The 110,257-nt window shown below is 63.1% G+C and carries 121 protein-coding genes, 3 tRNA genes and 1 pseudogene (2 of these 125 running past the window's edge); 66 read left to right on the top strand and 59 right to left on the bottom strand.

Translation table 11 applies throughout. The features are described from left to right. Window positions 1–161 carry the 3' portion of a hypothetical protein gene (locus tag HTY61_RS05670; protein ID WP_175275881.1) on the top strand. The gene continues 22 nt to the left of window position 1, outside the view, so only the last 161 of its 183 coding nucleotides appear in the window; its start codon lies beyond the left edge, outside the window; the stop codon is at window positions 159–161. On the opposite strand, the gene dprA is transcribed toward HTY61_RS05670, so the two are convergent. From dprA to HTY61_RS05690, 4 genes are read right to left on the bottom strand one after another with little or no spacing between them, the layout of a single operon-like run. Continuing rightward, window positions 141–1,298, bottom strand: a complete 1,158-nt coding sequence (dprA, locus tag HTY61_RS05675) for a DNA-processing protein DprA (protein WP_175275882.1) — start codon at window positions 1,296–1,298, stop codon at window positions 141–143. The two genes, HTY61_RS05670 and dprA, sit on opposite strands and share 21 nt — an antisense overlap. Before the next feature lie 4 nt (window positions 1,299–1,302). Further along, window positions 1,303–1,911, bottom strand: coding sequence for a glycerol-3-phosphate 1-O-acyltransferase PlsY (gene plsY / locus HTY61_RS05680; RefSeq protein ID WP_175275883.1), 609 nt, complete (start codon window positions 1,909–1,911; stop codon window positions 1,303–1,305). 33 nt (window positions 1,912–1,944) lie between these two features. Continuing rightward, window positions 1,945–3,243: a dihydroorotase gene (locus tag HTY61_RS05685; RefSeq protein ID WP_175278434.1), complete on the bottom strand. Its 1,299-nt coding sequence runs from the start codon at window positions 3,241–3,243 to the stop codon at window positions 1,945–1,947. Then, window positions 3,243–4,202 (bottom strand): aspartate carbamoyltransferase catalytic subunit, encoded by a 960-nt coding sequence (locus HTY61_RS05690; protein ID WP_175275884.1) that lies wholly within the window; start codon window positions 4,200–4,202, stop codon window positions 3,243–3,245. Before HTY61_RS05690 ends, HTY61_RS05685 begins: the two co-directional genes overlap by 1 nt. Before the next feature lie 150 nt (window positions 4,203–4,352). On the opposite strand from HTY61_RS05690, the gene HTY61_RS05695 reads away from it, so the two are divergent. Next, window positions 4,353–5,984: an acyl-CoA dehydrogenase family protein gene (locus tag HTY61_RS05695; protein ID WP_175275885.1), complete on the top strand. Its 1,632-nt coding sequence runs from the start codon at window positions 4,353–4,355 to the stop codon at window positions 5,982–5,984. Here HTY61_RS05695 and HTY61_RS05700 read toward each other — a convergent pair. Next, entirely contained in the window at window positions 5,966–6,904 is a 939-nt protein-coding gene (locus HTY61_RS05700; protein WP_175275886.1) for an AEC family transporter, read from the bottom strand. The genes HTY61_RS05695 and HTY61_RS05700 overlap by 19 nt on opposite strands. A 206-nt stretch (window positions 6,905–7,110) precedes the next feature. Here HTY61_RS05700 and HTY61_RS05705 point away from each other — a divergent pair, with 206 nt between their 5' ends. Together HTY61_RS05705 and HTY61_RS05710 are read left to right on the top strand one after the other, a co-directional pair. Next, on the top strand, window positions 7,111–7,620 hold the full coding sequence (locus HTY61_RS05705) for a hypothetical protein (RefSeq protein WP_175275887.1): 510 nt from the start codon (window positions 7,111–7,113) through the stop codon (window positions 7,618–7,620). Beyond that, entirely contained in the window at window positions 7,620–7,967 is a 348-nt protein-coding gene (locus tag HTY61_RS05710; protein ID WP_246272942.1) for a DUF6105 family protein, read from the top strand. The genes HTY61_RS05705 and HTY61_RS05710 overlap by 1 nt, the downstream gene beginning before the upstream one ends. On the opposite strand, the gene ruvX is transcribed toward HTY61_RS05710, so the two are convergent. Continuing rightward, window positions 7,949–8,419, bottom strand: coding sequence for a Holliday junction resolvase RuvX (ruvX, locus tag HTY61_RS05715; RefSeq protein WP_175275888.1), 471 nt, complete (start codon window positions 8,417–8,419; stop codon window positions 7,949–7,951). The genes HTY61_RS05710 and ruvX overlap by 19 nt on opposite strands. Window positions 8,420–8,497: 78 nt before the next feature. On the opposite strand from ruvX, the gene HTY61_RS05720 reads away from it, so the two are divergent. From HTY61_RS05720 to gatA, 4 genes are all read left to right on the top strand, one after another. Beyond that, window positions 8,498–9,205 (top strand): metal-dependent hydrolase, encoded by a 708-nt coding sequence (locus HTY61_RS05720; protein WP_175275889.1) that lies wholly within the window; start codon window positions 8,498–8,500, stop codon window positions 9,203–9,205. 82 nt (window positions 9,206–9,287) lie between these two features. After that, window positions 9,288–9,575 (top strand): Asp-tRNA(Asn)/Glu-tRNA(Gln) amidotransferase subunit GatC, encoded by a 288-nt coding sequence (gatC, locus tag HTY61_RS05725; protein ID WP_175275890.1) that lies wholly within the window; start codon window positions 9,288–9,290, stop codon window positions 9,573–9,575. A gap of 6 nt (window positions 9,576–9,581) precedes the next feature. Next, entirely contained in the window at window positions 9,582–10,049 is a 468-nt protein-coding gene (locus HTY61_RS05730; RefSeq protein ID WP_175275891.1) for a GNAT family N-acetyltransferase, read from the top strand. Continuing rightward, window positions 10,049–11,530, top strand: coding sequence for an Asp-tRNA(Asn)/Glu-tRNA(Gln) amidotransferase subunit GatA (gene gatA / locus HTY61_RS05735; protein ID WP_175275892.1), 1,482 nt, complete (start codon window positions 10,049–10,051; stop codon window positions 11,528–11,530). The genes HTY61_RS05730 and gatA overlap by 1 nt, the downstream gene beginning before the upstream one ends. Window positions 11,531–11,545: 15 nt before the next feature. Here the strand turns inward: gatA and HTY61_RS05740 are convergent, their stop codons facing one another. Next, a complete protein-coding gene (locus tag HTY61_RS05740; protein ID WP_175275893.1) occupies window positions 11,546–12,010 on the bottom strand; it encodes a hypothetical protein in 465 nt (154 codons plus the stop codon). Between the two features lie 119 nt (window positions 12,011–12,129). Here HTY61_RS05740 and HTY61_RS05745 point away from each other — a divergent pair, with 119 nt between their 5' ends. Further along, window positions 12,130–12,402, top strand: a complete 273-nt coding sequence (locus HTY61_RS05745; protein WP_175275894.1) for a hypothetical protein — start codon at window positions 12,130–12,132, stop codon at window positions 12,400–12,402. A 129-nt stretch (window positions 12,403–12,531) separates the two neighbouring features. Beyond that, entirely contained in the window at window positions 12,532–14,154 is a 1,623-nt protein-coding gene (locus tag HTY61_RS05750; protein ID WP_175275895.1) for a vWA domain-containing protein, read from the top strand. A 78-nt stretch (window positions 14,155–14,232) separates the two neighbouring features. On the opposite strand, the gene HTY61_RS05755 is transcribed toward HTY61_RS05750, so the two are convergent. Next, window positions 14,233–14,520 (bottom strand): DUF6455 family protein, encoded by a 288-nt coding sequence (locus HTY61_RS05755; protein WP_175275896.1) that lies wholly within the window; start codon window positions 14,518–14,520, stop codon window positions 14,233–14,235. A 281-nt stretch (window positions 14,521–14,801) separates the two neighbouring features. Between HTY61_RS05755 and HTY61_RS05760 the strand changes: the two genes are divergently transcribed. The 3 genes from HTY61_RS05760 (at window position 14,802) to HTY61_RS05770 (ending at window position 17,736) form a co-directional block, all read left to right on the top strand. Then, window positions 14,802–15,557 carry an SDR family NAD(P)-dependent oxidoreductase gene (locus HTY61_RS05760; protein ID WP_175275897.1) on the top strand — a complete coding sequence of 252 codons (756 nt, stop codon included), beginning with the start codon at window positions 14,802–14,804 and terminating at the stop codon, window positions 15,555–15,557. A gap of 177 nt (window positions 15,558–15,734) precedes the next feature. After that, window positions 15,735–17,234, top strand: a complete 1,500-nt coding sequence (gene gatB / locus HTY61_RS05765; protein WP_175275898.1) for an Asp-tRNA(Asn)/Glu-tRNA(Gln) amidotransferase subunit GatB — start codon at window positions 15,735–15,737, stop codon at window positions 17,232–17,234. A 13-nt stretch (window positions 17,235–17,247) separates the two neighbouring features. Further along, a complete protein-coding gene (locus HTY61_RS05770; RefSeq protein ID WP_175275899.1) occupies window positions 17,248–17,736 on the top strand; it encodes a GNAT family N-acetyltransferase in 489 nt (162 codons plus the stop codon). On the opposite strand, the gene HTY61_RS05775 is transcribed toward HTY61_RS05770, so the two are convergent. Continuing rightward, window positions 17,726–18,160 (bottom strand): hypothetical protein, encoded by a 435-nt coding sequence (locus tag HTY61_RS05775; RefSeq protein ID WP_175275900.1) that lies wholly within the window; start codon window positions 18,158–18,160, stop codon window positions 17,726–17,728. The two genes, HTY61_RS05770 and HTY61_RS05775, sit on opposite strands and share 11 nt — an antisense overlap. Window positions 18,161–18,247: 87 nt before the next feature. On the opposite strand from HTY61_RS05775, the gene HTY61_RS05780 reads away from it, so the two are divergent. From HTY61_RS05780 to HTY61_RS05790, 3 genes and pseudogenes are all read left to right on the top strand, one after another. After that, complete coding sequence (locus HTY61_RS05780) at window positions 18,248–18,760, top strand: DUF427 domain-containing protein (RefSeq protein ID WP_175275901.1); 513 nt, start codon at window positions 18,248–18,250, stop codon at window positions 18,758–18,760. A gap of 90 nt (window positions 18,761–18,850) precedes the next feature. Next, a complete protein-coding gene (locus HTY61_RS05785) occupies window positions 18,851–19,249 on the top strand; it encodes an NADH:ubiquinone oxidoreductase subunit NDUFA12 (protein WP_175275902.1) in 399 nt (132 codons plus the stop codon). Window positions 19,250–19,411: 162 nt separating this feature from the next. Then, window positions 19,412–19,771, top strand: a pseudogene (locus HTY61_RS05790) (DUF2155 domain-containing protein); the annotation flags it as partial. A gap of 3 nt (window positions 19,772–19,774) precedes the next feature. On the opposite strand, the gene aat reads toward HTY61_RS05790, so the two are convergent. The 6 genes from aat to HTY61_RS05820 form a co-directional block, all read right to left on the bottom strand. Further along, a complete protein-coding gene (gene aat, locus HTY61_RS05795; protein WP_175275904.1) occupies window positions 19,775–20,398 on the bottom strand; it encodes a leucyl/phenylalanyl-tRNA--protein transferase in 624 nt (207 codons plus the stop codon). Window positions 20,399–20,455: 57 nt separating this feature from the next. Next, window positions 20,456–21,805, bottom strand: a complete 1,350-nt coding sequence (accC, locus tag HTY61_RS05800) for an acetyl-CoA carboxylase biotin carboxylase subunit (protein WP_175275905.1) — start codon at window positions 21,803–21,805, stop codon at window positions 20,456–20,458. A gap of 17 nt (window positions 21,806–21,822) precedes the next feature. Continuing rightward, entirely contained in the window at window positions 21,823–22,299 is a 477-nt protein-coding gene (gene accB, locus HTY61_RS05805; protein ID WP_175275906.1) for an acetyl-CoA carboxylase biotin carboxyl carrier protein, read from the bottom strand. 12 nt (window positions 22,300–22,311) lie between these two features. Then, window positions 22,312–22,764 (bottom strand): type II 3-dehydroquinate dehydratase, encoded by a 453-nt coding sequence (gene aroQ / locus HTY61_RS05810; RefSeq protein WP_175275907.1) that lies wholly within the window; start codon window positions 22,762–22,764, stop codon window positions 22,312–22,314. Between the two features lie 171 nt (window positions 22,765–22,935). Further along, window positions 22,936–23,706 carry a DsbA family protein gene (locus HTY61_RS05815; protein ID WP_175275908.1) on the bottom strand — a complete coding sequence of 257 codons (771 nt, stop codon included), beginning with the start codon at window positions 23,704–23,706 and terminating at the stop codon, window positions 22,936–22,938. A 25-nt stretch (window positions 23,707–23,731) separates the two neighbouring features. Next, window positions 23,732–25,099 carry a M48 family metalloprotease gene (locus tag HTY61_RS05820; protein ID WP_246272943.1) on the bottom strand — a complete coding sequence of 456 codons (1,368 nt, stop codon included), beginning with the start codon at window positions 25,097–25,099 and terminating at the stop codon, window positions 23,732–23,734. A 134-nt stretch (window positions 25,100–25,233) separates the two neighbouring features. On the opposite strand from HTY61_RS05820, the gene HTY61_RS05825 reads away from it, so the two are divergent. Beyond that, entirely contained in the window at window positions 25,234–26,388 is a 1,155-nt protein-coding gene (locus tag HTY61_RS05825) for a pyridoxal phosphate-dependent aminotransferase (protein WP_175275910.1), read from the top strand. Window positions 26,389–26,521: 133 nt separating this feature from the next. Here HTY61_RS05825 and HTY61_RS05830 read toward each other — a convergent pair whose 3' ends face one another. Next, complete coding sequence (locus HTY61_RS05830; RefSeq protein ID WP_175275911.1) at window positions 26,522–29,218, bottom strand: Rne/Rng family ribonuclease; 2,697 nt, start codon at window positions 29,216–29,218, stop codon at window positions 26,522–26,524. 580 nt (window positions 29,219–29,798) lie between these two features. On the opposite strand from HTY61_RS05830, the gene HTY61_RS05835 reads away from it, so the two are divergent. From HTY61_RS05835 to HTY61_RS05860, 6 genes are all read left to right on the top strand, one after another. Further along, window positions 29,799–31,007 (top strand): N-acetylmuramoyl-L-alanine amidase, encoded by a 1,209-nt coding sequence (locus HTY61_RS05835; RefSeq protein WP_175275912.1) that lies wholly within the window; start codon window positions 29,799–29,801, stop codon window positions 31,005–31,007. A 162-nt stretch (window positions 31,008–31,169) separates the two neighbouring features. Continuing rightward, window positions 31,170–33,623, top strand: a complete 2,454-nt coding sequence (locus HTY61_RS05840) for a penicillin-binding protein 1A (RefSeq protein WP_175275913.1) — start codon at window positions 31,170–31,172, stop codon at window positions 33,621–33,623. Window positions 33,624–33,727: 104 nt separating this feature from the next. Continuing rightward, a protein-coding gene (gene prfB, locus HTY61_RS05845) for a peptide chain release factor 2 (protein ID WP_175275914.1) occupies window positions 33,728–34,859 on the top strand; the annotation gives its coding sequence in 2 pieces (ribosomal slippage) (window positions 33,728–33,796 and window positions 33,798–34,859; 1,131 coding nt in all). Window positions 34,860–35,099: 240 nt separating this feature from the next. Further along, window positions 35,100–35,402: a hypothetical protein gene (locus HTY61_RS05850; protein WP_175275915.1), complete on the top strand. Its 303-nt coding sequence runs from the start codon at window positions 35,100–35,102 to the stop codon at window positions 35,400–35,402. A gap of 226 nt (window positions 35,403–35,628) precedes the next feature. Then, a complete protein-coding gene (locus HTY61_RS05855; protein WP_175275916.1) occupies window positions 35,629–36,618 on the top strand; it encodes a hypothetical protein in 990 nt (329 codons plus the stop codon). Window positions 36,619–36,797: 179 nt separating this feature from the next. Continuing rightward, window positions 36,798–37,232, top strand: a complete 435-nt coding sequence (locus tag HTY61_RS05860) for an EamA family transporter (RefSeq protein ID WP_175275917.1) — start codon at window positions 36,798–36,800, stop codon at window positions 37,230–37,232. Between the two features lie 11 nt (window positions 37,233–37,243). On the opposite strand, the gene HTY61_RS05865 is transcribed toward HTY61_RS05860, so the two are convergent. From HTY61_RS05865 to HTY61_RS05880, 4 genes are all read right to left on the bottom strand, one after another. Next, window positions 37,244–37,975, bottom strand: coding sequence for a Crp/Fnr family transcriptional regulator (locus HTY61_RS05865; protein ID WP_175275918.1), 732 nt, complete (start codon window positions 37,973–37,975; stop codon window positions 37,244–37,246). Between the two features lie 75 nt (window positions 37,976–38,050). After that, complete coding sequence (locus tag HTY61_RS19670; RefSeq protein ID WP_428978279.1) at window positions 38,051–38,524, bottom strand: BA14K family protein; 474 nt, start codon at window positions 38,522–38,524, stop codon at window positions 38,051–38,053. Window positions 38,525–38,613: 89 nt separating this feature from the next. Further along, window positions 38,614–39,555, bottom strand: coding sequence for a pseudouridine-5'-phosphate glycosidase (locus HTY61_RS05875; protein WP_175275919.1), 942 nt, complete (start codon window positions 39,553–39,555; stop codon window positions 38,614–38,616). Continuing rightward, complete coding sequence (locus HTY61_RS05880; protein ID WP_175275920.1) at window positions 39,552–40,523, bottom strand: carbohydrate kinase family protein; 972 nt, start codon at window positions 40,521–40,523, stop codon at window positions 39,552–39,554. The genes HTY61_RS05875 and HTY61_RS05880 overlap by 4 nt, the downstream gene beginning before the upstream one ends. Window positions 40,524–40,781: 258 nt before the next feature. Between HTY61_RS05880 and recA the strand changes: the two genes are divergently transcribed. Together recA and alaS are read left to right on the top strand one after the other, a co-directional pair. After that, window positions 40,782–41,870 carry a recombinase RecA gene (recA, locus tag HTY61_RS05885; RefSeq protein WP_175275921.1) on the top strand — a complete coding sequence of 363 codons (1,089 nt, stop codon included), beginning with the start codon at window positions 40,782–40,784 and terminating at the stop codon, window positions 41,868–41,870. A 184-nt stretch (window positions 41,871–42,054) separates the two neighbouring features. Beyond that, the gene (gene alaS / locus HTY61_RS05890; RefSeq protein WP_175275922.1) at window positions 42,055–44,715 is read left to right on the top strand and encodes an alanine--tRNA ligase; all 2,661 of its coding nucleotides are present in this window, start codon (window positions 42,055–42,057) and stop codon (window positions 44,713–44,715) included. On the opposite strand, the gene HTY61_RS05895 is transcribed toward alaS, so the two are convergent. From HTY61_RS05895 to HTY61_RS05905, 3 genes are read right to left on the bottom strand one after another with little or no spacing between them, the layout of a single operon-like run. Further along, on the bottom strand, window positions 44,712–45,326 hold the full coding sequence (locus HTY61_RS05895) for a DedA family protein (protein WP_175275923.1): 615 nt from the start codon (window positions 45,324–45,326) through the stop codon (window positions 44,712–44,714). The genes alaS and HTY61_RS05895 overlap by 4 nt on opposite strands. Beyond that, complete coding sequence (locus HTY61_RS05900; protein ID WP_175275924.1) at window positions 45,323–45,673, bottom strand: hypothetical protein; 351 nt, start codon at window positions 45,671–45,673, stop codon at window positions 45,323–45,325. Before HTY61_RS05900 ends, HTY61_RS05895 begins: the two co-directional genes overlap by 4 nt. Before the next feature lie 29 nt (window positions 45,674–45,702). After that, the gene (locus HTY61_RS05905; RefSeq protein ID WP_175275925.1) at window positions 45,703–46,917 is read right to left on the bottom strand and encodes an NADP-dependent isocitrate dehydrogenase; all 1,215 of its coding nucleotides are present in this window, start codon (window positions 46,915–46,917) and stop codon (window positions 45,703–45,705) included. A 207-nt stretch (window positions 46,918–47,124) separates the two neighbouring features. On the opposite strand from HTY61_RS05905, the gene HTY61_RS05910 reads away from it, so the two are divergent. Further along, complete coding sequence (locus HTY61_RS05910; RefSeq protein WP_175275926.1) at window positions 47,125–47,988, top strand: RNA methyltransferase; 864 nt, start codon at window positions 47,125–47,127, stop codon at window positions 47,986–47,988. Next, window positions 47,981–48,802 carry a glutamate racemase gene (gene murI, locus HTY61_RS05915; protein ID WP_175275927.1) on the top strand — a complete coding sequence of 274 codons (822 nt, stop codon included), beginning with the start codon at window positions 47,981–47,983 and terminating at the stop codon, window positions 48,800–48,802. Before HTY61_RS05910 ends, murI begins: the two co-directional genes overlap by 8 nt. A gap of 53 nt (window positions 48,803–48,855) precedes the next feature. Here the strand turns inward: murI and HTY61_RS05920 are convergent, their stop codons facing one another. Further along, on the bottom strand, window positions 48,856–49,185 hold the full coding sequence (locus HTY61_RS05920) for a hypothetical protein (protein WP_175275928.1): 330 nt from the start codon (window positions 49,183–49,185) through the stop codon (window positions 48,856–48,858). 355 nt (window positions 49,186–49,540) lie between these two features. Between HTY61_RS05920 and rpsD the strand changes: the two genes are divergently transcribed. The 3 genes from rpsD (at window position 49,541) to ttcA (ending at window position 52,755) form a co-directional block, all read left to right on the top strand. After that, window positions 49,541–50,158, top strand: a complete 618-nt coding sequence (rpsD, locus tag HTY61_RS05925) for a 30S ribosomal protein S4 (RefSeq protein ID WP_175275929.1) — start codon at window positions 49,541–49,543, stop codon at window positions 50,156–50,158. Window positions 50,159–50,387: 229 nt separating this feature from the next. Next, on the top strand, window positions 50,388–51,872 hold the full coding sequence (locus HTY61_RS05930; RefSeq protein ID WP_175275930.1) for a glycosyltransferase family 39 protein: 1,485 nt from the start codon (window positions 50,388–50,390) through the stop codon (window positions 51,870–51,872). Between the two features lie 58 nt (window positions 51,873–51,930). Beyond that, window positions 51,931–52,755, top strand: a complete 825-nt coding sequence (gene ttcA, locus HTY61_RS05935; protein ID WP_175275931.1) for a tRNA 2-thiocytidine(32) synthetase TtcA — start codon at window positions 51,931–51,933, stop codon at window positions 52,753–52,755. Window positions 52,756–52,767: 12 nt separating this feature from the next. Here ttcA and HTY61_RS05940 read toward each other — a convergent pair whose 3' ends face one another. From HTY61_RS05940 to HTY61_RS05965, 6 genes are all read right to left on the bottom strand, one after another. Then, window positions 52,768–54,015, bottom strand: coding sequence for a multidrug effflux MFS transporter (locus HTY61_RS05940; protein WP_428978280.1), 1,248 nt, complete (start codon window positions 54,013–54,015; stop codon window positions 52,768–52,770). 13 nt (window positions 54,016–54,028) lie between these two features. Next, window positions 54,029–54,511 (bottom strand): YtoQ family protein, encoded by a 483-nt coding sequence (locus HTY61_RS05945; protein ID WP_175275932.1) that lies wholly within the window; start codon window positions 54,509–54,511, stop codon window positions 54,029–54,031. Window positions 54,512–54,774: 263 nt separating this feature from the next. Then, on the bottom strand, window positions 54,775–55,110 hold the full coding sequence (gene grxD, locus HTY61_RS05950; protein ID WP_175275933.1) for a Grx4 family monothiol glutaredoxin: 336 nt from the start codon (window positions 55,108–55,110) through the stop codon (window positions 54,775–54,777). 194 nt (window positions 55,111–55,304) lie between these two features. After that, the gene (locus HTY61_RS05955; RefSeq protein WP_175275934.1) at window positions 55,305–55,538 is read right to left on the bottom strand and encodes a BolA family protein; all 234 of its coding nucleotides are present in this window, start codon (window positions 55,536–55,538) and stop codon (window positions 55,305–55,307) included. A gap of 11 nt (window positions 55,539–55,549) precedes the next feature. Further along, on the bottom strand, window positions 55,550–57,787 hold the full coding sequence (purL, locus tag HTY61_RS05960) for a phosphoribosylformylglycinamidine synthase subunit PurL (protein ID WP_175275935.1): 2,238 nt from the start codon (window positions 57,785–57,787) through the stop codon (window positions 55,550–55,552). A gap of 134 nt (window positions 57,788–57,921) precedes the next feature. After that, window positions 57,922–59,349, bottom strand: coding sequence for an aminotransferase-like domain-containing protein (locus tag HTY61_RS05965; RefSeq protein ID WP_175275936.1), 1,428 nt, complete (start codon window positions 59,347–59,349; stop codon window positions 57,922–57,924). Between the two features lie 81 nt (window positions 59,350–59,430). Between HTY61_RS05965 and HTY61_RS05970 the strand changes: the two genes are divergently transcribed. Continuing rightward, window positions 59,431–59,679: a DUF1127 domain-containing protein gene (locus HTY61_RS05970; RefSeq protein WP_175275937.1), complete on the top strand. Its 249-nt coding sequence runs from the start codon at window positions 59,431–59,433 to the stop codon at window positions 59,677–59,679. Window positions 59,680–59,682: 3 nt separating this feature from the next. Here the strand turns inward: HTY61_RS05970 and HTY61_RS05975 are convergent, their stop codons facing one another. The 5 genes from HTY61_RS05975 to purC form a co-directional block, all read right to left on the bottom strand. Beyond that, a complete protein-coding gene (locus tag HTY61_RS05975) occupies window positions 59,683–60,096 on the bottom strand; it encodes a hypothetical protein (protein WP_175275938.1) in 414 nt (137 codons plus the stop codon). Then, window positions 60,093–60,773 carry a phosphoribosylformylglycinamidine synthase subunit PurQ gene (purQ, locus tag HTY61_RS05980; protein ID WP_175275939.1) on the bottom strand — a complete coding sequence of 227 codons (681 nt, stop codon included), beginning with the start codon at window positions 60,771–60,773 and terminating at the stop codon, window positions 60,093–60,095. The genes HTY61_RS05975 and purQ overlap by 4 nt, the downstream gene beginning before the upstream one ends. A 146-nt stretch (window positions 60,774–60,919) precedes the next feature. Then, on the bottom strand, window positions 60,920–61,993 hold the full coding sequence (locus HTY61_RS05985; RefSeq protein ID WP_175275940.1) for an acyltransferase family protein: 1,074 nt from the start codon (window positions 61,991–61,993) through the stop codon (window positions 60,920–60,922). Between the two features lie 160 nt (window positions 61,994–62,153). Next, on the bottom strand, window positions 62,154–62,396 hold the full coding sequence (gene purS / locus HTY61_RS05990) for a phosphoribosylformylglycinamidine synthase subunit PurS (protein WP_175275941.1): 243 nt from the start codon (window positions 62,394–62,396) through the stop codon (window positions 62,154–62,156). A gap of 16 nt (window positions 62,397–62,412) precedes the next feature. Continuing rightward, window positions 62,413–63,177, bottom strand: coding sequence for a phosphoribosylaminoimidazolesuccinocarboxamide synthase (gene purC / locus HTY61_RS05995; RefSeq protein WP_175275942.1), 765 nt, complete (start codon window positions 63,175–63,177; stop codon window positions 62,413–62,415). A gap of 240 nt (window positions 63,178–63,417) precedes the next feature. On the opposite strand from purC, the gene HTY61_RS06000 reads away from it, so the two are divergent. Beyond that, entirely contained in the window at window positions 63,418–63,735 is a 318-nt protein-coding gene (locus HTY61_RS06000) for a DUF1476 domain-containing protein (protein WP_175275943.1), read from the top strand. Between the two features lie 25 nt (window positions 63,736–63,760). Here the strand turns inward: HTY61_RS06000 and HTY61_RS06005 are convergent, their stop codons facing one another. From HTY61_RS06005 to HTY61_RS06040, 8 genes are all read right to left on the bottom strand, one after another. Further along, window positions 63,761–64,309 carry an RBBP9/YdeN family alpha/beta hydrolase gene (locus HTY61_RS06005; protein WP_175275944.1) on the bottom strand — a complete coding sequence of 183 codons (549 nt, stop codon included), beginning with the start codon at window positions 64,307–64,309 and terminating at the stop codon, window positions 63,761–63,763. Between the two features lie 63 nt (window positions 64,310–64,372). Next, entirely contained in the window at window positions 64,373–64,600 is a 228-nt protein-coding gene (locus tag HTY61_RS06010) for a hypothetical protein (protein WP_175275945.1), read from the bottom strand. A 217-nt stretch (window positions 64,601–64,817) separates the two neighbouring features. Further along, window positions 64,818–65,687: an EamA family transporter gene (locus HTY61_RS06015; RefSeq protein ID WP_175275946.1), complete on the bottom strand. Its 870-nt coding sequence runs from the start codon at window positions 65,685–65,687 to the stop codon at window positions 64,818–64,820. A gap of 47 nt (window positions 65,688–65,734) precedes the next feature. Continuing rightward, window positions 65,735–67,042 (bottom strand): adenylosuccinate lyase, encoded by a 1,308-nt coding sequence (purB, locus tag HTY61_RS06020; protein WP_175275947.1) that lies wholly within the window; start codon window positions 67,040–67,042, stop codon window positions 65,735–65,737. A gap of 69 nt (window positions 67,043–67,111) precedes the next feature. Continuing rightward, window positions 67,112–67,621, bottom strand: a complete 510-nt coding sequence (locus tag HTY61_RS06025; protein ID WP_175275948.1) for a hypothetical protein — start codon at window positions 67,619–67,621, stop codon at window positions 67,112–67,114. Beyond that, complete coding sequence (locus tag HTY61_RS06030; RefSeq protein ID WP_175275949.1) at window positions 67,621–68,358, bottom strand: DUF2259 domain-containing protein; 738 nt, start codon at window positions 68,356–68,358, stop codon at window positions 67,621–67,623. Before HTY61_RS06030 ends, HTY61_RS06025 begins: the two co-directional genes overlap by 1 nt. Before the next feature lie 114 nt (window positions 68,359–68,472). After that, complete coding sequence (locus tag HTY61_RS06035) at window positions 68,473–69,495, bottom strand: P1 family peptidase (protein WP_175275950.1); 1,023 nt, start codon at window positions 69,493–69,495, stop codon at window positions 68,473–68,475. Continuing rightward, window positions 69,492–70,625, bottom strand: a complete 1,134-nt coding sequence (locus HTY61_RS06040) for an ABC transporter substrate-binding protein (RefSeq protein WP_175275951.1) — start codon at window positions 70,623–70,625, stop codon at window positions 69,492–69,494. The genes HTY61_RS06035 and HTY61_RS06040 overlap by 4 nt, the downstream gene beginning before the upstream one ends. Window positions 70,626–70,771: 146 nt before the next feature. Between HTY61_RS06040 and HTY61_RS06045 the strand changes: the two genes are divergently transcribed. From HTY61_RS06045 to HTY61_RS06070, 7 genes are read left to right on the top strand one after another with little or no spacing between them, the layout of a single operon-like run. Continuing rightward, on the top strand, window positions 70,772–71,686 hold the full coding sequence (locus HTY61_RS06045; RefSeq protein WP_175275952.1) for an AAA family ATPase: 915 nt from the start codon (window positions 70,772–70,774) through the stop codon (window positions 71,684–71,686). 2 nt (window positions 71,687–71,688) lie between these two features. Further along, complete coding sequence (locus HTY61_RS06050; RefSeq protein WP_175278437.1) at window positions 71,689–72,948, top strand: vWA domain-containing protein; 1,260 nt, start codon at window positions 71,689–71,691, stop codon at window positions 72,946–72,948. Between the two features lie 19 nt (window positions 72,949–72,967). Next, window positions 72,968–73,294 carry an XdhC family protein gene (locus HTY61_RS06055; protein WP_175275953.1) on the top strand — a complete coding sequence of 109 codons (327 nt, stop codon included), beginning with the start codon at window positions 72,968–72,970 and terminating at the stop codon, window positions 73,292–73,294. A gap of 7 nt (window positions 73,295–73,301) precedes the next feature. Beyond that, on the top strand, window positions 73,302–74,006 hold the full coding sequence (locus tag HTY61_RS06060; protein ID WP_175275954.1) for an XdhC family protein: 705 nt from the start codon (window positions 73,302–73,304) through the stop codon (window positions 74,004–74,006). A gap of 3 nt (window positions 74,007–74,009) precedes the next feature. Beyond that, window positions 74,010–75,041, top strand: coding sequence for a molybdopterin-binding protein (locus HTY61_RS19440; RefSeq protein WP_246272944.1), 1,032 nt, complete (start codon window positions 74,010–74,012; stop codon window positions 75,039–75,041). Beyond that, entirely contained in the window at window positions 75,042–75,674 is a 633-nt protein-coding gene (locus HTY61_RS19445) for a nucleotidyltransferase family protein (protein WP_246272945.1), read from the top strand. 33 nt (window positions 75,675–75,707) lie between these two features. Next, on the top strand, window positions 75,708–76,619 hold the full coding sequence (locus HTY61_RS06070) for an alpha/beta hydrolase (RefSeq protein WP_246272946.1): 912 nt from the start codon (window positions 75,708–75,710) through the stop codon (window positions 76,617–76,619). A 36-nt stretch (window positions 76,620–76,655) separates the two neighbouring features. On the opposite strand, the gene HTY61_RS06075 is transcribed toward HTY61_RS06070, so the two are convergent. From HTY61_RS06075 to HTY61_RS06085, 3 genes are all read right to left on the bottom strand, one after another. After that, a tRNA-Glu gene (locus HTY61_RS06075) sits at window positions 76,656–76,731 on the bottom strand. A gap of 169 nt (window positions 76,732–76,900) precedes the next feature. Beyond that, the gene (locus HTY61_RS06080) at window positions 76,901–78,076 is read right to left on the bottom strand and encodes a YcbK family protein (protein ID WP_246272947.1); all 1,176 of its coding nucleotides are present in this window, start codon (window positions 78,074–78,076) and stop codon (window positions 76,901–76,903) included. 151 nt (window positions 78,077–78,227) lie between these two features. Then, a complete protein-coding gene (locus HTY61_RS06085) occupies window positions 78,228–78,668 on the bottom strand; it encodes a VOC family protein (RefSeq protein ID WP_175275955.1) in 441 nt (146 codons plus the stop codon). Window positions 78,669–78,872: 204 nt separating this feature from the next. Here HTY61_RS06085 and HTY61_RS06090 point away from each other — a divergent pair, with 204 nt between their 5' ends. The 5 genes from HTY61_RS06090 to HTY61_RS06110 all read left to right on the top strand — a co-directional run bounded on the left by HTY61_RS06090 (window position 78,873) and on the right by HTY61_RS06110 (window position 80,610). Continuing rightward, the gene (locus tag HTY61_RS06090) at window positions 78,873–79,451 is read left to right on the top strand and encodes a cold-shock protein (protein ID WP_175275956.1); all 579 of its coding nucleotides are present in this window, start codon (window positions 78,873–78,875) and stop codon (window positions 79,449–79,451) included. A gap of 31 nt (window positions 79,452–79,482) precedes the next feature. Then, window positions 79,483–79,980 carry a DUF192 domain-containing protein gene (locus tag HTY61_RS06095; protein WP_175275957.1) on the top strand — a complete coding sequence of 166 codons (498 nt, stop codon included), beginning with the start codon at window positions 79,483–79,485 and terminating at the stop codon, window positions 79,978–79,980. Window positions 79,981–80,045: 65 nt separating this feature from the next. Beyond that, window positions 80,046–80,122, top strand: a tRNA-Pro gene (locus HTY61_RS06100). 42 nt (window positions 80,123–80,164) lie between these two features. Next, complete coding sequence (locus tag HTY61_RS06105) at window positions 80,165–80,470, top strand: ETC complex I subunit (RefSeq protein WP_175275958.1); 306 nt, start codon at window positions 80,165–80,167, stop codon at window positions 80,468–80,470. Between the two features lie 63 nt (window positions 80,471–80,533). Further along, window positions 80,534–80,610 (top strand) — tRNA-Arg (locus HTY61_RS06110). Window positions 80,611–80,788: 178 nt separating this feature from the next. On the opposite strand, the gene HTY61_RS06115 is transcribed toward HTY61_RS06110, so the two are convergent. Continuing rightward, the gene (locus HTY61_RS06115; RefSeq protein ID WP_175275959.1) at window positions 80,789–81,961 is read right to left on the bottom strand and encodes a cystathionine beta-lyase; all 1,173 of its coding nucleotides are present in this window, start codon (window positions 81,959–81,961) and stop codon (window positions 80,789–80,791) included. Window positions 81,962–82,623: 662 nt separating this feature from the next. Here HTY61_RS06115 and HTY61_RS06120 point away from each other — a divergent pair. From HTY61_RS06120 to HTY61_RS06135, 4 genes are all read left to right on the top strand, one after another. After that, complete coding sequence (locus HTY61_RS06120; RefSeq protein ID WP_175275960.1) at window positions 82,624–83,643, top strand: amino acid ABC transporter substrate-binding protein; 1,020 nt, start codon at window positions 82,624–82,626, stop codon at window positions 83,641–83,643. Window positions 83,644–83,790: 147 nt separating this feature from the next. After that, entirely contained in the window at window positions 83,791–85,005 is a 1,215-nt protein-coding gene (locus HTY61_RS06125; protein ID WP_175275961.1) for an amino acid ABC transporter permease, read from the top strand. A gap of 4 nt (window positions 85,006–85,009) precedes the next feature. Beyond that, the gene (locus tag HTY61_RS06130; RefSeq protein WP_175275962.1) at window positions 85,010–86,347 is read left to right on the top strand and encodes an amino acid ABC transporter permease; all 1,338 of its coding nucleotides are present in this window, start codon (window positions 85,010–85,012) and stop codon (window positions 86,345–86,347) included. 11 nt (window positions 86,348–86,358) lie between these two features. Next, entirely contained in the window at window positions 86,359–87,162 is an 804-nt protein-coding gene (locus HTY61_RS06135) for an amino acid ABC transporter ATP-binding protein (RefSeq protein ID WP_175275963.1), read from the top strand. Window positions 87,163–87,213: 51 nt separating this feature from the next. Here the strand turns inward: HTY61_RS06135 and HTY61_RS06140 are convergent, their stop codons facing one another. Together HTY61_RS06140 and HTY61_RS06145 are read right to left on the bottom strand one after the other, a co-directional pair. Beyond that, a complete protein-coding gene (locus tag HTY61_RS06140) occupies window positions 87,214–88,392 on the bottom strand; it encodes an FAD-dependent monooxygenase (protein WP_175275964.1) in 1,179 nt (392 codons plus the stop codon). 33 nt (window positions 88,393–88,425) lie between these two features. Further along, complete coding sequence (locus HTY61_RS06145) at window positions 88,426–88,677, bottom strand: zinc-finger domain-containing protein (RefSeq protein WP_175275965.1); 252 nt, start codon at window positions 88,675–88,677, stop codon at window positions 88,426–88,428. A gap of 144 nt (window positions 88,678–88,821) precedes the next feature. On the opposite strand from HTY61_RS06145, the gene HTY61_RS06150 reads away from it, so the two are divergent. The 3 genes from HTY61_RS06150 to HTY61_RS06160 all read left to right on the top strand — a co-directional run bounded on the left by HTY61_RS06150 (window position 88,822) and on the right by HTY61_RS06160 (window position 90,833). After that, the gene (locus HTY61_RS06150) at window positions 88,822–89,580 is read left to right on the top strand and encodes an alpha/beta fold hydrolase (RefSeq protein ID WP_175278440.1); all 759 of its coding nucleotides are present in this window, start codon (window positions 88,822–88,824) and stop codon (window positions 89,578–89,580) included. A gap of 99 nt (window positions 89,581–89,679) precedes the next feature. Beyond that, a complete protein-coding gene (gene cysE, locus HTY61_RS06155) occupies window positions 89,680–90,501 on the top strand; it encodes a serine O-acetyltransferase (protein WP_175278441.1) in 822 nt (273 codons plus the stop codon). Between the two features lie 119 nt (window positions 90,502–90,620). Then, the gene (locus HTY61_RS06160) at window positions 90,621–90,833 is read left to right on the top strand and encodes a DUF3126 family protein (protein WP_175275966.1); all 213 of its coding nucleotides are present in this window, start codon (window positions 90,621–90,623) and stop codon (window positions 90,831–90,833) included. Here the strand turns inward: HTY61_RS06160 and HTY61_RS06165 are convergent. Next, complete coding sequence (locus tag HTY61_RS06165; protein WP_175275967.1) at window positions 90,830–91,486, bottom strand: hypothetical protein; 657 nt, start codon at window positions 91,484–91,486, stop codon at window positions 90,830–90,832. The two genes, HTY61_RS06160 and HTY61_RS06165, sit on opposite strands and share 4 nt — an antisense overlap. Window positions 91,487–91,691: 205 nt before the next feature. On the opposite strand from HTY61_RS06165, the gene HTY61_RS06170 reads away from it, so the two are divergent. Both HTY61_RS06170 and HTY61_RS06175 read left to right on the top strand, forming a co-directional pair. Then, window positions 91,692–91,988, top strand: a complete 297-nt coding sequence (locus HTY61_RS06170; protein ID WP_175275968.1) for a hypothetical protein — start codon at window positions 91,692–91,694, stop codon at window positions 91,986–91,988. Between the two features lie 60 nt (window positions 91,989–92,048). Then, window positions 92,049–92,576 (top strand): gamma carbonic anhydrase family protein, encoded by a 528-nt coding sequence (locus tag HTY61_RS06175; protein ID WP_175275969.1) that lies wholly within the window; start codon window positions 92,049–92,051, stop codon window positions 92,574–92,576. Window positions 92,577–92,687: 111 nt separating this feature from the next. On the opposite strand, the gene HTY61_RS06180 is transcribed toward HTY61_RS06175, so the two are convergent. The 3 genes from HTY61_RS06180 to HTY61_RS06190 all read right to left on the bottom strand — a co-directional run bounded on the left by HTY61_RS06180 (window position 92,688) and on the right by HTY61_RS06190 (window position 95,202). After that, complete coding sequence (locus HTY61_RS06180; protein WP_175275970.1) at window positions 92,688–93,290, bottom strand: transglutaminase-like cysteine peptidase; 603 nt, start codon at window positions 93,288–93,290, stop codon at window positions 92,688–92,690. A gap of 249 nt (window positions 93,291–93,539) precedes the next feature. Next, complete coding sequence (locus tag HTY61_RS06185; protein WP_175275971.1) at window positions 93,540–94,139, bottom strand: PilZ domain-containing protein; 600 nt, start codon at window positions 94,137–94,139, stop codon at window positions 93,540–93,542. A gap of 118 nt (window positions 94,140–94,257) precedes the next feature. After that, on the bottom strand, window positions 94,258–95,202 hold the full coding sequence (locus HTY61_RS06190; protein ID WP_175275972.1) for a PAS domain-containing protein: 945 nt from the start codon (window positions 95,200–95,202) through the stop codon (window positions 94,258–94,260). Window positions 95,203–95,292: 90 nt separating this feature from the next. On the opposite strand from HTY61_RS06190, the gene HTY61_RS06195 reads away from it, so the two are divergent. Continuing rightward, window positions 95,293–95,976, top strand: a complete 684-nt coding sequence (locus tag HTY61_RS06195; RefSeq protein ID WP_246272948.1) for a rhomboid family intramembrane serine protease — start codon at window positions 95,293–95,295, stop codon at window positions 95,974–95,976. A 71-nt stretch (window positions 95,977–96,047) separates the two neighbouring features. Beyond that, a complete protein-coding gene (locus HTY61_RS06200) occupies window positions 96,048–96,479 on the top strand; it encodes a CBS domain-containing protein (protein ID WP_175278442.1) in 432 nt (143 codons plus the stop codon). Window positions 96,480–96,483: 4 nt separating this feature from the next. Here the strand turns inward: HTY61_RS06200 and HTY61_RS06205 are convergent, their stop codons facing one another. The 3 genes from HTY61_RS06205 to folE form a co-directional block, all read right to left on the bottom strand. After that, window positions 96,484–97,443 carry a patatin-like phospholipase family protein gene (locus HTY61_RS06205; RefSeq protein WP_175275974.1) on the bottom strand — a complete coding sequence of 320 codons (960 nt, stop codon included), beginning with the start codon at window positions 97,441–97,443 and terminating at the stop codon, window positions 96,484–96,486. Window positions 97,444–97,522: 79 nt separating this feature from the next. After that, window positions 97,523–97,993: a phosphoribosyl-AMP cyclohydrolase gene (gene hisI / locus HTY61_RS06210; RefSeq protein WP_175275975.1), complete on the bottom strand. Its 471-nt coding sequence runs from the start codon at window positions 97,991–97,993 to the stop codon at window positions 97,523–97,525. Between the two features lie 31 nt (window positions 97,994–98,024). Then, the gene (gene folE / locus HTY61_RS06215; protein WP_175275976.1) at window positions 98,025–98,666 is read right to left on the bottom strand and encodes a GTP cyclohydrolase I FolE; all 642 of its coding nucleotides are present in this window, start codon (window positions 98,664–98,666) and stop codon (window positions 98,025–98,027) included. A 215-nt stretch (window positions 98,667–98,881) separates the two neighbouring features. Here folE and HTY61_RS06220 point away from each other — a divergent pair, with 215 nt between their 5' ends. From HTY61_RS06220 to HTY61_RS06235, 4 genes are all read left to right on the top strand, one after another. After that, window positions 98,882–99,325: an iron-sulfur cluster assembly scaffold protein gene (locus HTY61_RS06220; RefSeq protein ID WP_175275977.1), complete on the top strand. Its 444-nt coding sequence runs from the start codon at window positions 98,882–98,884 to the stop codon at window positions 99,323–99,325. A 5-nt stretch (window positions 99,326–99,330) separates the two neighbouring features. After that, complete coding sequence (gene yidD / locus HTY61_RS06225; RefSeq protein ID WP_175275978.1) at window positions 99,331–99,633, top strand: membrane protein insertion efficiency factor YidD; 303 nt, start codon at window positions 99,331–99,333, stop codon at window positions 99,631–99,633. A gap of 130 nt (window positions 99,634–99,763) precedes the next feature. Then, on the top strand, window positions 99,764–101,176 hold the full coding sequence (gene mgtE / locus HTY61_RS06230; protein WP_246272949.1) for a magnesium transporter: 1,413 nt from the start codon (window positions 99,764–99,766) through the stop codon (window positions 101,174–101,176). A gap of 112 nt (window positions 101,177–101,288) precedes the next feature. Beyond that, entirely contained in the window at window positions 101,289–101,675 is a 387-nt protein-coding gene (locus HTY61_RS06235) for a MerR family transcriptional regulator (protein WP_175275980.1), read from the top strand. Between the two features lie 7 nt (window positions 101,676–101,682). Here HTY61_RS06235 and HTY61_RS06240 read toward each other — a convergent pair whose 3' ends face one another. Next, window positions 101,683–102,042, bottom strand: coding sequence for a methyltransferase family protein (locus HTY61_RS06240; RefSeq protein ID WP_343045215.1), 360 nt, complete (start codon window positions 102,040–102,042; stop codon window positions 101,683–101,685). A 118-nt stretch (window positions 102,043–102,160) separates the two neighbouring features. Further along, window positions 102,161–103,162, bottom strand: coding sequence for a heparan-alpha-glucosaminide N-acetyltransferase (locus tag HTY61_RS06245; protein ID WP_175275982.1), 1,002 nt, complete (start codon window positions 103,160–103,162; stop codon window positions 102,161–102,163). 146 nt (window positions 103,163–103,308) lie between these two features. On the opposite strand from HTY61_RS06245, the gene HTY61_RS06250 reads away from it, so the two are divergent. From HTY61_RS06250 to HTY61_RS06270, 5 genes are all read left to right on the top strand, one after another. After that, a complete protein-coding gene (locus HTY61_RS06250) occupies window positions 103,309–104,109 on the top strand; it encodes a YdcF family protein (protein WP_175275983.1) in 801 nt (266 codons plus the stop codon). Window positions 104,110–104,543: 434 nt separating this feature from the next. Beyond that, a complete protein-coding gene (locus HTY61_RS06255) occupies window positions 104,544–105,947 on the top strand; it encodes an L-serine ammonia-lyase (RefSeq protein WP_175275984.1) in 1,404 nt (467 codons plus the stop codon). 75 nt (window positions 105,948–106,022) lie between these two features. Further along, window positions 106,023–106,460, top strand: a complete 438-nt coding sequence (locus tag HTY61_RS06260) for a DUF1489 family protein (RefSeq protein WP_175278443.1) — start codon at window positions 106,023–106,025, stop codon at window positions 106,458–106,460. 100 nt (window positions 106,461–106,560) lie between these two features. Further along, window positions 106,561–107,271, top strand: a complete 711-nt coding sequence (locus HTY61_RS06265) for a vWA domain-containing protein (RefSeq protein ID WP_175275985.1) — start codon at window positions 106,561–106,563, stop codon at window positions 107,269–107,271. Beyond that, entirely contained in the window at window positions 107,268–107,975 is a 708-nt protein-coding gene (locus HTY61_RS06270) for a DnaJ domain-containing protein (protein ID WP_175275986.1), read from the top strand. The genes HTY61_RS06265 and HTY61_RS06270 overlap by 4 nt, the downstream gene beginning before the upstream one ends. A 44-nt stretch (window positions 107,976–108,019) precedes the next feature. On the opposite strand, the gene HTY61_RS06275 is transcribed toward HTY61_RS06270, so the two are convergent. Further along, window positions 108,020–109,330 carry a D-alanyl-D-alanine carboxypeptidase family protein gene (locus HTY61_RS06275; RefSeq protein WP_175275987.1) on the bottom strand — a complete coding sequence of 437 codons (1,311 nt, stop codon included), beginning with the start codon at window positions 109,328–109,330 and terminating at the stop codon, window positions 108,020–108,022. 265 nt (window positions 109,331–109,595) lie between these two features. Here HTY61_RS06275 and HTY61_RS06280 point away from each other — a divergent pair, with 265 nt between their 5' ends. Continuing rightward, a complete protein-coding gene (locus HTY61_RS06280) occupies window positions 109,596–109,925 on the top strand; it encodes a phasin family protein (protein WP_175275988.1) in 330 nt (109 codons plus the stop codon). A 184-nt stretch (window positions 109,926–110,109) separates the two neighbouring features. Then, window positions 110,110–110,257: the 5' portion of an ATP-dependent Clp protease adapter ClpS gene (gene clpS, locus HTY61_RS06285; protein ID WP_175278444.1), read on the top strand. It continues 209 nt past the right edge of the window; the window shows 148 of its 357 coding nt (coding positions 1–148); the start codon lies at window positions 110,110–110,112; its stop codon lies off the right edge, out of view.

Genomic DNA, 110,257 nt, shown 5'->3' on the forward strand with positions numbered 1-110,257 from the left:
ATCAAGAACGGCTGGAATATGTGCGCGCGATGCTGACGGAATTGCAGCGACTGGTCGTTGCGGACAGGCACCCGACGCTTTCCTACCTGCTCGAGATGGCAAAGCTGGAAGTCTGCGATATCGTGGACGGCAACGACGAGTCAGGAGGCGGGCAGGAGTGAGATCCGGTTACCCGGATGCCTTTCGATTCGCCCGGCGAGATCGAGTTCCAGGACGGCAAGGTGAACCTGCGCGGCCGGCAGCCCGGTATGCGCGATGATCTCGTCGATATCGGCGGGCGCGGGACCGAGCAGTGAAAGTATCCGTGCCCGCTGGTCATCGCTGGGCGGCAACGCCATCCCGTCGTCCGGTTCGAACAGCGGCAATTGTCCGACAGGGCCGGGCGCTGCCCGGTCGTCGAGCGGAGCCAGCACTTCGAGGATGTCCTTCGCCGAGGTCGTGACGATCGCGCCGTTCTTCAGGAGGTTGTTGGTGCCTTCCGCGCGCGGATCGAGCGGCGAGCCGGGCACGGCGAAGACCAGCCGGCCGAGTTCGTTGGCCAGGCGGGCGGTGATCAGCGATCCCGACCGCATCGCGGCCTCGACGACGACAAGTCCGAGCGACAGCGCGGCTATGATGCGGTTCCGGCGCGGGAAATCGCGCGCCCGCGCCTCGAGGCCGAACGGCCGGTCGGTGATCGCTGCACCCGTGCCGTTCTCGATGGCATCCAGAAGCCGCAGGTTCTCCGGCGGATAGGGCTTGTCGATGCCGCCCGCCAGCACGGCGATGGTGCCCGTGCGCAAGGCGGCCTCGTGCGCCGCATGGTCGATGCCGCGCGCAAGGCCCGAGACAACGGCATGGCCCGCCTCGCCGAGGTCGCGGGAAAGCCGCCGGGCGATCCTGATGCCGGACATCGAGGCGTTGCGCGCGCCGACGATGCCGACCGCGCTCGGCCGGAAGACTTCCGGATTGCCCCTGATCGTCACCAGCGGCGGGGCGTTTTCCGTCCGCCGCAGCATCGGGGGAAAATCCGGCTCGCCGAATCCGACGATGCGCGCGCCGTACCGCGCCACGGCTTCCAGCTCGCGTTCGGCCTCGTCCTCGGTCGCGATTCGCACCGAACGGAACTGTCCGCCGCGCCGGGCCAGCTCCGGCAGCATTTCAAGCGCCGCCTCCGCCGAGCCGCAATGGGTGATCAGGTCGCGAAACGTGGCGGGCCCGACATTGTCGGACCGGTACAGCCGCAACCACGCCAGGCGCTGCCGGTCGGAGAGGACGAAGCGGGCGGGTTTCGGCCCATTTCCGTCCTTCGCCGCCACCGGCTCATCCCTTCTGGCCGATCCTGCTTTCGTTTCCCGAAAGCAGTCGGGAGATGTTTTGGCGGTGTTTCCAGAACACGAGCACGGTCAAGACCACGTAGAGAAGCCCGAGCTCCGTCTGGCCGACATAGAAGACGGAAGCCGTCGTCACCACGCTGGCCGTCAGGGCCGCGAGCGAGGAGTAGCGGAAGATGAAGGCCATCGCGATCCAGACAATCGCGAATGGGGCGAGGACGTGCCAGGAATAGCCGAGCGAGATGCCGGCGAAGGTGGCGACGCCCTTGCCGCCGCGGAATTTCAGCCAGGCCGGATACAAGTGCCCGAGAAAGGCGCCGAGGCCGGCGAGAATCGCCGCATCCATGCCGAGAAAGTGCCGGGCGAGCATCACCGGCACCATGCCCTTCAGCGCATCGAGCAGCAATGTCAGCGCAGCGAGCTTCTTGTTGCCGGTGCGCAGGACGTTGGTTGCGCCGATATTGCCGGATCCGATGTTCCTCACGTCGCCAAGTCCGGCCATCCGGGTCAGCAGCAGGCCGTAGGGCACGCTGCCCGAAAGGTATCCGATTGCAAATGAAACGATGAGAGCGACCGACGAAGTATCAGTGAAGTCCATGTGCCCCGGCTCCGTATGGGAAGCTTCGACGCTTTATGCGCCGTAAACGCGGTTGCCTGCAACCACCGTCTCCACGACACGGCCGGTGAACCGGGCGCCCTCGAAGGCGGTGTTCTTGGAGCGCGACCGCAACTGGTCCTCGTCGAGTACCCAGGGCAACTCGAGGTCGAGAATGGCGAAATCGGCCGCGCTGCCTGCGGCGAGCGTGCCGGCATCGATGCCGAGAAGCCTGGCCGGTGCCGTCGACATGGCCTCGACCAGCCGGGCAAGCGTCACGTCGCCGTTGTGGACGAGCCGCAGGCCTGCCGCCAGCAGCGTTTCCAGGCCCACGGCGCCGTCGGCAGATTCCGAGAAGGGCAGCCTCTTGGTGTCGACGTCCTGCGGGTCGTGCGAGGAAACGATCACGTCGATGGTTCCGTCTTTCAGCGCCTCGACCATCGCAAGCCGGTCGTCCTCGTTGCGCAGCGGCGGCGACATCTTGAAGAAGGTTCGGTATTCGCCGATGTCGTTCTCGTTGAGCGACAGGTGGTTGATCGAGACGCCGGCGGTGACTGGAAGGCCCTGGTCCTTGGCGGACCGGATCGCGTCGGCCGACATGGCGGTCGAGATCTTGGCCGCGTGGTAGTTCGCGCGGGTCATGGCGGCGAGTCTGAGGTCGCGCTCCAGCGGAAGCAGTTCCGCCTCGCGCGGGATGCCGGGAAATCCGAGCCAGCTTGCGAACAGTCCTTCGTTCATCACGCCGCCGGCGGAGAGGTTCGCATCCTGCGTTTCATGCGCCACGACCGCGCCGAAATCCTTCGCGTAACGCATGGCGTTGCGCATCACCGCGGCGTTGGCGATGGTCTGGCGCCCGTCGGTGAAGAGCACGGCGCCCGCATCGAGCAGGATGCCGATTTCCGTCATCTCGGAGCCTTTCAGCCCCTTGGTGATCGCCGCGGCGGGAAACACCCGCGTCATTGCGGTCTCGCGCGCGGTCCGCAGGACGAACTCGACCAGCGCAACGTCGTCTATGACCGGATCCGTGTCGGGCATCATCACCAGCGAGGTCACGCCGCCGGCGGCCGCGGCGGCACTTGCCGAAGCGATGGTCTCGCGATGCTCCGCGCCCGGCTCGCCGACATATACGCGCATGTCGACCAGCCCGGGCACGATCGTCAGGCCGGTGCAGTCGCGCACGGTCGCGCCGTCCGGCGTGCCCTGGTTGGCCGCCTTCGCTCCGGCTTCTGCGATTTTCCCGTCGATGACCACCAGGGAGCCCGTCTCGTCCATGTCGCGCGACGGGTCGACGATGCGTGCATTCTCGTAGACGGTTGCGCCCTTGTGCGTTTCCATCATGCCCCGGCCTCGATCTTGCGCTCGTCGAGCAGGGCCTCGATGACGGCCATCCGCACGGCGACGCCCATCTCCACCTGCTGCTCGATGACGCTTTGCGGTCCGTCGGCGATGTCGGAGGCGATCTCCACGCCCCGGTTCATCGGCCCGGGATGCATCACGAGCGCGTCCGGCTTCGCCATCTTCAGCTTCTCCGCGTCGAGCCCGTAGTGGCGGAAATATTCGCGCACCGAGGGCACCAGCGCCTGGGTCATGCGTTCGCGCTGCAAGCGCAGCATCATGACCACGTCGACGTCCTTCAGGCCGTCCTTCATGGAGGTGTGCACTTCCGTGCCCATCTGCTCGATGGCCGGCGGCATCAGCGTGGAGGGGCCGACCACGCGAACCCGCGCGCCCATTGTGTTGAGCAGTATGATGTTGGAGCGTGCCACCCGCGAATGCAGGATGTCGCCGCAGATCGCCACGGTCAGGCCATCCAGCCGTCCCTTCGCGCGGCGGATCGTCAGCGCGTCGAGAAGCGCCTGGGTGGGATGTTCGTGCGCGCCGTCGCCCGCATTGATCACCGAACATCCGACCTTGCGTGCCAGCAGCGCCGCGGCGCCGGCGGCGGAATGGCGGATGATGAGAATGTCGGGCCGCATCGCGTTCAGCGTCATCGCGGTGTCGATCAGCGTTTCGCCCTTTTTCACCGAGGACGAGGCGACGCTCATGTTCATGACGTCCGCGCCGAGCCGCTTCCCCGCGAGTTCGAAGGATGCCTGGGTGCGCGTCGAAGCCTCGAAGAAGAGGTTGATCTGCGTGCGGCCTCGCAGGATCGATTTCTTCTTTTCCTGCCGGCGCGACACGTTCACGTCGGCATCGGCACGGTCCAGCAGCGTCTGGATGTCCGGATAGGAAAGGCCCGCCATGCCCAGCAGGTGGCGGTGCGGAAAGACGGGGAAATCGGTGTCGGCGTTCATGTCAAAGCGACCGTCTAGGCGTTAAACGCGGATTCGGCAACCGCGCACCGGCTCCCGCGGTGCATTTTCGTCATCTTATTCGCCGTCCGGATGGCGACAATTTCTGATAATGTTGCCGCTTGAGAAGAATCAGTCAGGGCCCGTTCCAACGTGTCAGAAACCCACGAAGTCACCAACCAGACGCCGCAACTGGCCGGCAACGCCTTTCTCGACGATCCGCTGCTCCTGCAGTTCGCGTCGGGCGCTCAGGACGCGCAAATGAGGGAGTGGCAGCAGATCGGCGCCTATGTCCGGTCCGCGGAAGCGCTCGATCTTGCGCGGCTGGCCAATGTAGAGATCCCGCGTCTGAAGACGCATGACCGACAGGGCCGTCGTATCGACCGGGTGGAGTTTCACCCTGCCTACCATGCCCTGATGCGCCGCTCGGCGGGCTGGGGGCTGTCAGGCTCCGTTTGGGAGGCCCGCAATCGGGGCGAGGTTCCCGGCCACCAGCGCCGCGCGATCTCTTTCTACATGGTTGCCGGGCTGGAAACCGGCCATCTCTGCCCGATGACCATGACCAATGCCTCCATCGCGGCGCTGAGGACCTCGCCGGAACTTGCGCGCGAATGGGCGCCGCGCATCGCGTCCCGCAAGTATGACTCATCGCACCGTGCGCCGGCAGAGAAGGTCGGCCTGACGGTCGGCATGGGCATGACCGAGAAGCAGGGCGGCACGGATGTCCAGGCGAATACCACCGAGGCCCGGCCCGAAGGCCGGGATATCTACCGCCTGACGGGTCACAAGTGGTTCATGTCGGCCCCCATGAGCGATGCCTTTCTCGTGCTGGCACAGGCGCCGAAGGGGCTTTCATGCTTCCTCGTTCCGCGCCTGCTCGCGGATGGCGAAGCCAACGGCATCCGGTTCATGCGCCTGAAGGACAAGCTCGGCAATCGTTCCAACGCGTCGTCGGAGGCCGAGTTTCATGATTCGGTTGCGCAGATCGTCGGCGAGGAGGGCGAGGGCGTGCGCACCATCCTCGAAATGGTGACGCTGACCCGGCTCGACTGTGCCGTTGCATCTGCCGGGCTGATGCGCGCCGCGATGGTCGAGGCGGTTCACCATGCGCGCCACCGCAGCGTGTTCGGGGCGAAGCTCGTGGACCAGCCGCTGATGACGCGCGTGCTGGCCGACATGGCGGTCGACACCGCGGCGGCAACGGTCCTGTCGATGCGGCTGGCCTACGCCTTCGATCACCAGAACGACAGCGAGCTGGAGTCCGCATGGGTGCGGGCGATGACGCCGGTCGTGAAATACTGGGTCTGCAAGGTTGCGCCGCCAATGATAGGCGAGGCGATGGAGTGCCTCGGCGGCAACGGCTATATCGAGGATTTCTCGCTCGCCCGTCACTATCGGGAGGCGCCGGTCAACTCGATCTGGGAAGGCTCGGGTAACGTCATGGCGCTCGACCTCCTGCGTGTCTTCCGCCGTTCGCCGGAGCTGTACGACTTTGTTCTGCAGGACATTTCCCGCCATCTCGGCCGGCGCGCAGCCGGAACGCGCGACGTGCTTGCCGCCGCCTTCGATCTCGCACGCAGCGATCCCGGCGCAGCGCGGATCGTGATCGAGCAGCTGGCGCTGGCCGCGGCCGCGTCCGAACTCTACCGGATCGGTGCGGGAGGGCTGGCAGACGCCTTCGCCGAAACGCGCTTGGGCGGCACCTGGCGGTCGAGCTACGGGATGCTCGACAGCCGGTTCGATGCGGCGCAACTCGTGGAAGCGCTCTATCCGCCGGAGAATTGAGCGACGACGGCAAGCGCCAGCGGTATGGTCATGAAGGAGATGGCGGTCTGGATGGTCGCGATTGCCGCGTACAGTTCGGCGTCGCCGCCCATCTGGCGCGCCAGCACGTAGCCGTTCATGGCAGTCGGCACAGCGGCGCACAGCGCCAGGTAGGAAAGCTGCGGGCCGGAGAGACCGAGCGCAAGCGCCGCGCCGATGACCATTGCCGGGAAGATGACCAGCTTGTTCACGACGGCAAGCAGCACCGCCTTGTTCGGGCGAAGCGCATCCTGTGGGCGCAGCCCGGCGCCGATCGCCATGAGGCCCATGCCGAGCGCCGCACGGGCTACGAGATCGAGCATTTCCATTGCGGGATCGGGCAGGGGGAAGGGCAGGGCGCGCACGAAGAGCGCCGCGGCCGCGGCCAGCACCAGCGGATTGACGGCGATCTTGCGCGCCACGGCGCGCACGTTCGGCGCCTTTTCCGTGAACCAGGCGACCACGGCCACAGATTCCACGTTAATCGGGATGATCAGGACTGCCATGACCAGCGCCACCATGGCGGCACCTTCCGGCGGAAACAGCTTTTCCGCGACGGCGAAGGCGAGGAATCCGTTCCAGCGCACCGTTGTCTGGAAAATGGAGGAGAAGGACGGCCTCGAAAGGCGCGCCCGGTCGCGCAGCACCGGCCAAAGGGCAAGCGTGAACAGGGCTATGGCAATGCCGGCAAACGCCAGTGCGAAGACCACGGTGCTGAAGGCGAGCGCGGAGAAATCGGCGCGCACGATCGTCACGAACAGAAGCGCCGGATAGAGGACGTAGAAACCCATCACGTCGAGCCCGCGCCAGAACTCCCCGTTGAACAGGGGCAGCCGGCGAAGCGCCTGCCCGAAAAGGATCAGCAGGAAGATTGGCAGGATCGCGGCGAATACGGTCGGCATGGAGGGAAATTCCGATGTGGGAGGACGAGACGCACCGGTTCTGCCCAATCGGCCGGGCGTGGGCAAGGGCTGTTGACGGGCGTTAAGGTTAACAAATGGTTTACGGTTGCCGGGAGCGGGCGCGAGTCCGATAGTCGTCCCAACGGATGGTGGATGGTATGCGACGATTCTTACATGGCGGAATCCTGGCTTCGTGGATCGCGTTCATGGCAAGCGTGACTGCCGGCGGTATCGGCATCGGCTCGACCGGGCTGTTGTGGGAGCTGCATGGCGCGTTGATGAACCTGCCGGCATCCCCGTTCGGCTTCGAGACCGCCCGCGCGGTCCTGACCGGGTTCGTCGTGGCAGCGCTCTCGGTGGCACTGTGGGCGCTCATGATGGTCGTCGTGGCTGGTGAGAACGAGCGCCGCGAGCGTTTCGTGGCGATGGCCGTCGGTTTCGGTTTCGTGCTCGTCGTCGTGTCGGTCTTGCAGATCGTTTCCGCTCTCGCCGGCTCCGGAGCCGCATCCGCCATGCTGTTCGCGATACAGGCTGCAACCCTCTTGTCGATGCTGGCGGCCGGGGGCTTGGAATTTGCCTGGGAGGACCGGGCGTCGGCATCGGCAGCCGAATCCGAAACCGAAGCTCTTTCCGAGCGGATCGGCAACCAGTTGGCGGCGTCGCGCGCGGGACTGGCCGTTCTCAAGGCCATGGCGCGCGAAAAGGAGACCGTCTGATGCGCTACCTGTTCTGGCTCTGGCTCGTCCCGATGTCCCTGTTCTGGGGCTGGTTCGGCCTGTCCTACTACGACATCAATTTCGGTCTTCTGTTCCTGCGCCGCGAGCTGCACGATCTCGTATTCGCGATCTACGGCGATATTCTTGGCGTCGATCCGGCGGCGATACCGGGCATGTTCCTCAAGGCCTGCATCTTCGACACCTTTCTGATCGCGGGCATCATCGCATTCCGCAGGCGCCGCCAGATCAGGGAATGGTGGGCACTACGGCGCGGCCACGTTTCGCCAGGGACCGAGCCTGTGATGGAGCCGGTGGAGAACAGCCGGATTCAGGTGCCGGCGGAATAGAGCCGGTCCAGCGCACCCTGCAAGATGAAGGCGGCGGCCGCCGAATCGATGCGATCGGCTCGCTTGGCTCGCGACACGTCCTGCTCGATGAGCGAGCGCTCCGCCGCCACGGTCGACAGCCGCTCGTCCCAGAAGGCGATGGGGATATCCGTCTTTCCGGCCAGATTGCGCGCGAATGCCCGTGTCGCCTGGGCGCGCGGCCCCTCCGAGCCGTCCATGTTGAGCGGCAGGCCGAGGATGATCGCGCCCGCATTCTCCGTCTCCAGCAAGGCAAGGAGTGCCTCGGCATCGGCGGTGAACTTCTTGCGCCTTATGACCGGGCGCGGCGTCGCCAGCCGCAATCCGCGGTCGCTGATCGCCACGCCGATCGTCTTCGTGCCCAGGTCTAGGCCTGCGACGACCTGTCCCGGCCTCAGCGCGTCCGCGATATCCTCAACAGCGATTTCAGGCATGGCCGATCGAAAGAGTCCGTGTAATCCTTGTACACGGCTCTTAACCCGTTCCTGTATCCAATGCGAGGAAGCTTCGTCATGAAAATAACCTGGTACGGCCATTCGGCATTCCGCGTCGAAGCCGGCGACGCGCAGATCCTGATCGACCCGTTCCTTTCCGGCAATCCGAAGTGGGACGGCGGCTGGGAGGAGGTCGCGGACGGCGTCACGCATGTGCTGCTCACCCACGGTCACGACGATCATATCGGAGACGCCGCCGACATCGTGAAGAAGACGGGCGCAATGCTGGTCGCCAATTTCGAGGTCTGCATGTATCTCGTCGGCCAGGGTGTCGGCGAGGACCGGATCAGCCCCGGAAATATCGGCGGCACGATGGATTGCGGCAGTTTCACGACGAGTTTCGTGCGCGCGGATCACTCATCGTCGAGCCAGACGGGCGGCGGCAACAATGTCTATCTCGGCAACCCGGCCGGACTGATCCTGCATTTCCGCGACGGGCGGTCGCTCTACCACATGGGCGACACCGACATTTTCGGCGACATGGCGCTAATCAACGAACTGCACAAGCCCGAAATCGGCATCGTGCCGATCGGCGACCGCTTCACCATGGGCGGAGCCGTCGCGGCGATCGCGTGTCGTCGGTTCTTCTCCTTTGCCAAGGTCATCCCCTGCCATTTCGGCACCTTCCCGCTGATCGACTCCGATGCCGGGATGTTCCTCGCGGCCATGGAGGACGATGCCGGCAAGGTCGTCGTGCCGGAAATCGGTGCCGCCTTCGATGTGTGACTTGTGGTGGTGCGGTGCGTGTTGCACCGCGCCGCTCGCCCCGCTATAGCGGGCCAAACCGAACATTCTCCCGGAGAATTGCATGTCCGTCGACCTTGCCACCGTCAAGCGCGTCGCCAAACTCGCCCGTATCGCCGTCACCGATGAAGAGGCCAGGAGGATGGAGGGCGAACTGAACACGATCCTCGGCTTCGTCGAGCAGCTGAACGAAGTCGATGTGGAGGGCGTGGAACCCATGACATCGGTAATGCCGATGGAAATGAAAAAGCGCGTCGATGTCGTGACCGATGGTGACAAGGCCGATGACATCGTTGCCAATGCGCCCGCCACGGAAGACAATTTCTTCCTCGTTCCGAAGGTCGTGGAGTAGCGCCGGATGGCGGTCGCGATCGCCCGCGAAACGCCGTTGCAGGATGATGTGCGCGCCATGGTCGCAGCGCTCAACGCGCACCTGGTCCCGCTGTCGCCGCGCGAGTTCCAGTTTCAGCTTGCCGTCGAAGAGATGGCCGGGCCGGACATGGTGCTCTTCGTCGCGCGTGACCGGGCGGGCGAGGCGGTCGGCATGGGCGCGTTGAAGGTGCATGACGACGGCTTCGGAGAAGTCAAGCGCATGTTCACCTGCCCCGCCATGCGCGGCACCGGGATTGGCCGTGCGATCATCGGGGCCATAGAGGCCGCCGCCCGCGAACGCGGCCTGGATGTCCTGCGGCTCGAAACCGGGGGTACGCCCGGTTTCGAGGGCACATGGGCAGTCTACGAACGCTGCGGCTTTGCCCGTTGCAGTGTCTTTGCCGGCTATCCCGATACGAAATACAACGTCTTTTACGAGAAGAAGCTCACCTGATGACCGATCTGACAAGCCTCACAATTGCCGAAGCGCGTGACAAGCTAAGGGCGAAGGAGTTCACGGCGACCGAACTGGCGGACGCCTATATCGCTGCCATCGAAACGGCGAACGATGCGCTCAACGCCTATGTTAAGGTGACGCCGGAAAAGGCGCGCGAGATGGCGAAGGCCTCCGACGGGCGGCTCGCGAAAGGCGAGGGTGGCGCGCTCGAGGGCATCCCGCTCGGCGTGAAGGACCTCTACGCCACCGAGGGCGTCCATACCCAGGCTTGCTCGCATATTCTCGACGGCTTCGAGCCGCGCTACGAATCGACTGTCACCGCCAATCTATGGGCCGACGGCGCGGTCATGCTCGGCAAGCTCAACATGGACGAGTTCGCCATGGGCTCCTCCAACGAGACCTCATACTACGGCCCGGTGAAGAACCCCTGGCGCGCGAAAGGTTCCAACAAGGATCTCGTGCCCGGCGGCTCGTCCGGCGGGTCCGCGGCAGCCGTCGCCGCGCATCTTTGCGCCGGTGCGACGGCATCCGATACCGGTGGTTCCATTCGCCAGCCGGCTGCCTTCACCGGCACGGTCGGCATCAAGCCCACCTACGGACGCTGCTCGCGCTGGGGCATGGTCGCCTTTGCCTCCTCCCTCGATCAGGCCGGTCCCATCGCGCGCGACGTGCGCGACGCCGCGATCATGCTGAAGTCCATGGCTTCCGCCGACGACAAGGACACGACCTGCGTCGACATGCCGGTGCCGGACTACGAGGCGGCGATCGGCCAGTCGGTCAAGGGCATGAAGATCGGCATTCCCGCCGAGTACCGCATGGACGGCATGCCGGAGGAGATTGAGAAACTGTGGCAGCAGGGCATCGCTTGGCTGAAGGATGCCGGCGCCGAAATCGTCGATATCTCGCTTCCGCACACGAAGTACGCGCTTCCCGCCTACTACATTGTCGCTCCGGCCGAGGCGTCCTCGAACCTCGCGCGCTATGACGGCGTTCGCTACGGCCTGCGCGTTCAGGGCAAGGACATCGTCGAGATGTACGAGAACACCCGGGCCGCGGGCTTCGGTGACGAGGTCAAGCGCCGCGTCATGATCGGCACCTACGTGCTGTCCGCAGGCTACTACGACGCCTATTACCTGCGGGCCCAGAAGGTACGCACGCTGATCAAGCGTGACTTCGAGACCGTCTTTGCCGATGGTGTCGATGCCATACTTACGCCGGCAACGCCCTCTGCCGCATTCGGCATCGCCGATCAGGAGATGGCCGCAGACCCGGTCAAGATGTACCTGAACGACATCTTCACGGTGACGGTGAACATGGCCGGACTGCCGGGTATCGCCGTGCCGGCCGGCGTGGACGGAGCGGGCCTGCCGCTCGGTCTGCAACTTATCGGAAAGCCCTTTGACGAGGAAACGCTGTTCCGCGCCGGACACGTGATCGAGCAGGCCGCCGGGAGGTTCACGCCGGAGAAGTGGTGGTAGGCGGCGCTAGCTGCCTCACATCGTGCCGCGCATCGAAAGGATGCCGGCGGTCGTCGGATTGATGCCGCACTTGCGGAGCACTGCCCTGGCCGGGGCGGTCGTGTGCAGCGTGGCGAGTTGGTCGCCCGCTTGCCCGCCCGGAACCGGTGCCCGCGGTTGCAGCGCCGCGAGCGCCGACTTGCGGTCGGTGCTGCCCAGTATGCGCAGGCTCTTGTCGAAACATTCGCAGGCCAGCGTGATCTCGGCATTCGTCTTGCCAAGCGCGCTGCGGCCGTAATCGGCCACGCAGATGCCGTAGTCGGGTCCGCGCGTGTAGTAGCGGCTGTCGAACTTGCGCAGCGTATTGCGGAACATGCTGCGCGCGGATGCCGTAACATCGCCAACCGCGCCGACGCTGCCGCCTGAATTCAGGTAGGACAGCCCCCCGCCGAACGCGCCGGAAAGAATGACGGCGCTGATCAATGTAAGCCTGAACCCCACGACATCCTTCCTTTCTGATGTGAATATCGCTTTGATGGGTGAAGAATTCGTTGTTTCAATGCTTCGGCCTTTTGCCAAAAGCTTAACGGGGTCGGTAACCGTCACGTGAGGGGGAAGAAATGAGCGCCGACAAGGACAAGTTGCGCGAGGCGCTTGACCTGCTGATGGCGGGCGGCCTGGCCGTCGGACCGGACTGGGAAGCCGCGCATGAGATATGCCAGGCTCGCGAGGGCATTGCCGCCTTCGACTGGATTCACGCATTGTGTCACCGCATAGAGGGCGACGACTGGAATGCCGGATACTGGTACCGACGCGCCGGGCGCGAGCGGTATGCCGGAACGGTCGAGGAAGAGTGGGGCGCCATGCGAACGGCCCTGCTGGCTGGCGACTAGGCGGCGGGTGCCGGCCCGCTTCCTTCCGGTGCAAGGCGATTCGCGTCTTGCTGTGCGCGATTGCACAGGACATGCTTGTAGGCGTCGTTAAGGCGTCTGTTGTCTGCCTGGGAAGTAGGGAGTGGCATCATGACCCGTAAGTTACTTGCAGCCGCAACGGCTTCATTCGTTTTATCAGCGACGTCCGCCCTGGCCGCCGACAAGGCCATCATCGTCATGGATGCTTCCGGCTCCATGTGGGGGCAGATCGACGGCAAGACCAAGATAGAGATTGCGCGCGAGACGCTGGCCGGCGTCCTGCCGTCCATCCCGAACGACATGGAACTGGGCCTGATTGCCTACGGGCATCGGGAAAAGGGCGTCTGCTCCGATATCGAGCAGATCGTCGCGCCCGCCGCCGGAACGCACCAGCGCATTGCCGAGGCGGTCGACGGTCTCAATCCGAAGGGCAAAACGCCGCTCACCGACGCCGTCCGCCAGGCCGCCGAGGCGTTGAAATACACTGAGAACAAGGCGACGGTCGTCCTGGTCACGGACGGCATCGAGACCTGCAATGCGGATCCGTGCTCGGTTGCAGCCGAGCTCGAGCGTCTGGGCGTGGACTTCACTGCGCATGTTGTCGGCTTCGGCCTTTCAGAAGAGGAGGGGCGGCAGGTCTCCTGCCTCGCGGAGAATACCGGCGGTCTCTATCTTCAGGCCAGCGACGCGGCCGGCCTCTCGGAGGCCCTGACGAAGACGGTTGCCGCACCGCCGCCCGAGCCAGCGGTCCTGGACGACAATGTCACCATCACCGCCCGGCTGGCTGAGGGCGGGCCCGACTACGACCTGAGGGGGCGCTGGGACTTCTATCCCATGGAGGGAGATACGCCGGCAAAGGACGATGTCGCGGGCGGATATGCCACCACCTTCACCACCACGCTGGAACCGGGTCGCTACCTGCTGCGCTACCGCAAGGACATGGTCACGGCGGAGACGGTTGTCGACGTGGATGAGGGTGAGCGCATCGAGCGTGATCTCGTGCTCGATGCCGGCGTTGTCACCGTCAGGGTCTTGCCCGACGACGGCGCGCCCGTCGATAAGTCGGCCCGCTTCGATCTGGAGGTGGCGGGCGATCGCGATGGCGCCTATGGCCAGGGGACGCTGGTTGTCCCGGCCGGCGAAGTCCGCCTGACGGCGCGCCTGGGCGAGGGTACACACGAGGAGTCCTTCACGCTCGCTGCCGGCGAGATCGTCGAGAAGGACGTGGTCATGGGCATCGGGGTCGTCGAGATCAATGCTATCTACGCGGAGGACGGCCCGGCCATCGAATCGAACAGCATGCGTGTCGATGTCCTGTCGGCGAAGAAATCGCTCGACGGCAAGCGCAAGCAATTCGACGGCGCCTACGGCCCCGGCAACCAGTTCAAGCTTCCGCCCGGCGATTATGTCGCGCGCGCGCGGCTCGGCAAGGCGACGGCCGAGGCGCCCTTCACCATATCGCGCGGCGAAATGACCGATGTCGTCGTGAATATGGATGCCGGTGTGCTTCAAGTCTCGGCGCCGGGCGCCTATCGGATCGACGTCTACGAGGCCAAGGCTGACATTCAGGGCAAGCGCAGGCGGCTCGATGGCGGCTATGGCGACGAGTTCCAGATCACGTTGCATCCCGGCGACTATCTTGTTGTCGCCACGATGGGCGACTCCAATGGCGAGAAAAAGGAGCTGCCTATCGCCGTCACCGCCGCCGAGCGCGCCGAGGTGATGGTGGAATAGCGGAAAGCACAGTGCAGCTTGCGACACGGCCCCGGGCGTTTGACCCGGGGTCATTCATTTTGCCGTGATCCGGAAATGTCAGGCTGCGCGGTATTTCCGCTCCGCCTCGATGTCGTGTTTCAGGCGCTCGAACATGTCGTGGTTCTTGCAGAAGGCGGGCGCCTCGTCAGGATGCGCGTTGGTCTCCAGCCACGTTTGGCAGGCGTCCTCGCGCCCGCAGCCTGCGCATCGTTCCTGCGCGCGCTTCATGACGGCCGAGCTGTGCGGACGCGATTCGAGCGCCGCGCGGAGGCCGAGCTTGTCGACCATGACGTGAAACAGGCCGCCCCGCTCGGCAGCGGGCAGAAAATGGCGCAGCGAAAGCACGATAAGTCCTCCTCGGGTTCCTTGTGCGGACCCAGCATCCCCCGGAATGCCGCCGCCGCACATTGATCCTGGTCAAGTGCCATTCCACCGTTTCCGGCTATGCTTCCGGGGCTTCTGAGATACATTCCACAATTTGGAAAACGCTCGAGAAATCAAAAGAATGAACGCGACCGTTAACGCGCAAGTTCAGGCCGCTTGTTGATATCGGCACGCGATTCGGCGGCGCAACTCGCCAACGGAACAATCCGGTCATGGCCGGGGCAACGGAAGGAATTCGGAAAATGACTGACAGGTTCGACAACAAGGTGGCCATCGTCACCGGTGGCGCATCCGGTATCGGCGAGGCGATCAGCATCAGGCTGGCATCGGAAGGGGCGAAGGTGGTGGTCGCCGATCTCGACGAGGCGCGCATGGCGGATGTCGTCGGCAGGATCGAGGCCGCGGGCGGTGCCGCCGTGCCGTTCAAGGTCGACGTTTCGGATTCGGCGCAGGTGGAGGCCATGGTCGGCCATGCGGTGGAAACCTGGGGCGCGTTGCATCTTGCCGTGAACAATGCCGGCATCGGCGGTCCGTCCGCCCCGGTCGGCGAATACCCGGTCGATGGCTGGGAAAAGGTGATCGGGATCAACCTCAACGGAGTCTTCTACGGCATGCGATTCGAGATTCCGGCCATGCTCGCCGCCGGCGGTGGCGCAATTGTCAACATGGCGTCGATTCTCGGAAGCGTCGGCTTCGCCAATTCGTCGGCCTACGTCGCGGCGAAGCACGCGGTCGTCGGCATGACCAAGTCGGCCGGACTGGAATACGGCACGCAGGGAATCCGCGTGAACGCGATCGGGCCCGGCTTCATCGACACGCCGCTCCTGTCGGCCAATCTCGACGCCGAGACGCTTGGATTCCTCGAGACCCAGCATGCGGTCAACCGGCTGGGAACATCGGAAGAAGTCGCCGCGCTGACCTGTTTCCTGCTGTCGGACGAGGCGTCCTTCATCACCGGAAGCTATCACCTGGTTGATGGCGGATACACGGCGCGCTAGCCGTCGCGCCTTCTTGCCACGCGGGGCCGGGCAAATCCCGGCCCTTTTTCTTTGGTTCGGCGGGCGGGAAAGCCAGATATCGGGCGGTCCGGTGCCCGTTGCAGACGATGGCATCTTGCAGGCCCAGTTGCGTTGCACTAACGAAACGGGGAACGGTTACGAACACAAAAGCGCATAATGACACTCATCGACACCCGCACGCCCGATCCGAAACGTTTCATCCCCGGCGCCACCGGCGACTGGGAGATCGTCATCGGCATGGAAGTTCACGCCCAGGTCATCTCCCGCTCCAAGCTGTTTTCCGGCGCATCGACGGAATTCGGCGCCGAGCCGAACGCCAATGTCTCGCTCGTCGATGCGGCCATGCCCGGTATGCTGCCCGTCATCAACGAGGAATGCGTCCGCCAGGCGGTGCGCACCGGCCTCGGGCTGAAGGCGCAGATCAACAAGAAGAGCGTCTTCGACCGCAAGAACTACTTCTACCCGGACCTGCCGCAGGGCTACCAGATTTCCCAGTTCAAGCAGCCGATCGTGGGCGAGGGCAAGATCACGATTTCCGTCGGACCCGACAAGAAGGGCGAGTTCGAGGATGTCGAGATCGGCATCGAACGCCTGCATCTGGAGCAGGATGCGGGCAAGTCGATGCACGACCAGCATCCGACCATGTCCTATGTCGACCTGAACCGCTCGGGCGTGGCGCTGATGGAGATCGTCTCCAAGCCGGACCTGCGGTCCGCAGACGAGGCCAAGGCCTATCTCACCAAGCTGCGCCAGATCCTGCGCTATCTCGGCACCTGCGACGGCAACATGGACGAGGGCTCCATGCGCGCCGACGTCAACGTGTCGGTGCGCAAGCCGGGCGGCGAGTTCGGCACGCGCTGCGAGATCAAGAACGTCAACTCCATCCGCTTCGTCGGCCAGGCCATCGAGTACGAGGCGCGCCGCCAGATCGGCATTCTGGAGGATGGCGGCGAGATCGAGCAGGAGACCCGCCTGTTCGACCCCGGCAAGGGCGAGACGCGCTCGATGCGCTCCAAGGAAGAGGCGCACGACTACCGCTATTTCCCCGATCCGGACCTTCTGCCGCTGGAATTCGACGATGCATTCGTCGAGGAGATCGCGGCCAGCCTGCCGGAACTGCCCGATGACAAGAAAGCGCGGTTTGTCTCGCTCGGCCTGTCGGCCTATGATGCCTCCATTCTGGTGTCGGAGAAGGCGATCGCTGACTATTTCGAAAAGGTGGCCGAGGGGCGCGATGCCAAGGCAGCGGCGAACTGGGTGATCAACGATCTGCTCGGTGCGCTGAACAAGGCCGGGCTCGGCATCGAGGAGACGCCGGTTTCGCCGGTGCAGCTCGGCGGCATCATCGACCTCATCAAGGAAGGCACGATTTCCGGCAAGATCGCCAAGGATCTTTTCGAGATCGTCTGGAACGAGGGCGGCGAACCGTCGGAGATCGTGGAAGCCCGCGGCATGAAGCAGGTGACCGACACCGGCGCCATCGAGGCCGAGGTCGACAAGGTCATCGCGGCCAATCCCGACAAGGTTGAACAGGCCAGGAACAAGCCGACGCTCGCCGGCTGGTTCGTCGGTCAGGTGATGAAGGCGACCGGCGGCAAGGCCAACCCGCAGGCCGTGCAGGCGCTGGTCAAGCAGAAGCTCGGCATAGAGGACTAGGAGGAGGTCTGCCATGTGGTTACGGACAGCATCGCTGGAGGATCTGGAGACCATCAGCGCCATGTTGTCCGAGACATGGCACGACACCTACGACGCCATATACGGCAAGGACAAGGTCACCGAGCTGACGAAGGCTTGGCACTCCGTGCCGGCGCTGAAGCAGCGCATGACCAAGCCGCGCTCGGAATTCATCGTCTGCGATGACGGCGCCGAGATCACGGGCATGGCCTTTGTCAGCCAGATCGACGCCGAGACCTCTATGTTGCATCAGCTCTACGTAAGGCCGTCGGCCCAGGGGCAGGGTGTCGGCAAGAAGCTGCTGGTCGAGGTCGAGGCCTGTTTCCCGGATGTGCGGAAGATCCGTCTCGAGGTCGAGGAGGCCAACGAGCGCGCCGTCGCCTTCTACGAGCGCAACGGCTTCCGCCGCGTCGGCACCAATCCCGATTGCGGCGTGAAGGGCTCAGGCATCCCGGCCATCGTCATGGAAAAGGTTATCTGGTAGCCCCGTCCTGCATCCGTTCCTTGCCGTCCGGATCGTAGATCTGCACCGCGGAGCACTCGATCAGGTAATCCCGCTCGCTTCTGTCGCAGACATGCAGCGCGGTCGCCTTCGCGGCCGCCTCTGTCGGCAGGCCGCAAATGACCTCGTGCCAGTGCGGGCCCTCGCGGTGCTGGACGAAAACATCGACGCTCCAGCCCGCCGGCTGGCACCAGTTGGTGCGGATGCAATCCTCTCTCGCCGCGCCGCCCTCGACGCATTGCGCCACCGCGCAGGCAAATCCCTCCTCCGGGGTCGCACCCATGCACACGCCGCCGCCCTGTTCGGGTGCCTGCACGAAGGCGATGCCTGCCGGTCCGTCCTGGGCTGCGGCAGAAGTAGCGGCCAGTGTTACGGCGATGGCGAGCAAACGGAATTTCTTGGCCATGTCGCTCTCCCGTACGTGACGGCATGACGCTAGCATGGCCTGAAAGACCGGGCTACCGTCGCCACACCGACATGGAAGGATTGCGGGATGGCGCGACTCACGATTCACAATCCGCGGAACGATGCGCATTTCATGCGTATCATGCCCGTCAGGGCGAGGGTGCGCGTGCGCCGGGGCAATGCGTTGCTGGCCGAATCAGACCGCGCCATTCGGATCCTGGAGACCGGTAGGGTCGTCTACGATCCGGTGGCCCATATTCCCGAGGCCGACATCATCGGGCCGCTCGAACCGGTTCCCAACAAGTCCACGCACTGTCCGCTGAAAGGCGATGCCTCGTGGTTCTCCCACCACGGCGAGGAGATCGCCTGGATCTACGACCGCCCGCTGGGCATTGCCATGCAGTCGTGCGGTCATGTGGCGTTCCTCGCCGGCAAGGTGACGATAGAGGAGATCGGGGAGGACACGCCCCTTTTAGCAGGTCGAAACGAATGCGCCGGCCGGTGGCCCTACAAGCGGGGCAGGGGTAATGGCGTGGCCCCGATGCGCAACGGTTCCACGACTGGCGGGAGTTCGCGAAGTTCCATGCGGGTTTCGGGATGAAATTGCGCTGATTTGGGCCATCGGCGCGCTTGCAATCGCAACGGCACGGCGCCATAAGCGGGGAAGCGAAAAACGCCCGGACACGATGCAATGAAAGACTTCCTCCTTCAGTTCTTCACCTGGTGGAACGGCCAGACGCTCAACACGCGCTTCTACACCTGGCGCAAGGGTGAGCGCGTTGGCGAGGACGAATTCGGCAATGTCTACTATCAGGGCGGCAAGGATGCCGAGGGCCGCACGCGCCGTTGGGTGATCTACAACGGTTATTCCGAGGCCACCATGATTCCGCCCGGCTGGCACGGATGGATGCATCACCGCACAGATACGCCGCCGACGAAGGAAGACTACAAGCCGCGCGAGTGGCAGAAGCCGCACAAGCCGAACTATACCGGTACCGCCAAGGCCTATCGCCCGCACGGCTCCATGCTGACGCCCGAGACCCGGCCTGTCGTCACCGGCGACTACGACGCCTGGACGCCCGGCGAATAGGTCGAGGCGCGGGAAGGTCGCTTTGCGACCAAGCTTCTGCCACAACTTGGCAATAGTGATTCCCGCGTTTCGGGCCAACCGCCATCGCTAAGGATATTCATGTCGGGATTTCTCAAATCATTGGCCGCGCTCGGCATGGTCGCAGCCGTCTTTTCGGCCTCGCCGGCACTCGCCGAGCGTTCGGAAAACCCGGTCGCCGAGTTCTCCGGCATCGACAAGATCACGGGCCGGATCATCACCTTCGACGTCTATATCGACGAGACGGTGCAATTCGGTGCGCTGCAGGTAACGCCGCGCGTCTGCTATTCGCGCACCGACAACGAGGCGCCGGGATCGAGCACCTTTGTCGAGGTCGACGAGATCACGCTCGACCGCAAGATACGCCGCATCTTCACCGGCTGGATGTTCGCCGACAGCCCCGGTCTCAATGCGGTGGAGCATCCGGTCTATGACGTCTGGCTGAAGGGCTGCAAGCAGGAGTCCGACGTGCCTCCGCCCGACACCGCTGCGGGCGGCAACTGATCCTCAGTCGAACCTGGCTTCGCCGATCAGCGCCTCGGCGAGCATGTCCTCGTATTCCTTCGCGGGAACGTCGATGGCGCCGAACTGCTTCAGGTGGTCGGTGGTGAACTGCGTGTCGAGCAGGATGAATCCCCGTGCGTTGAGCCGCTCGACCAGGCGCACGAGGCATATCTTGGAAGCATCCGTCCTGCGCGAGAACATGCTTTCCCCGAAGAAGGCGCGTCCGAGGCTGACGCCGTAGAGGCCGCCGACGAGCTGGTCGTCCTCCCAGGCTTCCACCGAGTGGGCGTGTCCCATTTCGTGCAGCTCGCAGTACAGGTCGCGGATCGTCTTGTTGATCCAGGTGCGCTCTCGCGTCGCCGTGGCTTCCGCGCAGGCATTGATGACCGCCCGGAAGGCCGTGTTGACGCGAATGTCGTATGGCGCCTTGCGCATCCTTTTTGCGAGGCTGCGGGGCACGTGGAAGGTATCGAGCGGAATGATGCCGCGCATCTCCGGCTGTACCCAGAACACTTCCGGGTCGTCGGCATCGTCGGCCATGGGGAATATGCCCGCAGCATAGGCGCGCAGCAGTATCTGCGGCGTCAGCCCGCGCTTCTTCGCATCGTTGCCGTCCTTGCCGGTCATTGTTCGGCGCCCCTGCCGGCATGGCGGCCGCGACGGATCGCGGCCGGGATATTCGCGTCAGTCCGCGTGCTTGGCGGCCAGATATTTTTCCAGCCAGTGGATGTCATAGTCGCCGTTGGCAATGTCGAGGTTCTGCACAAGGTCCTGGAACAGCGGCAGTGTCGATTTGATTCCGTCGACGACGAATTCGTCGAGTGCGCGCCTGAGCCGCATCATGCACTCGACGCGGTTGCGCCCGTGCACGATCAACTTCCCGATCAGGCTATCATAATAGGGCGGTATCCGGTAGCCGGCATAGACGCCGGAATCGACGCGCACGCCAAGCCCGCCCGGCGTGTGATAGTGGGTGATGGTGCCGGGCGAGGGCATGAAGGTTTCCGGATCCTCGGCATTGATGCGGCATTCGATGGCGTGGCCCTCGAACTTGATCTCGCTCTGGCGAACCGACAGGCCGGCGCCCGAGGCGACGCGAAGCTGCTCGTGAACCAGGTCGATGCCGGTGATCGCCTCGGTCACGGGATGCTCCACCTGCAGGCGCGTGTTCATCTCGATGAAGAAGAACTCGCCGTCCTCGTAGAGGAACTCGATGGTTCCCGCGCCGCGATAACCCATCTTGGCGATCGCGTTCGCGCAGATTTCACCGATTTCCTTGCGCTGCTTGTCGTTCAGGGCAGGGGAATTGGCCTCCTCCCAGACCTTCTGGTGGCGGCGTTGCAGCGAACAGTCGCGCTCGCCCAGATGGATGCCCGCGCCGGCCCCGTCGCCGACGACCTGGACCTCGATGTGGCGGGGCTTGCTGAGAAACTTCTCGATATAGACGGCATCGTTGCCGAAGGCTGCGCCCGCTTCCGAGCGCGCGGTCTGCAGGGCGACCACCAACTCGTCCTCGGACTGTGCGACCTTCATGCCGCGCCCGCCGCCGCCGGCCGTTGCCTTGATGATGACGGGATAGCCGATGTCCGCGGCGATCCGCTTGGCCTCGTCATCGTCCGTCACGCCGCCCTCGGAACCGGGGACGACCGGGATTCCGAGCCGCGCTGCGGTGCGCTTGGCCTCGATCTTGTCGCCCATCATCGAGATGTGTTCGGAGGTCGGTCCTATGAAGGTGATGTTGTGGGCCTCCAGGATCTCGGCGAATCTGGCGTTTTCGGACAGGAAGCCGTAGCCCGGATGGACGGCATCGGCGCCGGTGATTTCGCAGGCGGCGACGATCTGGTGGATGTTGAGATAGCTGTCGCGCGACTGCGGCGGGCCTATGCACACGCTTTCGTCGGCGAGGCGCACATGCATGGCGCTCTCGTCGGCGGTCGAGTGTACCGCGACCGTCGCTATGCCGAGCTCCTTGCAGGCACGCAGCACGCGAAGCGCTATTTCCCCGCGGTTGGCGATCAGGACCTTGTTGAACATTGCCCGCTGTGCCCCGCTCACGCGATCACGACGAGCGGCTGGCCAAATTCCACCGGCTCGGAATCGTTGACCAGGATCTCCGTCACCGTGCCGGCGCGCGGCGCCGGAATCTGGTTCATCGTCTTCATCGCCTCGATGATGAGAAGGGTTTCACCCTCCTTCACCGACTGTCCGACCTGGACGAAGGGTGCTGCGCCCGGTGCCGGAGCGAGATAGGCGGTGCCGACCATGGGTGAGGGCACTTCATGGCCCGCACGGGCCGGTGCTGCCTCCGCGTCCGCCACCGGCGCCGCCGGTGCCGCCGCGGGCTGGGCCGGCGCGGGAGCCGCCTGCGGAACCTGTGCGACGGCCATCGGCGCGGCAACCGTCTCGCGCGACACGCGAATCCGCAGCTCGCCCTGCTCGACTTCGATTTCGGTGAGGTCTGTTTCGGTGAGAATTGCGGCGAGATCCTTGACGAGACTCGTGTCGATCGCCGGCTTTCGTTCAGCCATGATGCCCTCGAATTATCCTTGTGGGTTGTTTTCCAGATGTGCGGCAAGCGCACGGATCGCAAGCAGGTAGCCCTCGGTTCCCAGCCCGCAGATCATGCCCCGGCACACCGCGGTGATGCGGGAATGGTGCCGGAAGCGTTCCCGCGCATGGATGTTGGAGATATGCACTTCGACAACGTCCGCCCCGGAGCCGGCAATGGCGTCCCGCAGCGCGATCGACGTGTGCGAATAGGCTCCCGGGTTGAACACCACGCCGATGCCGTTGAGACCCGCTTCCTGAAGCTTGTCGACCAGTTCGCCCTCGTGGTTCGACTGGAAGCAGCTCGTTTCCAGTCCGAGTTCGGCACCCAGCGCCTCGCAGGCCTTCTCCACGTCGGCAAGCGTCCCGGAACCGTAGATTCCGGGCTCCCGCCTGCCGAGCAGGTTCAGGTTCGGGCCGTTGAGGATCAGGATGCGTCTTGCCATCGCGCGGTTCTCTGTCGTCGGTTGTTGTCGCGCATTTCGGTTCAGGTTCGGTAGAGCCTGCCGCGGCCGCGGGCAAGAGGCTTTCGCCCCTTTTGCCCGCCAAATGCGCGTATGCGCACATAAAATGGCGCAAGCAGGTTAAAGTTTTGCCGCGTTCGGGGCGCTTTCCCGTCAACAGACGGTCGATCCGCATTCGCGCACGTTGGCCACCTTCGTCGCAAGGACTTCCTCGCCCAGGGCGCCGGAAACGACCTCGTCGCCGATCACGTAGGCCGGCGTACCCGAAATGCCGAGCTCGGTCGCCAGCTGGTAGGTGTCGCGAATCCGTTCGATGACGCTGTCGTCCTCCATCTGCCTGCGCAGGGCCGCCTCGTCGGCGCCGAGGTCGAGCGCGATGCGCATCGCGGACTCCTCGTTGGCCCGTCCCTCGCCACCGAGCAGGCGCAGGTGGAATTCGGTGTACCTGTCCGGATGCAGGTCATGGAACGCGAAGGCGACGCGGTGCGCTTCCTCGGACTCCGGCCCGAGGATCGGGAACTCCTTCAGCACGAACCTCAGTTCGCTGTCGCCCTCCATCATCGATACCATGTCGGTCAGGGCGCGCTTGCAGTAGCCGCAGTTGTAGTCGAAGAACTCGACGATCGTGACGTTGCCTTCCGGGTTGCCGAGAACCGGATCGCGCGAATCCCCGAAGATGCTGTCGCTCTTGCTGGCGATGGCTTTCTGCTGCTGGTCGCGCTGCTCGGCCATCTGCTTGGCCGTCAGCGCCTGCTGCACCTCCAGCAGGACCTCCGGATTTGCGAGCAGGTAGTCGCGAACGATCGTCTCGATCTCCTTGCGCTCCGCGTCGTCGAACGCGGCTGCCGGGCCGGTCGCGGCAGGCAGCAGGACGGCTGCGGCGACGGCGGTGTGGAGAACAAGCTTGCGCATTGGGAGTGCCATGGGCGGGCCTTTCTGTGTTGCCGGACTATCTGGACCGGGGAATCTGGAAACGCTGTATGTCGTCGGCGCGAAGCCATTGCGGCGCGTTCTTCGGAAAACGGCGCTTTGCGCGCGCGGCGAACACCTTTGCTTCCCTGTACTGGCCGGAATGGAACTTTTCTTCCGCGGTTGCAAGTTCCGCGTTGCCGATGTCGCCGAGGCGGCCATAGGCCATGGCGAGATGCCGGTAGGCGACCGGGTTGACCGGGTCGAGCGAGAGCGACACCTCCAGTTCGCCGACAGCGCGGCGCAGGCTCTGGGGGTCGCCGGCCAGCACCAGCGCATGGCCGAGCGCGCTCTGGATCAGGCCCGAGCCGCTCTTGTCCAGCCGCGCCGCCTTCGTGAAGGCCTCGACTGCACCCGCGGCGTTCTGCGCCTTGAGCTGGATCTCGCCCTTGATCTCGTGAAGATAGGGGTTGGACGGATCGGAAGCGATGAGCTTGTCGATCATGGGCAGCGCCTCGCGCGGCGAGCCGTACAGGAACCTTGCGATGGCCCGACCGTATTGCGCGGCCTTCGCGCTCTTCGTTTCCCTGGCAAAGCTCTCAACCGCGGACGGACCGGCCGTGTAGGCGAGGATCTTGGCGCGCGCCATGTCGTGGCGCTCCTGCAGTTTCGCCGGGTCGCTCCGGTTGAAGTACGGGCTTTTCCTGGCGATCGTCTCCAGCGCCGAAATGCGCTCGCGCGGCATCGGGTGGCTGACGCGGTAGGGATTGATGCGGTCGCTGATCAGCGCGATGTTCTTCTGCAGCTTGGTGAAGGTGGTCAGCAGGCCCCTGGGCGACTGGCCGGTCTTGTTCAGATAGTCGACCGCCGCACGGTCGGCCGTCAGTTCCTCGGATCTCTGGTAGGAGAGCAGGCCCCGCTTCGCCGCTTCCGCGCCGCCGGCCGCAAGTCCGCCGCCCGCGCTTGCCACCGAGCCGTGGCCACCGGACGCCGCGGCGATCGCCGCCGTCATGCCCAGCAGCGCCGTCACCACCGAGATGGTCTGGGCGCGGTCGATCTGCTGGCGCAGCCTGTCCTGGTGGCCGCCTGCCAAGTGGCCGATTTCGTGCGCCAGCACCCCGATCACCTCGTTCGGCGTGTCCGACTGCACGATCGTCCCGGTGTTCACGAAGATCTTCCGGCCCGAAACGAACGCGTTGAAGGAGGAGGAGTTCACCAGCACGATATCGGTGCGGTCGCGCCGTACGCCGGCGGCCTTGAGAAGCGGGGTCGCATAGTCGGACAGGAGATGTTCGATTTCCGCGTCACGCACGATCGGCAGGCGCGATGACTGGGCCCGCGCCGGTGTCGCCGTCGCGGTCGCGACGAGCGCGAAGGCCGTAATCCACGTCGCCAGCTTCCTGACCAATTGGCGAATCTCCGTTGACTGTGCTTTAGAGCCCGTGACTGGTCGGGCTAACGCGATTTGCCCGGCAATCATAGCGAAAACAAGGCCCGCACACCGGATAGTGATCGGCGGGCAGGTGCGAAAGGGGCCGCTCTATGACCATCCTGTCCGCCCGCAGTCGGGTCGAACCGTTTCACGCGATGGACGTGCTTCGCGAGGCGAATGCGCTTGCGGGGGCGGGCCACGACGTCCTGTCGCTCGCGGTCGGGCAGCCCTCGCATTCGGCGCCGCGCGGGGTGCTCGAGGCGGCGAAGGCGGCACTCGACAACGAGAAGCTCGGCTATACCGACGCGCTGGGTCGCATGGAGACCCGCCGCGCCATTGCCGCGCACTATGCGGATCGCTACGGCATCGAGGTGCCGGCCGGGCGCATTGCCGTGACGACGGGGTCTTCCGCGGGTTTCTCGCTGGCCTTTCTCGCCGTCACCGATCCGGGCGGGCGGGTTGCGATCACTGCGCCGGGCTATCCGGCGTACCGGAACATCATCAGGGCGTTGTCGCTGGAACCCGTGGAGATCGCGACAGATCCGGCGGACGATCACATGCTCACCGTGGCCTCGCTGGAGGCCGCGCATCGCGAAAGGCGCATCGACGCGCTGCTGATCGCCAGCCCGGCCAATCCCACCGGCGCGGTTACCGACCGCCACCACCTTGCCGCGCTCATGGATTTTTGCCGCGACGAGGGGATCGCCTTCATCTCCGACGAGATCTATCACGGCCTGCGATATACCGGCGACGACCGGACCGCGCTTTCGCACTCCGACGACGTGATCGTCATCAATTCCTTTTCCAAGTACTATTGCATGACCGGCTGGCGCATCGGCTGGATGGTGTTGCCGGAGGCCATGGTCCGCCCGGTCGAATGCCTTGCGCAGAGCCTCTACATCTCGGCGCCGGACCTGTCCCAGGTCGTCGCGCCGCGTGCGTTCGAATGCACGGATGAGCTGGAAAGGATCAAGGACGGCTACCGGGCCAACCGCGAGCTTCTGCTCGAACGCCTGCCGGCCATGGGCATTTCCTTCGCCGCGCCGCCCGACGGCGCCTTCTACGCCTGGTGCGATGTCGGCGCGCATACCAACGATTCGATGGATTTCGCGCGGCGGATGCTGTCGGAGATCCACGTCGCCGCCGCGCCCGGCCTCGACTTCGATCCGGTCAACGGTTCGCGTTACATGCGCTTTTCCTATGCGGGATCGACCGACACGATCGCCCGTGCGCTTGATCGAATGGCCGACTGGCTGGGCAACTAGGGGCAGTGCCGCGTACCGGGACGGGCATCCCGTCATGACCGGATGACGGGCCTCCCGTCATCGCGGCTGCCTGCCGGCTTCGGTTGACGCCGGACAGAAAAAAGGCGGGGAAGACCCCGCCCTTGCTTCCGGATCAGAAGAAGCCCTTGCGGGCCCACCAGCCGGTGCGCTTCGGCTTGGTCTCCTCGGCTTCGCCTTCGGAGATGACGACCGGCTCGACGTCGAGATTGAGCGTGTCCGGCGTGGCGCGCTTGCGCGGCTTCGACTTCTCTTCCTCGGCATTGTCGTTGGCCACCGCCACGTCGGCTTCCGTTTCCGCCGGCGTGTCGGCCGCAGCTTCGGCAACGGTTTCCTCCGCCGGGATATCCGCCCGTTCCGGCGCTGCCTCGGCCACGGTCTCGATCGCGACCGGTTCCGGTGCCGGCATGACCTCGGGCAGATCCGCGCCGGTTTCCGGCTTCGCGGCTTCCGCCTCGGCCGCCCGGGCTGCTTCCGCTTCCTCGGCGGCGATCATCTCGGCCAGCGGCCCGACGGGCTCTGCTGCCGGGATGCGCTTGCGGTCGCGTCCGCCGCGCCGCCCGCGCGAGCGCCGCCGCTTGCGGTTGCGTCCTTCCTCGCGGCTCTCGCCGTCGGTTTCCTCGGCGCGCACTTCCGTCTCGGTTTCCTCGCCTTCGGCGCGACCCCGACCGCGGCGCCGCCGGCGGCGCTTCTTGCGCCGGCCGTCGTCCTCTTCGTCCTCGGCCTTCAGCTTTTCCTCGGTCTCGTCGTCGATCTCGGGAACGACATAGTCGTCGTCCTCGGCGTCGCCGTAGTCGGGGCGAATCGGTTCCACGCGCGGCAGGTCGGAAATCTCGCCCTTGTCGATGGCGAACAGGTCGGTGCCGAGATCGTCATCCGCCACGATCGCGATACGCAGGCCGAAGCGGCCTTCCATCTCCGTCAGCGTGTCGCGCTTGTGGTTGAGAATGTAGAGCGCGGTATCGCTGTCGGTGCGCACCTGGACGTGGTGCTTGCCGTTGCGCATCAGGTAGTCCTCGAGCGAACGGATGACGTGCAGCGCCACCGACTGCTGCGAACGCACATGGCCGGTGCCGCCGCAATGGGGGCAGGGCTGCATGGTGCTTTCCAGCACGCTGGCGCGCATGCGCTGGCGGCTCATCTCCATGAGGCCGAAATGCGAGATGCGGCCGACCTGGATGCGCGCGCGGTCGTTCTTCAGGCAATCCTTGAGCTTCTTCTCTACCGCACGATTGTTGCGGTTCTCTTCCATGTCGATGAAGTCGATGACGATCAGGCCCGCCAGGTCGCGCAGGCGCAACTGCCGGGCGACTTCCTCCGCCGCCTCGAGGTTGGTTTGCAGGGCCGTATCCTCGATCGAATGCTCTCGCGTGGACTTGCCGGAGTTGACGTCGATGGCGACCAGCGCCTCGGTCTGGTTGATGGTCAGGTAGCCACCGGACTTCAGTCGCACATTCGGCTGGATCAGCGCGTCGAGCTGCGGCTCGATCCCCGTTTTGGCGAAGATCGGCTGCGGATCGCGCCAGGGCTGCACCATGCGGGCATGACTGGGCATCAGCATGCGCATGAAGTCCTTGGCCTCGCGATAGGCGTCTTCGCCCGCAACGAGGATTTCGCTGATGTCCTTGTTGTAGAGGTCGCGGATCGACCGCTTGATCAGGCTGCCTTCCTCGTAGACCAGGGTCGGTGCCGTGGAGGCCAGCGTCAGTTCCCGTACATTGTCCCACAGGCGCATCAGGTATTCGTAGTCGCGCTTGATTTCCGCCTTGGTGCGGTTCGCGCCGGCGGTGCGCAGGATCACGCCCATGCCCTTCGGCACCTCGAGATCCTTGACGATTTCCTTCAGCCGCTTGCGGTCGGCCGCATTGGTGATCTTGCGCGAGATGCCGCCGCCGCGCGCCGTGTTCGGCATCAGGACCGAGTAGCGGCCGGCAAGCGACAGATATGTCGTCAGGGCAGCGCCCTTGTTGCCGCGCTCCTCCTTGACGACCTGGACCAGGATGATCTGGCGGCGCTTGATGACTTCCTGGATCTTGTACTGGCGGCGCGTGACGCGCTGGCGCGGGCGTGCTTCCTCGATCGCATCGTCGCTGCCGACGGTGTCGATCTCGTCCTCGTCGTCATCCTCGTCGTCATCGTCGGCATCGGCCTCGTTGTCGCGCGAGCGTCCGCGCGCCGCCTTGCCGCGCCGGCGTCCGCGCCGGCCGCGATTGCCGTTTTCCTCGTCGTCATCGCCATCCGCGGAGGTCTCGTCCTCGTCGTCGGGCATCGGCTCGGAGATCACGTTGTCGTCGCCGGCCTCGGCCCGAGCCGCCATCGTCGCGGAAGAATCGCCGTTCCCGTCGTCATCCGTCTCCGCCTGGCGGGCCTCCCAGTCGGCGAGGATCGCCTCCATGGCCACGGGTTCCGCCTCGGGCACGCCTGCCTGCGCGCCGTTGCGCCTGCCGCGGCCCTTGCGGTTGCCGCGCCGCTTGCGCGGGCGCCGGCTCTCGCCGTTGTCGGCCTCGTCGTCTTCCTGCTCGGCGAGGCGTTCTTCCTCGTCCAGCAGCGCCTGCCTGTCGGCAAGCGGGATCTGGTAGTAATCCGGGTGGATTTCGGAGAATGCCAGGAAACCGTGCCGGTTTCCGCCATAGTCGACGAATGCCGCCTGCAATGACGGTTCGACGCGCGTTACCTTGGCCAGGTAGATATTGCCGCGGATCTGCTTCTTGTGTTCCGATTCGAAATCGAATTCTTCGAGGCGATTACCTTTTACGACTACGACACGGGTTTCCTCCCGATGGGAGGCATCGATCAGCATCTTGTTTGACATGGATTCTGTTTCCGGCAGCGGCGCATTCATCCGGGGGTTGCAACCGGGTGCGCCATGTCCGTCTCGTCGTGGACGGGGGGCTGCTGCTCATAGATAGTCTTGTCGGCATCGGGAACGAAACGGCGGATATCGGGGATTTCGGCCCCCTCGAGGTATCGACATCTGCTCTGGTCAACAAACCCGCCATATAACCTGGCCAACAAAACGATTGCATTTGGGACTCCGCGAGGGAGCCGGTTCAATTCGCTCTTGTTCAAGAGCTGGGTCCGCATGCGGGACCCGGTGGATAATGCCGTCAGCTTACAACCGAACCGACCGGCGAAACCTTCGAAAACTGACAGGGTGCGGAAGACGCTCCTCTGCATCTACAATCTAGGATTTTGGTTCAGCCGCTGCAAGCGTTTTGTCCATCGGGTGGCGGAACGAGCCGCAAAGTGCCGTGACGCAAGGCCTTCCGGCGTGCCGGGACAGGCCGCCGCCGGCCGGGCCGACCGGCAAGATTACGCACTTGCGCCGCTTGCCGTTCGTCTTGAAACTGTCCATGCTTCGAACGACTGACAGCATGTGCGGATGGATGACAATGCGCCTGACAGGTCTCGTCCTGACGGCAATTCTGCTTGTTTTCTCGGCGGTTGCGGCATTTGCCGCGCCGCCGGTCGCGCTAGATATGCGGGTGGCCGGGGATGATTCGGTCACGCGAATCGTCATCGAGTTCGATCGTCCGGTCGAGGTGTCCCACCGGTTGCTCGACAAGCCGTGGCGCCTGGTTCTGGATTTCGACAAGATCGGCTACGGCTTTTCCGACGACGCTGTGGGCAAGTCGGGCCTCATATCGGCCCTGCGCTACGGCGACATGGCCGACAACCATTCCCGCGTCATCTTCCAGACCCGTCAGCCATTCAAGGTGCGCACGATCGGCACCCGCCGGGACGAGCAGAACGGCCGTTACAATCTCGTCATAGATCTCGAGGTGACGGGGCAGGAGGATTTCGCCGCCGCGCTCGATCGCCTGCTGACCACCAGCGCCGTCGTCAATTCCGCGCAGAAGGGCGACCGCCTGGGCGTCACGCGCGACCGGGACCGGCCGTTCACCATCGTTCTCGATCCTGGCCATGGCGGGATCGACAACGGCGCCAACGGAGTGTCGGGAACGCGGGAGAAGGACGTCACGCTGGCCTTCGCGCAGACGCTGCGCGACGTGTTGTCCCGCTATGACGGCGCGCAGGTCTTCATGACGCGCGATTCGGACGTCTTCGTCTCGCTGTCCGATCGCACGCAGTTCGCCCGCCAGCACCAGGCGGACCTGTTCATCTCCATCCATGCGGACTATTTGCGCCAGCACGGCGTGCGCGGCGCCACCGTCTACACGATTTCCGAGAAGGCGTCGGACGAGGTGGCCGCCAGTGTGGCGGCCAACGAGAACCTCGCGGACTCGGTCGCCGGCATCGAGTTGCCGGAGGACGAGAACGGCGTTTCGGACATCCTGGTCGATCTCGCCCGCCGCGAGACCCTGGGCTTCTCCGTCCAGTTCGCCAGGCTGGCCATTTCGGACATGAAGGGCTTTGCGCGGCTCATCAAGAATCCGCATCGCTACGCCGGTTTCCGCGTGCTCAAGGCGCCGGACGTGCCCTCGGTGCTGATCGAGCTCGGCTATCTCTCCAACCCCGAGGACGAGAAGCTGATGAACGAGCCGGAGTGGCGGCGCGGCATGGCCGAGCGACTCGCCGAGGCGATCGAGAAGTTCGCCGCGCTGTCCTCGCGCGATCTCGTGGTGCGCGCCGAACCCTAGCAGCGTCCCGTTTTTCGCGCTTGTTGCTGAAAGGACACGCATTTTGTCCGGCGATGCCACGCTGCCGTCCAATTTCCGTATGAAGGCTGGTTTCAACGATGTGGCGACTCTAGTAGGTTCGCCCGGACATTGCGCTTGCGCGCGGATGGATAAAGAGACGACATGCTTCGCTTGCTAGGTTACTTTTTCGGGGTCGGTGCCGCCCTGTTCCTTCTCGTCGCCGTCGGCGTCATCATCTATGTCGGCGACCTGACGAAGGACTTGCCGGACTACGAGGTGCTGGCGCGCTACGAGCCGCCGGTGATGACGCGCATTCATTCCGCCGACGGCCAGCTGATGGGCGAGTTCGCCACCGAGCGGCGCCTCTTCATCCCCATCCAGGCGGTTCCGGACCGGGTCAAGGCCGCGTTCCTGTCGGCCGAGGACAAGAACTTCTACCAGCACCGCGGCGTCGATTTCATGGCGCTGGCGCGGGCCATCGTCACCAATATCGAGAACGTCCGGTCCGGCCGGCGGCTTGTCGGCGCCTCGACGATCACCCAGCAGGTCGCCAAGAACTTCCTGCTGACCAACGACCGGACGATCGACCGAAAGATCCGCGAGGCCGTGCTGGCCTTCCGGATCGAGCAGGCCTATTCCAAGGACCGCATTCTCGAGCTTTACCTCAACGAGATCTTCTTCGGCGCCGGTTCCTACGGCATCGCCGGCGCGGCGCTGACCTATTTCGGCAAGTCGGTCAACGAGCTGAACCTGCAGGAGGCCGCCTATCTGGCCGCGCTGCCGAAGGCGCCGAACAACTACCATCCCTTCGACGACACCGAAGCGGCGATCGCCCGCCGCAACTGGATCATCGACCGCATGGTCGAGAACGGTTACGTGACGCCAGAAGAGGCCGAAGTCGCCAAGGCGGCCCCGCTCGGCGTCAATTTCCGCCGGTCGGGCGACTATGTCTTCGCCTCCGAGTACTTCACCGAGGAGGTGCGCAAGCGCCTCGTCGATCGCTACGGCCGGGACGCGCTTTACGAGGGCGGGCTGTCGGTGCGCGCCACGCTGGACCCGCAGTTGCAGGTCAAGGCACGCAAGGCGCTGCAGCACGGGCTGGTCCAGTTCGACCGCAAGCGGGGCTACCGCGGGCCGGTGGCCACGATCTCCACCGAGGGCGACTGGGGCGTGCCGCTTGCCGAGATCGAGGACATGGACGACGTGCCGGAATGGAAACTGGCCGTCGTGCTCGCCGTCGACGACAAGGTTGCCGATCTCGGCCTCAGGCCCGAGCGCGAGATTTCCGGCGCCATCTCGCCCGACCGCGAGAAGGTGCGCGTCACCGCCGAGACCTCGAAATGGGCCTTCTCCATGCGCATCGACGGCAAGAGCGTGAAGGCGAAATCGCTCGCCGACGTGCTGCATGTCGGCGATGTCGTCTATGTCGAGAACAAGGGCGGCGACGAGGGCTGGGTGCTGCAGCAGGTGCCGGAAGTTTCCGGCGCGCTGATCACCATGGACCCGAACACCGGCCGCGTGCTCGCCATGGTCGGCGGCTTCTCCTACTCGCTGTCGCAGTTCAACCGCGCCACGCAGGCCTATCGCCAGCCCGGTTCGGCGTTCAAGCCCTTCGTCTACGCCGCCGCGCTGGACAACGGCTACACGCCGGCCTCGGTGGTCATGGACGCGCCGATCCAGCTCGTTTCCGGGGGCGAGGTCTGGGAGCCGAAGAACTATGGCGGCGGATTCGCCGGCCCGTCGACGCTGCGCCTCGGCATCGAGCGTTCGCGCAACCTGATGACGGTGCGGCTTGCCAACGACATGGGCATGCAGCTTGTCGCGGAATATGCCGAGCGCTTCGGCGTCTATGACGACATGCCGCCGCTGCTGGCCATGTCGCTGGGGTCCGGCGAGACGACACCGCTGCGCATGGTCTCGGCCTATTCGGTCATGGCCAATGGCGGCCGCGCCATCGAGCCGTCCTTCATCGACCGCATCCAGGACCGCTACGGCCGCACCATCTACAAGCACGACCAGCGCATCTGCGAGGGCTGCAACGCCTCGCAGTGGCTCGGCCAGGACGAGCCGCAGCTGATCGACAATCGCGAACAGGTGCTCGACCCGATGACCGCCTACCAGATCACCTCCATGATGGAGGGCGTGGTGCAACGCGGCACGGCGACGCTGCTGCGCGATCTCGGCCGCCCGATCGCCGGCAAGACCGGCACCACCAACGACGAGAAGGACGCCTGGTTCGTCGGCTTCACGCCCAACATGGTCACCGGCGTCTATATCGGCTACGACACGCCGCGCCCGATGGGTCGCGGCTCCACCGGCGGCCAGCTCGCCGCGCCGGTCTTCAAGGAGTTCATGTCCGCCGCGCTCAAGGACGCGCCGATCGCCGATTTCCACGTGCCGGAGGGCATGACGGTGGTCGAGATCGACCGCAAGACCGGCATGCGCGCCCAGGGCGGTGCCGATACCATCCTCGAAGCCTTCAAGCCCGGTACCGGCCCGGCCGATTCCTACCAGGTCATCGGCCTGGACACGGTCGCCGTCCAGATGGAGGAGGTCCGCAAGATCTCGCCGCGCGTCGAGGAGGCGATACAGTCGGGGCAGGGGGGCTTGTTCTAGCCTTTCGCCGCCGACGGCTTTACACGGCCGCGCCGGGTGCCTAAAACCCGGCGCCTGACAGCCCGTTCGGGCGAATCTGAACATCAGAACCGAGGAACCGGACCATGCGCGCAGAAACCGCGACGCTCGTCGATGACATCAAGCAGGCCATAAGCCTGCTGAGGAGGCATCTTTGACTGGGAACAGTCTCTCAAGCGCCTCGACTATCTGAACGCCCGGGCCGAGGATCCCGATCTCTGGAACAATGCCGACGAGGCGCAGAAGCTCATGCAGGAGCGCCAGCGTCTCGAGGAGATGATCGCGGCCATCCGCGAATTCGACCAGACGCTGGAGGACAGCGTCGAGCTGATCGCGCTCGGCGAGGAGGAAGGCGACGAGGAAACCGTCGCCGAGGCCGAGCAGGCCATCCGCGACCTGCGCAGCGCCATCGACAAGCGTTCCGTGGAGGCGCTGCTGTCGGGCGAGGCGGACTCCAATGACACCTTCGTGGAAATCCACTCCGGCGCCGGCGGCACGGAAAGCCAGGATTGGGCGAACATGCTGTTGCGCATGTACACCCGCTGGGCCGAGCGCCGCGGCTTCAAGGTCGAGGTGGTCGAGATCCAGCCGGGCGAGGAGGCGGGCATCAAATCCGCCACCATCCAGGTCAAGGGCCACAACGCCTATGGGTGGATGAAGACGGAATCGGGCGTGCATCGTCTCGTCCGCATCTCGCCCTACGATTCCAATGCCCGCCGGCATACGTCCTTCGCCTCGATCTGGGTCTATCCGGTGATCGATGACTCCATCGAGATCGAGGTGGCCGAGAGCGAGTGCCGCATCGACACCTATCGCGCGTCCGGCGCCGGCGGCCAGCACGTCAACACGACCGATTCGGCGGTTCGCATCACGCACATTCCGACCGGCATCGTCGTGCAGTGCCAGGCCGAGCGCTCGCAGCACAATAACCGGGCCCGTGCCTGGGACATGCTGCGCGCCCGCCTCTACGAGGAGGAACTGAAGAAGCGCGAGGCCGAGGCGAACGCGACCGAGGCGGCCAAGACCGAAATCGGCTGGGGCCACCAGATCCGGTCCTACGTCCTTCAGCCGTACCAGCTGGTGAAGGACCTGCGCACCGGCGTCGAATCGACCTCGCCGTCTGATGTGCTCGACGGCGACCTCGACGCCTTCATGGAAGCCGCGCTCGCCCACCGCGTCCATGGCGGCGACGGAACCGAGGTCGAGGACGTGGAATAGGGGCCGGTTCCGCAAGCGGATCGGGAAGGCGGGGCGGCCATCGCTCCGCCTTTTTCATTGCAGGCCCCGGCCCGGCGGATATGTCCGCCATAGCTGCGCCACGTCATCGGTCGCGCATTCGTCGGCCGTGATCGCGCGGCCTGCGGGGGCGGACGGCGGTTCCGGCCCTGTGAAGGGGCGCACAGCGACGGAACCTTGTTGTCCGCTACACGTTTTCCTCCCTGACGAAGGAGGGAAATCATGGAACCGCTCATTGCCGTTATGCTCATTCTGGGATGCGACCATTCGCAGATGGTTTGCCGCCAGGGCGCGGAGCCGGTGCAACGATATGAATCCGTGGCAGCCTGCGAGGACGCCATGTCCATGCGTGTCCGCTTCGTCGACTATCCGGTGGCGGTCGCCCAATGTCTCGAAATGCCGGCGCCTGCGCCGGGAGAAACCGTCGCCATTGACTGGCGCATGGACGCGACCGGCGACCTGCTCGCCGAGGCGCGCGCGGTCGCGGAACCGCCCGTCGTCGTTGCCGACGCCGCCGGCCGCTGAACGGCCGCTGCCGGCCGTCGCCCTTGCGATGACGCCGGTGGCCGGTTCGCCGCAGCTCCCGGCCGTTCACGTGGAGGGGCGCAGGGACGGCGGTCCTTCCGCCGCCTCCGTTGGATAACTCCGGTCCCGTTTCCCGGGATTTCCGCCATTCCGGCAAAAACTTGTCCAACAGGTTCCATCCGACCTTACCCTTCTTCCCGCCGCATGGTGCGGCGAGGAGAAGGCGATGCAGTTCGACTGGGCACTGGCGATAGAGAGGAACCGCAGGGACCTGCTGCGCATCCTGCGCGACCTCTTCGCGCTCGCCGGGCTGGATTTCGAGATGGCACCCGCGCCGGCCACCGGCTCCGAGCCTGCCCGTTCGCCCATCCTCCCGGCCACCCTGCCGCGCTACGCCGTTCTCCACATACGCCGCATTCTGCGCTCCGCCGAGGCCGCGGTGCGAAGGCTGATCGTCATTGCTGCGCGCGACATCGAGGTTCGGGTCCGCCATGCGCCTGCCTTGAAGCGGAAGGAGAAGGGCGGTGAGGAGCGGGTAGCCGCGCCAGCGGCGAGTCGACGATCCGGCGAAGCGTCGGCAGGCTCCGAACGGGCGGGAGCTTCCACTCCCGTCACCGTCACCATCCGCTTCGAGCCGCCCGCGCCGACGGAAAAGCCAGCCGCGTCCGCCCCGCAGCTCGTCCGCGTGCCGGTGAACCTTGGGCTGGCCAATCTCCGCATCATGCCCGACCCCGAACCGGAGGAAGAGGAGGACGCGGACGGGTCGGTGCCGCTCGGCCCCATCCCGGCCTTTCGGCTGGTGGATCCGCGCAAGCGTTTCGATTTCACCCGTCCCCGCAGGCGCTACGCGCACACGTGTCCGCGCATCCGCCTGCTGGGCGACAACCCGTTCCCGGTCTACATGCGCCACCCGCCATTGCCGGAGCCGGAACCCGACCTGCGCCTGCCGGGCGATGCGCTTCCCGCGGCGACCCTGCTGCGCCGCCTGGTCTCGACGCGGATAGCACTCGACAATATCCAGAACGAGGCCCGCAGGCTCGCCCGCCACGAGGCGCGCCGCCGCCACCGGCCACTGGAAAGCCGCCGGGTAATCTACACCGCCATGCGCCCCGGCCTGCCGCCCGGATACCGCAAGCGAAACCGCTATGACATCGACGAGGTGCTCAAGGAATGCCACCGCGTCGCGGTCTGGGCGGAACGGGAAGGGCCGCCGTGACGGGGACAAATAAGGGAGATGCCGGCAACCCGCCTTCCGGCCGGAGGCGCGGGCGATCGCGCGCGCCCTGTCCGCCGTCCCGAGGCGTGGATAGTGCCGGGGGAGGGGCGCGAACCGCTCCACCTGCCGCCAGCGGGGCGTATACTGGGCATGGAATCGACCGTCAGCCGGAGAGCGGGATGCAGCACTATCTCAACACGTGGCAGTTCTGGGCGCTCATGGCCGCCTTCTTCGCGGCGCTGACGGCCATATTCGCCAAGGTCGGTGTCGAGGGCGTCAATTCCAACTTCGCCACCTTCCTGCGCACCGTCGTCGTGGTTGCGGCCCTGGGCGCGCTGCTCTGGTTCACCGGCCAGTACGAGAGCCTGGCGAACCTGTCCGGCAGGACGATGCTGTTCCTCGTCCTGTCCGGGCTGGCGACCGGCGCATCCTGGCTCTGCTACTTCCGCGCGCTGCAGATCGGCAAGGCGGCCCAGGTCGCCCCGATCGACAAGCTCTCGGTCGTCCTGGTCGCGGTTTTCGCGGCGCTGTTTCTCGGCGAACGGCTGTCGGCGACCGGCTGGACCGGCGTCGTGCTGATCGGCGCCGGCGCGATCCTCGTCGCCGTCGGGTAGCGGGCCGGCAATCAGTTGTTCCCGGCGTTCCAGCCTTCCGAGAGGCGCCGGTTGAGTTCGGCCATGTCGGCCAGGATCAGCCCGCCGCGGCTGCGTTCGACAACGTTCTCCCGCTCCATCTTGGCGATCTCGCGGCTGACCACCTCGCGCCGGCAGCCGATGCGTTCGGCCAGTTCCAGCTGGATCGGCGGCGGCGAGATGATGCGCTGGCCGTCATGCCCCTTGCGCGGTTTGGAGAGCCGGATCAGTTCCGAGTACAGGCGGTACTTCGCCGGCAGGAAGGCGTGTTCGGCCAGCCGCGTGTTGAGCGACCGGATCAGCGCCGACATGTTGCGCATCAGTTGCAGCGACACGTCGGGGGCTTCGCGCAATATCTGCAGGAAGACCTGCTGCGGCAACGTCAACAGCCTGGTCCGGACCATGGCCGTGACATTGGCCGAGCGCGTCGTGCCGTCGATGGCCGCCAGTTCGCCGAAGAACTCTCCGTCGGAAAACTCTCCGAGAATCACCTCGCGGCCCGTGGCGATCCGCAGGATCACCCGGACGCGGCCGGACTGGATCAGGAAGACGTTGTGGCTCTCGTCGTCGAAGTCGAGCACCAGCTCGTTCTCCCCGAAATCGCTGAGCCGTGCCATCTGCGAATAGCGACGGTCCTGCTCGTCGGTGAGTGCCTCGAATAGCGAGAATGACTTCAGCGATACCATCTGGTCCATCGGCAAGGGGGTGTCTTCGGGGAAGGTCATGGTTGCACAGTGTGAGTGAGTGTCAAGACGAACCCCGGAAGCCGTGCTGGCTTCCGGGGCCGGGAGTCGCAAGCCTCAGAGGTAAGGAGAGATGCAAGGCTTGCGGGGACCGTGATAGGGCTGCCAGGAATTGTCCGAGACGCGGTAGCTCTTGTAGCGGGCCTGGCACCAGCTGACATGCGCATTCGGATCGCCGACCGGCTCGATGATGACTTCCTTCGGCTGCGCGGCGTTCGCCAGTGCCGCGCCGGCGATGATGCCGCCGACGATGCCGATGGCTGCCGCGGTGCCCGCGCTCATGCCGGGGGCCGGGTCCGCCGGCGGAACCGGCGGCTTCGGATCGACGGGCTTGAGGCCCATTCCGCTATCGCAAAGCCAGGGCTTGGTGGCACAAGGTCCGGGGACTTTCGGATGGATCTTGTCGGTAATGCCGGGAACGAAGACGGTCTCGGCGCTTGCCGCGGTTACGACCGGAGCGATGCCGGTGGTTGCGAGCGTTGCGGCCGTAGCCGCAACCGCTATCGCGTTCTTGAGGGTGAAGCGTTTCATGGCCGTGGCCTCCTCTGGTTGGGTCGCAGGATTGTCTGCGTCGTTGAGGAGAGCCTAGTCGTTGTCTCGACCGGCCGGTGTGTGGTCGGTCACAGGCCGGTGGTGCCGTTTTCCCGCTTCATCCGTGCATGGGCGGCTGCGATCCGCGCGGCGAGGCGCGCATTGGCCTCCACCAGCGCGATATTGGTTTTCAGGCTCCGTCCGCCGGTGATCTCGACAATGCGGGCCAGCAGCCAGGGCGTGACGTCCTTGCCCGATATCCCGGCGGCATCCGCTTCCGCGATGGCGCGGTCGATGATCGCCCCCATCTCCGCCATCGGGATTTCGTGCTCCTCCGGCACCGGGTTGGCGACCAGCATGCCGCCGTGCCGGAATTCGGCGAGACCCCCGCGCACCGTCATGAATGCCGCGATCTCCTCCGCGCTGTCGAGCCGCAACGGCGCGGCCAGGCCGCTGTCGCGCGACCAGAAGGCGGGGAACGCGTCCTGCCCGAAGGCGACAACCGGCACGCCGCGGCTCTCGAGGATTTCCAGCGTCTTCGGCAGGTCGAGGATTGCTTTCGCTCCCGCGCAGACGACCGTGACCGGCGTGCGCGCCAGCTCGTCGAGATCTGCCGAGATGTCGAAGCTGGTTTCCGCGCCGCGGTGCACGCCGCCGATCCCGCCGGTCGCGAAAACGGCGATGCCGGCCGCGTGCGCGGCCATCATGGTCGCCGCGACCGTCGTGCCGCCCGTCAGCCCGCGTGCCATGGCGAAGGCGAGGTCGGCGCGCGACAGCTTCGACGGCCCGTCGGCCCGGGCGAGGGCTTCGGCCTGGGCGTCGTCGAGGCCGGCATGCAGCACGCCGTCGATAACCGCGATGGTCGCGGGCACGGCGCCGGTGGCGCGTATCTGCGCCTCCACCGACCGCGCCATGGCGATGTTGTCGGGATAGGGCATGCCATGGGTAATGATGGTCGACTCCAGCGCCACCACCGGACTTCCGGCTTCGAGTGCCTCTGCGACTTCCGGAGATATCCTGATTGTCGTCACGTTTCCTGGTCCTCTTTCTCGGCCAGCGGCCGGATGGTTGTTCCCGATCGGATCGAATCGAAGGCGGGGCCGACGAGCCTGTCGGCGACCGGGCCTGCTTTCCGAATCGTCAGCTGCGCCGCAGCGATACCGTCCCGCACGGCTTCGGCAAGCGGCACGTCCGGCGAGGCTGCGAGCCGCGCGATCGTTGCCCCGGCCAGCGCGTCGCCGGCACCGGTCACGTCGGCAACCGCCTGCGCCGGCGGCTGGTCCACCGCCAGCCAGTTCTCGCCGTCCAGCACCAGTACCGGCCGCGTGCCGCCGGTGACCACCGCCCGCACGAATCCGCGCGCCGCGAGGCCGGCCAGGCCGCGCTCGCCGCTGTCGGCGGCGAGGGCGTTCATCTCGCGCCGGTTCATGAACAGGACCGCAATCCGGTCGGCCACGGGAAGAAGCCGTACCGCCTTCGCGGGCGAGATGGCGACGGCGAAGACCGGCCCCGTGGCGATGTCGCAGATCGTCTGCAGCGCCATCTCCGGCAGGTTGGCATCCACCAGCACGTTCGCCGCCGAGGCGATCGCGTCGCGTACCGTCCGGCGGCGCAGCTGGCGGGGCAGGGCGGTCTCGTAGATGTCCATGTCCGCCAGGCCCGCGACCTGCTCGCCGGAAGGATCGAGGATCGCGGTGTAGCTCGCCGTCCGCCGGTCCAGGAAAACCGCCGACAGGTCGGCTATCCCGGCCTGCTCGATGGTGTCCGCGACCAGCGAACCGTCGTGGTCGCCGCCGCGCGCGGAAAGCATCGCCGCCGGCCGGGCGCCGCGCAGTGTCGCGGTACGCAGCGCGTTGAAGGCGCCGCCGCCGACCGATGCTGTCAGCCGGCCGGGATTGGACGCGCCGGGATGGAAATGTCCTTCCGCGTGGCCGATCCTGTCGACATGGGCGCCGCCGATGCCGAGCAGTCCGATGGATATGTCGCCGAATTGCGTCACGCCGGATACCGTTTGTGTCTGCCTCGGGTGGTCATTGGGGACAGAATCGGTTGAACGTCAATGGCCTGCGCCCCGGGCCGCAACGGCAGGCGCCGGCCTCGCGCGTTTCCGGCAACCGGAACACGAGGTGAACATATTTTGATTGTGTAGGTAATACAGTGGCTTGCCGGCATTGCCAAAACGGAACAAATGGCGTACAAATGAAACATTGAAATTCGGATTTGCGCGGCTTGCGGCGATAACCTAAGGGTGATGGAAATGGTTCAGAACAATTTGCGTCTGGTAGAGGACAAGCAGGTGGACAAGTCGAAAGCACTGGATGCGGCGCTCTCGCAGATCGAGCGGACCTTCGGCAAGGGGTCCATCATGCGCCTTGGCGCGAATGAGCAGGTCGTTGAGATCGAGACGATCTCGACCGGCTCGCTTGGCCTCGATATCGCGTTGGGCATCGGCGGTTTGCCGAAGGGCCGCATCATCGAGATTTACGGGCCGGAAAGTTCCGGCAAGACGACGCTGGCGCTCCAGACCATCGCCGAGGCCCAGAAGAGCGGCGGCATCTGTGCCTTCATCGACGCTGAGCATGCGCTCGATCCCATCTATGCCCGCAAGCTGGGCGTGGCGCTCGAGGACCTGCTGATTTCCCAGCCCGATACCGGCGAACAGGCGCTGGAGATCGCCGACACGCTGGTGCGCTCGGGGGCCTGTGACGTGCTGGTGGTCGATTCGGTCGCCGCGCTGACGCCGCGCGCCGAAATCGAGGGCGAGATGGGCGATTCGCTGCCCGGCCTGCAGGCCCGCCTGATGAGCCAGGCGCTGCGCAAGCTGACCGCCTCGATTTCGCGCTCCAACACCATGGTGATCTTCATCAACCAGATCCGCATGAAGATCGGCGTGATGTTCGGTTCGCCGGAAACGACGACGGGCGGCAATGCGCTGAAGTTCTACGCCTCGGTCCGCCTCGACATCCGCCGCATCGGCGCGGTCAAGGATCGCGACGAGGTCGTCGGCAACCAGACCCGCGTCAAGGTGGTCAAGAACAAGATGGCGCCCCCCTTCAAGCAGGTCGAGTTCGACATCATGTATGGCGAGGGCGTCTCCAAGACCGGCGAGCTTATCGATCTCGGCGTCAAGGCGGGCATCGTCGAGAAGTCCGGCGCCTGGTTCTCCTACAACAGCCAGCGGCTGGGGCAGGGGCGCGAGAACGCCAAGCAGTTCCTTCGCGAGAACCCGGCCATCCTGGACGAGATCGAGACCGCGTTGCGGCAGAATGCCGGCCTGATTGCGGAAAAGTTCCTCGAGCAGGGCGGCCCGGGCGACCAGGGAGAGGTCGGCGTCGCCGAAGCCTGACATTCATTTCAATCCGCGTGATGCTGAAGCCCGGTGGCCGGAACGGCCGCCGGGCTTTGCCTTTCCCCGTCCGATTCGCCGATTGCGCGGACAGGCGCGCCGACATGCTGGACAGAGGGCATCCCGATTGGCTATGGCAGTGGCCTTTCCGGAGCAGTTTCAGGCTCTTTGCAGGCAGGTATTCATGAGCAGCGTCAACGACATCCGAAAGACATTCCTCGACTACTTCGCAAGAAACGGGCACGAGGTCGTCGCGTCGAGCGCGCTGGTCCCGCACAACGACCCGACGCTGATGTTCACCAATGCGGGCATGGTGCAGTTCAAGAACGTCTTCACCGGCCTCGAAAAGCGGACCTATTCGCGCGCGGTGACGGCGCAGAAATGCGTGCGCGCCGGCGGCAAGCACAACGACCTGGACAATGTCGGCTATACCGCGCGCCACCACACCTTCTTCGAGATGCTCGGCAATTTCTCCTTCGGCGACTATTTCAAGGAACTTGCCATCGAGCTCGCTTGGAACCTGATTACCCGGGAATTCGCAATTCCGGCCGACCGGCTGCTCGTCACGGTCTATCACACGGATGACGACGCCTTCGACCTGTGGAAACGGATTGCCGGCCTGCCGGACGAGCGTATCATCCGCATTCCGACCCATGACAACTTCTGGGCCATGGGCGATACCGGTCCCTGTGGCCCGTGCTCCGAAATCTTCTACGACCACGGCGAGGGTATTCCCGGCGGTCCTCCCGGCAGCCCGGACGAGGACGGCGATCGCTTCATCGAGATCTGGAACCTCGTCTTCATGCAGTACGAGCAGTTGACGCAGGACGAGCGGGTCGACCTGCCGCGACCGTCGATCGATACCGGTATGGGGCTCGAGCGCATTGCCGCCGTCCTGCAGGGCGTGCACGACAATTACGACATCGACCTGTTCCGCCACCTGATCTCGGCGTCGGAGGACCTGACCGGAACCAAGGCTGAGGGCCAGCACCAGGCCAGCCACCGGGTCATCGCCGATCACCTTCGCGCGTCGAGCTTCCTGATCGCCGACGGGGTGCTGCCGTCGAACGAGGGCAGGGGTTACGTCCTGCGCCGCATCATGCGCCGCGCCATGCGCCATGCCGAACTTCTGGGCGTCAAGGACCCGCTGATGCATCGGCTCGTACCGGCGCTCGTGCAGGAGATGGGGCAGGCCTATCCGGAGCTGCATCGCGCACAACCGCTGGTCACCGAGACGCTGCTTCTCGAGGAGACGCGGTTCCGTCGCACCCTGGATCGTGGTCTCGCGCTTCTCAACGAGGCAAGTTCCAATCTCGGAGAGGGCGATGCGCTCGACGGCGAGACCGCGTTCAAGCTCTACGATACCTACGGCTTCCCGCTCGACCTGACGCAGGACGCCCTGCGCCAGCGCGGCGTTTCCGTCGATGTCGAGGGCTTCAACGCGGCCATGGAGCGCCAGCGGGCCGAGGCCCGCGCCAGCTGGCACGGTTCGGGCGAGAAGGCCACCGAGAGCGTGTGGTTCGCGCTGCGCGAGAAGCATGGCGCCACCGAGTTCCTGGGCTACGAAGCGGAGAAGGCGGAGGGCCTGGTACTTGCCCTGGTGCGCGACGGCGCCGAGGTTGGTGAGGCGGCTGAGGGCGACGAGGTTGCCGTCATCGTCAACCAGACGCCTTTCTACGGGGAATCCGGTGGCCAGCAGGGAGACTGCGGCACGATCCGGGGCAATGGCGTAGCGGTCGCGGTGACCGATACGCAGAAGCGGGCCGACGGCGTTTTCGTCCATATCGGCAAGGTGACGGAAGGCGTGCTGAAGACGGGCGCCGAGGTCGAACTCGAGATCGACCACGAGCGCCGCGCGCGGCTCCGTTCCAACCATTCTGCGACGCACCTCATCCATGAGGCACTGCGCGAGGTGCTCGGAACGCATGTCGCCCAGAAGGGGTCGCTGGTTGCGCCCGACCGCCTGCGCTTCGACTTCTCCCATCCCAAGCCGCTGAGCCGGGAGGAACTCGAGACGGTCGAGGAGATCGCCAACGAGATCATCCTGCAGAACGCGCCCGTGGAGACCCGCCTCATGGCGCTGGAGGACGCCCGCGAGACGGGAGCCATGGCGCTGTTCGGCGAGAAATATGCCGACGAGGTCCGGGTCGTGTCGATGGGCACGGCCGAGCGCGGCGAGAAGAAGGGCAAGACCTATTCCATCGAGCTGTGCGGCGGCACCCATGTCCGCAATACCGGCGAGATCGGCCTGGCCCACATCGTTGCCGAAACGGCGGTGGCGTCGGGCGTGCGCCGCATCGAGGCGCTGACCGGCGAGGCCGCGCGCGAATACCTGGCGCAGCAGGACGAGCGCGTCCGGGCCGTCGCGGCGGCGCTGAAGACGTCGCCCGACGATATCGTGCCGCGCCTGGAGGCGCTGCTCGAGGAGCGTCGCAAGCTTGAACGCGAACTGTCCGAGGCCCGCAAGGCGCTGGCGCTGGCGGGTCCGTCCGGAGGGGCGGCGCAGGGGCCGGAGGATGTGGCAGGCACGAAGTTCATCGGCCGCGTGGTCGATGGCGTGTCGCCGCGCGATCTCAAGCCGATGGCCGACGAGGCCAAGCGCACCGTGGGCAGCGGCGTCGTTGTCTTCGCGGCATCGTCGGACGAGGGCAAGGGCAGCGTCGTCGTCGGCGTGACCGACGACCTGACGGAGCGGTTCAACGCGGTGGATCTCGTTCGTGCCGCGTCGGCAGCGCTGGGCGGCAAGGGCGGCGGCGGACGGCCGGACATGGCCCAGGCCGGCGGGCCGGACGGCGCGAACGCGGCGGCGGCCGTCGAGGCGGTGCGGGCGGCGCTTGCCGGCTAGGGTGCCGGCTTCCTGCGCGCGCGGATGCGCCTCAGGCGCCGGGCGAGCTGCCAGCCGAGAAATGCGGCGGTTATCGCCGCCGCGATCGCCCAGGCGGCGTTGGCAACGATGCCTGATATCTCGGAGATGGACTGGGCGAACATGTTTCCGAGCAGGAGATAGCCGCCGATCCAGACCACCTCGCCGGCAATGTCGGCGAGGGTGAACCGGTAGAGCGGATAGAGCGCCAGTCCGCTTGTCAGGTTCACATAGGGACCGATCGGGCTGACCAGCCAGCGGCTGAAGAACACGCTGCCGTCACCCCACTTGCGCGTGAAGGCCTCGGCCTTCTGCAGATGCGTCCTGGCTGCCGGCCAGCGGTCGAATTGCCGGCGTATGCCGACCGCGGCGAAGCGACCCGCCGCATAGCCCACGTGGTCGCCGGCGACCGCGCCGGCCAGGCTCCAGAAGAAGACCGGCCACAGGGAAAGGTCTCCGTCGGAGAGCAGCGCGCCCGCGGTCAGCAGGAGGATGGATGTCGGCACAGGGAAGCCGAACTGGCCGACTGCCGTGATCGCAAACAGGGCCGGCGTTCCGTAAAGGGCGAAGTAGTAGAGGATCGCGTCGGTCAAGGCCGGGGCTCTTGCGCTTCGCGGGCCTCGTCGATCGCGTTGCGCAGGGTCTCGACCAGGATATCCGGAGAAAGACCCCGGTCGCGGGCGATGCGGGCGAGCGGTCGGTGATCGTGCGCCTCGAGGTCGAGGCCGAGAGCCTCCTTGACGATGAGCGGATCGATATCGTTGGAGCGCGCGATGTGGCGGACGGTCATCCAGCCGGCGATCTCGCCATCGGGCGGCGGGCGGTGCATGTAGAAGACGGTCGCCCGCAAACCGAAGGCAAGTGTGAAGAGGACGGCGACCGCGAACGCGATCACCAGTATCCGGTTGGTGCGCCAGAGGGTGCGGATCGTTCTCTTCACTCCGTCCCTCCGGCCGTTGTCGCTATGGCTCAGGCGGCCATTGCCTTCTTGAGGTTCTCGTCGATCTTGTCGAGGAAGCCCGTGGTCGAGAGCCACGGCTGATCCGGACCGATGAGCAGGGCAAGGTCCTTGGTCATGAAACCGGATTCGACGGTGTCGACGCAGACTTTCTCGAGCGTGGCCGCGAAGTTGGCCAGTTCCTTGTTGCCGTCGAGCTTTGCGCGATGCGCGAGGCCGCGCGTCCAGGCGAAGATGGAGGCGATCGAGTTGGTCGACGTCTCCTGGCCGGCCTGGTGCTGGCGGTAGTGGCGCGTCACCGTGCCGTGCGCCGCCTCGGCCTCGACGGTCTTGCCGTCCGGCGTCATCAGGACCGAGGTCATCAGGCCGAGCGAGCCGAAGCCCTGCGCCACCGTGTCGGACTGCACGTCACCGTCATAGTTCTTGCACGCCCAGACATAGCCGCCGGACCATTTCAGGCTGGCCGCGACCATGTCGTCGATCAGGCGGTGCTCGTACCAGATCTTGGCTTCCTCGAACTTCTCCTTGAACTCCGCCTCGTAGATTTCCTGGAAGATGTCCTTGAAGCGGCCGTCATAGGCCTTGAGGATGGTGTTCTTGGTCGACAGGTAGACCGGGACCTTGCGCTGCAGGCCGTAGTTCAGCGACGCGCGGGCGAAATCGCGGATCGATTCGTCGAGATTGTACATGGCCATGGCGACGCCGGCGCCAGGCGCGTCGAACACCTCGTGTTCGATCTCCTGTCCGTCCTCGCCCACGAACTTGATCGTCAGCTTGCCCTTGCCGGGGAAGCGGAAGTCGGTCGCGCGGTACTGGTCGCCGAAGGCATGGCGGCCGACGATGATCGGCTGGGTCCAGCCGGGCACGAGGCGCGGCACGTTCTTGCAGATGATCGGCTCGCGGAAGATCACGCCGCCCAGAATGTTGCGGATGGTGCCGTTCGGGGAGCGGTACATGCGCTTCAGGCCGAATTCCTCCACGCGGCCCTCGTCGGGCGTGATCGTGGCGCACTTCACGCCGACGCCATATTTCTTGATGGCATTCGCCGCATCGACGGTGATCTGGTCGTCGGTCTCGTCGCGCTTCTGGATGCCGAGGTCGTAGTATTTGAGGTCGATGTCGAGATAGGGATGGATCAGCTTTTCCTTGATGAACTGCCAGATGATGCGGGTCATCTCGTCGCCGTCCAGTTCGACCACCGGATTGTCGACCTTGATCTTTGCCATTGGGAATCCTCAGTTGATTTGGCGCCGCGGACGCGGCCGGGAACAGGTGGCGTGGCTATAGCAAAGGCATTTGCCCGGTGCAAACGATGCCATGGTCGATATCCACCCTTCTGCCGCTCCTTATAGTATGGGGTTTCGACTTGCCGATGTTTCCATATGCGCCGGTTTGTGGCAGGTGCGGGCACCGCGGTTTTGTGAACGAAGATCATGGCAGGAACAGACAGGCATCGCGAGATGATAGTGGAAGGCCCGGCGATCGTGCTGGTCGAGCCGCAGCTTGGCGAGAATATCGGCATGGTGGCGCGGGCGATGGGGAATTTCGGCCTTGCCGATTTGCGCCTCGTCACGCCGCGCGACGGCTGGCCGAATCCGAAGGCGGAGGCCGCGGCGAGCGGCGCCGTCCACGTTCTTGAGGGCGCTCGCCTCTTCGACAGCGTGGCCGACGCGATAGCGGACTGTTCCTATGTGGTGGCGACCACGGCTCGCCAGCGGGATGGGTTCAAGAGGGTGCTCGGCCCGGTCGATGCGGCGCGGAACCTGCGCGCGACTCATCGCCGTTCACAGGCGGGCGCGATACTGTTCGGCCGCGAGCGGTTCGGCCTTTACAACGAGGAGGTCGGGCTGGCCGACGACATCGTCACATTTCCGGTCAATCCCGCCTTCGCATCGCTCAACCTCGCCCAGGCCGTGTTGCTTATGAGTTACGAGTGGATGAAGTCGGGCCTCGACAGCGAGAGCGAGACCGCGTTCGATGGCGCCGAGTTCGTGCCGGCCCCGAAGGAGGAGCTTTTCGGTCTGTTCGGCCAGCTCGAGGCGGCGCTCGATGCCCGCGGCTATTTCCGTCCGCCGGAACGCAAGCCGGTCCAGGTGGAAAACCTCCGCGCCGTGCTGACCCGTCCCGGCTATTCGGTCGAGGAGATACGCCTTCTTCGCGGCGTTATTTCCAGTCTCGACCGTTTCTCGCCCTCCAGCCCGCGCGGGACCGGATCGCCGGGTGACGATCCCCGTCGCATGCCGGCCGGTGGCAGGCGCACGCGAAAGCGCGACAGGGCGGGGCAGGGCGATGACTGACCATCGCGCGCGCACGGCGCTGTTCTTCGACAGCGGCATCGGCGGACTTTCCGTTCTGCGCGAGGCGCGCGTGCTGATGCCGGACTGGCGGTTCGTCTACGTCGCCGACGACGCGGCCTTTCCCTATGGCGCCTGGGAAGAAGAGGCCCTGCGCGACCACATCACGAGCCTGTTCGGAAACCTCTTGGAAAGATACCGTCCGGCGCTGAGCGTGATCGCCTGCAACACGGCCTCGACCCTGGCAATCGATCATCTTCGGCGGGCATATCCGGGCGAGACATTCGTCGGCACCGTTCCGGCGATCAAGCCCGCCGCCGAGCGCACCCGGTCCGGGCTGGTTTCGGTGCTTGCGACACCCGGCACCGTGAAGCGGCAATATACCCGCGAACTGATCCGTCAGTACGGGCAGAAATGTCACGTTCGGCTCGTCGGCAGCGACAATCTTGCCGCGATGGCCGAAACCTACATGCGCGGACAGATGGTCGACGAGGAGGCGGTCCGGCGCGAGATCTCGCCCTGCTTCATGGAAAGGGACGGCAGGCGTACCGACATCGTCGTCCTCGCCTGCACGCATTATCCCTTCCTCGTGAACCGCTTTCGCAAGATGGCGCCCTGGCCGGTGGACTGGATCGATACATCCGAGGCGATAGCGCGGCGCGCGAAGACGCTATCCGACGGGATCGGGACGCTGCCCGGCAAGCCGGACGAGGCGGATCTGGCGGTTTTCACCTCCGGCTTTCCCGGCCCGGAGCTTTGCCGGTTGATGCAGGGATTCGGCTTGACGCCGACGATGCTTCAAGGCGACCAGCCATAGAAAAAGCCGCTGCCGGAGGCTGGCAACGGCTGGATGCGGATACGGGGGGCCGATTATTTCCTGAAGGAACGCTGGATCTTGGTCTTGGTCTTCAGGTTTGTCGTGGCTGTGAAGGTTCTCGCTCCCTTCGGGCGTTTCACGCCGGCCGATGACGGGTAGTATCCGTCGCACTGGTCGAGAGCCCAGTCGTAGCCCTCCCTGTCACAGTTGTCCGCTCCGTTCCCGTAGCACTGGTCATGGACGTAAGCGTAGCAGGAGAACCTGTCCCAGTGGTCGGAATTGGCGCTTGCCGAAGCGGCCATGGCTGCGGTGAGGGAGATGCTGCCAAGGGTCATGACGACCAAGCGACGAATGCCGGAGACGATCTTGAAGTCGGTTTTCATTGTCGCACCTCTCAGGTCAGTTGCTTTGGTTCCGTCCCTTCGATGCAGAGAAACTATGCGATATCCGCCGGCATGAATGTGCCGGCAATCACAGGGTGGCCTCCGGGGGGAGAAAGAGTGGCATGTCGACCATGCCAAGTCTCCGGCAGCGCTTGACTAATGGTGCTTTGCTTTATAGACAGCGCGCAGTGCAGGGCTTTTCGGCCCTGTATTTTTGTTTGACGTATCCCGTGGACATGGCCGCAATGCGTGCGTGGCATGTCCTGTCAGTCGGCGAAAATGGCCGGCAGAGGAGGGTGCGTTTCCTTCAGCCGGGGCCGGGAGGTCCGGGCGCAACCGTTAGAAAGGAAATGCGATGAGCAAGCGCGAATCGTCCAAATACAAGATTGACCGCCGCATGGGCGAAAACATCTGGGGTCGTCCGAAGTCCCCGGTGAACCGCCGCGAATACGGCCCGGGCCAGCACGGCCAGCGCCGCAAGGGCAAGCTGTCCGACTTCGGTGTGCAGCTTCGCGCCAAGCAGAAGCTGAAGGGCTACTACGGCGACATCTCCGAGAAGCAGTTCCGCAAGACCTACGACGAAGCCGCGCGCCGCAAGGGCGACACGCCGGAGCTTCTGATCGGCCTGCTGGAAAGCCGCCTCGATGCCATCGTCTACCGTGCCAAGTTCGTTCCGACGATCTTCGCGGCTCGCCAGTTCGTCAACCATGGTCACGTCATGGTCAACGGCAAGCGCGTGAACATCCCCTCCTATCGTTGCCGCGCCGGCGACGTTATCGAGGTGCGCGAAAAGTCCAAGCAGCTCGCGCTGGTGATCGAGGCAACGCAGCTCGCCGAGCGTGACGTGCCGGATTATCTCGAAGTCGACCACAACAAGATGGTTGCGACCTATGTGCGCGTTCCGGGACTGGCCGATGTGCCTTACCCGGTGCAGATGGAACCGAACCTCGTGGTCGAGTTCTACTCGCGCTAAGTCTAAATGTCTGCGAACGGGCGGCGATCGCTTGATTGCCGCCCGTCTTGTTTCCGCGATGTTGCCTCGGGGCCTCCGCATCGGTGGCCGGACATTGCTGCCGGTCGATCCGCCCGGGCGAAGGTGCAAGACGTCTCGGGGTCATGGTCGGAGGCTGTTCCAGGATGGATCCAGCCTGCCGTCGAGACAGAACAGATAGTCCTTGAGGGCCGGGCGTTTGAACCAGATCTTGTCTACCGCTTCCTCTCGCGTTCCGAGTCTCGCCTGGCTGCTCGTTCTTGCCATCTTCCTGTTCTGGGCGGTTTACGCCCAGTGGTCGCGCTACAATCTCGACATGTATGGCGACATGCTCGAGAATTATGTCTGGGGCATCCGGTGGCAACTGGGTAACGACAAGCATCCTCCGCTCTTCGGATGGATCACGGCGGCCTGGTTCGAGCTTTTCCCGCGGACCAACCTTTCCTATCGTTTTCTAAGCGCGGTGAACCTGGCGGTAAGCTACGTCGTCATGTTGCAGATCGCCAGGCGGTACCTGAACCGCAGGCAGCTGGTTTTGGCCGTCGCGGTGGCACTGGCCTTGCCGATGTTGGGCTTCCTGGCCCTCAAGTACAACGCGAACGCTGCAATGCTGCCCTTCTGGGGGCTCGCCTTCCTCGCCTATCTGCGGGTGATGGAAAGGGAGCGTCCGATCGATGCGTTCCAGCTCGGACTGTGGTCCGCTCTCGCGATGCTGGCGAAGTACCATTCGGCTGTCTTGCTGCTTGCGCTTGTGATTCACTCCTTGGTCGATCCTGCCGTACGCCGCCTGTGGCGGGGGAAACTCCCGCTGATCACGCTTGCCGTGTTCGCAATCGTGTTGCTGCCGCACGTGATCTGGCTCTTCGAAAACCGGTTCAGCACTTTCCACTTTGCTGTCGCGGAGCAGGGGGTGCGTACTTTTGCCAACGTGGCCTATTACCAGATCGAGTTTTTTGTGGCCCAGATCGGCTACGCGCTTCCGGGACTCGCAGCCATGAGTTTCTATCGAAGGTGGCGTGACGGGTATCCGCTGTTCGACTGGCGCCAGTTCATGACCCTGGCGGATTCGCCGGGGGGCCGGGCATTGCTGGCCGCGGGTCTGCTGCCGGTTCCTTTGACGATGTTTCTCGGCATCATCTTCTGGGTGCCGTTGACGAGCAACTGGTCCCTGCCGTTCTTCATCTTCGCACCCGTGCTTCTCGTCATGCTCATGCCGGCGGATCTGGCAGACAGGCACCCGAGAACCGCGCCGGTGTTCGTCGCGGTCTTTATGGCCTGCCTGCTCGGGCTTTCCCCGTTCATTCGCAACGTAACTCTCGCGGAAGGCCGGCTCTTTTCGGACACGCCCGTCGCTGATTTGGCGCGGAAGGCTGAATTGCTGTGGAAGGAAAATACCAACGGCACGTTGAAATATGTCGGGGGCGACAGGTACCTGTCCTACGGGATGGCCTTCTACTCCAGTTTCCGCCCGATGGCGATCGAGGGAGATCGCTTTGACGTTCACAAGTGGATCGACACCGGGGATCTGGAAGCTCACGGCCACATGATCCTGTGTCTGACCGAGAGATGCGTAAAGCGTACGTTGGCACGGGAGCCGGACGCCGTCCGCGCGAGGGTTTCGGCGCCTCCGCCGCCTGGATCCGCCCGGAAGACGGATTTCGAGGCGACCGTTTTCATGCATATTCCGGGTTCCTGAATTCAACGCTATAGAAGGCGATGGTTCCTGCTCCCGACCGATCGTCGAAGGATACTGGATGAACATTCCGCTCTTGACCGACATCCCGGGCAGCGTCGAGTTCAAAAAGCTGCGCAAGCGCCTGCTGCGCAACATGCGGCAGGCGTTCGAGGATTTCGACATGGTCCGCCCGGGCGAGCGATGGCTGGTCGGCCTGTCCGGCGGCAAGGACTCGTTCGGTCTGCTGGCCCTGCTGATGGAACTGAAATGGCGCGGCCTGCTGCCGGTCGACCTGCTCGCCTGCAATCTCGACCAGGGGCAGCCCAATTTTCCGAAACACATCCTTCCGGACTGGCTGGCGAAACACGGCATTCCGCACCGCATCGAGTACCAGGACACCTATTCGGTGGTCACCGACAAGATCCCCGCGAACAACACCTACTGTTCGCTCTGCTCCCGGCTGCGGCGTGGCCACCTCTATCGCATCGCGCGGGAGGAGGGGTGTTCGGCGCTGGTGCTGGGGCATCATCGCGAGGATATTCTGGAAACCTTCTTCATGAACCTGTTCCATGGCGGACGTCTTGCCGCCATGCCGCCGAAACTCGTCAATGACGAGGGCGATGTCGAGGTGCTTCGGCCGCTGGCCTATTGCGCAGAGGCCGATCTGGAAAAGTTCGCCGAGGCCATGAAGTTCCCGATCATCCCCTGCGATTTGTGCGGATCTCAGGATGGCCTGCAGCGCAACGCGATGAAGATGATGCTCGCCGATATCGAGAAGCGGATGCCGGGCCGCAAGGACACGATGATCCGCGCGCTCGCCAATGTCAGGCCGAGCCATCTGCTCGATCGCAGGCTGTTCGATTTCGCGGCGCTGCAGGCAAACCCGTCCGCCGCAACGGACTGAGGCCCGTCGCGCTCAGCGCGCGCCGGGATTGTCGAACAGTCTGCCCTTCTCGGCGATCAGCACGAGTACCAGCGTGATGAAGGACGTCAGCGCGCCGCCGGCGATAAGCGGCAAAGGGGTGCCGTTGAACGACTGGCCGATTGCCGCGCCGCAAAGCCCTCCGCCCACGGTCTGTGTAAAGCCGAGCACGGAGGATGCCGTACCGGCAACCTTGCCGAGAGGCTCCATCGCGATGGCGTTGAAATTGGCGCCGATCAGGCCGAACAACGGCATGATCAGGATAAGGACGGACATGAATAGCCAGAGTGGCGGGCTTTCGTGGGTGGAAAACCAGATCGATGCTGCAATGGAAATGAAGAGATGGGCCAGCAGGGCGCCATGTGACAGGCGGCGCATGCCGATGCGCCCGACGATCCTCGAATTCAGGAGGGATGCCAGCGCCATCACCGATGCTCCGATGGCCATCGCAAGCGGAAAATGGGCATGCAGGCCGTACACTTCGCCGAGAATTGGCTGGGCCAGGTTGAGGAAGGCGAACAACGAACCGAAAAAGAAGGCCGTGGCCAGTGTGTAGAACAGCGAAATCCGGTTGGACAGGACAAATCGGAACCCGCTGAATACGGGCTCCAGTCCGAGTGACCGGCGGTTCGCGGGATCCAGGGTCTCGGGCAGGCGGAGTCCGGACCACACGGTCATCACTGCCGCCAGCAGTGCCATGAACCAGAAAATGTGCTGCCACGGACCGATCAGGACAATTCCCTGTCCGAAGAAGGGCGCGATGATCGGCACCACCATGAACACCATCATCACGAGAGACATGGTCGATGCCATGGTCCGTCCGGAATGGGTGTCGCGAACAAGGGCAAACGCGATGACCCGCGTGCTTGCAGCCCCGATTCCCTGGAGGAACCGGAAGACCAGCACCATCTCGAAAGTCGGTGCGAAGGAACCGGCCATCGCGCAGGCGATGTATATGGCAAGTCCGATGAACATCGGCCTGCGCCGGCCGAAGCGGTCGGAGATCGGCCCGAAGAACAACTGCGCGGCGCCGAAGCCAAGAATGTAGGACAGCAGCAGGTACTGGACCTCGTTGCCGTCGATGCCATAGGCCGCCGAGATGTTCGGAAATGCCGGGAGCAGAATGTCGATCGCCAGCGCGTTCAGTGCCATCAGGCCCGCGACGATCGCGATGAATTCGGGACGAGGGATTCCGGTGCGCGCAAGCCTTTCGCTTGCCTGCTTGTCGGCTTGTTCATGCATGATCGGTTTTCCGTTATTCGGCGATCGTTTGTCCGTCCGTGTAGCCGGCCAGTTCGCCGTTGACGACATAGCGCAGCAGTTCGACGACCTGTTCCGGCGTCCTCGCGACGGCGAGTGCTGCGGCATCGACCTCCTTCAGCGCATGGGCGTGCTCTGCCTGGTGCATGACGATGAGCGGCTTGCCGAGCGCGGCCGCATAGCCGGCATCGAAGGCGGCGTTCCACTGCTTGTATTTCTCGCCGAAGCGCACGACGACGATATCGGCCTTGCCTATCAGCGTGCGGGTGCGGATCGCATTGACCTGTGCGCCCTTGTGATCGTGCCAGAACTTGTCCGGCTCGGCGCCGAGGATGGCGACGCCGCAATCGTCCGATGCCTCGTGATGCGTAACCGGTCCGGTCAGATTGACGGGAAGGCCGGCTGCGGCGACACCTTCCCGAATCCTGTCGCGCCAGTCCGTGTGGATCTCGCCTGAAAGATAGATGGTCCAGGTCATGCTGTTCGTCCTTTCATGGATCTCTTAGGTCCCGGCCCGTCACTAGTCCATCGTGTCGCGGGAATTTCGTGATGCGCATTCTGTGAACAGACCGGCCACTCAGGCGACGGAATGGACAATCATGGATGACGCCTTGCAGCGGCATCCCATGCACGGGGGCCGTTCAACCAAAGGAAATGGCGTGCCGAACGAACGACACGCCATTTTTGTTTCCGGATGCCTGTGACCGTCTTCCTCGGAATGGGTTCGGCGAAGTCGGGCCCTCAGGCGGCACCTTTGACCGCCACACCCTTTTCCTGAAGATGGTCCTGCAGCTCGCCTGCCTGGAACATTTCGCGGACGATATCGCAGCCGCCGACAAACTCGCCCTTCACGTAGAGCTGCGGGATGGTCGGCCAGTTGGAATAGTCCTTGATGCCCTGACGCAGGTCATCATCGGCGAGCACATTGATGCCCTTGTAGTCGACGCCGAGATAGTCGAGAATCTGCACGACCTGTCCCGAAAATCCGCACTGGGGAAAGCCCGGCGTGCCCTTCATGAACAGGACGACGTCGTTCGACTTCACTTCCTGGTCGATGAAATCCTTGATACCGCTCATTACTGGTCCTTTCGAGGCCGGTCCGGCGACCGGCAATTGATGTATCCTGTATACCTATATCCCGCCATGGAGCCGCTTCTCAAGGCTTCCATTGCGCTTGCGGCAGCGCCGTTCCGCTTGTCTGCGCGGCATGGCCGGTACCGTCTCGCGTCTGCGGGCGAGGCTGCGGCGCGCCCGGCTTTCCGCGGACTGGCTCAATCCGGCGCCGAAGTCTGTAGCGCGAGTGCGTGCAGGACGCCGCCCATCTTGCCCTGCAATGCCTGGTAAACCATCTGATGCTGCTGGACGCGCGACTTGCCGCGAAAACTCTCCGAAACCACTTCGGCTGCATAGTGGTCGCCGTCGCCGGCCATGTCCCGGATCGTGACCTGCGCATCCGGAATCGCCTCCTTGATCATTTTCTCGATTTCCGAGGCGTTCATTGGCATGTGGCGTTCTCCTACTCTGCGGCTTCCGCGTGTCGATTGGCATCCATGAATTCGGGGAACCAGGATTCATGGATTCGCGCCAGTTCCGATACAGATATGGCGACCTGCACGGGCGCAGTCAATGCGAGCGTGTCGCCGCCGACCGTGCCGAGCTCGCGGAACGGAACGCCGGCCCCCTCGGCGTTGAGCGCGAAGAAATGCGCGTTCTCGGGGGCGACCGTGACGAGGTAGCGGGCCTGGTCCTCGCCGAAAAGCAATGCATGGGCAGGAGCGGCGTCGCCGGCATCGATAGTCGCCCCCTTTCCGGAGGAGATGCACATTTCCGCGAGTGCCACGATCATGCCGCCATCGGAGAGGTCGTGACAGGCCGTCACATGGCTGTTGCGTATGGCCGAGCGAACGAAATCGCCGTTGCGTTTCTCGCAATACAGGTCCACCGGCGGCGGCGGCCCGTCGGTGCGGTCGTTGATGACGCGATTGAAGATGGACTGGCCGAGATGGGTGCCGTCGCCCCCAAGCAGGAAGATCCTGTCGCCGTCCTGCATGGCGGAAATTCGCGCCATTGCGGAATGGTCGGGCAGGAGACCGACGCCGGCGATGGTCGGTGTCGGCAGGATGGCCTCGCCATTCGTCTCGTTGTAAAGCGAGACGTTGCCGGACACGATCGGAAAGCCGAGGGCCGTGCAGGCCTCGCCGATTCCCTCGATGGCGCGAACGAACTGGCCCATGATTTCCGGGCGTTCCGGATTGCCGAAATTGAGGTTGTCGGTTGCCGCCAAGGGTTCCGCGCCCGTGGCCGTAATGTTCCGCCAGCACTCGGCGACCGCCTGCTTGCCGCCTTCGTAGGGATCGGCTTCGCAGTAGCGCGGGGTCACGTCGGAGGAGAAGGCCAGCGCCTTGGTCGGATGGCCGTCAACGCGCACCACGCCTGCGTCGCCGCCGGGCAGTTGCAGGGAATTGCCCTGGATAAGCGTATCGTATTGCTCCCACACCCATCGGCGCGATGCCATGTTGGGCGATCCGAGGATTCTCTTCAGTGCCTCGCCATAGTCCTCGGGTTCCTCGAACTGGGAGGCATCCATTTCCTGGTACTGCGCCGGCGTCATCCACGGACGATCGTATTCCGGTGCCTCGTCGCCGAGTTCCTTGATCGGCAGATTGGCGACTTCCTCGCCCTCGTGAAGGACGCGGAAGCGCAGGTCGTCCGTCGTCTTGCCGACGACGGCGAAATCGAGTCCCCATTTCTGGAAGATTGCCTTGGCTTCATCTTCCTTCTCCGGGCGCAGCACCATCAGCATGCGCTCCTGGCTTTCAGACAGCATCATCTCGTAGGCAGTCATGCGCTCCTCGCGCACCGGAACCTTGTCGAGATCGAGCAGGATGCCGAGATTGCCCTTGGCACCCATCTCGACCGCCGAGCAGGTGAGGCCCGCCGCACCCATGTCCTGGATGGCGATCACCGCGCCCGAGGCCATAAGCTCAAGACAGGCTTCCAGAAGGCATTTCTCGGTGAACGGGTCACCGACCTGAACCGTCGGGCGTTTCTCGTCTATGTCGTCACCGAATTCGGCGGAGGCCATCGTGGCGCCGCCGACGCCGTCGCGGCCGGTCTTGGCGCCGAGATAGACGACGGGAAGGCCGACGCCCTTGGCCTCGGAGAGGAAGATCGCATCCGTCTTGGCGATGCCGGCGGCAAATGCATTGACAAGTATGTTGCCATTGTACCGCGCATCGAACTCGACCTCGCCGCCAACGGTCGGTACGCCAAACGAGTTTCCGTATCCTCCGACGCCGGCAACGACACCTGAAACGAGGTGGCGGGTCTTGGGGTGGTCGGGCTCGCCGAAGCGCAGGGCATTCATCGCCGCAACAGGCCGCGCGCCCATGGTGAAGACATCGCGCAGGATGCCGCCGACGCCGGTCGCCGCGCCCTGGTACGGCTCGATATAGGAGGGATGGTTGTGGCTCTCCATCTTGAAGACGACGCAATCGCCGTCCCCGATATCGACCACGCCGGCATTCTCGCCCGGTCCCTGGATGACCTGCGGCCCGGTGGTTGGGAGCGTCTTAAGCCATTTCTTGGAGGACTTGTAGGAACAGTGCTCGTTCCACATGGCCGACCAGATGCCGAGTTCGGTAAAGGTCGGTTCGCGGCCGGTCAGCTCCAGTATGCGTTCATATTCGTCCGGCGTGATGCCGTGGGCTTCGACGAGTTCGGGGGTGATGGGAATTGAATTGCGAATGGACATGGGAACCGGCTTGTCGGTGCGAGATTGAGGGTGAGTGCCGAATACACCAATTCACAGCACTGTCGAAAGGGGGCGAACGTCCGCCATGACTGCCTGTGCGGGTTTCTCCAGTCCTAAATCGCCATCCTGCCTCGTCAGTCGAAGCTTTCATAGGCACCGGCCCCGCTCTCGAGGAGGGCCCGCAAGCGCTGGAGGCCGTCACGCACGACATCCCGATCGACGGGATTGGAGAAGGCAATTCGGACGCGGTGGAAGGATCGCTCGGAGCGAGCGGACTTGAACTCGTCCTCGGAATCGATCAGTACCCCCTCCCGCTCGGCGGCAGTCTTGAATGTGCCCGACAGCCACGGATCCGGCAGTTTGAGCCAGATGAACGGGGCGTAGTTGGAGGACGTGAATTCATAGCCGTCGAGCATTTCCCGCACGATGGCAACGCGATCGGCTATCTCCGCCGCCACACGTCCCCTTATTTCCTCGGCTGCTCCGCATAGCACCATTCGTGCCGCAAGCTCGGTCAGCAGGTATGTCTTTCCGCCCGTCAGGAGCCGTGTCGCGGTCACCACCCGGCCGGCCATGCGCGGCGGGCAGGCGACCCAGGCGGCGCGCAGCCCCGCGGCAACCGCCTTCGACAGGCCGGAAACGTGGAAGGTCAGTTCCGGGGCGAGCGACGCTATCGGAGGAATCGGGTCGTCGTGCAGGCAGCCGTAGACGTTGTCCTCGATGATGAGAAGGTTGTAGCGCCTTGCTATCGCCGCGATCGCTTCGCGGCGTTCCTGGGGCATGACCGCCAGGGTCGGGTTCTGAAGTCCCGGCATCAGGAAGATCAGCTTCGGATGCTGTTGCGCGCAAATGTGTTCCAGCTTTTCCGGAATCGCTCCGTATTCGTCGATCGCCACGCTCACAGGCCGGCGCCCCATCATCTGCGCCGCGCGGGGCACGTTGGCATAGCTCAACTCTTCGACGGCGATGCGGTCTCCTGGAAGGGTCATCGCCGCTATGATGGCGACAATGCCCGAATGCACACCCTGTACCGGGGCGATGTCTTCCATCGGCGGTCGCCAGTTGCGATTGGCGAGCCATGTCTGGCCGGCGCGTTGCCAGTCCGGTGAGACAGAGCGGATGTAGTCGGATACCTGAAGCGGGTCCTCGCGCAGGATCCGGGCGGTGAGACGCTCCAGCGTTTCGCTGATTGGTACCAGCGGCGCGGCGGAGGCATCGAAGCGGATCATTTCGCCCGACGAATAACGTTCGGCGATCCGGGTGTTTGCGTCCGGCGTGAAGACGATGCTTTGTTCCTCATCCCGTGGAGGGGCGCTGGCCGGGCCCGTCACATAGGTCCCGCGCCCGACCTCACCCGAGACAAGCCCGCGCTCGCGCACGATCGAATAGGCGCGACTTACCGTGCCCACAGTAACCCCGAGATCGAATGCAAGGTTGCGCTGAGGCGGAAGCTTCGTTCCAAGCGAAAGCGTGCCGGTTTCGATCGCTTCCTCGATCCGTCCGGCGAGACGCATGTACAGCGGACCCTCGCCGTCATCGAGGTTTGGTACCCAATTTGTCATGGTGACAATGTTTAGATTGAGGGGTAGTGCGAGTCAATGTAGGGGCACAATGCAATACATTTTCATGAATGGGTCAGTACGATGGTATCAATCGATGCAATTGTCCCGCATAATGGCCCTGTACGCATCGGCTACAGGACATATGCCGGCATTGGCGCAGTGCCTTTGCGAGATTGGCTAGGGGTGTTCGTAGCCATTATCCGTGCGCGAATGACGAAGCGCCGTACCCGGTTGCACCTGCGTGAGCTAACGGACGATCAACTGCGTGATATCGGCCTGACGCGCGAACAGGCACGTTTCGAGGCGAACAAGCCTTTCTGGTGGCGCTAGGCTTCAGCAACTGTCCCGGCCGGCGGACCAGGCCAGAACGTCATCGTTTATCCGGCCGGAAATGGCCGTGTTTGCCAGTGGGCCGTAGGTGGTGATCCTTACCGGATTGCCGTTGGCCTCGATCACGAGTTTCGGCAGTCCCGCCGACTTGCCTCTCTCCACAACAAGGAGGCGAGGGCTGCCGATCCTCGTGTCGAGCTCGGGAATGACCGCGAATTGACGAAATGCGCGCTCGCCTGTCCTGAACCAGCAGCGCTGCGCGTTCTCGTTGACATTGGCGAGTACCGTTGTCGCATTGGTCGCATCGACCTCCACGATCAGCGGGCCGCCTATGCGTTCCGTGGCGCAGGATGAGAGAACCGTGCCTGCAATGATCCAGGTGGCGGCACGGGGCAGCAGGGCGACGCGCCGTTTCAAGCCGCAGCCTTGTCGAGGCAATCGAGTGCACTCTCGAAGAGGCCTCTTCCGTCGGTGCCTCCATGGGCTGCCTCGATGAGATTCTCCGGATGCGGCATCATGCCGAGCACGTTGCCGGCCTCGTTGACTATGCCGGCGATGTCCTCGATGGAGCCGTTGGGGTTGGTGCCCTCGGCGTAGCGGAACACGACCTGGCGGTTTCCGTTGAGGCGTTTCAGTGTCTCCGCGTCGGCGAAATAATTGCCGTCGTGATGGGCGACAGGACAGCGGATGATCTGGCCCCGGGCATAGGCACGGGTGAAATCCGTGTCCGCGTTGACGACTTCGAGCTTCACTTCCTTGCAGACAAATTTCAGAGAGGCATTGCGCATCAGCGCACCGGGCAGGAGGCCCGCTTCCAGCAGGATCTGAAAACCGTTGCAAACGCCCATGACGCGAACGCCGGCTTCGGCCTTGCGACGGATCGCTTCCATGACCGGCATGCGCGCGCCGATGGCACCGCAGCGCAGGTAGTCGCCATAGGAAAATCCGCCCGGTACGACGATCAGGTCCACATCGGGAATTTCCGTGTCCGTCTGCCAGACGGTCAACGGCTCCTTGCCGGATATCTTCGTGATCGCCGCGATCATGTCGCGGTCGCGGTTGAGGCCGGGGAGGAGGACGACAGCGGATTTCATCGTTTCGTTGGGCTTATCCGGGGAGAAACTCTTTCGCGCTTAATAGCGGAACGAGCCGGCCATGGCGAGTGGTTTCGCCCTTCATTCACCCCTTAACCTCGAACGGGCCGGTCCAGGCCGGCCCGAAATTGTGCCTGCCCGTGGCGTCATTCCGCCGGCGCTGCGACCGGGGCCGGATTGCGGCTGCCGGGTGTGCCGGGAATATGTGCCCAGGCCGGTCGTTCGAACAGGAAGGTCGCGATGCCGGTCCGCTTCACGATCAGGTAGAGTACGACCGGCGCGGACACCGCCCCGACCAGGACAAGGCTGCTGAGCAGGCTCGTGTCCGTCAACCCGGTCTTCATCGCGATGATGCGGATGGCCGACATGGGCAATGTGAAGGCGAGATAGACGGCAAGCGAGTGCTGTCCGAGCCGGCGGAGCCAGTCCATGAAGGTGAATTTCGTCAGGAGTGCGCTGCCGACACACAGGGCGATCGCGCCAATAACGGCCAGCGTCAGATGCAGCGGCGGAAAGGCGGCATAGCCCATCTTCATGTCAAGCGGCAGCAGGGTGCCGTCGGGCCAGAAGACGAGAAAGGCCTCGGCCGCTGCCCACGCAGCCAGGCCAAGCACCGCCGCCAGGGGCCGCGCGGCTGCACCTTCCACGAACCTGAAAATCAGGGGGGAGGCGGCGTAACCGAGGTAGAAGAAGACGAAGTAGGCGCAGAACTGCGTCACCGCGTAGCTCGCGACGTCGATCGGAGCCAGCTGCAGGCCCGCGGCCGCGGCGATCACCAGCCAGTGGGGTAGGCGGAACTGCCAGGCGAGTTTCGCGGCGAGGCTGAACACGCCGAGCATGTAGATGAACCAGAAGACGCCGTAGGGCTGGACCACCGCCACCGCCAGATCCGAAAGCATGGCGCCGGGATCGCGTCCGGCGATACCCACTTTCAGCACGATATTGATCGCCACCCAGACGGCATAGAAGTAGAAATAGTGCACCACGCGGCGGTCGGCATAGCGCTTCCAGTCGCGGCCGATGACCTGCGAGAGGAAGAGACCCGATATCAGGAAGAACTCGGGCATGCGAAACGGGGTGGCGAAGCCGATCACATAGTGCAGGAACCCGGTCTCGCCGGTATATTTGCCGACATTGTGCGCGGCATACATCATCACCACGAGGATGATGGAAATGCCCTTGGCTGCATCGACCCAGTCGTATCTCTTTTTCGTATCCATGAACCCGCGCCCGAACCGACGAAATGATGCCGGCATTCTATTCGGACGCGCGGGCCAATGCGGTTAATGGCGCGGTCCCGGGCGGGGAAAATCCTTACCTGTGGTTAACGGCCTGTTCCGAATCGGGACGCCGGCGAAACGCCGTTTCGTTCCCGCACATCTATTCGATTTCGAAGGTGTAGTCCTCGATCACCGTGTTGGCGAGCAGCTTCTCGCACATCGCCTTCAGGTCGGCTTCCGCCCTGGCGCGATCCTTCGTGTCGAGTTCGACGTCGAACACCTTGCCCTGCCTGACCTTTGCGACCTGGGGAAATTCGAGTGCATGCAGGGCGCCCTCTATCGCCTTGCCCTGCGGGTCGAGAACGCCGTTCTTGAGGGTGACGGTTACGCGTGCCTTGATCATGTCCTGCCCGGATCGACTATTTGACCAGAACCGGCCCCTTGGGGCGCGGCGACTCGTTTTCGTTCATGATGCCGAGACGGCGCGCGACTTCCTGGTATGCTTCCACCAGGCCGCCGAGGTCGCGCCGGAAACGGTCCTTGTCCAGCTTCTCGTTGGTCTTGAGATCCCATAGCCGGCAGGAGTCGGGTGAAATCTCGTCGGCGACGACGATCCGCATCATGTCGCCTTCATAGAGGCGGCCGCACTCGATCTTGAAATCGACCAACTGGATGCCGATGCCGAGGAACAGGCCGGTAAGGAAATCGTTGACGCGGATGGCGAGTGCCATGATGTCGTCGATTTCCTGCGGGCTGGCCCAGCCGAACGCGGTGACGTGTTCTTCCGTGACCATCGGATCGTCCAGCGCATCCGCCTTGTAGTAGAACTCGATGACAGAGCGGGGCAGCACGGTGCCTTCCTCGATGCCGAGACGCTTGGAGATCGAGCCTGCGGCAATGTTTCGCACCACGACTTCCAGCGGAATGATCTCGACTTCGCGGATCAGCTGCTCGCGCATGTTCAGACGCTTTATGAAGTGCGTCGGGATGCCGATCCGGTTCAGATGGGTGAAGATGTATTCCGAAATCCGGTTGTTGAGGACGCCCTTGCCCTCGATGACATCATGCTTCTTCTTGTTGAAGGCCGTTGCATCGTCCTTGAAGAACTGGACGAGGGTGCCGGGTTCCGGTCCTTCGTAGAGGATCTTGGCTTTGCCTTCATAGATGCGGCGGCGCTGTTTCATGAATCTTGTGCTCTGCCTTGGGATTGCGGCGACTGGCGCCCGCGGGTCATTGGCGCCGTTTACTCCAAACCGCGCACAAGCACAAACGCCGTCGGTGGATATTCCGTCATTTTCCGGCTGCGACCAAAGGCAGGCGCATTCGTGTTGAATTTTTAACGGTCATTTGATTTAGACGTGCCGACCATCCATCTTGAGTTGGACGCACAGCGTCACTCAGGCCTTCCAACGGAGAAGTTCGCCATGTCGATGAAAGATCGTAAGGACGCGTACGAGAACAAGTTCGCCCATGACGAGGAGCTGCGTTTCAAGGCGATAGCCCGCCGAAACAAGCTTCTTGGCCTGTGGGCGGCCGAAAAGCTGGGCAAGACTGGCGACGAGGCCGAGGCCTATGCCAAGGAAGTGGTCCTCGCCGATTTCGAGGAAGCCGGTGACGATGACGTGTTCCGCAAGGTGCGCGGCGACTTCGACGCTGCCGGTGTCGAGCAGTCCGACCACCAGATCCGCCGCACGATGGACGAGCTTCTCGAGGAGGCGATCGCGCAGGTGCAGGCCGAATAGGCTGCGCCGGCGGCTTCGCCCGCCGTCACAGCCTTTTCATGAATTCCGCGAAGACCATCAATCCTTCGGGCCACGGGCCGTGGCCCGATTCGGCGTTGATGTGTCCGGATTCTCCGGCATCCACCAGGAATGCCCCCCAGTCGGCAGCCGCATCGGCGGCCTTCTCGAAGGTCGAGAACGGATCGTTCCGGCTCGCGATGACGAACGCCGGAAAGGGTAGCGGCGCGCTGGGATAGGGACCGAATGTCGTCAGGTGTCTCGGCCTGATCCCGGGATTGTCAACTTCCGGCGGCGCCACGAAGAAGCCGCCCCTGACATTTTCAGGCCGGTCCTGGACCGCATGGACGGCCGCTGCGACACCGAGCGAGTGGGCCACGAGGACGACGGGTTTCGTCGCGCGCGATATTTCCTCGCGAACACGCGATACCCAGTCATCGCGTACGGGCTTCGACCACTCTGCCTGCTCCACGCGACGGGCCGTCGCCATGTTTCCTTCCCATCGCGATTGCCAGTGGTCGGGACTGGAATTCTTGTAGCCCGGTATGATCAGGATTTCTGCGTCTTTGATCTTCATGCGCCGGAGGTCGTCATTTCGACGGCAAATGTCAATCCGGCGCATGATGTTCTTTGCAGCCTGCTATTGAGCGGTCGGGGCTGCAGGCTGGACCGGGACCGATTCCGACGCCATCGGAGCTGCCGGGTTCTGGTCCGACCCGACCTCTCCGCTGCCGCCGAGGAAGAATACGCTGGCAATCAGCACTACGATTACGGCAAGCGCGATAAGCGGGCCGACATAGCCGGACTGTTCGGTGGTCTGGTAGGAATGAATGTTCGGGCGGGTGTCGTACAGTTCGCGATAATCCATCGCCATGGTCCTCCTGTGTCCGATGTTTCGGAACGGATAGGATTGCCGGCGAAAATGGCGGTGCGGGTACGGAACGCTTCACAAGCAATGTCTTTCTGCAAACAAGGGACCGCGCTTCGTGAGGTCCCTTTCTTGCTTCGCAGAATCAGCATGTTAGGCCGTGTTAGCGACGTTCAAATCTTCGGTTTTCCTGTCATCAGCCGTGAATTTCGCTCGATCAGTCCCGGTTCCGCAGCAGGAAAGGGCCGAACAGGCTGACGGCAAGCCCGACGAAGACGAGTGCCGATCCCGCCGCCGCCATGGGCGTCAGGGCCTCCCCGAACGCAACGGCGGTCGATGCCATGCCGAAGACAGGGATCAGCAGGGCGAATGGTGTCACGGTTGCGGCGGGATGGCTGCGGAGCAGGAAGACCCAGGCAGCAAAGGCAAACACCGTTGTCGGATAGGCGAGAAACGCGATCGACAGCACCGCGGTCATCGACGGCACATGGTCGGGCAGGCCGAAGGCAGTTCCTTCAAGCAGCATGGACAGCAGGAACAGCGGCACCGGAGCGGCCAGGCTTGACCAGCCGACAAAGCCGAGCATCGCGCGGGGTTTCGCGGCCTTGGCGATGACATTCGCCAGTCCCCAGGCGGCGGCCGATGCGATGACCATAAGGAAGGGGATCGCCGGCGTAACCTCGGAACTGGCGAAGCCGATCAGGAGGATGCCGGCAATGGCGATCGCAGCGCCTGCAATCTCGCGCGCTCGGGGCCTTTCACCGAACATGGCCGCCGAGAAGAATACGGTGAAGAAGACCTGCATCTGCACGACCAGCGAGGCCAGGCCGGGCGGCATGCCGAGACGGATGGCTGAAAAGATCAGCCCGAACATGACGACTCCCTGCGTCAGGCCGTAGGCGACGAGGAGCCGTGCCGGCACCTTGGGCGCCGGCACGAAGAAGATCAGCGGAACCGCGGCGAACAGGTACCGGTAGCCGGTGACGAGCAGCGGCGGCAGCTCTGTGACCGAGAGCTTGATGGCGACGAACGCCGTGCCGTAGACGGCGCTCACCAGCATGGCGAGGAGAATGTGCGCTATGGGCATGAGACCCTGTCCATGCCGGAAACGCGCCGGCTCGCCGAATTCAGGCCTCAGGCCTCGCCGAAGACACGGCGGAAGATCGTGTCGACATGCTTGGTATGATAGCCAAGGTCGAATTTCTCCCGGATTTCCTCCTCGGACAGTGCGGCGCGAACCTCGTCGTCGGCGAGCAGTTCCTCGAGGAAGTCCTTGCCTTGTTCCCAGACCTTCATCGCATTGCGCTGGACCAGCCGGTAGGCATCCTCGCGCGAGACGCCGGCCTGCGTCAGCGCGAGAAGAACGCGCTGAGAATGCACGAGGCCGCGGAACTTGTTGAGGTTGGCCATCATGTTGTCGGGATAGACCACGAGTTTCTCGATCACGCCGGCGAGGCGGTTCAGTGCGAAATCGAGATGGATCGTGGTATCTGGCGCGATACCGCGTTCGACGGAGGAATGCGAAATGTCGCGCTCATGCCAGAGCGCCACGTTTTCCATCGCGGGCGTGACGGCCATCCGCACCAGGCGGGCCAGACCCGTGAGATTCTCGGTCAGGACCGGGTTGCGCTTGTGCGGCATGGCCGACGAGCCCTTCTGGCCGGGCGAGAAGAATTCCTCCGCCTCCAGTACCTCGGTGCGCTGCATGTGGCGGATCTCGATCGCCACGTTCTCGATCGACGACGCGATCACTCCGAGCGTCGCGAAGAACATGGCGTGGCGGTCGCGGGGGATGACCTGCGTGGAGATGGTCTCCGGCTTCAGTCCGAGCTTTTCGCAGACATGTTCCTCGACGCGCGGGTCGATATTGGCGAAGGTGCCGACGGCTCCGGAAATGGCACCGGTCGCCACCTCGGCGCGTGCCGCGGCAAGGCGCTCCCGGTTCCGATTCATCTCGGCATGGAATCGGGCGAAGGTCAGGCCCATGGTCGTCGGCTCGGCATGGATCCCGTGGCTGCGGCCGATGCGGATCGTGTTCTTGTGCTCGAAGGCGCGCTTCTTCAGCGCGGCAAGCAGCCGGTCCATGTCGGCGAGAAGGATATCGGCCGCGCGCACAAGCTGGATGTTCAAGGTCGTGTCGAGCACGTCAGAGGATGTCATCCCCTGGTGCACGAAGCGCGCATCTGGACCGACAATCTCGGCGAGGTGCGTAAGGAAGGCGATGACATCGTGCTTTGTGACAGCCTCGATCTCATCGATGCGGGCGACGTCGAACTCGGCCTTGCCACCCTTTTCCCAGATCGTCTTCGCGGCGCTTTCCGGGATGACTCCCAGCTCGGCCAGCGCGTCGCAGGCATGGGCCTCGATCTCGAACCAGATGCGGAACTTCGTTTCGGGAGACCAGATCGCGGCCATTTCCGGCCGGGAGTAACGGGGTATCATTTGAACGGCTGACCTTTGCGGGAGTACTGCGGAATTGCACCGCGGCAATAGCAGACCGTTGCCGTCCGCTCAACTCGCCCGACGAGACAGCCACCAGGCTGCCAGCAGCAGGAACAGGGGGGCGAGGGGCCAGTAGAAACGCGTACCGAGAACCAGGTACTGATAGGTCGACCCGAGAAAGGTGAAAACCTGCTGGTAGAACCACCCCACGGAGAAGGCGTCTTCATGCCACTGGGCGTAGTAGGCCCGGTAATGGAAGGCAAGCGCGCCGGCCGTGGCGCAGAGTGTCAGGATTGCGAGTGCGACTAGGGCGAGGACAAAGCGGACCGGCCGGGAGACGCGACGCCCCGCCAGGGCCAGCAAGGGGCGCGCCATGCCATAGGCCAGGAACCCGCCCGCGAAGTAGATCCCGGCAATGACGGTCGTCCGGGCGTCGAGCTCGCGCTCCTGCCCGAAGGTGAGCGCGACCACCGCGCTCGCAGCCATCATCGCTCCCCAGGCGGGGCACTCCAGCACCAGCACGGCAAGCATGCTCCGGTGCCAGGAGGAGTTGCCAACGGTTGCCCGGCCGGGAACCATCAGGGCTCCTGCCCCCGGAACCGGGTGACGGCCATCCAGCGATAGTCAGGCCCCTCGAAGCCGAAGCTTTCGACCGTGATCAGGACCGCGATCGCGGATGGTCCGTCAAAGGGGAAGAAGGTCTGGACACCACCGATACGATATCCGATGGGGCAGTTGCGCGATGAAGGTACCGACATGTCCTCGTGCAGGACCTCGGTGACACCGCCGGCGCTTGCATCGACAGACAGAAGCCGGAAACCCTTGATCGCCGCGGCGAGGCCTTCGCACATTCCCGTGGCCGGGAAGGGAATTTCTTCGAGGCGGAATTCCAGCGGTGCATCGACCGGTGGCCATGCCGGGCGCGGGTTGACGACGATCCGATACGGGTCCGCGGACAATTCGGTTGGCGGATTGAAACCCGCCACAAGACCCGGATTGGCAGCGAGCTCGGCATCCGCGACGATTGCCTCGCCCCGCGCTTTCACGTCCGCCCGGGCATCGGCAATGTCGGCTGTTTCGTCTTCGATCCGGGCCCGCACGGGCGAGCCGGGAAGAAAGGTGTCGTTCCTCGTGTCGATGTAGAAACGGTTGGCGTAGGGGAAACCCGAGCCATCCTGAACGCCGTATTCCTCGAAGGCGAACTTGGTCCCGTCGGCGCTGAAGCCGAGGACGTTGAGCGTCGCCATGTCGCCGGCCTGCACCGGCAGGCATGTCATCATGCAAATGGCCGCGGCGAGCGAAAATCGGAGGGTCATGCGCAACTCCATTCTTGCGACGGAGGGTCTATCCCCCGGCCGCCATGGTGCGTGTGCACCTTGTCACTGTCCACCGACGGGCATCCGGTCTCTTGAGCCAGAAACGACATGCGATCATGCCCGCTGCGACCAGACGGGCAGCGGGTCACCCGTTTGCGCGGTCGCTGCATGTACGCCGCGGGCGATGGCGCGTGCCATGGTTGCCGCCGCGGCGGCGCACAGGTCGATCATGGCGTCGGAACCGGCGGACAGCGGCTTCCTTCCGGTTGAAACGGCGAAGACGAGATCGCCGTCCATCGGGGTATGGCAAGGCCATATGGCCCGCGCGAAGCCGTCATGGGCGGCTATGGCGAGGCGCTTGCATTCCGCCTTGGTCAGCGCCACGTCGGTGGCGATGACGCCGATGGTCGTGTTGGCGCGAGGTGACGCCGCGCCATCGTCCCGAAACTTGAGCCGCAGGCGCGTCGCGTCCTCGGGCAGGGGATGGGGAAGGCCGAGACCGCCGAATTCGCCATCGAGCTCGAACGGGGCTGCCCAGAAATGCCGGGTGCCGGCGACGGTGACCGAGCCGACGGGATTGACTGCCACGATGGCGCCGACGGTTGCCCCGATATCGGCGAGCCGCGTCGAGGCCGAGCCCAGCCCACCCATCAGGTCCGCGGTCATCGCGCCCGCACCGGCACCGTGGCTGCCGAGGGCGAAATCCGCCGAGGCGGTGGCCACGGCTTGATGGCCGAGCTCGCGATAGGGCGGATAGCGGCCCCAGTCCTTGTCGCCGCCATTCAGGAGATCGAACAGGATCGCGGCCGGGACGATCGGTATGCGATGCGGGCCGACTGCGAAGCCGCGACCGGCCTCCGCCAGTGCCGCCTGCACGCCGGAGGCCGCGTCCAGCCCGTATGCGGAGCCGCCGGACAGCACGAGAGCGTCAACCGCCTCGACGGTGTTGTGCGGTTCCAGCAGGTCCGTTTCACGCGTGCCGGGCGCGCCGCCGAGTACCTGAACCGCCGCGGTGGCGGGCTGCTCGCAAATGACGGCGGTCACGCCGGACTTGAGCCGAGAATCCTCGACATTGCCGACCAGGAGGCCGTTCACATCCGTGATCAGGTTGCGCGGGCCGGCCTTCCACCGCGTCATCGTATGGCCCCCGTGTTGCTGTCGCCCTCCGCCGGCACGGGCTTTCCGTCCGTGACGACGAATATCTCGAACAGGTTGCGCACGAGGTTGCCGTCATCGCCGAACCGGACGGGGCCGAGCGCCGTCTCGAATGTCGGGCCGACAAGTGCGTCGAGTCCCACGCGGTCCTCGCTTCCGGCGGTTGCGATGGCGGCAAGCGCGATCTCGGCGGCCGCATGGGCCGGCACGAAATAGCCGTCGGCGGCAGGAAGGTTTTCCGGCAGCTTTGCTGCCAGGTCGCGCGCCGGGTCGCGCTCAAGCCAGTCGGGCAGCGCGGCGATGATCGTGCCGTCGGGCAGGGTGCCGTCGGATGGCGGCGCGACGAGGGCGCTTCCCCCGGCAAGCGTCAGTTGCGCGCCCACGGCCCTGGCGTCCCGTCCGATAACCGCCGCGTCGAACGCGTCGCCGCCGATTACCACGTGCGTCGCGCCGGCCTTCTGCAGGCGCCTTGCCAATGCGACCTGGTTTTCCAGCTGCGGGCGGAAGGTGTCGGTGAAAACCGGCTTCAGGTTGAATTCCTCCAGCAGGAAGCGGACCGTTTCCACGAGCTGTCGGCCGTACAGCGTGCCGTCGTCGATCAGCGCGAAACCGGCCGTCCTCCAGGCGGTACGCAGATGGGTGGCGAGCGCCAAGGCCTCGTCGCTGCTGCGCGGTGCCAGGCGCACCATGGGCCAGTTGTTCTCCTCGCGCTCCCGGCCCAGTCCCTCGGCCTGCACGCCGAGCACGATCACGGGGATGCCGGCTTCGGCGAGGCGCGGCATGGCGGCATCGAACGCCTCTATGCAGGGATAGCCGATGACGATGGCTGCTTTCGCGGCGATCAGTGCCTCGGCGCTTCGGCTGCCGCCCTCGGCCGAACAGGCATCGTCGGCGACGACGGTTTCCACGTCGCCCCTGTCGGCCAGCGCCATGCGCGAACCGGCTTCGACCTGTTCCCCGAGGATCTCGAAATAGCCTGACAGCGGCGCGGAAATTCCGACGACCGTCCGCTCCTGCGCGTTCGCGCAGGTCGCGATCGTGGCGACCAGCCCGGCGGCCAGCATCATTGCGCGCATGGTCTCGCGTCCCGGAATCGCTTTGCGGTCATTCATGCAACTTTGATGCACGGCGGATTCGGCGAGGGCAAGACCAAATCCTGCCATGCATTTGACGGAACCATGCTCCAGTCCCTACTTGGCGGCTGCACACCCAGTCACTATGTTGACCGACAGGAAAAGCGCCGGAGGAGACACACCACATGCAAACATCGCTGCCGTCCTCCATAGACGAAACGTTGGAATTGCTGAATGGCCAGGACTATGTGGCAGACCGCCCGCTGGCCACGGTCCTCTATCTCAGCCTGAAGATGGGACGGCCCCTGTTTCTCGAAGGCGAGGCGGGTGTCGGCAAGACGGAAATCGCCAAGGTGTTGTCGAGCGCACTCGATCGTCCGCTTATCCGGTTGCAGTGCTACGAGGGGCTGGACATCTCGTCCGCGGTCTACGAGTGGAATTATGCCGCGCAGATGATCGACATCCGGATCGCCGAGGCCTCCGGCGAGACGAAGCGCGAAAAGCTCCACAAGGACATCTTCTCGGACGACTACCTGATCCGCAGGCCCGTGCTGGAGGCCCTGTCGGGCGAACCGGGACGGCCGCCTGTATTCCTGATCGACGAGCTCGATCGAACCGACGAGGCTTTCGAGGCTTTCCTCCTCGAGGTCCTGTCCGATTTTCAGGTGACGATCCCCGAATACGGGACGATCAGGGCGGCGGAGCGGCCGGCGGTCATCATCACAACAAACCGCACAAGGGAGATTCACGACGCGCTGAAGCGGCGCTGTCTCTATCACTGGGTCGATTATCCCAGCGCCGAGCGCGAGCTGGAGATCGTTGCCCGCAAGGCACCTCAGGCGAACCGGCGCCTGTCGGAAGAGGTCGTGCGTTACGTGCAGAAGCTGCGCGAGATGGAGCTTTTCAAAGTTCCCGGCGTTGCCGAGACGATCGACTGGGCCACCGCGCTGACGGAACTCGACCGGGTCGCCCTCGACCCCGCTACCATTTCCGACACGATCGGCGTCCTGCTGAAATACCAGGATGACATCGCCCGCCTCGAGGGCTCGGAGGGCAAGCGCATCCTCGACGACGTAAAGGCGGAACTCGACGCCGCGTGACGATGGAAACATTCACATCCGAGCCGCAATCGCGCAACGAGGCCGAAGGCCGTCTCGCGGACAACATCGTCTATTTTGCCCGTACGCTGCGCAAGGCCGGAATGAAAGTCGGTCCGGCGGCCGTGAATGACGCCATCGGGGCCGTCCTTGCCGCCGGAATCGGCTCGCGCGACGATTTCTACTGGACGCTGCACGCGGCGCTCGTCACCCGCCACGAGGATACAGTCGTTTTCGACGAGGCGTTCAAGCTCTACTGGCGGTCCCGCGAGCTTGTCGAGAAGATGCTCGAGATGTTTTCCCCGAAGGCGCCCGACATGCGGGAACGCGAGAAGAAGCTGGCCGGGGAATCCCGCGTCGCCGATGCCATGTTCGAGGGACACAAGCGCCGGGAGCCAGAAGAGCGTCCGCCGGAAATCGAGGTCGACGCGCGGATGACATTCTCGGGGCGGGAGGTCCTGCGGGACAAGGACTTCGCCCAGATGACCGCTGCGGAACTGGCCGAAGCCCGGAAGGCGCTCTCCGAGCTGCGCCTGGCGCAAGACGAGGTCCGAACGCGCCGCTACAAGGCCTCGAACCGCAAGCAGCGGGTCGATCCCCGCCGGACGATGCGTCATGCCTTGCGTACCGGCGGCGACCTGGTGATCCCGCAGTTTCGCGAACCGCGCATGGTGCATCCACCGCTTGTCGTGCTGGCCGACATCTCCGGCTCCATGAGCCAGTACTCGCGCGTCTTCCTGCATTTCCTGCATGCGCTGACCGAGCACCGCCGGCACGTCCACACATTCCTGTTCGGGACGCGGCTCACCAATGTCAGCCGGCAAATGCGTCACCGGGACATCGACATGGCGATCGACGATTGCGCGAGAGCCGTGGAGGACTGGTCCGGCGGCACCCGCATCGGCGAAACGCTGGCCACATTCAACCGGCAATGGTCACGGCGCGTACTCTCGCAAGGCGCCATCGTCCTGCTCATCACCGATGGCCTCGAGCGCGACGAGGTCGACGGGCTGGAGCACGAGATGGAACGCCTGCACAAGTCCTGCCGACGCCTGATCTGGCTCAATCCGCTGCTGCGCTTCGACGGGTTCCAGGCAAAGGCAAAGGGCGTGCGGGCCATGCTGCCGCATGTCGACGAGTTCCGCCCCGTGCATTCGCTCAACTCGATATCGGAACTGTGTCTTGCGCTGGGCGACGGATCGTCGTCCAATCGGCGGATGAAGTCGCCGTCGGAATGGTTGCGCGAGCTCGACCGTGCGGCATGAACAGGCGGGAGGTCCGGAAATGCCCGAGCAATTTAGCGACGATCCGCTGAAAGTGGCGGAAGAATGGATGGATGAAGGCCGCGCCGTTGCCGTTGCAACCGTGGTGGAAACATGGGGTTCCGCGCCGCGGCCGGTCGGCAGCCACCTGGTGATCGACGGGGATTCCAATTTCGAGGGGTCGGTGTCCGGCGGCTGCGTCGAGGGCGCGGTCATCGCCGATGCGCTCGACGTGATCGAAACAGGGGAGCCGAAAATGCTCGAGTTCGGCGTTGCCGACGAGACCGCGTGGCGCGTCGGCCTCTCCTGCGGCGGACGTATCCGCGTCTACGTGGAACGGCTCGGATAGGAGAAACATGGATCCGCATTCGCTGAAAAGGCTCAACAGCGCCCGGGCCGCGCGGCGCGCGGTCGCGCTGGTAACCGAGATGGATAGCGGCCGGGACCGCGTCGTGGAGGAGGGCGATCTTGTCGCCGGAGACCTCGGGGAGGCACTCGCCAAGGCGTTTCGCACGGGAAAGTCCGGAATGGTCGAGATCGAAGGCGGCGAGTTCTTCATCAACGTCCATCTTCCGCCCCCGCGTCTTGTCGTGATCGGCGCTGTCCATATCAGCCAGGCAATGGCGCCGATGGCCAGGCTCGCCGGCTATGACATCGAGATCATCGATCCGCGAACGGCATTCGCCACGCCGGAGCGTTTCGAGGGCTTTCGCCTCGATGCGGAATGGCCGGAGACAGTTCTTCGGGACCGTCCGCTCGATCGCTACTGTGCGCTTTGCGCGATTACCCATGATCCGAAGATCGACGACTTTCCGCTGAAGGCCGCGCTCGCGGCAGAGTGTTTCTATGTCGGCGCGCTCGGCAGCCGCAAGACGCACGGCAAGCGCGTGGAACGGCTGCTGGCGGAAGGGCTTACGCAGCAACAGATCGACCGGATTGCAGCGCCTATCGGTCTCGATATCGGCGCATCGAGTCCGGCGGAAATTGCGGTGGCCATACTGGCGCAGGTGATCGAAGCCTTCCGCAAGCGCGAAATCGCTGGCGGCTCGGTATCGGGGTAGGTCATGCAGTTCGGGACATGGCCCCTCGACGGTACCCGCGACCTGGCCGGCGCTACGCTTGCCCACTCGGTTCAGGTCGGGACGCGCAGGAAAATTCGCAAGGGACATGTCCTGTCCGCAGCCGACATCGAGGACCTGCGTGCAGCCGGAATCGTTGAAGTGACGGTGGCGATCCCCGAAACAGGCGACATGATGGAGGATGCCGCCGCCGGCCTGATCGCAGATGTATTCGCACCTGACGGATTTCGCCGCGAGAATGTCGGAACCGGCCGAGTCAATTTCCATGCCACGGTCGACGGAGTGCTGGTTGTCGATCCGGCGCGGATCGATGCGCTCAACCGGGTCGACCCGGCGATCACCCTCGCAACCCTGCCCAATCATTCCCTCGTTCGCGCAGGCCAAATGATCGCGACGGTCAAGATCATTTCCTTCGCTGTTGCCGGGCATCTGGTGGAAATGGCCGCCGACGTGGTGAGGGCGCCAGACACAATCCGCGTCCATCCGTTTCGTGACGGATTGCGGGTGGCCATGATCCAGACACGGGTCAGGGGCACCAAGACTTCCGTTCTCGACAAGACCCGGCGGATTACCGGGGAACGATTGCGTGATCTGCATGCCGAGCTTGTCGATGAAAGGCGGACAGATCACGCAGCGGCAACGCTGGCGGAGGAATTGGCCGCGCAGGTTAGGGCCGCCGACATGGTACTGATCTTCGGTGCCTCGGCCGTGACAGACCGCCGTGATGTGGTCCCGCAGGCCGTCGAACTGGCGGGCGGCAGGATCGTGCATGTCGGGATGCCCGTCGATCCCGGCAACCTTCTGGTCCTGGGCGAGTTGGCGGGAAAGCCGGTAATCGGCGCGCCCGGTTGCGCCCGCAGCCCGAAGGAAAACGGTTTCGACTGGGTGCTGCAACGCCTGTGCGCCGGGATTCCGGTATCCGGCGATGATATCGTTGCGATGGGGGTTGGCGGCCTTCTCGCGGAAATTCCGGTCAGGCCGCATCCTCGCGAACGGTCGAAACCGGCAAGCAACTGAATGGCCGGCGTTACGAAAACCGAAACCGGCATGGCCGCGGTGATTCTCGCCGCGGGCCGTTCGACGCGCATGGGTGGCGAGAACAAGCTGCTGAGGGAAATCGCTCCCGGGATTCCGGTCGTTCGTCGCACCGTGGAGAATGCGCGCCGATTCGGACTGGGGCCGCTATACGTCGTCACCGGTCACGAGGCTGACCGGGTTCGCGCGGAGCTGGAGGGGATCGATTGCCGCTTCGTGCATAATCCGGACTACGCTCTCGGCCTGTCCGGTTCGATCCGGCGCGGTTTCCGGCGCGCGATCGCGGATGGAGCCGACGGGGTCATGGTGCTTCTCGGCGACATGCCTTTCCTGCCCGTGGAAGCCGTGCACGCCGTCGGCATGGCCGCGTCCCGCAATCCCGACTCGCTCGTACAGGCGATTCATGCCGGCGAGCCGGCGCATCCCGTATGGCTCCCGGCGCGGTTTGCGGAATTCGTCGAGCGCCTGGGCGGGGATCGGGGCGTTCGCGGAATGGTTGAGCGATCGGGCGAAAAGTTGATTTCCGTGGAGGTCGGCAGCGAGGCCACACTGGACCTGGACACGCCGGAGGATTTCGATTCCCTTTCCGGCGGCTGCTCCGGAAAGGGCGATTGATACCCGCCGCGAATCCGACATAGGCTTGCATCCATGGCAAATCCGGCAAATCGGCTGACACGGGGAGCGCGGCTGCAACAGATGCTTTCCTGGTGTCTTGCTGCCGCGCTGACCTTTCTGGCGGGGCAGGCGCAATCCTTCGAGCTGGCCCCCTTCAAGGATCGATTGTTTGCCTATCCCGGCATTCTGGAGAGCCGGGACGGGGGTGCCTACCTGATCGTCGATTATGACGAGGTGCGGGACATCAACCGGCGCGACCAGGTGCCCGAACGCCGGGTCAAGCGGAAGTATGTCGATCTTTCACCGCGTCGCCGCCAGTCCGACCAGGTGCTGCAGACAAGCGCGGGCGAGATCCGCTTCATAGCAGTCGGCGATCCGAGAAACGCGCGGATCGTCACGATGTATGTCCACGGGCGGGGCGGCGATCGCAAGCAGGGGACCAACGACTATACGTTCGGCGGCAACTTCAATCGCATCAAGAACCTGATGCTGCGAAACAACGGCATATATATTGCGCCGGATGGCGGTGAACTCGATGAGGCGGCGGCGCAGCGCATCCGCCACCTGGTGCTCGCAGTGTTGCGGCAGTTGCGAGAAGCGAAAATCGTGCTCGCATGCGGTTCGGCGGGCGGTACCGTCTGCCATGCGCTTGCAGGCGACGATGCGATCGCCGCACGGATGGCCGGAATGGCGCTGCTCGGTTCTTTCGGAGACGAGAGCTTCATCGGCTCGGCTGCCTGGCGCCACCGCGTGCCGTTGCTGATCGCCCATGGCGCCGCCGATTCGGTCATTCCTTTTGCGAATGCCGAGTCGTTCTATCGCGCCTTGCGCGATACGCCGGGATATCCGGTAAGGCTCGTCCGATTCGAGACCGGTGGCCACGGAACGCCGATCCGGATGACCGACTGGCGAGAGACGATCAACTGGATGCTGGCCGCGCGCTGACCCGACCAATGCACTTTCGAACGAGGGGAAGACCGGTGGCACGCCCAACGGGACTCGAACCCGTGTTTCCGCCGTGAAAGGGCGGCGTCCTAGACCGCTAGACGATGGGCGCGCATCAGGTGTCGCGGTCTATAGGGGCATTCTCCCGCGACCGCAAGTCCGTTTGGGTGCGGATTCCATCTTTTTTTCGCGACAATTTTCTAAGGCGCCAAATTCCGCGCCGCCTTCTGCCGAAGCCGGATGGTTTTTTCCCTTAATGCTGGAGAATCAGCGGCTTGCCGCTACTTGCGCCGGCGACAGCGCCAGTTCCAGTCGCGCTCCGGACCGATGTCGATATGCACCGAGTCGGTGTAGCAATAGGTGCCGACGCCGCCACGACCCGGCATGGAGCGCAGATAGGAAGCCAGTTCCCATTTGCCGACGCCCTCGACCTGGATGTCGGCCGCGGAACAGTACATGTGCAGCGAATTCTGGGCTCCGCGCGCCTTCTTGTTGCGCGACGGGCTGCGATAGCCGGACGTGACGATGACATCCTTGCCGTAGTGGCGCTCGACCTGCTTGAGTACCCGCACGAGGGCGGGCTTGAGGCAGGAAACATCGACATCGTCGTGCTGAACCTGCAAGCCGTTGGGTGCCAGACGGGCGAGGCCTGCGGCGGATGCCAGGCGGACCGGGGGCTCTTCAGGCTGCAGGGGGTCCGGGGCGTTTTCGGCCGAATCGGTGAGGCCCAGCGCGCGTTCCTTGTCGACGCCCGGGAGTCCGGCGGCCATGCCCGATGCGCTCGCTGTCGCGATCACGGGCCGGGCCGGGGTCGGTGCGGCCGTTGTCGCAGCCTTGTCGGTTGCGCTCCACAATTCGGCGACGGCGGGCTGCTTTGAGATCGGTTCCGGCGGCACCACGGCCTTGCGGGTGCCGGATGAACGTCTGCCCGAAAAGAGCGCAAGAAGTCCGGTCGGACGCTTGGGTTCCGCGTCCACCGCTGCCTGTTGCGTAACGACGACAGGGGCGGTGTTGGCGCTGTAGATGCGGGCAGTGGCCGGGTCGGCCGGTCGGGCGGTCTTTCCCTCGGCATCGCCGAGCGCGACGATCTCGCCCGATGCAGCCGGCTGCCCGGCGACTGCCGGAGAGGCGGCATCGTTCTGCGCGACCATCGACATCTGGACAGAACCATCCGGATCGTCAGCGATGACCGTTCCGGCGGCTTCGTTTTCGGCGAGCGCCATGATGGCGCCATCTTCCTCGGTGGCGGCCTCGGGCGTTGCTTCGGCGGCGGCAACATCGGAAAGCTGTTCGGGTGATGTTTCGGCGACGGCCAGTCCCATTTGCGGCGTCGGCTCGAGCGTAGGTTGAAGGTCCAGGGCCGCAGGCATGCAGCCCGACAGGGCGGTCGCGAACACCAGCAATCCGATCCATCGCACGGAGACGCAATCCGGGCTTATGGTTTTACGATTACTCAATGGCCCGCCTATTGCCCCCGTTTCGCGGTACAAGCCGCCTTAGACCACCAGCGCGGTAAAAAAAGAATTATCTGCGCGCGTTACGCCGCCCCGCTTTCCCGCTAGGCAAGAAATGGGGCCAAAACAAGGTCCCATCGCCGTACCGGCACCCTTACCAGGTGCCGGTATTCTCCATCGAGGCCCAGGGTTCGGCCTTCGGAAGGGCTTCTCCCTTCTGAAGGATCTCGATCGAAATGCCGTCCGGGGAACGTATGAAGGCCATGCGACCGTCGCGTGGTGGCCGGTTGATTGTCACGCCACTGTCGGCGAGGCGTTGGCAGGTCTCGTATATGTCGTCGACCTCGTAGGCGAGATGTCCGAAATTGCGACCGCCCTGGTAGTCCTCGGGATCCCAGTTGTAGGTCAGCTCGACGGTCGGCGCGCCGCCGGCCTTCGCCGTCTCGACGTCCTCCGGCGCGGCCAGGAATATCAGCGTGTAGCGACCGGCCTCGTTCTCCATCCGGCGCACTTCCTGCAGGCCGAGCTTGTTGCAATAGAAGTCGAGCGATTCGTCGATATCGCGAACCCGTACCATCGTGTGCAGATAACGCATGACATTTCTCCTTTTCGGTTCCGGCTTTTAACCGCTGTGCCGGACAAGGCAACAAAGTATTGTTCACGCCGCGTGACACGTGCCGTGAAAAACAAGAACCCAAGGAGGTGTGTAAAACGAAATATCGCACTTGTGGCTATTCGACCTGCCGATGGTATCCTTCATGCAGAGAATCAGTGCGAGTTGGCGAGAAAAAGCGCAGTCATGGGGGAAAACGGGTCATCATCCGGGAGGTTGGAGAACCTCGTTGCGCAGTCGGAAACTCCGGATGCCATCGAGGTCTCGGGCGCCATCAAATGGTTCGACGTGGCCAAGGGCTTCGGGTTCATCGTTCCCGACGAGGCCGGTCTCGGCGACGTGATGCTGCATGTGACCTGCCTGCGCCGGGACGGTTTCCAGACCGCTCTCGAGGGCGCGCGAATCGTTTGCCAGGCCCGCAAGGGCGAGCGCGGCCTGCAGGCGTTCCACGTCATATCCATGGACAATTCCACGGCCGTCCATCCGGGCGAGGTGCAGCAGAAGACGCACGTAAATGTCACGCCGACGAGCGGCCTGGAAAGGGTTATCGTCAAGTGGTTCAACCGCACGAAGGGTTTCGGATTCGTCACCCGCGGGGAGGGCACGGAGGACATCTTCATCCACATGGAGACGTTGCGCCGGTTCGGCATGACGGAGCTGCGCGCCGGCCAGGTCGTGATCGTGCGCTACGGCGAGGGCGAGAAGGGGCTTATGGCCGCCGAGGTCTATCCCGATCTCGGTACGCAGTTGCCGTCTTCGCATTGACAATGCCGGCCGGTCTGCGGCACCGGAAGGCATGAACAAGATTGCAACCGTCATAATTGCAGCGCTTGTCGCCGGCGCGCTTCCTTCCCTGCCGATGACTCCGGCCGCGGCGCAGGAAGCGCCAATGCTCCTGCCCGTGGATGAGACGCCGCTTTCGATACGTCGCGATGGACGGGAAGTCGCGCGGTTCGACATCGAGATTGCCGACGACCGCGAAGAGCGTGCCCGCGGCCTGATGTTCAGGACCGAATTTCCTGACGATCGTGCCATGCTGTTCGTTTTCGAACGGACGCGCGATGTTTCCTTCTGGATGCACAACACACCGCGGTCGCTTGACATGCTCTTCGTCCGCGAGAACGGCGTCGTGGCGACCATCGCGCGAAACACGACCCCGTTCTCCAGGACGCCGGTTCCGTCCGGCGAACCGGTACGATACGTGCTTGAAATAAACGCCGGCATGGCCGATTCGCTCGGCATCCTGCCCGGGGATCGTCTCGTCCACCCGATAATTTCCGTAACGGGCGAATAGAGACGGTTGCCGACGCACCGCAGCCGTTGTATGCGGTCGGAGTTCGCCGGAACCATGGTTGAAGTCGGAGCGTAGCGCAGCCTGGTAGCGCATCTGGTTTGGGACCAGAGGGTCGCAGGTTCGAATCCTGCCGCTCCGACCAGCCGGGATCGGCGGACGAGGTGACATGACAAGGAGGGTTCCAGTGTTGGCCCGAATTTACAGCCCGTCGAAGACCGCCATGCAATCCGGCAAGGCGAAGACCGGCTTTTGGATCCTTGAATTTGACCGCGCCACGGCGCGCACCATCGACCCGCTGATGGGCTATACATCTTCCGCCGACCCGCTGGCCCAGGTGAAGCTGAAATTCCCGACTCGCGAGGATGCCGTTGCCTATGCCGAGAAGCACGGCATCGCCTACAGGGTCATCGAGCCGAAGCAGCCGAAGCGCCGCGCCGTTTCCTATTCCGACAACTTCAAGTACGACCGCAAGGCGCCCTGGACGCACTGACCAAGTGCCTGTATCGCGCCGGTGCTTGACCGCGGCGCGAACAGGCGACATGAAAAGTCCTGTGGCCCCGTAGCTCAGCTGGATAGAGCACCGGCCTTCTAAGCCGATGGTCGCAGGTTCGAATCCTGCCGGGGTCGCCACTTCCGATCAACAGCTGAAACCCATGGCTCCGGTCGGAGACGGAATGCCGGCTGGCAAGATTCCTGCACGACTATCTGGTGCGCTCCCCGTAGGCGCTGTGGCTGGACGGCGCGGCTCCGGGCCGACCTGGCAGCCCGGAGGGCCGGCACCGCTTCCGCCCAGGCAACGAAGCCGGGACTAGGCCTGTCGGGCGGCCGAGAGGCCCTTCGCGATATCATCCATCAGGTCGGGCACATCTTCGAGCCCGATCTGCAGACGAATCACGGAACCTCCGTAGTTCCGTGCGGACACTGTGCGATCACCGAGATACACATGTACGGCGAGGCTTTCATAACCACCCCAGGAGTATCCAAGTCCGAAAATGTCCAGGGCATCGAGAAATGCCTCGGCCTGCGCTTCGCCACCCTCCAGCACGAATGAGAAGATGCCGCTCGATCCTTTGAAGTCCCGCTTCCAGATCGCGTGGCCGGGGTGGCTTTCGAGCGCGGGATGCAACACGGTCTTCACGCCGGGCTGATCTTCAAGCCAACGCGCAATCTCGAGCGCATTCGTCTGATGTCTTTCGAGTCTCACTCCCATGGTGCGCAATCCGCGAAACACCTGGTAGACATCGTCGGGGCCGGCCGGCGTGCCTAGTGTCAGGAAACCTTCATGCAGCTGTTCCCAACAGCGTTCATTGGCCGACACCGTGCCTAGCAGGACGTCGGAATGACCGGCGGGATATTTTGTTGCCGCATGAATCGATATGTCGACGCCGTGGTCGAGCGGGCGGAAAAAGAGGGGTGTCGCCCACGTGTTGTCGAGCATGGTTATGACGCCAGCCTCCCGCGCCACCGCGGCAATCGCGGGAATGTCCTGCATCTCGAACGTGTTGGATCCCGGCGACTCCGTGAAAATGACACGGGTATTGGGCCTGATGAGGTCGGTGATGCCCGCGCCGATTTCGGGCTCGTAGTATTCGACCTCGACACCCAGGCGGGCCAGCATCGTGTCGGCGAAACGTCGGGTCGGGTTGTAGATCGTATCCACGAACAGCGCGTGATCGCCCGCCGACAGAAAGGCCAGAAGAGGAACGGTGACGGCGGCCAGTCCCGAGGGAACCGCTATGGTGCCGGCGCTGCCCTCCAAGGCGTCGATCGCGGAACACAGCGCATCCGATGTCGGGGTGCCACGCGTGCCATAGGTGTATTTCTGATTGCGCGTCTTCATGGTCTGCGCATCGGGAAACAGCACGGTGGAAGCGTGGACGACCGGGGGATTCACGAAGCCGTGGAAGGAGCGGGGATCGTACCCGCCATGGGCCAGCTGGGTGTTGATGCCTTTTCTATTGTGTTTTGGCGGTACGTTCATTCGGCTCGCTCCATGTACGATTGTTAGAGCATGGGTTACCGATTTCCGTCGCAAAGACAAGGAAGGCGTTGCTCACCCCGAACTTGGGCAATCGAACGCCTGTGAAGCCGTCGTTCAGGATTTTGCTTTTCGTCTCGACCGCAGGAACTCTGTCTACGCGACAACAGTCGCGTCCGCTGTGATCGCGACCCGGCATCAGTCCGGATGCCTGCAGGTCATCTTGCGGCGGGAGTGCTGGACCGGCTGACGGTTGAAGCCACGCCCTACTTAGGTTGCATTCCTGTCGTTTGACGCCCTGTTTGACGCTCGGCAAAATATTTTCCGGTTGCTCACGATTGCACGCCGTGTTCTGCGCCAGTGGCAATCCGAGGCTTCCGCCGGGAGCAAAAGCACCTTCATCTCACATTGCAAGAATTTGACTGCTTGGTCGGATTATCGATTCGCGGTGTATTTTCAAAGCGCTGTGGGGCCGTTGACGGATTGCGACAGAAATGTGGCATTCGCCCTTGACGCTGCTGGCAAATTGGCTTTGTCTTCCCTTGTGGAGGGAGGCGTCGGTGGCCCATCGCGACGATGTGCCGCATCGGGAGTCCGTGTGTCGACTTTCGGGGCCGATGCTCATGCCCGTCTTATGAAACGTGAGCAACGAGAGGTTGTATCCAATGAAAAAACAGATGCTGACCGGCGTTATCGGTGCAGCGGCTCTGGCCTTGGCCGGTTCTGCTGCCGCTGCGGCAACGCTTGACGATGTGAAAGCGAAAGGCTTCGTGCAGTGCGGCGTGAGCCAGGGCCTGCCCGGGTTCTCCAATCCGGACGCGGACGGCAACTGGAGCGGCCTCGATGTGGATCTGTGTCGTGCGGTTGCTGCCGCGGTCTTCGGTGACTCCGAAGCCGTCAAATTTACGCCGCTTTCGGCCAAGGAGCGTTTTACCGCTCTGCAGTCCGGCGAAATCGATATCCTTTCGCGCAACACCACCTGGACCATGAGCCGCGACACGCAGCTTGGCCTGAACTTTGCCGGCGTCAACTATTACGACGGTCAGGGCTTCATGATCCGCACCTCGATGAACATCAACTCCGCGCTGGAGCTATCGGGGGCTTCAATCTGCACCAATACCGGCACCACGACCGAACTCAACGTCGCCGACTATTTCCGTGCCAACAACATGGAATACGAGCTGGTGGCGTTCGAGAAGGCCGACGAAGTGGTTGCGGCCTACGATGCCGGCCGCTGCGACGTCTATACGACCGACCAGTCCGGCCTGTATGCGCAGCGTCTCAAGCTTACCGATCCGGGCGAACACAAGGTTCTGCCGGAAATCATTTCCAAGGAGCCGCTCGGCCCGGTCGTCCGCCAGGGTGACGATCAGTGGTTCAACATCGTCAAGTGGGTCCACATTGCGACGCTCAATGCCGAGGAACTCGGCGTGACCTCTGCCAATGTCGACGAAATGATGAACGGCGACAATCCGGCAGTTCGCCGCCTGCTCGGCGCCGAGGGTGAATTCGGCACCAGCATCGGCCTGACCAATGACTGGGCCTACAATATCATCAAGGCCGTCGGCAATTACGGCGAGATCTTCGACCGCAATGTCGGGCCGGATACCCCGCTCGGTATTGCGCGCGGCGTAAACGCCCTCTGGACGAAGGGCGGCCTGATGTACGGCCCGCCGATCCGCTAAGGGAAATTCGTCACCCGGTCGCCAATGGCGGCCGGGTGAAACGTATTGGGTGAGGAAATGCCATTCCAGCCCGATGGCAGCGCAATTGCGCTACCCGCAGCGGTTGGCATGACATCTCCGTCACGGATAAGTGGGTGATTAAGCGAAATGGCCGTTACCGAGGTGACACAGAGCGGGCCTGACAACGACAAGGAAAGCGCACCCAAGGTCGCTCTCCTGAACAATCCGGAAGTTCGCGGCTGGCTTTTCCAGTGCGTATTGGCTGTCTTGGTCGTCTATCTCGCATATGCCGGCTGGAACAACATGAATGCGAACCTGCGCGCCGCGGGAATTGCATCGGGTTGGGGTTTCCTGTCGACCAATGCGGGCTTCGCGATCAGTCAGTCCCTGATTGAATACAGCCAGGCTTCCTCTACATATGGCCGCGTTTATATCGTCGGCCTGCTGAATACGCTCGTGGTAGCGGGCGCCGGCATTTTCTTCGCGACGATTATCGGTTTCATCATCGGTATCGCCCGGCTGTCGAAGAACTGGATGATCAGTCGTCTCGCGACAGTCTATGTGGAAAGCCTGCGCAATGTCCCGCTGCTGTTGCAGATCTTCATCTGGTATTTCGGCGTCCTCCGGCTCCTGCCGCAGCCGCGTCAGGGATTTGATTTCGGCGTCCTCGGGCTTCTGAACAATCGCGGCTACTTCGCTCCGAAGCCGGTCTGGGGTGAGGGGGCGGTGCTGACCGTGTATGCCTTTCTGGCGGCATGTCTCATCGCGTGGGGGATAGGTCGTTGGGCCCGTAAGCGGCAGATGGAAACCGGCCAGATATTTCCCAGCTTTCTGGTCGGGCTTGCCGTGATCGTCTTGCTGCCGTTGATCGTTTTCTTCGCGACCGGGGCACCTCTCAGCTGGGACATACCCAAGATGGGCGGTTTCCGGCCCAGCGGCGGAATGACCATTATTCCGGAATACATCGCCATGCTGGTCGCGCTGTCGACATATACCGCGTCGTTCATCGCGGAAATTGTCCGCGCGGGCATTCTTGCCGTCAACAAGGGGCAGACAGAAGCCGCGCATGCGCTCGGCCTGCGCAACGGCCAGACACTTCGTCTGGTTGTCGTCCCGCAGGCCCTGCGCATCATAATTCCTCCGCTGACCAGCCAGTATCTCAACCTGACCAAGAACTCTTCGCTGGCCGTGGCCATCGCCTATCCCGAGTTGACGTCGGTTTTCGCCGGTACCGCTCTTAACCAGACCGGGCAGGCGGTGGAGATCATTTCGCTTACGATGCTGACCTATCTGACAATATCGCTTCTGACGTCGCTGTTCATGAACTGGTACAACAGCCGCGTTGCGCTGGTGGAGAGATAAGAAAATGAGCGACCGCCCGCAAAACGCCAATGTCGCCTTTGTCCGGACCGAGATGCTGGACGAGCAGCCAGCGCCGGCCTTGAGCAAGGGAGTCGTCGCCTGGTTGCGCGAGAGCCTGTTTTCGTCGGTTCCCTACACCATACTGACGCTGTTCAGCCTGTATGTGTTGTACGTGATCATACCGCCGATCTTCAGCTTCGTGTTCACCAACGCTGTATGGACCGGCGCCGACCGTGCCGTCTGCGCAACCGAGGCTCAGGGGGGTATCCAGCCCGACGGATGGTTCGGAGCGTGCTGGGCCTATGTCGGCGACTACGCCAACCAGTTCATCTATGGCCGCTATCCGGACGAGGAGCAGTGGCGGGTCAATATTGTCGGCTTGCTGTTCTTTGGCGGTCTGGCCCCGCTGTTGATTCCGTCGGCACCTTTCAAGCGCCAGAACATCCTGTTCATGGCGGTGGTGTTCCCGATTGCGGCACTGATCCTGCTGACCGGCGGGCATTTCGAGGTTGGCGGCCTTTATGTCCCGCTGGCTGTCATCGCGATTGCCGGACTTGCGCTGGCATATCTTTTCGCTCGGCTGTCGGAATCCGATCCTCTTCCATCCCTGAAGGCAACGGGGATGATATTCGTTGGATTGTTTGTCCTGCTGTTCATCCTTGGTTTCGATTTCGGGTTGACGCATGTCGAAACCGAGGTCTGGGGCGGCCTGCTGGTAACGCTCGTCATAGCGGTTACCGGGATCGCCGCATCGCTGCCGCTCGGTATCGCGCTCGCGCTCGGGCGGCGCTCGGCACTGCCAATCGTGCGCTTTTTCTCGATCGTGTTCATCGAGTTCTGGCGGGGCGTTCCGCTTATCACCGTGCTCTTCATGTCGTCGGTGATGCTGCCGCTGTTCCTTCCCGAGGGTGTCAGCTTCGACAAGTTGCTGCGTGCCCTGATCGGCGTGGCCCTGTTCTCGTCCGCCTACATGGCGGAGGTCGTGCGCGGCGGATTGCAGGCCCTGCCGAAAGGCCAGTACGAGGGAGCGATGGCCCTCGGGTTGAACTGGATGCAGATGATGCGCATGATTATTCTTCCGCAGGCGCTGAAACTGGTGATCCCGGGTATCGTGAATACGTTCATCGGCCTGTTCAAGGACACCACGCTTGTCCTGATCATCGGCCTGTTCGACTTCCTGGGCCAGATCCAGTCGTCCTATTCCGATCCGACCTGGTCGTCGCCCGTGCAATCCCTGACGGGCTATCTGTTCGCCGCATTCATCTATTTCGTCTTCTGCTTCGGAATGTCGCGCTACTCCATGTTCATGGAGCGTCAGCTCGATACCGGACACAAACGATAGGAACCGTTATCATGGCATCTGACAATGCTGCTGCAGCCGAGGAACTGAGGGCCGACCGCTCGAAAATGACGGTCTCGGACACCGATGTGGCCATCGAGATCATCAACATGCACAAGTGGTATGGCGACTTTCACGTCCTCCGCGACATCAACCTGAAGGTCATGCGTGGCGAGCGTATCGTCATTGCCGGCCCGTCGGGCTCGGGCAAGTCGACAATGATCCGCTGCATCAACCGGCTGGAGGAACACCAGAAGGGCAAGATCATCGTCGACGGTATCGAACTGACCAATGACCTCAAGAAGATCGACGAGGTGCGGCGCGAGGTCGGGATGGTATTCCAGCACTTCAACCTGTTTCCGCATCTCACGATCCTCGAGAATTGCACGCTGGCGCCGATCTGGGTGCGCAAGATGCCGAAGAAGGAGGCCGAGGAGCGGGCCATGCACTTCCTCGAGCGCGTCAAGATTCCCGAGCAGGCGAACAAGTATCCCGGGCAGCTGTCGGGCGGCCAGCAGCAGCGCGTGGCCATCGCGCGTTCGCTGTGCATGAATCCGCGCATCATGCTGTTCGATGAGCCGACCTCGGCCCTTGACCCGGAGATGATCAAGGAAGTGCTCGATACGATGGTCGGCCTCGCGGAAGAGGGCATGACCATGCTGTGCGTGACGCACGAAATGGGTTTCGCACGCCAGGTCGCCAACCGCGTCATCTTCATGGACCAGGGACAAATCGTGGAGCAGAACGAGCCGGATGCGTTCTTCGACAATCCGCAGCACGAACGCACCAAGCTGTTCCTCAGCCAGATCCTGCACTAGAGTATTGCGTATCAATGTGCAGGCAAAAGCCGGCCCTCGTGGCCGGCTTTTTCATTCAGTTATCCGGTAGCCGTATAGCCAGTCGAGGTCGCCGAAGAAGGCTTCCGGCGAGCGCATCTGGAAGAACATGTTGCGGGCGATCCGCCCGGCGCCGCTCTGGTGGTAGGTCCAGCGATTGAAGGCGGTCCGGCGCGCAACGCGCAGGACGCGATCGAGCCGCAGTGCGCGGTAGTCGTTCAGGGCCTTGGAATGATTCCCCCGACTGGCTGAAATCGCGAGTCCGGCGGCGTAGCCGTCCTCGATCGCCATTGCCGCTCCCTGGGCTGCAAAGGGTTCCATGCCATGAGCGGCATCGCCGACGAGAAGAATCCGACCGTGATGCCAGGGGGCCGACGGCGCCACCGCGCTGAGCGGCCACGTGGTCCAGCTTGCCTTGTCGAGTGCGCCGAGGTCAGTGACGCTTCTAGCGCTTGCCAGCAGCCTGGCTAGCTTTTCCCCGTCGGCCTCGTTCGCCCAGTTGTGCGCATCCAGCTTGCCATGGGTTACGGCCACGATATTCAGCGTCTCGGAATTGCGCACGGGATAGGTCACGAGGTGACTTTCCGGTGCCATCCACGCCGTCACCTTGTTGGCGCTTGCAGCAGAAGCCGGACCTATCGCACGCCATGCGATGCGCCCGGTCGACCGGGGACGCGCCGCACCCGGAATTGCCTCCCGAACCTTCGACCAGATGCCATCCGCGCCGACCAGCAGGTCTGAAACGATTTCGCGCTCGCCTGCATCGCATGCAAGTCGGGTGGTGACGCGGTCGGCGTCTTGGCGAATGTCGGCGACCTTGTGGCCGGTGAGGATGTTGATCAGGGGGTCGGCGACTGCTGCCGTGTAGAGTACACCGTGCAGGCTGGCCCGATGCGCGGTCAGATAGGGGGCACCCATGCGATCGAGCCATTTCGGCGTTATCGCCATGTCGAGCAATATGCGACCGCTCGGCGCGTCGCCCAGCCGGATCGATGTCGGTGCGACGGCCCTTTCTGCGAGTGCGTCGAGGACACCGATCTCGCGCAGGATGCGGGTGGCGTTGGGCGCGATCTGCAAGCCGGCGCCGACCTCGGACGGTGCGGAGAAAGCCTCGACGATGGTCGATCCGATTCCGCGTCTGGCCAAGGCAAGAGCGGTGGTGAGGCCCGCGATTCCCGCCCCGGCAACCAGAATATGCGTCTTGTCTTTCACCTGCCGCCCGGATGTCTCGCGTGCGCCCGGAAATCAGGCCGCCGTTTGTTCCGTATCGAACACGCAGCCTTCCGGTCGCGTTTCCTCAGCGCCGAGTTTGTCGTTGAAGACATAAAGCGTCGAGCAATAGGGACACACCTTCTCGTTATCGTCCCCCATGTCGAGAAATACATGTGGATGATCGAAGGGCGGATTCGCTCCAACGCACATGAATTCCTTAACGCCGATCTCGATGCGAGCATGTCCGGCATCGTTCTGGAAATGGGGCGTCGCGTGGCCAGCCATCGTAAAATCCCGTTTGAATGACTAAATTTCTGTTCGGCCGCAGGCGGCCAATTTCGCGATGCACACTAGCGCCCCGAAACCGGAATTGGTAGCCATTTGCCGCTCAAATCCGCCACGAATCCCAATCACGTGACACAACGCCCCATGCCAAGTTTCATTCATGACAATCTCTCGCTCACCTATTTCGACGAAGGGGAACCCGCCGGCGATCCCATCCTGTTGATTCACGGTTTTGCCTCCAACAAGGAGGTCAACTGGGTCAACCCCGGCTGGCTGAAGACGCTAGGGGACGCGGGGTATAGGGTCATAGCCATCGACAACCGCGGGCATGGCGAAAGCGACAAACCGCACGGAACGGAGGCGTATGTACCCGAGAGGATGGCGGATGATGCCATCGCCTTGTTGCGGCATCTCGAAGTCCCCCGAGCTCACGTGATGGGCTATTCGATGGGAGCCCGGATATCTGCATTCATGGCGCTGGCCGCTCCCGAAATGGTGCGGTCACTGGTCTTCGGCGGCCTTGGTATGGGCATGGTTGAAGGCGTGGGCAGTTGGGAAGGTATCGCAGAGGGATTGCTAGCCGACTCCATCGATACCGTTTCGGATCCAAGAGCACGTGCCTTCCGCTTGTTTGCCGACCAGACGGGGAGCGACCGGATCGCGCTCGCCGCGTGCATCCGCTCATCGCGCAGGAAGCTTACCGCCGAACAGGTTCGAAAAATCGAAGTGCCCGCCATGATTGCCGTCGGCACGAAGGACGATATCGCCGGTTCGCCCCATGAACTGGCGGCGCTGCTGCCAAGGGCGCAGGTTGTCGAGATCCCGGGCCGCGATCATATGCTGGCGGTTGGTGACCGAGTGTTCAAGCAGGCTGTTCTGGAATTCCTCGCGTCGAATCATTAACCGCGATTGATGCGCACTTGAAAAGATTTGAAGCCGTTTCGTTTTATAAAGCGGCGGGATGCGCTATCTATCAACGAACCTAAACCGATGGAGGCCGGAATGGCACAACATCGCAAGTCCGTTTCGTCGTCGCAGATCGAGGCGCTGGATCCGATCTGGCATGCGGTTCGTGAGGAAGCCGAGGCCGCCATCGCCAAGGATCGGGCGCTGGGCGCATTCATGCTGACGACCGTGCTCAACCAGCCCTCCCTGGAAGAGGCCATCATTCACCGCATCTCGGAGCGGCTGGACCACCCGGACATGTGCGCTGATCTCCTGCGCCAGTCGTTCCGGTCCATGATGGAATCCGATCCGTCCTGGAGCGAAATCGTGCGTGTGGATATGCAGGCGGTCTATGACCGCGACCCGGCCTGCACCCGTTTCATAGAGCCGCTCTTATACTTCAAGGGCTTCCATGCGATTCAGACGCATCGGCTGGCTCATTGGCTGTTTCGGGAAGGCCGGCTGGATTTTGCGCTGTATCTGCAGAGCCGTTCATCGGCGGTATTCCAGACCGATATCAATCCGGCCGCACGTATCGGCAAGGGCATATTCCTCGATCATGCCACTGGTCTGGTGGTCGGTGAAACCGCGGTTGTAGGTGACAATGTCTCGATTCTTCATTCCGTGACCCTTGGCGGAACCGGCAAGGAAGGGAGTGATCGTCATCCCAAGATCGGCGACGGTGTTCTGATCGGTGCCGGGTCGAAAATTCTCGGCAACATCAGAATCGGGAACTGCAGCAAGATAGCGGCCGGTTCCGTGGTTCTGAAAGACGTTCCTCCATCGAAAACGGTGGCGGGCGTGCCGGCACGGATAATGGGCGATTCGGGGTGCAGCGAACCCTCCCGTGTCATGGATCAATTGCTCGAATCGGACTGACGGGCATCTCGATTACAATACAGGACAACCGGCGCGGCGGGCTTGCACTGGCGCGTCAATCATGTTTTGCCAGCGGGACCCGCAGGGCGAAGACCACAACCGTTACAGGGAGCCAGTCCGTGACATCCGAAGAACTCACCAAACTGACGCGTTTTTTCCAGAACACCTTCGGAAACACGGCCCTTGCAGTCAAACCGCGTCCGCGCATCACGGATTCTGCGGAGCTCTATGTGGGCGATGAGTTTCTGGGTATCGTTACACGCATCGAGGACGAGGGGGAGGTTTCCTACGACCTGTCCATGTCGATTCTGGACATCGACCTCGAAGACTAGTCCGCGGATCGGACAAGAAGGCTGCGAAGGAAAACGGGCAGGGCGACATGAAGGCCGCGCCATTCGTCGAGCAGCCTGGCCGGAAACCGGATATGCGCCGATAGCGTTTCGCCGAAATGGATATCGGTTTCGCATGGCGCCAATATTATCCGGTCCTTCCCGGTGTCCTGACAGCGCGCGACGAAACGCCGGCCACTGGCCTTGTCGGGAGACGAGTAGACAAGGCGTTCGTTGATGTAGCCGTGTTCCTCTGACAAGGCGAAGCTGCGCAAGCCTCCCGGCGCGGGGGTCGCCGCTCCGGTAACCACTTGGCGATAAACGGGGTCAAAACGGCCAGCCATGTCGCGTGTCGTTGCGCGGGGCATGATAGAGACGAACAGAATTGAGTTCGTGGCCGGATCGACGTTGTTGAATTCCGCAGATAGACGATCACTGAATCCCGAAATCGTGGGCCAATGCAGGTAGATGTCGAGCCGGGCCGTCTCTCCGGATCGGCGTTGGTTCTGCTTGCGGATCATGTTTGCCGGTACTGAAACGACATCGTTTCCGACAACGATATCGTAGCGCTCGGTGGCGGAGGTGTGCCCTGCGCGAACAAGCGTGCGACCGTAGAGCTTCCCCGCGACCATAATGGCAAGCGACAGCGCCGCCATCACGCCGAATGCGACAAGCAACCGCGTCGCGAGAACGGGCATCCCTTTTCGAACGTCGAAACGTTCCTCTGCTGATGCTGCTGTAGGGACCGGCATATTGCGGGCGGAGTGTCCTTAACTGGCACAGGAAAACTGGCATTCAACGTGCATCAGTCGATAGGTTCTTGGTAAACTTTCGGTAAACAGGGGCGTGTCGATGGTTGTAATGTTGGTCTTCTTCACCGGCGTGGCGGTAGCAATGGCTATGTTTCATCTGGTTCGGGCACAGGTCGGGTTCACTCCCGGATTCGACCGCAAGACACTGGATGAAATTGGCCCCGTGAACGCGTTTCTGGTCTATTGCTGCACGGGCCCCGTACTCCTGACGCAGGCTTTCGACAGAACCGTGCCGCCAAATGCCGTTGTTTCATTGCGGAACACCGTGGTCTTCATGCTCCTTCTATTGCTTTGGACGTTTTCTCTCGGTGTAGTCATCGTGGAAAGCGCGCGGGCGCTCTTGTAGTCCATGTATTACGCGATGCAGGGTTCGCGCTGAACTTTGGAACGAGAAACGGTGGGAAGAATGGCACTCTATGATCTCGATGGTGTCGGTCCGGAGTTGCGGGGCAGGGGGCCGGCCTTCCTGGCCCACGACGCAAAGGTGATCGGCAAGGTCACGCTTGGCGAGGACAGCGGGATCTGGTTCGGGTGCGTATTACGCGGAGATAACGAGCGTATCACGATCGGCGCGAGAACGAATGTGCAGGAACACTGTATAATGCACACCGACATGGGATTTCCGCTCGTCGTCGGAGATGGATGCACCATCGGTCATCGTGCGATGCTGCACGGCTGCACCGTCGGAAACAACAGCCTGATCGGTATAGGTGCCATCGTGCTCAATGGTGCGAAGATCGGGAGGAATTGCCTGGTCGGCGCCGGTGCACTCGTCACCGAAGGCAAGGAATTTCCGGATGGCAGCCTTATCATTGGGTCTCCGGCGCGCGTTGCCAGGACGCTGGATGACAAGGCAATTGCCATGTTGCGGGAGTCGGCCGACCACTATGTCGAGAATGCACGGCGCTTTTCCTCCGGTCTGAACCGGGTTTAGGCTCCCTGAAAAGGCGAGCCGACCGTCTGGATGGACGGCCGGCTCTTGGCCCGGTCGTTGGGGATGGGATGGTTTGGGGACTCGACCGGGATTTCTGCATTCAAATTCGCGTCAGTTTCGGGCGATGTTCCTCCGCTCGTCGACGATCTCGACCCATCGTCCGGAGTTCACCGATGACTGCCGTTTGAGGTAGTGGTAGCGGGTATCGCGCCAGTCGAGAACATTGCCGACGAGATTGTCGAGAATGAAATCGCCGTGATCTGTGCGTACCGTGAGAACGGCATGTCCATCGCCGTTCGGTTGCAACACCACCGTGATCAACAGGTTGCCGGGATTGAAGCCGGCCTGGATCAACTCGTGCCGCTTGAGCAGGACGTAATCCTCGCAGTCGCCATACTTGACCGGATAGGACCAAACCTCCTCGCGGCCCCACATCTCCATGTCGGTTCGCGGCACGATTGTCGCGTTAATTGCGGCATTCACGCGTACAAGCGTCTTCCATTTTTCCGGTGTCAGGCGATCGGGGGCAACATTCCGACCGACTGCACGGCAGTCTTCCGGAACCTGCTGGCAGAATTCGTAATGTCCAATGGGCTGACTGGTCTGCCGTCCGAGTTTCATCGGTGCGGCATGTGCACCTGCCGCGCTCGCCCCAAATGCGAAAGCGGCAGCGAAGAAGGCAAGCGTGAGTTTCTTTTTCTTGAGTATAACCATACCATCGTCTCCCCAATAGGGAGACAATGGCACGTAGAATTTTAGTTATCGCGAAGGGTGCTCTGTATATTTAAGAGAAAACTGTACTATATTTTAGGCGCCTTTTATCTCAATTTGCATCGCAATTGAGACCAATTTGCATAAAACTTTATGGATGGTTCCAGCGCTGTTTGTTGTGTTGCCAGGGCAGGCGAAAAGAAAAACCCCGCGGATGCGGGGCTTTCACAAGATGATACGGGGAGTTGCCGGCTAGCCGAGATACTGTTTCAGCGACTCTTTTCGCTGAATGACCGCGAATTCGATTGCAATGCCTTCCTCGAAATGCCGCACCACCTGGCCGCGCATGTTCCCGAGGGTGACAAGCGTTCCTATGGCAGGGCGCACGTCTATCTCGATCGCCGCGCCCGACAGCGAGAGGTCGATAATGCGACAACGGTACTGGCGTCCGTCTTCCAGTATCAGCACACCTGCTGGATTGCGTGGAGCGATACGCTCGTGCCTGCGGTCTTCGGGCAGATCCAGCTCGTGTTTGTTCGCAAGCCAGGTCAACTGGGCAGCCAGCTTGGATTTCTTGCGAGGCGTAGTGTTCAACTCCAGGGCAAAACCGTTGGGCGTGACCCGAGAGATCTTGCCTTCGATCCGGCCAATGTGATCGACATAAGCGATTACCTTCTCGCCCATGCGCCCCGTGCCTTCCGTAACCAGAAGCGCGCTTCCCGGCGACATGTCGACAACCTGGCAACGGTGTTCCGAATGGTCGGAAAGCATGAGGCGTCCGTGTAGCAGAACCTTCACCCTTTGGTGCTGCCGACGTTCTTGTTCAAAACCGATTTGCTGTGCGCCGAGCATTGCGTGGTCAGTCCGGTTGGTCTGATAGAATGCCTGCACCATAGTGTTTGGCTGGTTAACGCGCAGTTATTGGGCGCGGACATTTCGGCAGAATCCGTACCGCATCCAGACGGTTTGGTTACTTTTTTCCGCCTTCGTGCACGGTGAATATCCTCAGAGCCTTGGCCGGGCCTCGAGTGTTGGGACCGCCTAGCAGTTTGAGATGGTTCCGGACACCTTGGGATGGCGCCTGATTTCGGTTCATGATCGGCACGCTAGGGCGGCTTTGCAGGAAGAGGTAATCCGCGCTCTTGTCGAGGAAGCGGATACCGCGCAGTTCCAGCAAGGCGGGTTCGGCACCGAACCAGTAGGGTTCCCATTTCATACTGACGGCGCCGAGTATGCGCACCGTTTCGTCCTCGAGGGGAAACAGGGCGATCTCGGTGGGCACGTCGTTCCCGTCCCTGTTCGAAACTCGGGCATCGAGAACCGCCAGGGCGTTTTCCTCGGCGACGGAATTCAGCACCCTCTCCAGTGCTGGCCGGTCGCAATCCTGGAACATGCCGGCAAAGGGCCGCCCCCTGAGTTCCCGGCACCGGATGCTGCAGATCTTCGTGCCGGCGAGGCGAAACAGGATATCGCCGCCGGGTTTCCTCTCGACGAGCATCACCGACGACAGGAGAGGGCCGAGCGCCGCAGGCGAGACCTCGGACCGCGCCGGGGCGTCCCGGCACCCGCGGATCTCGTTCCAGTAGTTGAACAGGCCGATCGTTTCCTTATGGCGCATTTCCCGGTTGCCTCTGCCCCCGAATGTTGAGCCGTGTTCCAAATCGGCACAGCGGCTGCGGTTATCCATTACCGCATTGGTAAACCTGCATCTTTCGGGCCAGTCCGGCATCGTCGCGGCGATTAAGGTTAATGAAGGGTTTCGATTGCGGCCGGCGCGGGATGTTGCGATTGTGTGGCCAGAGATCCTGCGGGTTTCACAGCAGCAAAAATCGGTTTGGGCAGGGGGGCTCACCGGGCCATTCAAGCGCAATGCTTGAATGGCTTTCTTTTTGTCCGATATGCTGTAGCGGACCAAGCAAGAAGCCTCATGACAGTTCCCCGACAGCCCCGAACGAACACAGATGAGACACACGTTCCCGCGCGCCCGCCTGCCGGTGGCCCGCCGATGTTCAACGTGCATGGCGCGATCGTGTGCCTTTCGCTCCTGTGCATCGGCATTCATGTCCTGCGCACGAACTTCCTGACACCCGAGGCGGACCTTCGCCTCGTCGTTGACGCCGCGTTCTTTCCGATACGCTATCTTCCGGAAGTCTTCACGATCGATATTCCGACGGTCTTTTCTCCCGTTACCTATGCCTTCCTGCATGGCGACTGGACCCACCTGGCCATCAATATCGTCTGGCTGGCGGTGTTCGGTTCGCCGCTGGCGTATCGCATTGGCTGGGTCCGCAGCATTGCCTTCTGGATCGTCACCGCGGCACTCGCGGCCGCGACCCATCTCGCGATCTATTTCGGCGATCCCGTTCCGGTAATCGGAGCGTCCGGAGCCGTTTCCGGCTTCATGGGGGCCGCGGCGCGTTTCGGCCTGCGTGCCGATCGGCGAAATCCGCGGCGTGGTTTCGTGGGACCCTTGCTGTCCGTGGGCAATGCCTTCCGGGTTCGCGGTGTCATTCCGTTCCTGCTGGTCTGGATCGGGATGAATGTCGCGATCGGTTTCGGCGTCCTGGGCTTGCACGAGGGCGATTCCGTCGCCTGGGAAGCGCATATTGGCGGGCTGGTGGCGGGCTTCTTCCTGATCCCGGTCTTCGACCGCCCGGACGGAGGCGTGGTCCGAGCTGACGCATCGTAAGCCATTCTTGCAAATTCCCGGTCCGGAGCGCATGCTGGTGTCACGGGACGCAAGGAGGAGAACGCATGCTCATGATGGTCAAGCACATACTTGCGGACAAGGGTACGAACGTGTTCACGCTGCCCGTCGACGCGTCCGGAATGGACGCACTGAACGCGCTGGCCGAGCACAATATCGGCGCGCTTGTCATTGCCAGCCCGGAAAAGAAGATCAAGGGCATCCTGTCGGAGCGCGACATTGTTCGCGCAATAGCCCGTACCGGCACCGAAGCGCTACAGCGCCCCGTCGCGGACCTGATGACGACCAAGGTGCGGACCTGTTCCGAAGAGTCCACCGTGCACGAGGTCATGGAACTGATGACCGAGGGACGCTTCCGTCACCTTCCCGTCGAGCGCGATGGCCGGCTGATCGGCGTGATCTCCATCGGAGACGTCGTGAAGCGCCGGATCATGGAAGTCGAGCGCGAGGCCGAGGAGATCCGGTCCTATATCGCTTCGGCCTGAAGGTTCAGGCCAGCTCCGCCAGCCTCCGAAGGTCGGGGAGGCGATCCATCGTTACCTCGTAGCCCAGGTCGATCGCCTCGGAGGCACGGTGAAAGTCGGCAAGCCCGATATCGGAAAGCCGCGGATGCAGGGAATAGTCCGGCGGGTCGCCGGCAAGCCGGGCTCGCGAGATGCGATCCTGGATGATGTTGTAGGACTCCACCATGACGCCGGAAATCCCCAGCCGAACCGGCTTCGAGGGTGATTTCCGAAGCGAGCCGGAACTGCTTTCAGCGGTTGCCCGCACGTTCATTTCCGCGCGCGGAGCCCCGTGTTTCACGACGCCGGATCGGCCGAACAGGTCGTAGTTCAGGTTGACCGCGACAACCCTTGGCTGCTCGTAGGCGCGGCAGACCGACACGGGAACCGGGTTGACGAGGGCGCCGTCCACGAGAACCTTTCCATTGCACTCGACCGGCTCGAATATCCCGGGCAGCGAGTAGGAAGCACGCACTGCCGTGACGAGGTCGCCATGGGTGAGCCATATCTCGTGGCCTGTCGATATCTCGGTGGCGACAGCGACGAATGGCCGACGCAGCTCCTCTATCTGCACCCCGCGCATGTGCGATTCCATTTCGCGGTTCAGTCGCATGCCGCCGAACAGGCCCGAACCGGCGAACTGGATGTCCAGCAGGCCGAGCATCCGTCGGCGGCTCAGCGAGCGCGCGAAGGTTTCGAGTTCGTCAAGCTTTCCGGCAAGATAGCACCCGCCCACTAGGGCGCCGATGGATGTGCCGGCGATCATTGCAATCCTGAAACCGGCCTCGTCCAGGGCGTGCAGTACGCCGATATGCGCCCAGCCGCGCGCCGCGCCGCCTCCTAGCGCGAGGGCAATTGCGTTTCCGCGCGTCTTTTCCAACTTGTCGGATAGTTCGGGCGGATCGATGGTTGCCGCCTTGTCGCGCGAAGAGGATGCTAGCTGCATGACACGTAGAATTCGTCCCCGGTCTCGGTTCGGTCGAGTGTGAGACAAATTGGTGTCAAATCCGTGAAAATGCGTTTTGTCAGCTGTCGCTGCCGTACACCGTATTCGGGTCGAAACGCGGTTGGTCGGATTTGTCGGTTTCAAGCCGGGGCCTGCCGTCCACTCCCTTGGTGACGGCCCGGTAGAAACAGCTCCGGCGGCCCGTGTGGCAGTTTGCACCGTCGCCGGCCGTCGTCACCTTGAGCAGGACGCAATCCTGGTCGCAGTCGATGCGGAGTTCCCTGACGGATTGCATGTTGCCGGAGGTTTCGCCCTTCTTCCAGATTGCCTGACGCGAGCGCGACCAATAGTGCGCAATGCCTGTTTCAACCGTCAGCCGAAGTGCCTCCGAGTTCATGTGAGCCACCATCAACACGGTGTTGTCCTCGGCGTCGACCGTAACGGCCGTGATCAGGCCATCGGGGCCGAAGCGAGGAGACAGAACGTCGCCGGTCTCCAATTCCGCCTTCGGACCCGGAGCGGGGAAGGGCATGTCGCTTGAAATCGTCATGTGACGGCTCTACGCGGCCTCGCCGCTCGGATCAAGCGGCGTTCCCGTTGCGAACCATGGATATGAATCGGGCCTGTTCCGTCGGATCGTCCCTGTAGGAACCGGTGAAAGTGGTCGTGATCGTGGTCGATCCCTGTTTGCGAATTCCGCGCATGGCCATGCACATGTGCTCCGCCTCGATCATGACGGCAATCCCGCGCGGCATCAGCGCCTCGTTGATCGCATCGGCGATCTGGGCGGTCATCGCTTCCTGGGTTTGCAGTCGCTGCGCGAAGATGTCGACGACGCGTGCGATCTTCGAAAGGCCAAGCACCCGTTTGTCGGGAAGATAGGCAACATGCGCCTTGCCAATGATCGGCACCATGTGATGCTCGCAATGCGAGTGGAAGGAGATGTCCTTGACCAGAACCATGTCCTCGTAGCCCGCGACTTCCTCGAAAGTGCGAGCAAGCACCTCCTGCGGATCCATGTCGTAGCCGGCGAACATCTCCCGGTAGGCCTTCACGACGCGCTGCGGCGTTTCGATCAGCCCTTCGCGGTCCGGGTCGTCACCTGCCCAGAGCAGCAAAGTCCGCACCGCGGCTTCTGCCTCCTCCCGGCTTGGACGTGCCCGTTTCTCTGTTGCCTTTTCCTCTTTCTCTGCGTTCGGAAAGGTCTTGACGATGGCATCCATGAAGTGTCTCCCGTAGTTCCGGTCTGGTAACGCCGGAACGAGTTGAACGGACCACTGGTATCCAAATTAACCGGAACAGGCGCGTGCCGGTCAATTGCACGCGGCATATGCCTTGTTCTCGGGCGCATGTAAAACATATATGATGTCGAACGCGGGAAAACAGGCCTGATCATCGAAAAGCCGGCGAGCGGCAGCGGGATATCGGAGCGGACCAAGTGATCGACGACATCTACAACGCGAAAATTCTCGAGTTCGCCGGGAATATCCCGCGAACAAACCGCTTGTCCGAGCCGGATGCAACCGCGAAGGCACACTCCAAACTTTGTGGCTCGACTGTCACCGTCGATTTGAAGATGGACGGCGACACGGTGGTCGACTACGGCCAGGAGGTGAAGGCCTGCGCGCTCGGTCAGGCATCGTCCTCTATCATGGCGCAACACATCGTGGGCGCTACGGAGGAGGAATTGCGTACTGTACGCAAGCAGATGGTTGCCATGCTCAAGGAGGGCGGACCGGCTCCGACCGGCCGTTTCGCCGACCTGCAGTATCTGATGCCGGTCAGGGACTACAAGGCGCGGCATGCATCGACCCTGCTAGTATTCGATGCCGTCGTTGATGCGCTGGAGCAAATTGCCGAGCAACGGGCGAGTGCTGCCTGAGCGAGATGTGTCCTGAACCGAAGCGAAGCGGGATCGCCAATCTTGCCCGCGGAAGCCGCAATTGGCAGGGCAGGTGGCCAAAGACGCCGGGTCGGCTGGTGGGGATATTCCTGATACGGATCTACCAACTGACTCTTTCCGGCTTCATCGGTCACAGTTGCCGACATATCCCCACCTGCTCGGAATACGGATATGAGGCAATTGCCCGGCACGGCCTTCTTGTCGGCGGCTGGCTGACGGCCAGGCGGGTTGCGCGATGCGGGCCTGGAGGCACCTGCGGCATCGACAACGTTCCAGAGAAACTCTGAACGTTCCGCCTTTTCGAGCCTGCGGGAAATCCCTTGCAAAAAACCGGCAGGAATGGCCGACAGGCAATTGTATTTTCAGAACCTCGCCTTAACTGTGGGGGCTGCGCATTCGCGCTACGGAGCTATACCGGTGACCGAGACGCAAACGCCGCACACCGAATTGGCAGGCGAGCCCTTCAGCGCTGAAATCTACAGCGATGACGGATCCGTGCGCGCGGATTTCTTGGACCGCGTCGTCGCCTCGGTGCAACACGGCGACGTGGAGGCGCTCGCCTCTTCGGTCGCCGGACTTCACGAATCCGAACTTGGCGATCTGATCGAGGCGCTGGACGCCGAGGACCGCCGGAGTCTCGTGATCCAGCTCGGCGACCGCTTCGACTTCTCTTCGCTGACCGAAGTCGATGAAGCGATCCGTATGGATATCATAGAGGCACTGCCGAACGAGCAGGTTGCCCACGCCCTGAAGGCGCTCGACTCGGACGATGCGGTCTACATCCTCGAGGATCTTGCCGAGAAGGACCAGGCGGAAATCCTGGCCAAGCTTCCGTTCACGGAACGAATTCGGCTGCGGCGTTCTCTCGACTACCCGGAGGAAAGCGCCGGACGGCGCATGCAGACCGAGTTTGTCGCCGTGCCGCCATATTGGTCGGTTGGCCAAACGATAGACTATCTGCGCGACAGCGAGGATCTGCCGCATTCCTTCTCGCAGATCTTCGTCATCGATCCGACCTTTCATCTGGTCGGTGCCGTCGATCTCGACCAGATCCTGCGGACGCCGCGTCCGGTAAAGATCGAGGAGATCATGCACGAGACGCGGCATGCGATTCCGGCCGAAATGGACCAGGAAGAGGCCGCTCTGATCTTCGAACAATATGACCTCTTGTCGGCGGCTGTTGTCGATGAAAATGAACGTCTGGTCGGCGTCCTTACCATTGACGATGTCGTCGATGTCATCCAGGCGGAGGCTGAAGAAGACCTGAAGCGCCTGGGCGGCGTCGGCGACGAGGAACTGTCCGACTCCGTGATCGAGACAACCCGGTCTCGCTTCACGTGGCTGCTTATCAACCTCGCCACCGCGATTCTCGCATCGGTCGTTATCGGCTTGTTCGATGCAACGATTACCGAGATGGTCGCGCTGGCGGTGCTCATGCCGATCGTCGCTTCCATGGGCGGCAATGCGGGCACACAAACCATGACCGTCGCAGTGCGCGCATTGGCGACGCGTGACATCGACATCTACAACGCATCCCGCATCGTGCGGCGCGAACTTACCGTCGGATTCATAAACGGGGTCATATTCGCGGCCGTGATGGGGCTGGTAGCCGCATTGTGGTTCTCGAGCCTGTCGCTCGGAATCGTTATCGGCTTGGCAATGATCGTCAATATGGTATGTGCCGCGCTTGCGGGAATTCTGATTCCGTTGCTTCTTGATCGCATCGGCATCGACCCGGCCATAGCGTCCAGCGTGTTCGTGACTACCGTCACCGATATCGTTGGCTTCTTTGCCTTTCTGGGGCTCGCCGGGTGGTGGTTCGGAATTTGAACGGCGTTCCGCCTCGTTGTCCGATTTCGGTTTCAGGCGGTTATTTGACTTTTACGTAAGAGTACTTCATGCATAATATCGATTTAAACGGCGGCTTGGAAAGGGTCGGTGTATGCGCGAATACTACACCATAACGGAGTTGACCCGCGAGTTCGGCATTTCCACGCGGACGCTCCGGTTTTACGAGGACGAGGGGCTTATCCATCCCGTGCGCCGTGGTCGTACCCGGCTGTTCAGGCCCGCCGATCGGCTTCTGGTCAAACAGATACTGAGGGGCAAGCGGCTCGGATTCTCCATAGCCGAAATCCGTGAAATCATAGAAATGTACAAGGCGCCGCCCGGTGAGGTCGGTCAACTGCGCGCGATCATGACCAAGATCGCTGAAAAGCGCGAAGAACTTCGTCAGAAGCGCAAGGACATCGAAGACACGCTTGCGGAGCTGGAGCAGGCCGAGGAGGCCTGCCTGGGCCGGCTGGCCGAGTTGCGTGTTACTTCCTGACGCCTGCCTAGATCCAGCGATTCACACGCTTCCTGTAATCCCGATAGAGCTTGCCGAAACGCGACTCGAGGTGTTTCTCCTCGCGCTCTATGGCCAGCTTCTGCGTCATATAGGCCGCGATCAGGGCGAGAGGGAAGTACCAAACAATTCCCGATATTAGTCCTGCGCCGATCACCAGCATGGTATTGGCGAGATAGATCGGGTTCCTGGAAACCGCAAACACGCCGTTTGTCACGAGGTGGTCGGCCTTCCGGTTGGGCAGAATGGTCGTGCGCTTGCGGCGCATGGTGTTCATTGCCGCGATGTCGATCGCGAGCGCCCCGACGATTGTCAGGATGCCGGCTGCAAAGAGCACTTCGCCGGTCATGCCGCCAATCCATGGCGTTTCAAGGAAGTGGCCGAGAGGCCATCCGGCCAGAAGTGCCGCTGCATAAATGATCGGCGGCCATGGAAGGCGGTTTGGCCGATCACTGAAGCCATCATGTTCAGTTGCCATTGAATCCTGCCTCGACAGAGCATTGACCGGAGATCGCGTCGAGTAGCGGCGCGGTCTCCTCGATCCTGTTGCCGGAATATACACTCGCAAGCTCGTCGGCATCCACAAGTCTGGTGGTCACGCATTCGCAATAGGCGGTGCATTGGAGTTCGGACGCCTGGGCGCGGCAGGCCGAAACGCAGGACTGGACGAAAACCTCCTCCATGGTGGCCGGGACGGGCGGGCTTGCAAGCGAAAAAAGGTACACTGCGGCAATCAGAACAGGCTGGTGGATGAGATAGGTTGCCAGGCTGTGACGGCCGAGAAAGCCCAGGCCGCGCAGAACCGTATTGTCGCCGGGCGTTCGGCGGGCGAGTCTTTCGAGACGGCCGGACGTGGAAAGATGGCGCCCGATAGCCATGCCTGCCAGAACAGCGCTGAACCAGGGGAACAATGGCACGTAATCGTTGGAGTGCGGCGGCAAGGGGGACAAACCGACCCAGAGCAATGCCGGATGGGCGAAGAAGTCGGATTTTGCCCAGAGAAAAACGGAGAACCACGCGACGGCAAGGACTGCAAGCAGCGTTGCGGGCAGGCGCAGGAATGCGAGCCCGAGCAGGCTGGCAACCGCGATCTGGTGCAGTATGCCGAAGAATATGAAACTGGCCGGTGTGGCGAACCAGGTCGCTATGGTGATGGCAAGGGCCGCAGCGGCGACCATCGCCAGCCTTCGGCCAAACCCCTTCCAGCGAATACCGTTTCCGTGGGCGAGGACAAGGCTTATGCCGACGAGAATGAGAAACGAGGAGGCGATGCCGCGCGCATACCATTTCAGCGGTCCGCTTCCGGCCGATCCGGGTTCCAGATAGCCAAAGAATTCGAGATCCCAGCAAAAGTGATAGCTCGCCATCGCAACCAGCGCGATACCGCGCGCGATGTCGATCCAGGCGATGCGCTGCTTCCGGGCGGTTCCGGATATCGGCAAGCTGGCTGGCGATTCTACGCTGGGCATGAAAAACCTATCGCATGCCGTGCGACAACTGGCTAGGCGTTGGACTTGCGGGCATGAGCATACGCGGATGCGATCGGCAGCATGCCTGTCGGGATCGCGTGAACCGCACCGCCGGGAGCGTCGCGCAGGATTGGGAGGTGAACTGCATGTTTTTCACCGTGTCGAAAGTCGGCTGGTTGCTGGTGCAGCCGCTGGGACTCGTGGCCATTGCCCTCGTTGTGCTCGTCGTGCTCGCGATCCGGCGCCGCGCGATGCTGTCGACCTGGATCGCGGCCTTCGCCCTGGCCGTATTGCTGGTCGCGACGCAGACGAATGTCGGGCGTCTGCTTCTGCAGCCGCTGGAAGACCGGTATGCGCGTCCGGATGCCGTTCCCGATCCCGCCGACATCGCCGGCATAATCGTGCTTGGCGGCGGCTTTGACGGATCGGTGACCCTGGGTCGCGGCGGATACGAACTCGGCGAGGCGGGCGACCGTTTCGTGGAGGCGGTCCGGCTCGCGCGCCTCTATCCCGACGCTCCCGTGATCGTGTCCGGCGGCGAGGCAAGCCTGATCGGCGTGACCGAGGGCGATGCCGCGATCGCGCGCCGATTCTTCGCCCATTTCGGCCTCGATTCCGACCGCCTCCTCCTGGAAACGCACTCGAAGAATACGCACGAGAACGCAGTTTATACGAAAAATATGCTGCCTGATGAATCAACCGGAGACTGGTTGCTCATCACATCCGCGTTCCATATGCCGCGCTCGGTTGGCGTGTTCAAAGGGCAGGGCGTTTCCGTAGTCCCGTGGCCCGTGGATTATCGCACATCCGGAACCGAGGAGTTGAAGCTGGGCCGTGACGATCCGGTTTCTGCGCTTTCGGAACTTTCTCAGGCGCTGCGCGAATATCTCGGCCTTCTTGTCTACCGGATGACCGGCCGAATTGGCCGCAATGTGGAAAAGTCGTAAGCTATTGAGAGTGAATACCCTTTTGCTCCGCGATGCGAAGCGACTTGTCATTTGCATGGTCGCCCTGACTCATTAGCGATTGATTAACGTTCCGGCTCGGCTTATAGGGCCGCCTCCAGAAGGTCGCGGGAAGACCGTGCCTAAGAGAGAAGGGGCAAGTTCCTTATGGATGAAAAGATCCAGAAATCCTGCTGGGGCATTACCGCCTGGGCAGTTCTAGGGTTCGCATGCATAATGGCCGTCATTTATCTTACCGGGATGAACGAGGCTGCCGAAGTGACCGCAGCCTTGCCGGGGTGACAACTCACATAGACGTGCAGATCAGAAATTCCGCGCCCAGACGATGTCGTAACACGGCCACAGCGCGTCGGATCCCCATTCGCACAAATGACGCGATCTGCTAGCTTGCGGCCAGGCAATGGCGGCAGGCTCCAATGTTTCTTTCGGTATTCGAACTCTACAAGATCGGTATAGGTCCATCGTCCTCGCACACCATGGGACCGATGGTTGGAGCGGCGCGTTTCCTGAAAGAAATTGCTCAAGGGGATTGGCCGCGCCCGAGCGACTCCCGTGTAACGCGCCTGTCGGTTTCCCTGCATGGCTCCCTTGCTTTCACGGGCGTTGGCCATGCTACCGACCGGGCCGTCATTCTCGGTCTCGACGGCCACCATCCGGATACTGTCGATCCCGATGCGATCGCGGCCATCCTTGCGCGTATCCGGAAAGACAGGACTGTAGCGCCGCCTGGCCATCCTCGATACTCATTCGACCCAGACATCGATCTCGTTTTCGATCGCAAGAATTCGCTTCCCGGTCATGCAAACGGCATGGCGTTCGTTGCCCGGGACAGTGATGGTCGCCAGCTGCTGCGTCGGGTCTACTATTCCATTGGGGGCGGTTTCGTGGCCAGCGAGGAGGAATTGGAGCGCCTCAAGGCGGATCATCAGGCCGGAGCTAAGTCTGGGGATGTACCCTATCCGTTCCGAAATGCCTCCGAGATGCTCCGGATGGCGAGAAATAGCGGCCTGTCGATTGCCGCGCTAAAGCGAGCAAACGAGGAAACTCACCTTTCGCGTAGCGCACTCGATGCGAAACTGGATGCGATCTGGGCAGCGATGGATGGATGCATCGAACGTGGCTTGCGTGGCGAGGGGACGCTGCCTGGTGGCCTCGACGTCAAGCGCCGCGCCCGTAGCATACATGAACGCCTCGAGGCAGACTGGCAAACCAACAGGCCAAATCCCATGCTTGCCAATGATTGGCTGGCGGCCTACGCCATGGCCGTAAACGAGGAAAATGCCGCCGGCGGCCGAGTCGTGACTGCGCCGACCAATGGTGCCGCCGGAGTGGTTCCTGCCGTGATGAAATACATGGTCAGGTTTCACGAGATCGCCAAGCCGGAAGATATACGCGACTTTCTGCTGGCGTCGGCCGCAATCGGGGGCATCATCAAGAACAATGCATCCATTTCCGGCGCAGAGGTTGGGTGTCAGGGAGAAGTCGGCAGCGCTGCAGCAATGGCCGCTGCCGGACTGGCGCAGGTGCTCGGCGGCACGCCCGAACAGGTCGAAAATGCCGCAGAAATCGCACTTGAACATCATCTTGGCATGACCTGTGACCCCATCGGCGGGCTGGTTCAGGTTCCCTGCATCGAGCGCAACGCGCTGGCGGCAGTCAAGGCGGTGACTGCGGCATCCCTGGCTCTGAAGGGGGACGGGAAGCATTTTGTGCCCCTGGATGCCTGCATCGAGACCATGCGTCAGACCGGTCATGATATGAATGAAAAGTACAAGGAAACCAGCCTTGGCGGCCTCGCCGTCAACGTACCCGAATGCTGACGGGTTGCCGTCGCAATTGTGGACGGTATCAGAGGTGGCTTGACCGCAGGCGGCTGCGCCCTAGACCATGTGGCAATGGCATTGAATCTCATAAAGCTCTGCGTCGGTGCAGACGGCGTCGACGACCTGCGAAACTGGATTGAATTCAGGTTGGCTGAAAGGAAGGCTGCCGGGCAGGACGCCGAGCATTTGCACACAACACGGATGGTGCCCAAACGGGTCGACGAGATTATCGGCAAGGGATCGCTCTACTGGGTCATCAAAGGGCGGATACAGTGCCGCCAACGTATCGTCGATATCCGGCCGTTCGTGGACACCGAAGGCGTTTCGCGCTGTCATATCGTTCTGGATCCGCATGTGGTTCTGACGCATTCCCAGCCGAAACGCCCGTTTCAAGGTTGGAGATATCTCAAGTCAGAGGATGCGCCGGCAGACCTTTCCGGGGGAGGGGACGGTATCGAGAGCCTTCCAGCGGACATGAGAAACGAGTTGACGGAACTCGGCCTTATCTGACGGCAATGCATGTGCGATCATTTTCGCGTCTTGCAAGCGCGCGCGAATGATCCACATTTTCTGCATGGCCAGACCCAAGACAGACAAACCGATTGCCAGCATGTCCAGAGATGCGCTGGTCGACAGGAAGTCCTCGCGAAAGGAGATCGCGTCCTTCCTGAAGGCAGCAAGGAATGCAAGTGCGGCAGGTCAAAGCGATGGGCGCATCGTGCTTGCGCTCGATGCCACGATGAGCCGTCAACCGACCTGGGATCTTGCGTGCTCGATACAGGCGGACATGTTCGAAAGCGTTGCCGGATTGGGCAATCTCTCCATGCAGTTGGTCTATTTTCGCGGGATTGGCGAATGCCGGGCTTCCAAGTGGGTCAACAGCGGTGCCGCGCTTGCCGCCGTGATGTCCCGCATAGACTGTCGGGGAGGACATACGCAAATTCTCAAGGTACTCCGACATGCTGCCAAGGAGCATGCACGGCGCCGCATAAATGCGTTGGTCTTTATCGGAGACGCCATGGAGGAAAAGGTCGATGACCTCGTTCAAGCCGCGGGCGAACTGGGGATGCGCGGCGTACCGGTTTTCATTTTCCAGGAAGGTGGCGATCCGATTGCCGAAACCGCATTTCGGGAAATCGCCCGCGTGACACGGGGCGGATGGTTCCGGTTCGATCAAGCATCGGCTGCGGTACTCGCAAGACTGCTGAAGTCGATCGCGGTGTATGCAACGGGCGGTCTGAAAGCCCTGGAGCGTCGGAATACCCGCGAAGACCGGCTTCTGCTGGCGCAAATCTCGGGCGGCAAGGATAGCGACAGATGAGCATCCTGATCCTGCTTGTAGGTGTCGCGGCATTTGCTGTGCTGGGCGTCGTTTTCTTCGCGAAGGCACCACCTTCGCAAATAGCAGCAGTTCTGAGAGTTGCCGGGCCGCTGCTTGTCACTTTGCTGGGCACCATCCTGAGCCTGACCGGCCGCGTTGGGGTCGGGGCACCACTGATAATGCTGGCGGCAGCCTGGTACAGACGGCTTCACAGACAATCCCGTCTGCAGAGACCGCAGGGGCAAAAGTCGGCTGTCAGGTCGGCGTGGTTGGAGATGGAGCTGGACCACGATACCGGCGAACTCGACGGGCTGGTCCTTGCAGGAAGGTACGATGGCCGGGTGCTGAGTGAAATGAGCGAGGATGAGCTGCGCATCCTCGCTTCCGAGCTTGAGAGCGACCGCGAAAGTGCCGAACTACTGGAGACGTATCTTGACCGCCGAATGCCGGGCTGGCGTGAAGACAGCGATATGGATTCTGGTGCGAGGCAAACCGGACCTCATGACACGGGCGCCATGAGTCATGAGGAAGCCTACAAGATCCTTGGTCTTGAGCCGGGTGCGTCCGCCTCGGATATCCGCAAGGCGCATAGAAGCCTGATGCAACGAGTACATCCCGATCTCGGAGGCAACGCCTTTCTTGCGCAGCGGGTTAATGAAGCGAGAGACCTTCTCTTGCGTGATCATGGCGATAGGGACCCTTGATACTCGATACACATTCAAATGGTCGCTGACGTTTGTTCTGCCCGTCAGGAATTGTCGAAAGCGAGGCAGGAATAGTTGTATTTCTTCAGCGCCTTGCATGCCCCCCACGCATCGGATTTGCTCTCGAAGCCGGCGAACCGCGCACGGTGATAGACCACTCCGCCCTTTTCGAATTCCTCCACGAAAGGATCGCGTGCGCTCAATACCGGTGCTGCACGGCTCTGTGCATCGCGCAGATATTCAACTGCCTCGTTCTGAGACGGCAATGAAGCGATCTGAATGACCCAACCGGATCGTGTCGAAGTCGATGCGGTCTGTATAGCATCAATGGGCTCAGACGGCCGCGGCGCCTGCACCGTGGCCAGCGCATCGACTGCCGTTTCAGCCGGCCGATCCTGCGCACGATTGGCGAAGGCCGGAACCGGAATGTCTGACGCAGACAGGCTCGCGATCGATGGGGCGTCCAGATCGAACCGTGCGCCACCTGCGCGTGCGACCAACATGGAACGCTTGCGGCGCTTGGTTGCCTTGTGGAGATTGGCCGCGATCAGTTCCTCCATGTGCGCATCGCGCGACGCGCCAGTTTTGCCGCCCATCACGACGGCAACGATGCTGCGGCCACCCGTGTTGACCGAAGTCACGAGATTGAAGCCGGAGGCCCGAATATAGCCGGTCTTGATTCCGTCAACGCCCTTGACGCGACCCAGCAGCCGGTTGTGATTGCGGAAACTGGTTTTCCCGAACTTGAAGCTGCGGGTCGAGAAGTACTTGTACTGTTCGGGAAAATGCTCCTGCAAGGCGATACCCAACGTCGCCATGTCCCTCGCCGTTGTAACCTGGCGCGAATCCGGAAGACCCGACGCATTGCGGAAGGTCGTCTTGGCCATTCCAAGCGCCCGGGCCTTGGCAGTCATCATTTTCGCGAAATTGCTCTCCGTGCCTCCCAAGTGCTCGGCGACCGCAGCGGCGACATCGTTCGCAGACTTGGTAACGAGTGCAAGGATGGCTGCTTCGGCAGTGATGCTTTTGCCGGCAGGTATGCCAAGCTTGGACGGCTGCATGGAGGCCGCATGCCGGGAAAAGACGATGCGGGTGTTCTTGCGGACCTTGCCCTGTTCCATTGCTTCAAAAAGCATGTAGAGCGTCATCATCTTGGTCAGGGACGCCGGGTAGCGCGGTGAATCCGCGTAACGCTCATGCAGCACCTTCCCAGAATTGGCGTCAATGACGAAGGACGCGTAATTGGGATTGGCCTCGGCAACGGAGCCGATAGCGAGAATGAGAAGCAAGGCAGCGAAGATTGCTGATACCGCATTCGCCAGCGGGGGAGTTGGCAGCGACTTGCTAAGAGACACGATAAACACCTGTGTACACCACTACTCGACGCGCGACCGCTTCATGGATCGCAAGAAACGTGCTGGTGACGATAGCGCGCCGTCGTTACCAAGTGGTTTATGGTGACCGGATGGTTACTGCCGTTTCGCGAATCTTTATCAAATGCAACGGGCTTTTGTGCGGTGCGAAGGGATGGCTTGAATTATTGTGCGCTGCACACTATCTTGAGGCCAAGGCTGGAGTATGAACCCGTCCCCATATCGCGCGAAAACAGGTGTAGACATGATGAAGTCCTTTGAAGATGCCAACAAGGTTGGCAAGGAAATGATGGATCACTCGCTGAAGAGCTTTGCCGCAATGTCCAAGGGCATCCAGGCAATTACCTCCGAGGCGACCGACTATTCGAAGAAGTCCTACGAAGAGGGCATCGCTGCCTTCGAGAAGCTCGCTGCCGCCAAATCTCTGGACAAGGCCGTCGAGGTGCAGACCGAATACATGAAGTCTGCGTACGAGACCTTTGTTAGCGAGGCGACCAAGATGGGCGAGCTCTATGCCGATCTTGCCAAGGAGGCGTACAAACCGTTCGAGACGGCGTTTGCGTCTGCAACGAAGTAGGTTCCAGACGGCTATCGCCTCAAGGCGAGCCCCATATCCGCCCGCATGAGTGATCATGCGGGCCTTTTTGTATGCGCGAGGTAACATGACGCCTTGCAAGCGGCCCAGAGGGGCTTAAAATCCGGCGGGGAGTCCCTAAGTAACTGGTGCGGAGCCGGTTCGGATGTCCGATATTGACAAGGCGATGAAGAAGCAAATGCGGGAATGGATGCAGGCCGATGATGGCCAGGAAGGCGGAAACGCGGGCCGCGGCACGGCGGTTATCACCCGCACCAAACCCAAGCTCAAGAAACCGAGCCTCTATCGCGTCCTATTGCTGAACGACGACTACA

The organism is Oricola thermophila (assembly GCF_013358405.1).
GTDB classification, from domain to species: domain Bacteria; phylum Pseudomonadota; class Alphaproteobacteria; order Rhizobiales; family Rhizobiaceae; genus Oricola; species Oricola thermophila.

Coding starts and splice junctions, on each gene's coding strand:
- plsY (WP_175275883.1), bottom strand. CDS start 1,911: ATGGACTTCACTGATACTTCGTCGGTCGCTCTCATCGTTTCATTTGCA.
- HTY61_RS05685 (WP_175278434.1), bottom strand. CDS start 3,243: ATGGAAACGCACAAGGGCGCAACCGTCTACGAGAATGCACGCATCGTC.
- HTY61_RS05690 (WP_175275884.1), bottom strand. CDS start 4,202: ATGAACGCCGACACCGATTTCCCCGTCTTTCCGCACCGCCACCTGCTG.
- HTY61_RS05700 (WP_175275886.1), bottom strand. CDS start 6,904: ATGCCGACCGTATTCGCCGCGATCCTGCCAATCTTCCTGCTGATCCTT.
- HTY61_RS05705 (WP_175275887.1), top strand. CDS start 7,111: ATGGCAAGCGTGACTGCCGGCGGTATCGGCATCGGCTCGACCGGGCTG.
- HTY61_RS05710 (WP_246272942.1), top strand. CDS start 7,620: ATGCGCTACCTGTTCTGGCTCTGGCTCGTCCCGATGTCCCTGTTCTGG.
- ruvX (WP_175275888.1), bottom strand. CDS start 8,419: ATGCCTGAAATCGCTGTTGAGGATATCGCGGACGCGCTGAGGCCGGGA.
- HTY61_RS05720 (WP_175275889.1), top strand. CDS start 8,498: ATGAAAATAACCTGGTACGGCCATTCGGCATTCCGCGTCGAAGCCGGC.
- gatC (WP_175275890.1), top strand. CDS start 9,288: ATGTCCGTCGACCTTGCCACCGTCAAGCGCGTCGCCAAACTCGCCCGT.
- HTY61_RS05730 (WP_175275891.1), top strand. CDS start 9,582: ATGGCGGTCGCGATCGCCCGCGAAACGCCGTTGCAGGATGATGTGCGC.
- gatA (WP_175275892.1), top strand. CDS start 10,049: ATGACCGATCTGACAAGCCTCACAATTGCCGAAGCGCGTGACAAGCTA.
- HTY61_RS05745 (WP_175275894.1), top strand. CDS start 12,130: ATGAGCGCCGACAAGGACAAGTTGCGCGAGGCGCTTGACCTGCTGATG.
- HTY61_RS05750 (WP_175275895.1), top strand. CDS start 12,532: ATGACCCGTAAGTTACTTGCAGCCGCAACGGCTTCATTCGTTTTATCA.
- HTY61_RS05760 (WP_175275897.1), top strand. CDS start 14,802: ATGACTGACAGGTTCGACAACAAGGTGGCCATCGTCACCGGTGGCGCA.
- gatB (WP_175275898.1), top strand. CDS start 15,735: ATGACACTCATCGACACCCGCACGCCCGATCCGAAACGTTTCATCCCC.
- HTY61_RS05770 (WP_175275899.1), top strand. CDS start 17,248: ATGTGGTTACGGACAGCATCGCTGGAGGATCTGGAGACCATCAGCGCC.
- HTY61_RS05775 (WP_175275900.1), bottom strand. CDS start 18,160: ATGGCCAAGAAATTCCGTTTGCTCGCCATCGCCGTAACACTGGCCGCT.
- HTY61_RS05780 (WP_175275901.1), top strand. CDS start 18,248: ATGGCGCGACTCACGATTCACAATCCGCGGAACGATGCGCATTTCATG.
- HTY61_RS05785 (WP_175275902.1), top strand. CDS start 18,851: ATGAAAGACTTCCTCCTTCAGTTCTTCACCTGGTGGAACGGCCAGACG.
- aat (WP_175275904.1), bottom strand. CDS start 20,398: ATGACCGGCAAGGACGGCAACGATGCGAAGAAGCGCGGGCTGACGCCG.
- accC (WP_175275905.1), bottom strand. CDS start 21,805: ATGTTCAACAAGGTCCTGATCGCCAACCGCGGGGAAATAGCGCTTCGC.
- accB (WP_175275906.1), bottom strand. CDS start 22,299: ATGGCTGAACGAAAGCCGGCGATCGACACGAGTCTCGTCAAGGATCTC.
- aroQ (WP_175275907.1), bottom strand. CDS start 22,764: ATGGCAAGACGCATCCTGATCCTCAACGGCCCGAACCTGAACCTGCTC.
- HTY61_RS05815 (WP_175275908.1), bottom strand. CDS start 23,706: ATGGCACTCCCAATGCGCAAGCTTGTTCTCCACACCGCCGTCGCCGCA.
- HTY61_RS05825 (WP_175275910.1), top strand. CDS start 25,234: ATGACCATCCTGTCCGCCCGCAGTCGGGTCGAACCGTTTCACGCGATG.
- HTY61_RS05830 (WP_175275911.1), bottom strand. CDS start 29,218: ATGTCAAACAAGATGCTGATCGATGCCTCCCATCGGGAGGAAACCCGT.
- HTY61_RS05835 (WP_175275912.1), top strand. CDS start 29,799: ATGCGCCTGACAGGTCTCGTCCTGACGGCAATTCTGCTTGTTTTCTCG.
- HTY61_RS05840 (WP_175275913.1), top strand. CDS start 31,170: ATGCTTCGCTTGCTAGGTTACTTTTTCGGGGTCGGTGCCGCCCTGTTC.
- HTY61_RS05850 (WP_175275915.1), top strand. CDS start 35,100: ATGGAACCGCTCATTGCCGTTATGCTCATTCTGGGATGCGACCATTCG.
- HTY61_RS05855 (WP_175275916.1), top strand. CDS start 35,629: ATGCAGTTCGACTGGGCACTGGCGATAGAGAGGAACCGCAGGGACCTG.
- HTY61_RS05860 (WP_175275917.1), top strand. CDS start 36,798: ATGCAGCACTATCTCAACACGTGGCAGTTCTGGGCGCTCATGGCCGCC.
- HTY61_RS05865 (WP_175275918.1), bottom strand. CDS start 37,975: ATGACCTTCCCCGAAGACACCCCCTTGCCGATGGACCAGATGGTATCG.
- HTY61_RS19670 (WP_428978279.1), bottom strand. CDS start 38,524: ATGAAACGCTTCACCCTCAAGAACGCGATAGCGGTTGCGGCTACGGCC.
- recA (WP_175275921.1), top strand. CDS start 40,782: ATGGTTCAGAACAATTTGCGTCTGGTAGAGGACAAGCAGGTGGACAAG.
- alaS (WP_175275922.1), top strand. CDS start 42,055: ATGAGCAGCGTCAACGACATCCGAAAGACATTCCTCGACTACTTCGCA.
- HTY61_RS05905 (WP_175275925.1), bottom strand. CDS start 46,917: ATGGCAAAGATCAAGGTCGACAATCCGGTGGTCGAACTGGACGGCGAC.
- HTY61_RS05910 (WP_175275926.1), top strand. CDS start 47,125: ATGGCAGGAACAGACAGGCATCGCGAGATGATAGTGGAAGGCCCGGCG.
- murI (WP_175275927.1), top strand. CDS start 47,981: ATGACTGACCATCGCGCGCGCACGGCGCTGTTCTTCGACAGCGGCATC.
- HTY61_RS05920 (WP_175275928.1), bottom strand. CDS start 49,185: ATGAAAACCGACTTCAAGATCGTCTCCGGCATTCGTCGCTTGGTCGTC.
- rpsD (WP_175275929.1), top strand. CDS start 49,541: ATGAGCAAGCGCGAATCGTCCAAATACAAGATTGACCGCCGCATGGGC.
- ttcA (WP_175275931.1), top strand. CDS start 51,931: ATGAACATTCCGCTCTTGACCGACATCCCGGGCAGCGTCGAGTTCAAA.
- HTY61_RS05940 (WP_428978280.1), bottom strand. CDS start 54,015: ATGCATGAACAAGCCGACAAGCAGGCAAGCGAAAGGCTTGCGCGCACC.
- HTY61_RS05945 (WP_175275932.1), bottom strand. CDS start 54,511: ATGACCTGGACCATCTATCTTTCAGGCGAGATCCACACGGACTGGCGC.
- grxD (WP_175275933.1), bottom strand. CDS start 55,110: ATGAGCGGTATCAAGGATTTCATCGACCAGGAAGTGAAGTCGAACGAC.
- HTY61_RS05955 (WP_175275934.1), bottom strand. CDS start 55,538: ATGCCAATGAACGCCTCGGAAATCGAGAAAATGATCAAGGAGGCGATT.
- purL (WP_175275935.1), bottom strand. CDS start 57,787: ATGTCCATTCGCAATTCAATTCCCATCACCCCCGAACTCGTCGAAGCC.
- HTY61_RS05965 (WP_175275936.1), bottom strand. CDS start 59,349: ATGACAAATTGGGTACCAAACCTCGATGACGGCGAGGGTCCGCTGTAC.
- HTY61_RS05970 (WP_175275937.1), top strand. CDS start 59,431: ATGGTATCAATCGATGCAATTGTCCCGCATAATGGCCCTGTACGCATC.
- purQ (WP_175275939.1), bottom strand. CDS start 60,773: ATGAAATCCGCTGTCGTCCTCCTCCCCGGCCTCAACCGCGACCGCGAC.
- HTY61_RS05985 (WP_175275940.1), bottom strand. CDS start 61,993: ATGGATACGAAAAAGAGATACGACTGGGTCGATGCAGCCAAGGGCATT.
- purS (WP_175275941.1), bottom strand. CDS start 62,396: ATGATCAAGGCACGCGTAACCGTCACCCTCAAGAACGGCGTTCTCGAC.
- purC (WP_175275942.1), bottom strand. CDS start 63,177: ATGAAACAGCGCCGCCGCATCTATGAAGGCAAAGCCAAGATCCTCTAC.
- HTY61_RS06000 (WP_175275943.1), top strand. CDS start 63,418: ATGTCGATGAAAGATCGTAAGGACGCGTACGAGAACAAGTTCGCCCAT.
- HTY61_RS06005 (WP_175275944.1), bottom strand. CDS start 64,309: ATGAAGATCAAAGACGCAGAAATCCTGATCATACCGGGCTACAAGAAT.
- HTY61_RS06010 (WP_175275945.1), bottom strand. CDS start 64,600: ATGGATTATCGCGAACTGTACGACACCCGCCCGAACATTCATTCCTAC.
- HTY61_RS06015 (WP_175275946.1), bottom strand. CDS start 65,687: ATGCCCATAGCGCACATTCTCCTCGCCATGCTGGTGAGCGCCGTCTAC.
- purB (WP_175275947.1), bottom strand. CDS start 67,042: ATGATACCCCGTTACTCCCGGCCGGAAATGGCCGCGATCTGGTCTCCC.
- HTY61_RS06025 (WP_175275948.1), bottom strand. CDS start 67,621: ATGGTTCCCGGCCGGGCAACCGTTGGCAACTCCTCCTGGCACCGGAGC.
- HTY61_RS06030 (WP_175275949.1), bottom strand. CDS start 68,358: ATGACCCTCCGATTTTCGCTCGCCGCGGCCATTTGCATGATGACATGC.
- HTY61_RS06035 (WP_175275950.1), bottom strand. CDS start 69,495: ATGACGCGGTGGAAGGCCGGCCCGCGCAACCTGATCACGGATGTGAAC.
- HTY61_RS06040 (WP_175275951.1), bottom strand. CDS start 70,625: ATGAATGACCGCAAAGCGATTCCGGGACGCGAGACCATGCGCGCAATG.
- HTY61_RS06045 (WP_175275952.1), top strand. CDS start 70,772: ATGCAAACATCGCTGCCGTCCTCCATAGACGAAACGTTGGAATTGCTG.
- HTY61_RS06050 (WP_175278437.1), top strand. CDS start 71,689: ATGGAAACATTCACATCCGAGCCGCAATCGCGCAACGAGGCCGAAGGC.
- HTY61_RS06055 (WP_175275953.1), top strand. CDS start 72,968: ATGCCCGAGCAATTTAGCGACGATCCGCTGAAAGTGGCGGAAGAATGG.
- HTY61_RS06060 (WP_175275954.1), top strand. CDS start 73,302: ATGGATCCGCATTCGCTGAAAAGGCTCAACAGCGCCCGGGCCGCGCGG.
- HTY61_RS19440 (WP_246272944.1), top strand. CDS start 74,010: ATGCAGTTCGGGACATGGCCCCTCGACGGTACCCGCGACCTGGCCGGC.
- HTY61_RS19445 (WP_246272945.1), top strand. CDS start 75,042: ATGGCCGGCGTTACGAAAACCGAAACCGGCATGGCCGCGGTGATTCTC.
- HTY61_RS06070 (WP_246272946.1), top strand. CDS start 75,708: ATGGCAAATCCGGCAAATCGGCTGACACGGGGAGCGCGGCTGCAACAG.
- HTY61_RS06085 (WP_175275955.1), bottom strand. CDS start 78,668: ATGCGTTATCTGCACACGATGGTACGGGTTCGCGATATCGACGAATCG.
- HTY61_RS06090 (WP_175275956.1), top strand. CDS start 78,873: ATGGGGGAAAACGGGTCATCATCCGGGAGGTTGGAGAACCTCGTTGCG.
- HTY61_RS06095 (WP_175275957.1), top strand. CDS start 79,483: ATGAACAAGATTGCAACCGTCATAATTGCAGCGCTTGTCGCCGGCGCG.
- HTY61_RS06115 (WP_175275959.1), bottom strand. CDS start 81,961: ATGAACGTACCGCCAAAACACAATAGAAAAGGCATCAACACCCAGCTG.
- HTY61_RS06120 (WP_175275960.1), top strand. CDS start 82,624: ATGAAAAAACAGATGCTGACCGGCGTTATCGGTGCAGCGGCTCTGGCC.
- HTY61_RS06125 (WP_175275961.1), top strand. CDS start 83,791: ATGGCCGTTACCGAGGTGACACAGAGCGGGCCTGACAACGACAAGGAA.
- HTY61_RS06130 (WP_175275962.1), top strand. CDS start 85,010: ATGAGCGACCGCCCGCAAAACGCCAATGTCGCCTTTGTCCGGACCGAG.
- HTY61_RS06135 (WP_175275963.1), top strand. CDS start 86,359: ATGGCATCTGACAATGCTGCTGCAGCCGAGGAACTGAGGGCCGACCGC.
- HTY61_RS06145 (WP_175275965.1), bottom strand. CDS start 88,677: ATGGCTGGCCACGCGACGCCCCATTTCCAGAACGATGCCGGACATGCT.
- HTY61_RS06150 (WP_175278440.1), top strand. CDS start 88,822: ATGCCAAGTTTCATTCATGACAATCTCTCGCTCACCTATTTCGACGAA.
- cysE (WP_175278441.1), top strand. CDS start 89,680: ATGGCACAACATCGCAAGTCCGTTTCGTCGTCGCAGATCGAGGCGCTG.
- HTY61_RS06165 (WP_175275967.1), bottom strand. CDS start 91,486: ATGGCGGCGCTGTCGCTTGCCATTATGGTCGCGGGGAAGCTCTACGGT.
- HTY61_RS06170 (WP_175275968.1), top strand. CDS start 91,692: ATGTTGGTCTTCTTCACCGGCGTGGCGGTAGCAATGGCTATGTTTCAT.
- HTY61_RS06175 (WP_175275969.1), top strand. CDS start 92,049: ATGGCACTCTATGATCTCGATGGTGTCGGTCCGGAGTTGCGGGGCAGG.
- HTY61_RS06180 (WP_175275970.1), bottom strand. CDS start 93,290: ATGGTTATACTCAAGAAAAAGAAACTCACGCTTGCCTTCTTCGCTGCC.
- HTY61_RS06185 (WP_175275971.1), bottom strand. CDS start 94,139: ATGCTCGGCGCACAGCAAATCGGTTTTGAACAAGAACGTCGGCAGCAC.
- HTY61_RS06195 (WP_246272948.1), top strand. CDS start 95,293: ATGTTCAACGTGCATGGCGCGATCGTGTGCCTTTCGCTCCTGTGCATC.
- HTY61_RS06200 (WP_175278442.1), top strand. CDS start 96,048: ATGATGGTCAAGCACATACTTGCGGACAAGGGTACGAACGTGTTCACG.
- HTY61_RS06205 (WP_175275974.1), bottom strand. CDS start 97,443: ATGCAGCTAGCATCCTCTTCGCGCGACAAGGCGGCAACCATCGATCCG.
- hisI (WP_175275975.1), bottom strand. CDS start 97,993: ATGACGATTTCAAGCGACATGCCCTTCCCCGCTCCGGGTCCGAAGGCG.
- folE (WP_175275976.1), bottom strand. CDS start 98,666: ATGGATGCCATCGTCAAGACCTTTCCGAACGCAGAGAAAGAGGAAAAG.
- yidD (WP_175275978.1), top strand. CDS start 99,331: ATGTGTCCTGAACCGAAGCGAAGCGGGATCGCCAATCTTGCCCGCGGA.
- HTY61_RS06235 (WP_175275980.1), top strand. CDS start 101,289: ATGCGCGAATACTACACCATAACGGAGTTGACCCGCGAGTTCGGCATT.
- HTY61_RS06240 (WP_343045215.1), bottom strand. CDS start 102,042: ATGACCGGCGAAGTGCTCTTTGCAGCCGGCATCCTGACAATCGTCGGG.
- HTY61_RS06245 (WP_175275982.1), bottom strand. CDS start 103,162: ATGCCCAGCGTAGAATCGCCAGCCAGCTTGCCGATATCCGGAACCGCC.
- HTY61_RS06250 (WP_175275983.1), top strand. CDS start 103,309: ATGTTTTTCACCGTGTCGAAAGTCGGCTGGTTGCTGGTGCAGCCGCTG.
- HTY61_RS06255 (WP_175275984.1), top strand. CDS start 104,544: ATGTTTCTTTCGGTATTCGAACTCTACAAGATCGGTATAGGTCCATCG.
- HTY61_RS06260 (WP_175278443.1), top strand. CDS start 106,023: ATGGCATTGAATCTCATAAAGCTCTGCGTCGGTGCAGACGGCGTCGAC.
- HTY61_RS06265 (WP_175275985.1), top strand. CDS start 106,561: ATGTCCAGAGATGCGCTGGTCGACAGGAAGTCCTCGCGAAAGGAGATC.
- HTY61_RS06270 (WP_175275986.1), top strand. CDS start 107,268: ATGAGCATCCTGATCCTGCTTGTAGGTGTCGCGGCATTTGCTGTGCTG.
- HTY61_RS06280 (WP_175275988.1), top strand. CDS start 109,596: ATGAAGTCCTTTGAAGATGCCAACAAGGTTGGCAAGGAAATGATGGAT.